Source organism: Simplicispira psychrophila DSM 11588 (assembly GCF_000688255.1).
Classification (GTDB): Bacteria; Pseudomonadota; Gammaproteobacteria; order Burkholderiales; family Burkholderiaceae_C; genus Simplicispira; species Simplicispira psychrophila.
Genome location: NZ_JHYS01000005.1, coordinates 170,444 through 252,355 on the forward strand (window position 1 = coordinate 170,444; position 81,912 = coordinate 252,355).

Sequence of the window (81,912 nt, forward strand, 5' to 3'; positions counted from 1 at the left end):
GCAGCCAAGACACAGGTCAGCGCCGCGCCTCCACCAGCAACCAAGGCGGGCGCACGCAAGACCGCCGTACCAGCCACGGTCCGGACAGCTGTGAAGGCCGCACCGAAAAAACGCGCCACCAAAGCCGAGCGCCAGGCCAACACAGGGCTGACTCCAGAGGCCAGCGGCACCAGCGCAGTCTGAGCCTGCACCAGCACTTTCAGAACGGCTGCCACGCATTAGCGCGTGACAGCCGTTAGTGCTTTCAACCCCCGAAAAAATGCCGCAGTGCAGCATTCTGTACCCCTGGAGGCCTCGGTTACAGTAGCAAGAAAGCCGCCCATCACTTGACGCAAGGGAGTCCGCCCACATGGTGAAAAAAGCGCCACGCCGCACTGCCGAACGCATCCTTGAAGTGGCACTGGAGCTGTTCAATCGATTTGGCGAACCCAATGTATCGACCACGTTGATTTCAGCTGAATTGCGCATCAGTCCGGGCAATCTCTACTACCACTATCCGGCCAAGGACGCGCTGATCAATGCACTGTTTGACCGCTACGAACAGGCACTGCATGAGTTGCTCGGCGCCAGCGACAGCGTGCACAACGTGGAAGACGCATGGTTTTTCATGCACACCCTGTTTGAACTGATATGGCAACACCGCTTTTTGTACCGCGACCTCAACGACCTACTATCGAACAACCGCCACGTGGAGACACGTTTTCAGGCGGTGCTGGAGCACAAGACGCGCGCCATACACACCCTGCTCGACGGCATGACCCATACCGGCGCTCTACAGATGGATGCCCGCGAACGCGAACCCACCACAACCAGCATGGTAGTGCTGTTGACTTATTGGCTCAGCTTTGAATACGTGCGCGCGCCGCGCCGTGCCCTGGAGCCCGGCAGCGCCCAGGCAGCGCAGCTGCGCGGCGCGCACCAAGTACTGAGCCTGCTCATGCCCTACCTGCAAAGCAGTCAGCGCACGCATTTGGTGGGCCTGATCCATACCTATCACGGGCACACCGCCTAATTTCATTTCCAGATCAATCATGTCGAGCCAGATCAAAGGAACACACGTTGGATATGGAATTGGAATAAGTCGTCCCGCCCCACAACCTCCCAGGAGACATCCCATGGCGAAATGGACACCTTTTGCGTACCCCAGCGACTACCACTTCACTGCAGCCAGTCTGAAAAACCACTGGGCGCGCCTGCACATAGGTGATATCGAGCCGCTACCGACAGTGCCTGCAGTGTTGCAAGCGTGGGCACTGTTTCACAACGGTAACTTTCAGGCCGCTGCCGAGGCCGGCCTGAAGGTTGGCACCGCGGGCGCCATCGTGGCCGCCAAGGCCACCGCCATTTACGCCACCTATCTGGAAACCACAGAAAAGACACGCCTGGATCTGTTCCTGCAGGTGGCTGAACGCGCCAAAGCCCTGGCGGTCGCCGAGCCCGACAACCCCAACGCCTGGTATTGGCATGCCTACGCGCTGGGCCGTTACAGCCAGGCCATCAGCGTGGCCAAAGCACTGGCCCAGGGGCTGGGCACCAAGGTCAAGGAATCACTGGAAAAAACCATTGCCCTGGCGCCCCAACATGCCGATGCACGCATTGCGCTGGGTGCCTTTCATGCCGAAGTGATTGACAAGGTGGGTGCACTGATTGGCGGCATGACCTACGGCGCCAAAAAAGACAAGAGCCTGAACCTCTTTCAGGAAGCACTGCAGCTCAACCCAGGCTCAGCTATTGCACGCATTGAGTACGCCAACGCCTTGGTGATGTTGGAAGGCGAGCGAAAAATGAAGGAAGCCACGGCGTTGTATGAGCAGGCGGCAGCCAGTGAGGCCGCCGATGCCATGGAGCGCCTGGATGTGGAAATGGCCCGCACCGAGCTGCAAGACTGAGGGCCATCCCCAGCCGTCCGCGAGGCCTCTCAGGACGCAAAGCGCCGTGCAGCGATCTCGATCAGGCCGTCAAAAATCAGGTTATCCATCAGCTCGAATGAGCGCCCCATGCTAGGCGCCATCTTCCAGCCCGCGCCGCCGGTCATCATGCACATCGGCTCGGCGCCGCAATGCTGCGCCAGATGCTGCACCATGCGCTCGACTGCACCGGCAATGGCATAGGTGCCGCCGCTGGTCAGGGCATCGCTGGTATTGGTCGGGAACAGTCGCACCTCGCCGGTAGGCACATGCAGTCCAGCCGTACCCGATTCGAGGGCGCGCAGCATGATGCCGTGGCCCGGCAGGATCAGCCCGCCCAAAAACGTGCCCTGTACATCAATCGCTTCCACGGTGACCGCCGTGCCGACCATGACCACGATCAGCGGGCGCGCCGGGCCACGTGCCAGCAGGTGCTGGCGCGCGCCGATCATAGCGACCCAGCGGTCGCACCCCAAGCGAGAGGGATGGTCATACCCATTGCGCAAGCCAGCCTCTTGCGCCGACGCCACCACCCAGTTGGCGGATACATCCCACAACTCCATCTGCTCTTCCACGCGCCGCTTGACGGCATCGCCTGCCACCACGCAACCCACCATGCGCGTGGGCACAGGCAAGGACGCCCAGGCCCCTTCAGCCAGGCGATCGATGTGGTCCAGAAACTCTGCCCCCTGCGCAAGCAATGCTGCCCCGGGTTGAGGCGCCTCATACAGCGCCCACTTGAGGCGGGTGTTGCCGACGTCGATGGCCAAAAATGTCATGCGGCGAATTATCCTGAGTTTTGCAAGCGCTTTGCGCTGTTGCCTGACAATGCGCAGCCAGTTTTGACGCTACAGTGGTCTTTTATTTTTCAACCACGCAAGGGAGATGCACATGGGTCTGTTCAGTTTCATCAAGGATGCCGGCGAAAAATTGTTTGGCGGTAAAGAGGCCCATGCTGCCACGGTTGCCGCACCCTCGCCAGACGAGCTCAATGCCAAGGCTGCCAAAGCCATCGAAACCTACATCACCGCGCAAAACCTCGGTGTCAGCGCTCTGCAAGTGGCCTATGACGGCGCACAAGGCAAGGTCACCGTCCAGGGTACGGCGCCCACCCAGTCAGCCAAAGAAAAAATCACGCTGTGCTGCGGCAATGTGGCCAGCGTGACCAGCGTCGAAAACCTGATGAGCGTCACCAACCCCGAGCCTGAAGCGCAATACCACGACGTGGTCAGCGGCGATACGCTCTCGGCGATTGCTAAAAAATACTACGGCGACGCCAACAAATACCCGAAAATTTTTGAAGCCAACAAGCCGATGTTGAGTAACCCCGACAAAATTTACCCCGGCCAGAAGCTACGCATTCCCGCCTAGTAAAGCCAGCGGTTACACGCCCAACCCAAAAACGGACCTGCGGGTCCATTTTTGTATCTGTGCGATCGTGAACGCTGCGCCGGGTCTCAGCCCTGGCGCCAGGGCAGGCCGTGCCAGCGCCAGCCACTCACCCGTCCGCGCTGCCCTTGGTCATTGAGCGTGCCCTCGAAGCCCTCCAGGATGTTGTAGGCCTCCAACCCCAGCTCGGTGGCACGGCGCGCTGCCGCCACCGAGCGCACGCCGCTGCGGCACAGCAGCAGCACCTTGCTGCCGGGCGGCACGGCGGTGCGCAGTTGGGCATCAAAACTGGCATTCATCACCATGCCTGGCCATTGCTTCCAGGCCACCGCCACCGCACCGGGCACGCTGCCCACCCATTCGCGCTCGGCATCGGTACGCACATCCACCAGCACCGCCGCCCCGCTGCACATCCATTGCCAAGCTACCTGTGGCGTGACATCGCCGGCATAACCTTCGGCGGCAGTCAGCGGTTGAAAAGGGGTCATGGTGGCCTCAGACAGCGCTCAGATGGCGCAGTTTGATAAATGCCATGGCTGCCATCACAGCATCGTTCATGGCGTCGTGTGCGTCGCGCACGGGCAATTGCAAATCGGCCATCAGGGTGGCAAAGCGCAAATCAAGATCGGCATTGCCCTGCTGGTGTGAAGGCGGCAGTTGCTTGAACTTGTAGTCGTAGTACAGGGACGATACCTCCAGCTTGGGCTGGGGCAGGCCCATGCCGATCAGCGGCGCAATCGCGCGGTTGAGCATGGCCACGTCAAATTCCAGGTAATACCCCACCAAAGGCCGGCTACCAATGAAGTGCAGCAACTGGTGCATCGCCTGCGCCAGCGGCAGGCCGTTGGCGACGTCCTGCTCGCGCAGGCGGTGGATGCGCACGCTTTGCCCGGGCACACCTTTGTCAGGGCGCACCAGCAACTCCAGCCGCTCGCTGGTCATGATGCAGTCGCCGACGATGCGCACGGCGCCGACCGAGATGATTTCGTCGCTGCGGCGGTTCAGGCCCGTGGTTTCGCAGTCCAGCGACACCCATTCATTGGGCGGCGGCGGCTCCAGCAAAAAGGCGTAGGCCGGATCGCTCAGGTGGTGCTGTTGCCAGGCGCGCTTGGCCTGTGCCAACCAATGGCGCGGGCCGGAGGAAGGGGGCGTCAAGGCGGACATATCACACCAGATCCAGCCGCAAGCGTAGACGCAGCAGTATTTTGAAGCGTTTGACCACCGAGAGCGCATCTTTGAGCAGGTCGCGCTCCAGGCTGCTCAGGCGTTCGGGAATGACATTGCCGGTGACCGGGCGGCCGGTATCGATTTCAGCCAGCCCGGCGGTCAGGCGCAGACCCATCAAGAAATGCAGGCTTTCAATCAGCTCCTGACCCAGTCCGGCATCCAGCACCCCCTCGGTCACCAGCGCAGTAATGCGCTCGGCGGTACTGGTGGCGCTGACGCGCCGCGCCAGTGCCAGACTGCGCACACCGTGCACGATGGGGAAGATGCCCGCTTTTTTCAAGCTGACATGGCGCATCTCTTCGCCTATGCCCAACAGCCGATTCCACCAGCCGGCAGCCATTTCAAATTGTTCAATGGCAGCGGCAAAGCGCGCCACCACGGCGTCGTTGTCGGTGGCCAGCGCCATCAGGCCATTGCGCACCGTAGCCAACAGCGCCCTGTCGCCGGCGACAGCATGGGCATCGAGAAAAATCGCCAAGTGCATCAACCCCTCGGCATCGGGCAACAGCAGCCACTGGCGCACCCGTTGGCCAAACACTGTCACCGTGCCGCGCCAGGTCGGGTTGTTCAACATGATGCGGCCGGGGCATTCGGGGTAGCCAAAGCTGCTCAACACATCCGAAAAGCGCTGGCAAAGGGCCTGCAGATCGGGCGGCGGCGTGTAGTCGTCGCGCAGCAGCAGGCCATTGTCCTGATCGGTCTTGAGCAGTTGCTCGCCGCGCCCTTCGCTGCCCATCACGAACAGACAGCTGTTGGCCAACAATTCAGGCGGCGCCACCATGGCCCAGGCGCGCTCGAACAGGCGCGCATTGAGCTGCTGCACCAGTGTCGCCATCAGGCCTATGCGTGTGCCACCCCGGTGTAACGCGGCAATCAGTCGGGTGATTTGTACCGCCGCCTGCGCCAGGTCTTCGACATTGCGCGCCTGCTCGATCTGCACCGTGATCAGGTGCGAGTGGTTGGCCAGGAAGCTGAACAGGTCCAGCGCCTCCAGGATGCCCAGCACCTTATCGCCGTCCATCACCACCAGGCGGTGCACGCGCTCGCGCAGCAGCAGCGCCATGGCATCACCCAATTGGTCGGCGGCGCGCACAGTGACCACCGGGCTGCTGGTCAATTCGCCGACGGACAATTGATCGAGTGGTCGGCCATCCAGAATGGCGCGCTGCAGTGTGGTGTTGGTAAAAATGCCCAGTTGGCCATCCGGCATCCCGGTGACCAGCACGCTGGTGGTGTGCTGCTCCTGGAACAGCCGCACCACCGAGACGATGTCGATACTGGCATCGACCACATGCGCCGGGCGCAGATAGGCTTCATCCACCCGCGCCAGCGTCAGTGACTGGCGCTCGTGCTTATCCGTGCGCTGCGCCAGCGCACTGAGTTTGTTGCCCAGGTCAGAAAACAGCAACGAACCAAAGGTGGCGTTGCGTGCAATCAGCTCATTGACCGCTTCGCGCGCCAGCTGGTAGGCCACCACTTCTTCCACCGCCACAAAACGGCTGCTGACGCGCCCGGCCACCAAACCCCGGCCATCAAAAGTGTCGTCCGGGCCATAGGTGGCCAGCACCTCGTCGCCTTCGGTTTGCGTGACGTAGCCTTTGATGAGCACGAACAGGTGCGTCGGCACCGTGCCCACGTCCAGCACCACGGTGCCCTCACGGAAGTAGGCCACATCGACGCTGTCGCGCACCAGGCGCTGCTCGTCCGGGTTCAGGCAGTCAAAGGGCGAAGCAGCAAAGTTGAAGGCACTGGGCATGGCGAACTCACGGGGTGCAGCGGCATCAAGCCGCGTTCACAGGGCTTGCCCGGGTTAAAAACCGGGCAAGGTGACTAGCGCCCCATTCAACCCGGCAGTCCTTGCACCACGCTTGCAGCAGTGGCTCCTTCGGTAGCAAACCACGCATCACCTTGCAGATAAGCGCGCAGCATCGGCAGGCTGTCCAGGCCCCAAAACAACCGGTCATCGACGGCAAATGCCGGCACGCCAAACACGCCGCGCGCCGCCGCTGCATCGGTGTTGGCGCGCAGCAGTGCTTTGACCGCATCGCTGTCGCTGCCCGGCTGCCGCTGCGCTGCCAGTTCCAGCTCCAAGGCCTCCAGCCGAGGCACGTCCAGCGCACCCTGCCCGCCGACCCACACGTGGCGCAGCAGCGTCTCAGCGACAAAGCGGTTGATGCGGCCATCACTGCTGCAAGCCAGCGCTTGGCGCAGCAGCACCAGCGGGTTAAACGGGTGCTGCGTCGGCATTTGCAGCGGCACGCCGAGCTGGTGGCCCAGCCACAGGACATGGCGATAGGTCCAGTCGCGCTTGGGCGCAATGCCCGCCGGCCCGGGGTTGCCGTGCTGCTGCAGCAGCGCGCCCAGCAATACCGGGCGGTATTCGACGCTGTAGCTCAGTCCATCCAACTCCTCGGGCAGGCGCTGAAACGCCAGCCAGGCATAGGGCGAGACAAAATCGAGATAGAACGTGATGTGCTTCATGGCTGCACAGCTTCTTGAGCGGCTGGTGCAGGCGGAAATACCATCCCCGCGCGCTCGGCCAGTTGCGCCCAAATGGACAAACGCTGCGCCGCATCGGCACCCGCCCAAGCCCGAATCTCGGGGATGGAACGAAAGCAGCCCTCGCAGTAGCTGCGGTCTTGGTTCATCTTGCAGACCGAAATGCACGGCGAGGGGATGTCTTCGTCCGAGTTTTGGTCAAAATAGCCCGCAGCGCACAGCAGGCTTGCGCGAGCAGCTATAGGTTTAATAGTATCCATAGCCCTATTCTCGCCTCGACTCAGCCAGCGCGCTTATTCAGAATCGCCATGGCCGCACGCGAGTGGGGTTTACGTCCCAGAAAATCGCTGATGTAGGCGCCGGCGTCGATCAACTTGTCCAGATCAATGCCGGTCTCTATGCCCATGCCGTGCAGCATGTAAACCATGTCTTCCGTCGCCACATTACCGGTGGCGCCTTTGGCGTAAGGACAGCCGCCCAAACCAGCGACGGAAGATTGGAAATTCCACACCCCCAGCTCCAGCGCCGCCAAGGTGTTGGACAGCGCTTGGCCGTAGGTGTCGTGAAAGTGGCCAGAGATGGCGTCGATGGGGTAGTGCTGCAAAGTGGCTTCCATCGCCGCCTGAATTTTGCGCGGCGTGCCGACACCAATGGTGTCGGCCACGTCCACGCGCTGCACCCCAATTTGCTTCAGCAAACCAGCCAAATAGGCCACGCGCTCGGGCGCAATCTCACCCTCATACGGGCAACCGACGGTGCAGCTCATGGCGGCGCGCACCGCAATACCGGCGGCCAGCGCGGCTTCGACCACGGGGGCAAAGCGCTCGATGCTCTCGGCAATGCTGCAATTGATATTCTTTTGGCTGAAGGCTTCACTGGCCGCGCCAAACACGACGATTTCGTCCGGTGTGTCTTGCAGCGCGGCTTGAAAGCCTTGCAAATTGGGCGTCAGCACTGAATAGCGCACGCCAGCACGCCTCGCCATGCCTTGCATCACTGCATGGTTGTCGGCCATTTGCGGCACCCATTTGGGCGAGACGTAGCTGGTGACTTCAATCTCTTGCAGACCGGCGTCTTGCAGGCGCTGCACCAAGCCGATTTTGACGTCGGCTGGCACCGGCGTTTTTTCGTTTTGCAGCCCGTCACGCGGGCCAACGTCGATGATGCGGACGCGGGCAGGGAGGTTCAATGCCATGTTCTTAGCTCCATTCACACTCAGGCAGCGGCAGTGGCCAGCGTCAACGTCAGGAGCTCAGCGCCTTCGGTCACCTGGTCGCCGGGGGCGTACAGCAACTCGGCCACCACGCCATCGGCGGGTGCGGCAATGGTGTGCTCCATCTTCATGGCTTCCATCACCGCCAGCGGCTGCCCCTTGGTGACGGTATCGCCGGCCTTGACAGCAAACGACACCACCTTGCCCGGCATCGGCGCGGTCAGGCGACCGCCTTCGGCCGGTGCTTCGCCGGAGTGCGCCAACAGGTCGATTTCGATGATGTCGGTCGCGCCGTGGGCGGCAAAGATGTATTGCGCCTCGCCTTGGGAATACACGCTGACCCCTTGGCGCTGGCCGGCAAATTGCAGGTCGATGCACTGGGCGCCTTGCGACTGGAATGCCAGCACGCCAGCCACTTGCGCCTCGCCCTCACCCACCGACAAATGCAGCGCGCCGTCATGTTGGTAGGTCAGCAGCGCTTGCGCCGGCACGCCGTGGAAGTCAAAGGCAAAGCGGCGCTGCACCACACCGTGCGAGCGCCAGCCATCGCGGCGGCTGAACGGATCGTTGCCAGCGGCTGCGGCTTCGGTCAGCAGCGTTTGCGCCACGGCCGAGGCTACCGCCAGCGGCAGACCGACTGGCTCTTGGTCAAACAAACGGTCAGCTTCGCGTGGAATCAAACCCGTGTCCAAGTCGGCCTTGGCAAACGAGGGCGTCGCAGCCACGCGGCGCAAAAACTGCACGTTGGTCGGCAAACCGACAATGTGCGTCTGCGCCAGCGTGGCATCCAAACGTGCCAGCGCCTGCTCGCGTGTATCGCCGTGGACGATGACTTTGGCCACCATCGAATCGTAAAACGGGCTGATGGCATCGCCTTGGCGCACGCCGGAATCGACGCGCACCACGCCGCGCTCAAAGGTCACGCACTCGGGCAGGCCATAGACGTGCAGCGTGCCAGTGGCGGGCAGGAAGTTGTTGTCCGGGTTCTCGGCGCAAATGCGCGCTTCGATGGCGTGGCCGATGATGCGCAGCTCGTCTTGGCGGCGCGGCAGTGGCTGGCCGCTGGCCACGCGCAGTTGCCATTCGACCAAGTCTTCGCCGGTGATGGCTTCGGTGACCGGGTGCTCGACTTGCAGGCGGGTGTTCATCTCCATGAAGAAGAAGGTCATCTCGCCGCCATCGCGCTGCTCAACGATGAATTCGACCGTGCCGGCGCCAACGTAGTTGACGGCGCGGGCAGCGGCCACAGCGGCCTCGCCCATTTGCTGGCGCATTTCGGGGGTCATGCCGGGGGCGGGGGCTTCTTCCAGCACCTTTTGGTGGCGGCGCTGCACTGAGCAATCGCGCTCAAACAAATAAACGTAGTTGCCCAGTGTGTCGCCAAACACCTGGATTTCAATGTGGCGCGGGCGCTGCACGTACTTTTCAATCAGCACCGCATCGTCGCCAAAGCTGTTGATGGCTTCGCGCTGGCACGAGGCCAAGGCGGCGGCAAAGTCTTCGGATTTTTCGACGATACGCATTCCCTTGCCGCCACCGCCAGCGCTGGCTTTGATCAGCGCCGGGTAGCCAATGCGGTCGGCTTCGCGTTGCAGCAGCGCCGGGTCTTGGTCCGCGCCGTGGTAGCCGGGCACCAAGCGCACACCGGCTTTTTCCATCAATTGCTTGGATTCAGACTTCAAGCCCATCGCCAAGATGGCTGAGGCGGGGGGGCCGATAAACACCAAACCCGCGTCCGCGCAGGCTTGGGCAAATGCGTCGTTCTCACTCAAAAAACCGTAGCCGGGGTGGATGGCCTGCGCGCCGGTGGCTTTAGCGGCTTCGATGATGGCCTGCCAGCGCAGGTAGCTCTCCTTGGGTGCGCTGCCACCGATATGCACGGCCTCGTCGCAGACGGCGACGTGCTTGGCATGGGCGTCCGCATCGGAATACACGGCCACGGTCTTGATGCCCATGCGGCGGGCAGTAGCAGCCACACGGCAGGCAATTTCACCGCGGTTGGCAATCAGGATTTTGTTAAACATTTAAACCACCTTGGCAGAGCCAGAGAAAAGAGAAGAAGTGCGCCGCAACACTGCGCGCAAGAATTTAAATAACATCACCAGCAGCAGCGCTGACAGCAGCAACATCACCAGCAGCGCCACGCCAAACCACAGCGGGTGCTGCGTTGCCAGCCAGACCACGGCGACCACCAAACCATCCTCGAACAGCGACACCAGCCCGTTGGAAAACGGCTCGGGCGAGGTGTTCACCGCCGCGCGCGTTGCCATCTTGGTGGCCAGCGAAGTAGCAGCCAGCGAGCCGCCCAGCAGCCCCGCCACCACGCCCATGGTGGCGTTGTCGGCACCAAACACGCCCGCCGCCAGCAGCGCACCGCCGGGGATGCGGATAAAGGCGTGCACGGTGTCCCACGCGCTGTCGAGCAGCGGCACTTTGTCGGCAAAAAACTCCACCGACAGCATGAAACCGCTGACCAACAACACCGCCGGGTGCTGCAACACCTGTAAACCCAGCGGCAGCGCCAGCCAGTCCAGCGCGCCCATGCCGCCGACCAAAAACACCACCGCATATAACCGAAAGCCACTCGCCCAACCCAGCGCTGCTGCCAGCGCCAGCAAGGCCGGCATATCTAGCTTTTGCGTCACCTGCGCTGCGCCCTCGGCCACGCCCTGCGCTACGCCGGCATCCACGTGCAGACCGGCGCGGTGCAGCCATTGAACGAATTGCAGCCAAAGGGTGTCCACGGGTCGGCTCCACGGTGGGGTTAACGGCGAGGTTTAGCGCTAGGCCAGATCAGCCCAGCAACCACGCCGGCTTGCGCTTGTTCAAAAAGGACTGCACGCCCTCCTTGCCCTCGGCGCTGGCGCGGATGTCGGCAATGCCTTCGACGGTGGCGGCAATCAGCCCGGCGTTGATTTCGCGCTCCGCCACATCCAGCACCAGCTTTTTGCAGGCGCGCACGGCGTTCGGGCTGGCGCTGATCAGCGCTTTCAGCAGCTCATCGACCTTGGCATCCAACGCGTCCGCTGCCACCAGCGCATGGACGAAGCCGATGCGCAGTGCCTCGGGCGCATCAAAGCGCTCCGCCGTCAAAAAGTAGCGGTGCGCGGCGCGGGCACCCATGGCGCGGATGACGTACGGGCTGATGGTGGCCGGAATCAGCCCCAGCTTGACTTCGCTCAGGCAAAAACCAGCCGTGTCCACACTGACCGCCATGTCGCAGGCAGCCACCAAGCCCATGCCACCGGCATACACATCGCCCTGCACACGGGCAATGGTCGGCTTGGGGCACGCGTAAATCACGCGCAGCATCTCGGCCAGCTTGCCGGCGTCGCTGATGTTTTCGTCGCGCGTGTAGTCCGCCATGCGCCGCATCCAGTTCAGATTGGCACCGGCGCAAAACGCGGGCCCTTCGGCGGCCAACACCACGGCGCGCACTTCGGGGCGCGCGCCGACTTCCAAAAAGGCGGCGGTGATTTCGGCAATCACCACGTCACTGAAGGCGTTGCGCACCTCCGGCTGGGTCAGGGTGATGCGGGCGACTGAGCCGCCGTAGCTGTCGTAGTTAATAGAAAGGGCTGTGCTCATAGTGCTCATCACCTTTGGTTTACATGCGGAACAGGCCGAATTGGGTGTCTTCAATCGGTGCGTTGCGCGCCGCCGACAAGCCCAGCGCCAGCACGCGGCGCGTGTCAGCCGGGTCGATGACGCCGTCATCCCACAGGCGCGCGCTGGCGTAGTAGGGGTGGCCTTGGTCTTCGTACTGGCGGCGAATCGGCGCTTTGAAGGCTTCTTCTTCCTCCATGCTCCACTGGCCGCCCTTGGCTTCGATACCGTCGCGCTTCACGGTGGCCAGCACGCCAGCGGCTTGGTCGCCGCCCATCACCGAGATGCGCGCGTTCGGCCACATCCACAAGAAGCGCGGCGAGAAGCCCCGGCCGCACATACCGTAGTTGCCCGCGCCAAAACTGCCGCCAATGATGATGGTGAACTTGGGCACCTTGGCCGTCGCCACCGCCGTGACCATCTTCGCGCCGTTGCGCGCAATGCCTTCGTTCTCGTACTTGCGCCCGACCATAAAGCCGGTGATGTTCTGCAAGAACACCAGCGGAATCTTGCGCTGGCAGCACAGCTCGATAAAGTGCGTCGCCTTCAAGGCCGACTCGCTGAACAAGATGCCGTTGTTGGCAATGATGCCGACAGCCATGCCTTCGATGCGGGCAAAGCCAGTCACCAGCGTGGTGCCGTAGCGCGACTTGAACTCGTCAAACTCGCTGCCATCAACGATGCGGGCGATGATTTCGCGCACGTCAAACGGCTTGCGCGTATCGACCGGAATCACGCCATACAGCTCTTCTGCTGCAAAAAGCGGAGCTACTGGCGCACTGTCGGCGGGGGCTGGCGCCTTGTTGTTGTTCAAATTGCGAATCGCGGTGCGCGCCAATTGCAGCGCGTGCATGTCGTTCTGCGCCAAATGGTCGGCCACGCCAGACAAGCGCGTGTGCACATCGCCACCGCCCAAGTCTTCCGCCGTCACCACTTCGCCGGTAGCGGCTTTGACCAGCGGCGGGCCACCCAAGAAGATGGTGCCTTGGTTCTTGACGATGATGGATTCATCGCTCATCGCCGGCACATACGCGCCGCCGGCGGTGCAACTGCCCATGACCACGGCAATTTGCGCAATGCCCATGGAGCTCATCTGCGCTTGGTTGTAGAAGATGCGGCCAAAGTGGTCGCGGTCGGGAAAGACTTCGTCTTGATTCGGCAAGTTAGCGCCGCCCGAATCGACCAAGTAAATGCACGGCAGGTGGTTTTGCTGCGCCACTTCTTGCGCCCGCAAATGCTTTTTGACGGTGAGCGGGTAGTAGGTGCCGCCCTTCACCGTGGCGTCGTTGCAGACAATCATGCAATCAATGCCACTGACGCGGCCAATGCCGGCAATCAGGCCGGCGCCGGGCGCGGCGTTGTCGTACATGTTCAGCGCGGCCAGCGGGGACAGCTCCAAAAACGGCGTGCCGGGGTCAAGCAACATTTGCACCCGGTCGCGCGGCAGCAGCTTGCCGCGTGCGAGGTGCTTGGCGCGGGCCGCTTCGCCGCCGCCTTCAAAGATCTTGGCGATTTGCGCCTTCAGGTCATCGACCACAGTGCGCATGGCCTGGACGTTGGCTAAAAAATCAGCCGAGCGGGCATTCAATTGGGTAGGCAAAACGGGCATGGAGGTCTTTCCTGAAGCACGAAAAATAGGGGGGTAGACACTCGTGCGCAGCAGCACGGTTCTTCTCTGAAGAATACGCGCCCCGGCGGTGATAAGGTAGCCACTGTGGTTGCAAATGGCGCCACCTTCTGCGCTCTCGCACCCCTCTTTTGCCCAAGGCCAGTCATGCCCTCACGCACCGTCCTCAGCGCTCCCCTTCCCGCCCTCACGCCCCAAGCTCCTGCCGCTACGCCGATGGCGTTTGTGTTGGCCATCGTGCAGGCCTGCGAAAGCGCTGGTGTGGCCCCGCAGCCGCTGCTGCAACAGGCACAAATTGCGCCAGACACGGTGGCAAACCCCGAGGCCCGCGTCACCGCGTGGCAATTCGAGCGCCTCTCGGGGCTGGCGATGCAGGCACTGGACGACGAAGCGCTGGGCTGGTTCAGCCGGCGCCTGCCGTGGGGCAGCTACGGCATGTTGGCGCGCGCGTCCATCAGCGCGCCGCATTTGCAGTTGGCGATTGCCCGCTGGTGCCGCCACCACGGCCTGCTGACGCAAGACATCACGCTGGCGCTGGCGGTGCGCGGCGAGATGGCCGAAATCACCGTCACCGAGCACCGCGACTTGGGGCCGCTGCGCGAGTTTTGTTTGGTCTCGGTGCTGCGCAACATCCACGGGCTGGCGTGCTGGTGGATTGATTCGCGCATCCCGCTGCAAGGCGCGCAGTTTCCGTTTGCCGCGCCGGCGCACCACGGGGCGTACAGCGTGCTGTTTTCTGGCAGTACCCGTTTTGGCACCAGCCCGGCGACGCTGCGTTTTGATGCGCGTTATCTGGCGCTGCCGCTGCAACGCGACGAAGCCGCGCTGTGCCAAATGCTAGAGCGCGCTCTACCGCTCACCGTGCTGCAATACCGGCGCGACCGCCTGCTGGTGCAGCGCGTGCGCCAAGCGCTGGCCAGCGCCCCCGGCGCTGCCCACAGCGCCGACGCCCTGGCCGAGCGCCTGCACCTGTCACCGCGCACATTGCACCGCCAGCTGAAAGAAGAAGGTGCCTCGCTGCAAGCACTGAAAGACGAAGTGCGCCGCGAACGCGCCATCGCCCTGCTGCACCGCACCGACCGCGCCATCAAACAAGTGGCGCACGAGGCCGGTTTTAGCAACGACAAAAGCTTTATCCGCGCCTTTCGCGGCTGGACAGGGCAGTCGCCAGCGGAATTCAGGCGCAATGCGCGGGTGGGGCAAGTCAGTAGCTAATCAAAAATAATAGCTGCTAGCGCACGTATTTAAAGGGCTAGAGGCCAATTTTGCTTGAAATCAATGCTCTACAGCACTCAAAAACCGCCGCGCGTCCTTCAGCAGCAACAACCATTGCTGCTCTCGCAACGGCGAAGCGATAAAACCAAAGCGGGCATAAAAACGCGCCGCTTCCTCGTCCAGTGGATGAGTCAGCATCGCGCGGATGCCGGCCTGTTCGGCAATCAACACGGTGCGCCGAATGGCGTCTTGCAACAGACCAAAGCCAATGCCGCGCCCTTGGTCGGACTGCGACACGGCCAACCGCGCCAAAATTACCACCGGCAGCGGATATTGACCCATGCCTTTGCGGATGCGGTCGGGTGCATCAAAGGTGTCGATTTGGCCTACGGTCAGGCTGAAATAGCCCACCACGCGCTCGCCCGCAGTCGCCACAAAAGTCTTGGCCGAGCCACTGCTTTGCGCCTGCCGTGCGTGGCGCAGCAGCCAATCGGTCAACGCTGGTTTACCGCAGTCAAAGCCTTCCAGCCGATGCTGTGGCCCCAGCGGCTGCGGAGCGCCCCAACTCACGCTGCATCCCAAGGGGCTTTGCGCGAGAACAAATCGCGCAGCCCTTCATTGGGCTGCTCAGGCTGGTCTAGCAAATCCATCAAGGCTTGGTACTGGTCGCCCGACACCATGAACAGGCGCTGATCCAGCAGGGTTTGTTCCGCGGCCTGACACGCACTGTCGAGAATGAAATCGGTCAGCGACTTGCGCGCCACCTCGGCAGCGCGGCGCAGCACCGCCTCTTGCTCGACAGTGGCGCGCAGGCCAAAACGCGCGGAACGGGAGGTGGAGAATGGAGCGGCGACGGTCATGGGGCACCTCAATATATTGGATTAACAGGCCTGATGTTAGTACAAGTGGCGTACAAACTCACCCGAAAATCCCTTACTTCAACGACCCAAACACCTTCTGCAACAGTGCACTGCCTGCGGCGGCGGGATTTTGGCGCAGTTTGCGTTCTTCTTCGCCAATCACCGTGAACAGGCCGTCCAGCGTTTTGCTGGTGACGTAGTCCTCGATACGCACATCTTCCTTCTTCACCAAGCCAAAACCAGCGGCTTTTCCGGCGAAGGCGTTGTACTGCTGCGCCAAGCCGACTTGGCTGGTGGCTTGCGTCACCACCGGCAAGAATTTCTCGCCCAACGGCACGCGGGTTTTGCTGGAGAAAAAATCCGTCACCGAAGTGTCGCCGCCGGTCAGGATGTTTTTGGCGTCGGTGATGCTCATGCTTTGCACAGCGCCAATCAGCAGGTCTTTGCCCATCGGCACCGCCATTTCAGCAGCACGGTTGAGGGAGGTCTCCAGCTCTTCAATACGCTTGCCTTGGCCAAAACGCTTCATCAGCTTGGCGGCATCTGCGAGATAGCCCGGCAGCGGAATCCGCACACTCGGATTGTTCAAAAATCCGCCCGACTGACCCAGCATGCCAACGGCAGCAATGGCACCTTGCTCTAGCGCCGCTTTCACGCCGCTGCTGGCGTCGGCATTGCTCAAGCCGGACAACGACAGGGCGCGTGCCTGGGTGGCCGCCAACAGCAAAGCGCCAAATGTACCGATGCCTGCCAGGGTGAAGTCGCGTCGTTGCATGAAAATCCTTGGGTAGAGAGAAATGAGCGCGCCAGTGTGCATCAGCCGGCCAGCAACGCCGGCAACTCGGCCATGTCGGAAAACACCTGTACCACGCCGGCGGCCCGCAGCGCCTCAGCGCTGCTGTGGCCGGGGCCGCCAGGGGCGTAGCCGAAGACGATGGCGCCAGCGTCCAAGCCCGCGCGCACGCCGGTCACGCTGTCTTCGACCACCGCGCAGCGCTGCGGCGTGATACCCAACGCAGCGGCCGCGGCCAGATACACGTCGGGCGCGGGCTTGGTGCGCGCCAACTCTTGGCCGCTGAAAATGCGCCCGTCAAAAAAGGGCAGCAACCCGACTTTGGCCAGTTGCAGCGTGACCTTGGCGCGGTCAGCACCCGAGGCGCAGGCAATGCGCCCATCCAGTTGCACATGCAGGGTACTGACGGCCGTGTGTGCGCCATCGATGATTTGCAAATGCTGCTGCAAAGCCTGGTTGCGGCGTGCATAAAACACGGCCATCCAGTCTTCCGTCAACGGCCGGCCGGTATGGAATTCGATGGCCGCGCGCTCGTCGCGCACTGCCTTGCCCAAAAACCGTGCCAGGCAGTCCTGCATCGACATGACCCAGCCGGCCTCGCCCAACATGGCGTGCAAGACGCCTTGGGTGAGCAGTTCACTATCGACCAGCACGCCGTCGCAGTCAAATAAAACAGCATCAAATTTCATAGCTTATAGCGCTTATCAGGCAATGGTTTGAAGCCATTTTGGCTATAAATTAACCGTGATCAACACCCATCCCCATCGACGTAATACCAGCGCCCGTCTTCGCAGACAAAGTGGCTGTTCTCGTGCAAGCGCACCGCCCGGCCGGCGACGCGGTAGCGGGCAACGAATTCAACTTCGGCATGGGTGGCATCGAGTACACGGCGGCGGCGCACTTCCAAACCGAGCCACTGCGCGCCGGGCTCAAAGTCCAGCGCGGCCGGACGCTGCGGCGCGTGCCAAGTGGCGAGCAGGTAATTGCGCCGCTGCAGCACAAAGGCGCTGTAGCGCGAGCGCATCAGCTGCTCGGCGTCGGGCGCCGGAGTGCTGTCAAAGTGCTCCAGATAGCGGCCGCAGCAGTCGGCCAGCGCCAGCGGCTGGCGCCGGAGGGACAGCCGTCCACAAGGACAAGGAAGAGAACGGTCACAAGGAAGAACAGACATGGCGCCACGATTGTCGATGATGGCGGTACCAGCGGCGTGTCAGGCGCCGCCTCCCAGCGCCGCGCCGACACCGATGCGCGCGTGCAGCGCCACAGTGTCGCCAATCATGATGAGCGCCGGCGGACTGACCTGGTGCTCTACGCTCAAGGCGGGCAAGGTTTGCAGCGTGCCAAAGATGCTGCGCTGCTGCGGCCAGGTAGCGCGCTCGATCAGCGCGGCCGGGGTGTCGGGCGACAGGCCGTGCTCGATCAGCTTGCTGCAAATCACCCCCAGCGTGCCGATGCCCATGTAGATCACCACCGTCTGGCGCGGCCGCGCCAGCGCTTCCCAGTCCAACTCGACGGTGCGCGCTTCGCCCTCGCCCTGCAGGTGGCCAGTGGCCAGCACCAGCATGCCGGCATGGTCGCGGTGCGTCAAAGGAATGCCGACGGCGGCTGCGGCACCTTGGGCGGCGCTGATGCCGGGGATGGTGTCACAGGCAATGCCGGCGGCAGCCAGGGCCTCGGCCTCTTCGCCGCCCCGGCCAAAAATGTACGGGTCACCCCCCTTGAGGCGCACCAGCGACTTGCCCTGCTGGGCCAGCCGGACCATCAGTTCAATGATGCCCTCCTGGGGCAAGGTATGGTTGCTGCTTTTCTTGCCGACATAGATCCGCTCGGCATCCACCGGCACATGCGCCAGCACCTCCGGGGAAACCAAGTTGTCATACAGCACCACGCGTGCGCTGGCCAGGACGCGCGCGGCCTTGAGGGTGAGGAGTTCGGCATCGCCTGGGCCGGCGCCCACCAGCGTGACGCGGCCCCACGGTGCAGGCGCGGCAACGGGGCCCGGTGTGCTGCAAGACGGGGCGCCAGGTGCGGCGGAAACATCGGTGGTCATGAAAACTCCTGGATCATCGAAACGGTGGGTGAGGTCAGATTGTCAAAACAGCGGGGGGCATCGTCCTTGATACGGATCAAGGACAGGCAGGTGCCCTGCGGCAAAGATGCAGAGTATGAGAATGTTTTCAGCTTCTCCCTACCGCCCTCTGTTGAAATTTTCTTTTCTACGCTGCCGCTACTCCTCTTTTTTCTGCACCATGGCACTTCCGCTCCCTCCCTCCTCCTTGCGCAGCGTCTGGCTGAGCGCGGCGCTGGCGCTGCTGGCTGGCAGCGCCTTGGCACAAACCTCCAGCCCGACAACCACCCCGCCCACGCCCGAGCGCCAACAAGCATTGGTGCGCATGGTGCGCCAAGACTGCGGCTCCTGCCACGGCCTGTACCTGACCGGTGGCCTCGGCCCAGCGTTGACACCCGAGGCGCTGGCCGATAAACCGCTGGATTCGATGGTCGCCACCATCTACGGCGGCCGCCCCGGCACGCCGATGGCGCCGTGGAAAGCCATGCTCAGCGAGGCCGAAGCCCGCTGGATCACTGAACAGCTGTTTGCGGGGTTTCCCTCCTCCGCGCCCCCTCCGAAAGCACCCCAATGAAACGTCGCCAAAGCCTTGCCCTGATGGGCGCCTGTTTGGGCGCTTCCACCCTGACGCTGGCGGGCTGCGCCAGCGCTCCCGCCGCACCAGCCAGCGCGGCGCCAGCCGGGCTGCTGCGCGGCACCGGCGATTTAGGCGTGGTGGTGGCCCGTGCCACCGGCACGCTGGCCATCGTCAGCACCAGCGAGCGCGCGCTGCTGGCGCAGGTGACCGGCTTGGGCGATTTGTCGCACGCCTCGGTGGTGTTCTCGCGCGACGCGCGTTACGCCTATGTGTTTGGCCGCGATGGCGCGCTGACCAAGGTCGATATCCTGACCCAGCAAATCGTCGCCCGCGTGGTGCAGGCCGGCAACTCGATTGGCGGTGCCATCAGCAACGATGGCACGCTGGTGGTGGCGCAAAACTACACGCCTGGCGGCATCAAGGTGTTTGACGCAGCCACGCTGACGCTGCTGGCCGACGTGCCGGCAGAATACGCCCCCGGCCAGCGCTCGCGCGTGGTCGGTCTGGCGGATTTGCCGGGGCGGCGCTTTGTGTACAGCCTGTTTGACGCTGGTGAGATCTGGATCAGCGACTTCTCCAATCCGGCGCAACCCATCACGACCAAAATCAAGAACATTGGCCGCCAACCCTACGACGCACTGGTCACGCCCAATGGCCGGCACTACATTGCTGGCCTGTTTGGCGAAGACGGTTTGGCAATGGTCGATTTGTGGGACGAAAACCCCAAAGTGCGCCGCATTTTGGGCGGCTATGGACGCGGCCAAGAGCCGCTGCCGGTCTACAAAATGCCGCATCTGCGTGGCTGGGCCGTCGCTGGGCGCCGGGCTTATTTGCCCGCCATTGGCCGCCACGAGGTGCTGGTGGTGGACACCGACACTTGGCAAGAAGTCGGCCGCATCCCGGTCGCTGGCCAGCCGGTGTTTGTCATGGCGCGGCCCGACGGGCGCCAGGTGTGGGTGAATTTTTCCGTACCCGACTACCACCGCGTGCAGGTTATCGACACCACCACCCAGGCCATCGTGCGCACGCTGGAGCCCGGCAAAGCGGTGCTGCACATGGAGTTCACGCCGCGCGGCGAAGCGGTGTGGATCAGTGCGCGCGACGACAACCGGGTCAGCGTCATCGACACGCAGAGTTTTGCCACCACGGCGACGATGACGGTGGACTCGCCCAGCGGCATCTTCTTCACCTCACGCGCTGCGCGCATGGGGTTTTGACCATGCCAGCCGCTGTCCTACCTACCCCTCACAGCCTGCCGGCGCTAGAGCTGGCGCTGCTCAACCCGTGGCAACGCGGTTTTCCGCTGGTGCGCGCGCCATTCCAGCAGATTGCCCACCAAGCGGGCATGGAGTTAGACGCAGTGCTGGCCGGCTACGCCCAATTGCAGGCCAGCGGCGCCCTCAGCCGCATTGGCGGCGTGTTTGCCGGCCATGCCGGCGGCGCCGCACTGCTGGCTGCCATGGCGGTGCCGCCCGAGCGCCTGCACGCCGTCGCCGCGCAGGTCTCGGCCCACCCTGGCGTGAACCACAACTACGAGCGCGAGCACCACTACAACCTGTGGTTTGTCATGACCGGGCAGGACGACGCCGCCGTGCGCGCGGCGATGCAGTCGCTGGAAGAGGCCACCGGCCTGCCCGCGCTGCAACTGCGCATGGAGCGCGCCTACCGCATCGACCTCGGGTTTGACCTGCGCCAGCGCACTGCGCCCGTGCCGATGGCAGCGGCACCGGTGCGCAGCGCGGTGCCGATTGCTGCCGCTGACCGGCCACTGGCCGCGCTGCTGGAGGCCGGCGTGCCACTGGAGCCGCAGCCGTTCGACCGTTGGGCCGAGAGGCTGGGCCGCACGCCAGACGACATACTGCACACCTTGCAACAGTGGCTGGACAACGGCACGCTGCGCCGTTTGGGCGCCATCGTGCGCCACCATGAGCTGGGCTTTGACGCCAACGCCATGACGGTGTTTGACGTGCCCGACAGCGCTGTCGATGCCTGCGGCGAGCTGCTGGCGCGCGAACCCGGCGTGACGCTGGCCTATAAGCGCACGCCTGCTGCCGGCTGGCCGTACAACCTGTACTGCATGGTGCACGGGCGCGACCGCGCGGCGGTGCTGGCGGTGATCGAGCGGGTGACGGCCCTCAGTGGACTGGCGCATTACCCGCGCCAGACGCTGTTCTCGCGCCAACGCTTCAAGCAAACCGGGCCACGGCGTTTTCGGGCGCTGCCAGCCACGTCCACCCCTACTGCTAACGCCACGGAGGAGGCCCATGCTCTCAGCCTTTGATGCCCGCCTGCTAGAGCGCCTGCACGGCGATCTGCCGCTCACTGATACGCCGTTTGCCGATGTCGCTGCCGAACTGGGCAGCAGCGAAGCGGTGGTGCTGGAGCGCCTGCAAACGCTGCTGGCCGATGGCACGCTGACGCGCTTTGGCCCGCTGTTCCAGATTGAGCGCGCCGGTGGCCTGTTTGTGCTGGCCGCGATGGATGTGCCGGAAGATCGCTATGCCGCGGTCACTGCCCAGGTCAACGCCTTGCCCGAAGTGGCACATAACTACCGCCGTGAGCACGCGCTGAACATGTGGTTTGTGCTGGGCACCGAAACCCCCGCCGCCGCCGCCGCCGCCATTGAGCGCATCGAAGCCGACACTGGTTTGCCGGTGCTGGCCTTCCCCAAAGAACGTGAGTTTTTTGTCGAACTCAAACTGCCGCTGACCGGAGGTGCCCATGGCGCTGGATGACTTTGACCGCGCCTTGATCGCTGCCACCCAGCGCGGCCTGCCGCTGGTGCCACGCCCTTACGACGCGGTCGGCGCGCAATTGGGCGTTTCGGGCGCGCAGGTGCGCGAGCGTCTGGCGCAGTTGCTGGACACCGGGCTGGTGCGCCGCATCGGTGCCGTGCCCAACCACTACCGCCTCGGCTTTGTCGCCAACGGCATGAGCGTCTGGAACGTGGACGACGACCAAGTGGATGCGCTGGGCGAGCGTATCGGCCAAATCCCCGGTGTCAGCCACTGCTACCGCCGCCCGCGCCGCTTGCCGGCGTGGCCGTACAACCTGTTTGCCATGCTGCACGGGCGCACGCGCGCCGAAGTCGAGCAACAGGCGGTGCAACTAGCGCAGCTGCTGGGCAGCGCCTGCCACGGCCACGACATTTTGTATTCGACCGCCATCCTGAAGAAAACCGGCTTGCGGCTGAACACCCCCACCGTCCCAACGACACCCCACACCTCAGAAAGCTGAACCATGTTCCGCATCAGTCAATACATGCGCGAGCTCGCGCAAGCCGAAAAAACCGGCCACTACCCGCAAGCCGTGCACGCCCGCCGTGGCAGCGGCGGCGCGCCCGGCCCGGTGGTCATCTGGAACCTGATCCGCCGCTGCAACCTGACCTGCAAGCACTGCTACGCACTGTCGGCCGACCACGACTACGAAGGCGAACTCTCCACCGACGAAGTGTTTGGCGTGATGGACGATCTCAAGGGCTACCGCGTACCGGTGCTGATCCTCTCGGGCGGCGAACCGTTGATGCGGCCCGACATCTTCGAGATTGCCGAGCGCGCCAAGGCGATGAAGTTCTACACCGGCCTGTCCACCAACGGCACGCTGATCGACGAAGCTATGGCGGATCGCGTGGCGGCGACCGGTTTTGACTACGTCGGCATCAGCCTGGACGGACTGCAGCCGACGCACGACAAATTTCGCCGGCTGGACGGCGCCTTTGAGCGCAGCTTAGCCGCCGTGCGCCACCTGCACGCACGCAGTGTGAAGGTGGGACTGCGCTTCACCATGACCGCGATGAACGCACACGACCTGCCGGCGCTGCTCGATTTGATGCGCGCCGAGGAATGCGACAAGTTCTATTTTTCGCACCTGAACTACGCCGGGCGCGGCAACATCCACCGCGGGAAAGACGCGCAGTTCCAGTCCACGCGCGATGCGCTGGATTTGCTGTTTGAACGCGCCTGGCAGTCGGCGCTGGAAGGCCGTACCGAGGACTACGTCACCGGCAACAACGACGCCGATGCGGCCTACCTGCTGCAATGGGTGCAGGCGCGGATGCCGCAATGGCTGGCACCGCTGCGCGAGCGGCTGGTCGCTTGGGGCGGCAATTCGAGTGGCGTCAATGTCGCCAACATCGACAACCTCGGCACCGTGCACCCCGACACCATGTGGTGGCACCACGACCTGGGCAATGTGCGCCAGCGGCCGTTCTCGGCGATTTGGTCCGACACCTCCGAGCCACTGATGGCCGGCCTGAAGGCCAAACCGCGCCCGGTTGGCGGGCGCTGCGCACCATGCCAGTACTTTGACCTGTGCGGCGGCAACACCCGTGTGCGCGCGCAGCAACTCACCGGCGATGCTTGGGCGGAAGACCCCGGCTGCTATCTGCGCGACGACGAAATTGGCCTGGCCGCCGGCAGCGATGCCGAGCGCGTGGCGCTGACGCCGTTCAGCACCCGCCGGCGCACCATCGACATCCACCACGAGACTGAAAATGCGTAAACCCTTCCCCTTACGCCGCCTGCTGGCGGACGCTGGCAAACTGGCCCTGGGCGCCGGCCTGCTCTGGATGGGCGTAGATCTGGCCCAGGCGCAAACGCCGGCCACCCCACCCGCCGTGGTGGCCGCAGCGCCCGAAAGCAGCGCCACCCTCGACGCCGCCGCCCTCTACGGCCAGCACTGCGCCAGCTGCCACGGCGCCACGCGCACCGGCGGCATGGGCCCAGCGCTGTTGCCCGAGAGCCTGGAGCGCCTGCGCCGCCCCGAAGCCTTGCGCGTGGTGAAAGAAGGCCGCACTGCCACCCAGATGGCCGGTTTTGCACACACCCTGTCCAGCGCTGAAATCACCGCGCTGACCAATTGGATCTACCAGCCCGTCACGCCCGCCCCCGGCTGGAGCGATGCCGAGGTGCGCGCCTCGCGCGTGGAAACGGCCGGCGCCAAAGACCTGCCGGCACGCCCAACCTGGAAGGCCGACCCGATGAACATCTTCCTGGTGGTCGAAGGCGGCGACCACCATGTCTCGGTGCTGGACGGCGACCGCTTTGAAGTCATCCACCGCTTTGCCAGCCGCTACGCCCTGCACGGCGGCCCCAAGTTCACACCCGAGGGGCGCTATGTGTTCTTTGGCTCGCGTGACGGCTGGATCACCAAGTACGACCTGTGGAACCTGACCATCGTCGCCGAGGTGCGCGCTGGTTTGAACATGCGCAACGTCGCCGTCAGCGGCGATGGCCGGTGGGTGATGGCGGCCAACTACCTGCCGCGCACCGCCATGCTGTTTGATGCCGACCTGAACCTGGTCAAGCGCTTTGACGCCACCACGCAGGACGGCAAAGAGTCCTCGCGCGTTTCGGCGGTGTATGACGCGGCGCCGCGCCAGAGCTTTGTTGTGGCGCTGAAAGACATCCCGCAGGTTTGGGAGATTTCGTACAACCCACGGGTCGAGCCGATCTACGACGGCTTGGTGCACGACTACCGCTTGGGGGAAGGCATTCCTACCCCCGGTTTTCACGGCGTGCGCCGCACCAAACTAGAAGAGCCGCTGGACGACTTTTTCTTTGATCAGGAATACACCCATGTGCTGGGCTCCACGCGGCCCAAAACCGGCGCTGGAGCCGGCACGCCGACCGCACAGGTGGTCAACCTGGATGTACGGCGCAAGATTGCCGAACTGCCCATTGCCGGCATGCCGCACTTGGGCTCGGGCATCACCTTTGCCTGGAACGGCACCACGGTGCTGGCCAGCCCGAACCTGAAGGACGGTGCCATCGATGTGATCGACATGAAGACCTGGAAAATCGTCAAAACCATTCCGACTCCCGGCCCGGGATTTTTCATGCGCAGCCATGAAAACACGCCCTACGCCTGGGCCGATTCAATGATGAGCCCGACCTCGAAGGACACGCTGACGCTGATCGACAAGAAGACGCTGGAGCCGGTGGCCACGCTGCGCGAACCTGGCCGCACCCTGGCACACACGGAGTTCACCAAGGACGGCCGCTACGCCCTGGTCAGTGTCTGGGAAATGGACGGCGCGGTCATTGTGTTTGACACCCAAACGCTCAAGGAGGTCAAGCGCCTGCCCATGAGCAAGCCGGTCGGCAAATACAACGTCTGGAACAAGATCACGCGCTCGGAAGGCACATCACACTGAGCAGCCTTGTTTTACGCATGAAATAGGCCTCAAACCCTTATAGGGCCTGCGCTTTCAGCTATTGATTTCATATTTTTAAGACCTCGCCTGCTGCTGCTCAGCGCTCAGATGGAAGGTGGACACCACCTGTTTGAGCGCCTGTGCCTGCTGCTGCAACGAGGCCGCAGCGGTGGCAGCTTCTTCGACCAGCGCGGCGTTTTGTTGCGTGCTCTGATCCATTTGCAGCACGGCCTGGTTGACCTGCTCGATACCGTCGGTCTGCTCGCGCCCGGCCTGGCTGATTTCTTCAATCATGGTCGAGACCCGCAGCACGCTGTCCACCACCGCCTGCATCGTCTCCCCGGCTTCCTGCGCCAGTTGCGCACCGGCCTTGACCTCGTTGGCCGAGTTGCCAATCAGCATCTTGATCTCTTTGGCGGCGGCCGAGGAGCGCTGCGCCAGATTGCGCACTTCCGTCGCCACCACGGCAAAACCTCGCCCTTGCTCGCCCGCGCGTGCGGCTTCGACGGCCGCGTTGAGCGCCAGAATATTGGTCTGAAAGGCGATGCCCTCGATCACCCCGGTGATGTCCGAAACCTTGCGCGAGGAAGCATTGATCGAGTCCATGGTGTGGACCACCTTGGCCACCACCGCCCCACCCTGGCGCGCCACGTCCGAGGCGGAGTGCGCCAGCACGCTGGCTTGGCGCGCGTGGTCGGCGTTTTGCTTGATGTTCGAGGTCATCTGCTCCATCGATGCGGCCGTTTCTTCCAGCGCGCTGGCTTGCTGCTCGGTGCGCGCCGACAAGTCGTGGTTGCCCGCGGCAATCTGTTGTGACGCCGTGGCAATGTGTTCGGTGCCGTCGCGCACCTGCTCGACGATGTGGTGCAGGCTGTCACGCATGGCGCGGATGTCCAGCATCAGGCTGGACTGGTCGCCCGGATGGGTGCTGACCTGCACCGCCAGGTCGCCCTGCGCAATGCGGCGCGCAATGCGGCGCGCATAAGCGGGCTCGCCGCCCAACTGCTGCAACAAGTTGCGCGAAATCAGTGTGCCCACCGCCAGCAGCACCGCGCCCAGCACCAGCGCCAGCAGGCCAAAGCCGCGCGCGCGTTGCCAGATGACGACGTCCACGGTATCGACATACACGCCCGAGCCAATCACCCAGCCCCAAGGCGCAAAGCCTTTGACATAGGAAGTTTTTTCTACTGGCGTCTCGCTGCCCGGCTTGGGCCACAGGTACGGAACAATGCCGGCGCCACTGGCTTCGACGGTGCGCACAAAGTCGACAAACAGCGGCTTACCGTTGGGGTCCTTGCTGGCGCTGAGGTCTTTACCGATGAGGTCGGGGCGGATCGGGTGCATCACCATGCGCACCTGCATATCGTTGACCCAGACATATTCGTTGCCGCTGTAGCGTACGGCTTCGAGCGCAGCGAGGGCGCTTTTTTGAGCCTGCTCGTCGGTCATCACGCCTTTTTGGCCCAAGGCATGAAAGTGCGCGACAACCTCATGCGCCGCCTCCACCACTTGGCGCACGCCGGCCTGGCGCTCCTCCAGAATCAGTTGGCGCTCGGAGACCAGAAACCATCCGGTCAGCACCACAATGCCGAGCAGCGCACTCAGAACCAGAAGCGCCAATTTTCTTGCAGTCGTCATAAAAACTTCCTTGGGTCGGTACGCACCCCCGTGAAGCTGCAATACAGTGCGGCAGGCAGCGGACGAAGGGCAGCAAAGGCAGAGATTCTAGGTGTTGCCAGGTGTTTCACCGCTCCAATGGACTGTCTGCCGACAAGGCCACTAGCTCACGCGCGCAGCGGCGATAGGGCACTGGGCACCGGCTCCACGCCGGGGACGATGGCTGCATCGCTGGCAATCCGGCCATCGACCAATTCGACCAACCGGTCGCAGCGCGCAGCCAGGCGCGGGTCGTGCGTGACGACGATGAAGCTGGTGCCGCGTTCGGCGTGGATGCGGCGCAGCAGCGCAAACACTTCGGCCGACGAAGCGGTGTCCAGGTTGCCGGTGGGCTCGTCGGCCAGCACCAGCGGTGGCTCCATCACCAGCGCGCGCGCAATCGCCACGCGCTGCTGCATACCGCCCGACAACTCGCCCGGGCGCTTGTCCATGGCTTGGGCCAGGCCCACCGCATCCAGCAGGCTGCGCGCGCGCTCGCGCTGCGCGGCACTCACATGGCCCTCGCCCATCAGCGCCGGCAACGTGACGTTTTCCAGCGCAGAAAACGCCGGTAGCAAGTGGTGGAACTGGAACACGAAGCCCAGCGTGTGGCGCCGGCGCAGCGTCAGCGCGGCGTCATTGAGCCCCTGCACCGCCTCGCCCTGCAGCCGGTAGCTGCCCGAGGTCAACGGCTCCAGCAGGCCCAGGATGTTGAGCAGCGTGCTCTTGCCCGAGCCGGACGGCCCCATCAGCGCGACAAACTCACCGGCGTGGATGCGCAAATCCAGGCCATGCAACACCTCGGCTTCACTGGGCTTGCCGACGTTGTAGCTTTTTTGGACGGCGTCGAGGGCAATCAGCTCGCCGCCTGCGGCGCGGGTGACGGTGGCGGGGAGGGCGTTCACGGGCGGTCTCACAGACGGATGGCCTGCGCCGGATCGAGCTTTGCGGCGCGCCGGGCCGGCGCAATGGCAGCCACCACACCGCACACCGTGGCTACCAGGGCCACTTGCACGGCTGTCGCCAGCGGCAGGGTGATATTGAACAGCGGCAGCCCATCCGAGCCGCGCACGAAGTTGGTGAAGGCCCAGATCAGCGCCACCGCCAGCAGCAGGCCCAACGCCGAGCCGACCGCGCCAACCACCGCGCCCTGCACCAAAAACAGCCGCAGCACCTGGCCACGCGTCGCGCCCATGGCGCGCAGGATGCCGATCTCGCGCTGCTTTTGCACCACCGACACCACCAGCACGCTGGCAATGCCCAACACCACCACCGCCAGCACTACGCCGCGGATAATGCCGGTGCTGACCGACTGCGCGTTGAGGGCCGACACCAGCTGTGCGTTGCTCTCCTGCCAACTCTCGACCTTGTACGGGTACTGCGCGCGCAGCGCGTCGGCCAGGCTTTGCGCGGCCCACACATCGTCCAACGTCAGATCGAGTGCGGTGGCGCCGCCGGGCAGCGCCAGCAGGTTTTGCGCCGCACGCAGCGGCACGATGACGGTGCGCCGGTTCAGGTCGCGCACACCCAGATCGACCAACGCCGTGACGCGCAGCGACTCGCTCGACGTGCTGGTCTGGACCGTCAGCCGGTCGCCGACGCGCACGCCCAGGTCTTGCGCCAGTTCGCGCCCGACGATGGCCTCGCCCGGCTCTAGCCGCGCCGTGCCGCTGACCACCTTGGAGCGCAGGCCGATCATCCGGTCGTAGCGCTCCAGCTCCACGCCCATCAGCGCAATCGACAACACCGCCTCACCACGCAGCGCCAAGCCCGCGCCCGACACCATCGGCGACACGCCGGCCATATTCGGCAATTTCTCCAGCAGCGGCAGCAGCGCCTGCCAGTTGGCCACCGAGCGCGGGCGCTGGGCGCGTGGCTGGGTTTCGGTCAGCACGCGGGCGCCAGGCAAAAGTGCCGCGGCGGGCGTGACCACGTCGTCGGGCGCGCGCACGCTGATGTGCGCCTGCGCGCCCAATGTTTTGGTCAGGGTGCTGTTCTGCAGGCCGCTGATCAGCGCCGAGATGTAGGCAATCACCGCCACACCGGCGGCCACGCCGACAACGATCAGCACGGTCTGCATCCGTCCCTCGCGCAAAAAACGCAGCGCCACGCGCAACTCAAAACCGGGCCAGAGCATCGCGGCACCTCCGGCCTAGCGGCCCATGGCATTGGACATGGCGCTGCCAGCGTCTTCGGCGCGGGCGCCGTTGCCAGCGTTGGCGCCAGCAGCCGGCGTCCAGGCCACCGGCCGGGCACGCACACGCTGGCCGGGGCGCAACGCACCCTCTTTGCCAGCACTGCGTTGCAGCACCTGATCGCCTTCAGCCAGACCATCCAGCACCTCGACTGCGCCGAGCGTGTGCAGGCCCAGGCGCACGCTGCGCAGTTCGGCGCGGCTGCCCTGCACCACCAGCACATCGCGCACGTCCTGCGCTGTAGGTACGCTGCCCGCCGCCAAGGCCCGCAGCGCGGACTGCGGCAGCACCAGCGCGGCATCGCGCCGGCCGGTCTGCACCTCGACCGACAGCGTCATGTCTTCGCGCAGAAAAGCCGGGGGCGCACCGGTCAACGCGAACTTGACTTCAATGGCGCCGCGCTGCGCATCGACGGCGGGCGCCAGGCTCAGCACCCGCGCGGCAAAGCGCCGGTCAGGAAAGGCGTCGGCCACCACCGCAGCGTTCTGGTCGGGGCGCAACTGGTCCAGAAAGCGTTCGTCCACCTGCGCCACCAGTTGCGTCGGGCCGGCCAGCGCCAGGCTGAGCAGCGCCTTGCCCGGCTGCACGATCTGCCCTGGCTCCACTGCGCGCACCAGCACCCGCGCATCCAGCGGTGCGCGCAGGTGGGCCTGCGCCAACCGCGCGCGCGCAGCACCGACAGCAGCACGCGCCACCTCCAGCTGCGCCTGCGCCTGCGCCACATCGGTACCGGCCTCCTGGCTGGCCTGCACCTGGGCGCGCGCGCTGAGCGCCTGCGCGTCGGCCACGGCGGCGGCGCGGCGGGCGTCGTCCAGCTGCGCCGCGCTGTAAAAGCCCTGCGCCACCAGTTGCTGTGCGCGCAGCAGTGCCGCGCTGGCGGCGCGCTGCGTGGCCTCGGTCTGCGCCAGCGTTGCCTGCACCGCCGTGCGTCCGCTGCCGCGCCGGCCGGCCAGCGCGGCAGCAGCCTGCTGCGCGGCGGCTTCAGCCTGTGCCAACGCGGCGCGCAATTCCGCATCCTCCAGTTGCACCAGCACGTCGCCGGCCTGCACCACGTCGCCCTCGCGCACCCGCACCTGATCCACGCGGCCGGTAACGGTGCTGCCAATGTCCACGCGCGACAGCGTCGCCACGCGCGCCGAAAACTGCAGCGTACGCACCAGCGGCGCGCGCCGCATTTCGATCACCTCGACCTGCGGGCCACGCCACCAGGCCACCCCAGCGACCAGCAGGCCGGCCAGCAGCAGCACTGCGCCCAGCAGCCACAGGGCGTAGCGGCGCGTGGTTGTCACGGCAGCGCCCCGATGTCCAGCGCGCCACCCGCCACCTGCGGCGGCGTCACGCCCAAATGCCGATACGCGGCCAGCGTGGCGATGCGCCCACGCGGCGTGCGCTGCACATAGCCTTGCTGGATCAGGTATGGCTCGATCACGTCCTCAATCGTCCCAGACTCCTCGCCAATGCTGGCGGCGATGTTGTCCAGCCCGACCGGACCGCCGTCAAAGCGGTGAATCAGCGCCTCTAAAAACTTGCGGTCCATCACGTCAAAGCCCTGCGGATCCACGTCCAGCATCGCCAGCGCACGGTTGGCAATGTCCAGCGTGATCTGGCCGTTGCCCTTGACGTCGGCGTAGTCGCGCACCCGGCGCAAGAGCCGGTTGGCAATGCGCGGCGTGCCACGCGAGCGCCGCGCCAACTCAAAACCGCCCTCCTCATCCATCGGCGTGCCGAGCAGCCCGGCGCTGCGCTTGACGATGCGCGCCAGCTCCTCGGGCGTATAAAACTCCAGCCGCGCCACGATGCCAAAACGGTCGCGCAGCGGGTTGGTCAACATGCCGGCGCGCGTCGTCGCGCCGACCAGTGTGAACGGCTGCAAATCGAGCTTGATGGAGCGCGCCGCTGGCCCCTCGCCAATCATGATGTCGATCTGGTAGTCCTCCAGCGCCGGGTAGAGAATTTCTTCGACCACCGGACTCAAGCGGTGGATTTCGTCGATGAACAGCACATCGTTGGCCTCCAGATTGGTCAGCAGCGCCGCCAGATCTTTTGGCTTCTCCAACACCGGCCCGCTGGTCTGGCGCAGATTCACGCCCAGCTCGGCGGCAATGATGTGGCTCAGCGTGGTTTTGCCCAGCCCCGGCGGGCCAAACAGCAGCACGTGGTCCAGTGCCTCGCCACGCTTTTTGGCCGCGCCGATAAAAATCTCCAACTGCTCACGCGCCTTGGCCTGGCCAACGTATTCATCGAGCAGCTTGGGCCGCAGCGCGCGCTCGATGGCCTCTTCATGCGGCGAGGCCGTAGCGGCAGATATCACGCGCTTGGACGGCGCGGGGGCAAAGTCGTCGGTCTGGATGCTCATGAAAACTCCGGTTTACTTGCCCAACCCCTTGAGCGCCAACTTGATGCCATCGCTCACGCCGACGTCCGCCGGCAGGGCTTTCAGCGCCGTGGCCGCGTCCTTGTCGCTGTAACCCAGCGCCAGCAACGCTTGCAAAATATCGGCCTGCGCGGCAGAACTGGTCTGGTGCGGCACGCTGCCGATGTCCGCGCCCAGCTTGCCCTTCAATTCCAGCAACAAGCGCTCGGCGGTTTTTTTGCCGATGCCGGGCACTTTGACCAAACGACCGACCTCTTGCAAGGTGATGGCTTGCGCCAAATCCTCGACGCCCAAACCGCTCAAAATGCCCAGCGCCATGCGCGGCCCGACGCCAGCAATTTTGATCAACTGGCGAAACGCCGCCCGCTCGGCCACTGTGGCAAAGCCGTAGAGCAACTGCGCATCCTCGCGCACGATGAACTGCGTCAGCAGACTGACACGTTCACCGAGCGCGGGCAGGTTATAAAAAGTGCTCATCGGCACTTGCACTTCATAGCCGACGCCAGCGCAGTCCACCAGCACTTCGGGGGGGTTCTTCTCCAGCAGGGTGCCGGTCAATTTGCCTATCATTGCGATCCTTTGCCGCCGGTTGGCAGCCACAGCCCGGAATTATCAACTTTGATCCTGCGCCACACTTTTCTCCCCCACAACAACACCCGCTTGGCGCACCTGTGCGGCCCCGCCGACGCGCATTTGCGCACTATCGAGTCGGCACTGCAGATCCACATTGCGCATCGCCATGAGCAATTCAAAATCGACGGCGCCAAAGCGCGCGCAACCCAGGCGCTGGAATTGCTGCAAGCGCTGTACGAGATGGCCGAGCGCCCGATCAGCGAAGAGCACATTCAACTGATGCTGGCCGGCGACAGCGCCATGCTGCAAGCCCCGACCAGCGCGCCGGTGCTGAACACCCGCCGCGCCGACCTGCGCGCACGCACGCCAATGCAGGCGATGTACCTGGAAAACATCGCCACCCACGACATCACCTTTGGCATCGGCCCGGCCGGCACCGGCAAGACCTATCTGGCGGTGGCCTGCGCCGTCGATGCGCTGGAGCGCAGCGAAGTGCAGCGCATCGTGCTGACGCGCCCGGCGGTTGAAGCCGGCGAGCGCCTCGGCTTTCTGCCCGGCGACTTGGCGCAAAAAGTCGATCCCTATTTGCGTCCGCTGTACGACGCGCTGTACGACCTGATGGGCCACGACAAGGTGCAAAAAGCCTTTGAGCGCAACCAGTTGGAAATCGCCCCGCTGGCCTTCATGCGCGGGCGCACGCTGAGCAACGCTTTCATCATCCTGGACGAGGCGCAAAACACCACGCCCGAGCAGATGAAGATGTTTTTGACGCGCATCGGCTTTGGTGCGCGCGCGGTGGTGACCGGCGACGTCAGCCAAATCGACCTGCCCAAAGGCGCGCTGAGCGGCCTGATCGACGCCGAGCGCGTCTTGAAGCGGGTGAAGGGCATCGCAGTGACGCGCTTCAGCAGCGCCGACGTGGTGCGCCACCCGCTGGTCGCCCGCATCGTCGATGCCTACGATGCCCGCAGCGTCGATTAATGCTATTAATTAAATAGCTATAACCGCACACATCTAAAGGGCCAGAGGCCTAAAACACTTAAAAACCCATCTCCCAATGCCCCTGTCCGCCCTCACGCTCTCGCTGCAATTTGCCCGCTTTGACGGCGCTGCCGAACACCGCGCCGCCCTGCCGCGCCATAAAGTTACCCGTTGGATTCGCCACGCGCTGGCGCTGGACGCAGAAATCACTGTGCGCATCGTCGGCGCCGAAGAAGGCCAACAGCTCAACCGCGACTACCGGCAAAAAGACTACGCCACCAACGTGCTGACCTTCGACTACACGCAAGAGCCAGTCGTCACCGCCGACTTGGTGCTGTGCGCCCCGGTGGTGGCGCGCGAAGCGGCGGAGCAAAACAAGTCCCTCGAAGAGCACTACGCCCACCTGCTGGTGCACGGCGCGCTGCACGCCCAAGGCTGGGACCACGAAACCAGCGACGCCGACGCGCAAGAGATGGAAGCCTATGAAACCGACATTCTCACCGGCCTAGGTTTTACTGACCCGTATGCGGCCTGAGCGCGACTATGTTTGACATCGCCCTGCTCCTGACCGCCGCCTTCGTCGCTGGCGCGCTGAACGCCGTCGCTGGCGGTGGCAGTTTTTTGACGCTGCCGGCGCTGGTGTTCGTCGGCATCCCGCCGGTGATTGCCAACGCCACTGGCACTGTGGCGCTGCTGCCCGGCTACGCGGCGGGCGCCTGGGGTTTTCGCGAAGACACCGCCCCGCCGCCGGGGCTGTCGATGCAGCTGCTGGTAGTGCTGTCGCTGATCGGCGGCGCGGCGGGCGCGGCCTTGCTGCTGGTGACGTCGAACGAAATGTTCGCCATCGTCGTGCCGTGGCTGCTGCTGGCCGCCACCCTGCTGTTCGCCTTCGGCCCGCAACTGCGCCAGAGGCTGGCGGGAGGCAAGCCCTCCACCACCAAAGCCACCCTCGGCGTGCTGGCCGTGGCGGTGTACGGCGGCTATTTCAATGGCGGCCTGGGCATCCTGCTGCTGGCGCTGTTTGGCCTGCTAGGGCAAACCCAGCTCAACGCCATGAACGGCCTGAAGAATCTGGTCAGCACCTTGCTGACCGCGATTGCCGTGGCGGTTTATGCGGCGGGTGGCGTCGTCAACTGGCGCTACGCCCTGCTGATGATGGTGGCCGCCACGGCCGGCGGCTACATCGGCGCCCGCGTGGCACGGCGCATTCCGGCCGTCTGGCTGCGCTGGGGCATTGTGGCGACGGGGTTGGTGATGACAGGGATATTTTTCTATCGCCAGTGAGGTGGGTGGCCAACAGCATAGGCCCTGCTCAGCAAGGCTTTGACAGGTGCTGAGCGACACAGGGGATATGCCATTTTTTGCTGCGACGGTAGTCAATGGTTGACTCTGCTTTTCACCGCCGGTGCACGAATCGACCGCTATGTCTGCTCACCCTTTGCGCCACGTGCCTTTCACTGCCGATGATTACTTAGCTTGGGAGGCCGGGCAACTGGAGCGGCACGAGTTCATGGACGGCAAGGTCTTTGCCCTGGCTGGCGCGGAGGATTCAGAATAAAAACTACCTCTAGCCCTTTATATATAAGCGCTAGCAGCTATTGTTTTTATCAAACGACCACCGGCACCATGCGCAGCGGAATCGTCACTGGGCCGTCATTCACCAGATGCACCTGCATGTCAGCGGCAAATTCGCCGGTGGCCACTTCAGCGTGCGCAGCGCGGGCGCGGGAGACGAAATAGTCATACAGGCGCCGACCCTCGGCGGGTGCAGCGGCCTGGGTGAAGCTGGGGCGGTTACCGCCGCTGGTGTCGGCCGCCAGCGTGAACTGGCTGACCAGCAACAGCCCGCCGCCCGTGTCCTGCACGCTGCGGTTCATCTTGCCGGCGTCGTCATTAAAGATGCGCAGCTTGAGCAGTTTGGCCAGCAGCTTGTCAGCCTCGACCTCGGTGTCGCCGCGCTCGGCGCAGACCAGCACCAACAGGCCGGCGCCAATGGCGCCGATGGTTTGCCCATCCACCTCGACACGCGCTTCGCGCACGCGCTGCAGCAGGCTGATCATTCTTCGTCGGTCACCAGCCGTGCCTTGACGCTCTTACCCTTGACCCGGCCGGCATTCAAGCGCTGCACTACCTGCGGCGCAATCTCACGCGCGACGGCGACGTAGGTCGAGAACTCGTTGACGTTGATCTTGCCAACCTGCTCGCGCACATAGCCCATATCGCCCGTGAGCGCGCCCAGCACGTCGCCGGCGCGGATTTTTTCTTTGCGCCCGCCAATGATTTGGATGGTCGCCATCGGCGGCACCAAGGGGCCTTGACCGCTGGGAGTCAGCTCGCTGACCAAGCTCCACTGCGATTCGCGGCCTTGCAGCACTTCAATTTTGCCGACGCTGCCCATCTCGTCCATGCTGACCAAGTTGAGCGCCAGCCCTTGCGCGTCGCCCCGGCCGGTGCGGCCGATGCGGTGGATGTGGATTTCGGCGTCGGGCGTGACATCGACGTTGATCACGGCGGCCAAGTCGGCAATGTCCAGCCCACGCGCCGCCACGTCGGTCGCCACCAGCACCGAGCAGCTGCGGTTGGCAAACTGCACCAGCACTTGGTCGCGCTCGCGCTGCTCCAGTTCACCGTACAGCGCCAGCGCGCTGACGCCTTGGGCCTGCAGCACGCCGACCAAATCGCGGCACTGCTGTTTGGTGTTGCAAAAGGCAATCGACGATTCGGGGCGAAAGTGCTCCAGCAGCAGGCCGACGGTGTGCAGGCGCTGGCTGTTTTTGATCTCGTACCAACGCTGCTCAATCTTGCCGGCGCTGTGTTGCGCTTGGACGGTGATTTGCTGCGGGTTCTTCATGAACTGCTGGCTGAGCTTGGCGATACCTTCGGGGTAGGTGGCCGAAAACAACAGCGTTTGGCGGTTTTTGGACGGGCACTGGCGCGCCACGGTGGCGATGTCGTCAAAAAAACCCATGTCCAGCATCCGGTCGGCCTCGTCGAGCACCAAGGTGTTGAGCTGGTCGAGCACCAGATACGAGCGCTCCAAGTGGTCCATCACGCGGCCGGGCGTGCCAACGACAATGTGCGCGCCGTGCGACAGGCTTTGCGCCTGCCCGCGCAGCGGCACGCCGCCGCACAGGGTGACGACTTTGACGTTGTCGCTAGAGCGCGCCAAGCGGCGAATCTCAGCGCTGACTTGGTCGGCCAGCTCGCGCGTTGGACACAGCACCAGCGCTTGCACGCCAAAGCAGCGCGGGTTCAGGCGGGCCAGCAGCGCCAGACCAAAGGCGGCGGTCTTGCCGCTGCCGGTGCTGGCTTGGGCAATCAGGTCGTTGCCCAGCAAAGCGGGCGGCAAGCTGGCGGCTTGGATGGGGGTCATGTGCAGGTAGCCCAGTTGCTGCAAATTAGCCAAAGTGGCCGGGCTGAGCGCGAGGGCGCTGAAGTCTTGGGCGCTGTGCGCGGAGGTGGAAGTCATGCGCCGATTATCGGGCGTTGGGGCCGGCAAGGCCGGGCCTTCACCCTCCATGCCCACAGAGGCTGGCGGGAAGCGAATTAAAAAAGTGAGCTAGTAGCGCTTGTATCTATTGATTTTCAAGATTAAAACAACCTGAAAGCCAATGAATACCAGCGCTAGAAGCTATGAATTTTGAATTGGTGATTCGTTAAGGTAACAGCCCCAGCGCCGCCAATTCATCCTCAGTGAACAGCCGCGAGCGCGTATGAAAGGCCTTGCCCAACGGCCCTTCGAGCGAGAAGGTGCCGCCGCCGTGGCCGTCCAACACGTCGATGATCAGCTGGGTGTGTTTCCACGTTTCATATTGGCTCGCACCGATATAAAAGCGGCAGCCGCCGATGTCGCCCAAGTAGACATCACCGGCACCTATCGTCAGTTCGCCGGGCAGGTAGGCATTGGCGGCGCTGTTGTCGCAGCAGCCGCCCGACTGGTGAAAGAAGATCTCGCCGTGCTGGTGTTGCAGCACGGCAATCAGCGCCAGTGCGGCGGGTGTGGCAGTGACTTTATCGACCATGGGGAGCCTCCTCACCGACGGGTGCTTGGTGGTTTCAGAAGAAGCCGAGCTTGTCTTCGCTGTAGCTGACCAGCAGGTTTTTGGTTTGCTGGTAGTGGCCCAGCGCCATCTTGTGGTTTTCGCGGCCCAGGCCGGATTCCTTGTAGCCACCAAAAGCGGCGTGCGCCGGGTAGGCGTGGTAGCAATTGGTCCACACGCGCCCGGCCTTGATGGCGCGGCCCATGCGGTAGGCCACGTTGCCGTTGCGGCTCCACACGCCGGCGCCCAAGCCGTACAGCGTGTCGTTGGCAATTTCTAGCGCCTCGGCCTCGTCCTTGAAAGTAGTCACGGCCAGCACCGGGCCAAAAATTTCTTCCTGGAAGATGCGCATTTTGTTGTGGCCCTTGAACAGCGTCGGCTGCACGTAGTAGCCGCCAGCCAGGTCGCCCTCTTGGTGCGCCTGCGCGCCACCGGCCAACACCTGCGCACCTTCTTGTTGGCCCAGCTCCAGGTACGAGAGGATTTTGGTCAGCTGCTCTTTCGATGCCTGCGCGCCGATCATGGTGTCAGTGTCCAGCGGGTCGCCTTGCTTGATGGCGGCGACGCGCTGCAAGACGCGCTCCATGAAACGGTCGTAAATCGACTCTTGGATCAGCGCACGTGAGGGGCAGGTGCAGACCTCGCCCTGGTTGAAAGCAAACAACACCAGCCCTTCGATGGCCTTGTCCAAAAAGGAGTCGTCCTTGTCCATGATGTCGGCAAAGAACACGTTGGGCGACTTGCCGCCCAGTTCCAGCGTGGCGGGAATCAGGTTGTTGGCGGCGGCTTGCGCCACCACACGACCCGTGCTGGTGCTACCGGTGAAGGCGATTTTGGCAATGCGCCGGCTGCTGGCCAGCGGCATACCGGCCTCGCGGCCAAAACCGTTGACGATGTTGAGCACGCCCGGTGGCAACAGGTCGCTGATCAGTTCGGCCAGCAGCAAGATGCTGATGGGGGTCGATTCCGCTGGTTTGAGCACCACGCAGTTGCCGGCGGCCAGCGCGGGCGAGAGCTTCCATGCGGCCATCAGGATGGGGAAGTTCCATGGAATGATCTGGCCGACCACGCCCAAGGGCTCGTAGTAGTGATAAGCCATGGTGTGCTGGTCAATCTCGCTGATGCCGCCTTCTTGGGCACGCACTACGCCAGCGAAGTAGCGGAAATGATCGACCGCCAGCGGAATATCAGCGTTGAGCGTTTCGCGGATCGGTTTGCCGTTGTCCACGGTTTCGGCATAGGCCAAATACTCCAAGTTGGCCTCGATGCGATCGGCGATTTTCAGCAACACGTTGGAGCGCTCGGTGGGCGAGGTTTTGCCCCAAGCATCGGCCGCTGCGTGGGCGGCGTCGAGGGCCAATTCAATGTCGGGCGCGGTGGAGCGCGCCGCCTGCGTGTAGACCTGTCCGCTGATCGGCGTGATGACGTCGAAATACTGACCACCCACGGGCGCCACCCACTGGCCGCCGATGAAGTTGTCGTATTGCTTCTTGAAGTTGACGGTGGCGCCTGGGGTACCTGGGGCTGCGTAAATCATGTGCTTGTCTCCTGAAAATAGTTATGGACACCTGGCCCCGCACAGGGCCGGTACCGTAGTGCTATCAAGAGTCGTGCCAAGTTACCGCGCGCCGGTGTGCCAGTGGCCTGGCAAACCAGAAAACAGTTTTTAAGCCATTGATTCAGAAAGAATATTTTTCTTTGGCGCTATTCTCTCCAGCGCCAGTCTCGGCGCTAGCGGTGCTTGTCCGGGCTGCAGCCCAGCGCGCGGACGTTGCAGTCTGGAACAGTTGCCTCCATCTGGAACACCCGTAAAAGCATATGGAAAATACGTTTTTTCTCGTGTCGCCCCCTACACTGCGCCAGACAGGCAGACCCACTGCCGCAGGAGACAAATCCATGCCCCGCACGCACCCCCCTGTGTCCGCACCCGCGCTGCGCCATGCCCGCTGGCAGTTGCTGGACGGACGCACGCCGCCTGCCGGGGCGGTACGTGAGCATCTGGTGCATTCCTGGCAGCGCAGCATGGATGCGGGTCTGCAACCGTCTGGCGAACACCGCCATGCACGCCACTTCGCGGGCATCGAGTTGGCCCAGGCGCGGGCCGGCAACCGCGCGCTGATCGACCACTCGCAGCCGGTAATGGAGTACCTGTTTGAGCAGGTGCGCCACAGCCACAGCATCGTGGTGCTGGCGGATCGCCATGGCGTACTCATGCACACCCTGGGCGACACCGGTTTTGTCAGCAAAGCCGAGCGCGTGGCACTGACCACCGGCGCCAGCTGGCACGAACAGGACCGGGGCACCAACGCCATTGGCACCGCCTTGGCCGAAGCGCGCGAGGTGGAAATCCACGGCGCCGAGCATTACCTGGAGCGCAACGACATCCTGACCTGTGCGGCGGCGCCCATCGTCTCGGCGCAGGGCGATCTGCTGGGCGTCATCGATATCTCGGGCGATCGGCGCAGCCACCACGCGCATACCCTGGGGCTGGTGCATACCGCAGCACGCATGATTGAAAACCGCCTGTTCACCTGCGCTTGGTCAGCCCCGCTGCAGTTGCACCTGCACCCGCGCCCCCACGGCATTGGCACCGTGGCCGAAGGCTTGGTGGCACTGTCGCAAGACGGCTGGATCGTCGGCGCCAACCGCCAGGGCCTGGCGCTGCTCGGACTGACGCACGCCGACCTGCACGTGACCCCGCTGGCGCAGGTACTGGACATATCCATGGACGCCTTGCTGGCGCACAGCGGCCAGCGCACGCCGATGCCGCTGGTGGTGTACTGCCGCAACGGCCGCACACTGCACGCCTTGGCCCAAGCGGGACCACCGTGGACGCAGACCGGGCAGGCATACGCCGCGCCAGCCATTCCGTCCCCCGCACCCACACTCGCATCCGATGCCTTAGCACAATTAGACACCGGTGACGCCACTTGGCGCGCTGCCAGCGACAAGGCCCGCCGCGTTGCCGACAAAGGCATTGCGCTGCTGATCCAAGGCGAATCGGGTGTGGGCAAAGAGTTGTTTGCCCGCGCGGTGCACGACAGCTCGCAGCGGCGCAACCGCCCGTTCATCGCCATCAACTGCGCGGCGATTCCTGAACATTTGATAGAAGCCGAGTTGTTTGGCTACACCGCTGGCGCTTTTTCGGGCGCCAGCAAGCAAGGCAGCCCGGGACGGCTGCGCGAAGCCGAGGGTGGCACGCTGTTTCTGGACGAGATCGGCGATATGCCGCTGGCGCTGCAAACCCGCCTGCTGCGCGTACTGCAAGAGCGCCAAGTGACACCGCTGGGCAGCGGGCAGGCGGTGCCGGTGGACTTTGCCCTGATCTGCGCCACGCACCAGCCGCTGCGCGAGGCGACCGAGGCCGGGCGTTTTCGCAGCGACCTGTATTACCGGCTGAACGGCCTGACCGTGCAGCTACCACCCCTGCGCGCGCGCAGCGACTTTGCAGCCCTGACCACGCAACTGCTGCGCACCCTGGGCGCCGCACCGGCCCTGGCGCCCACCGAAGCCCTGCTGGCGCGCCTGGCGGCCTACCATTGGCCGGGCAATCTGCGCCAGTACGCCAATGCGCTGCGCACAGCGTTGGCCCTGCACAACCCGGACGAGCCGCACCTGGACTGGCAGCACCTGCCCGACGACTTGCAGGCCGATTTGCAAAATCCGGCCGTGTGCGGCACTGCCGCCCAGACGGCGCCGCAACGCCCTGCCGCTGCAACCCGGCCCATTCCCCTGGTCGGCCAGACATTGGCTAACCTGTCACGTGCCGCCATGGCGCAGGCGGTGCAGGACACGCAAGGCAATTGGTCGGCCGCTGCGCGACAACTGGGCATCAGCCGACAGACGCTGTACCGCAAAATGGCCGCGCTATAAGCACCCACTTGCGACCTGCCGCTACCAGCAAAAGCTGGCGTTAGCTTCGTGCAAGAATCAAGGCGTAACGTAAGGTAAACAAATCCACACACTGCAAGTGTGGATACACGGTTTGCAACAAATGACACGGGTGCCTGATATGTCTGATATGGCCATGGCGTTGAACACGGTGCGCTCCAGCCCGGCGGGCCCCCAAGAGGGCTGGCTGCAACTGCTGGCCCATACGCTGCCTGGGGGCGTAGGCTATTTTGCTGCCGACTCTCTGCGCTGTGTGTGGGCCAGTCCCCTTTTGGCGGCCTACAACGGCTACACCGCGCGCTCTGCCCTGGAAAAAACCATGCCACAGGTGCTGGGCGACAACGCCTGGAACCTGCTGGAGGGCCAACTGGCCGGCGACTTGCAGCGCACCGACCTGACCTGTCTGTGCGACCACCCCTCGCCCTGCGGCAATGTGCGCAAAAGTGAAATCCAGTTGCGCGCGCACCGGGATGCGACCAGCACGGTGTTGGGCTGGCTGGTACTGGTGCATGACCGCACAGCGCAGTGGCTGGCCGATCGCGCGGTACAGCACAGCGAAGAACGTCTGCGCAAGTTTGCCGCCGCAACCGATGAGGCCATTCTGTTTCACCGCGCTGGCAACTTCCTCGATGGCAATGCCGCACTGCAAAGGCTTACCGGGCATTCAGCGGCCGAACTGATGGGTCGCAATATCTATGACCTGCTGCCCCAGCGCTTTCAGGGCCCGGCGGGCGAATATGAACGCTACGGCGGTGAATACCTGTTTGAGGCGGCGATCGTGCACCGCAGCGGACACGAGGTACCAGTCGAAATAGTCGGTAAGACTATGCCCGAGCAGGATGCCAGCTACCGCATTGTGGTGCTGCGCAACATCACCCAGCGCAAACAGGCACAGCAGCAGGAAGCCTTCCAGCGACTGCACGACCCCCTGACGCAACTGCCCAACCGCCGCCACCTGATGGATCTGCTGGACAACGCCCTGGCGCAGGCCCAGCAAGAACGCACGCAGGCGGCAGTGCTGTTTGTCGATCTCGACCATTTCAAGACCATCAACGACTCGCTGGGCCACCAGGCGGGCGACCGGCTGCTGTGCGAGATGGCCCGGCGCCTGCGCGCTACGGTGCGCGACGAAGACGTGGTGGCGCGCCTGAACGGCGACAAGTTCGCCATCGTGCTTACGCAGATCCAGAGCCGCGACAACGCCGCCGCTGCGGCCGACAAGCTGATTCTGGCGGTGTGCCAGTCCATCACCCTGGACAACACGCCCCTGACGCTCTCGCCCTCGATCGGTATCGCCATGTACCCCGATGACGGGCTCGATGCGCTGGAGCTACTGCGCAATGCCGACGCCGCCATGTACCACGCCAAAGACAGCGGGCGGGCCAACCGGCAGTTTTATGCCCCCGACATGGCCGGGCGCGCCACCGAGGTGCTGCGCAAAGAGCGCCTGCTGCGCGCCGCGATTGCGCAGGGCTCCTTTGTGCTGCACTACCAGCCGCAGCTGCGCTTGTCCGATGGCGCACTGGCCGGCTTTGAAGCACTGGTGCGCTGGCAACACCCCGAGCGCGGCCTGGTCGGGCCGGACGAATTCATCAGCTTTGCCGAATCGCGCGGCCTGATCACGCCGATTGGTCGCTGGGTGCTGCAAGAGGCCTGCCGCCAGCTGAAAGAGTGGCAGACGCAGGGGCTGGCGTTTGTGCCGGTGGCAGTCAACCTGTCGGCGCTGGAATTTCGCCAGCGCGACGTTGCCGCCGACATTGCCCAGGTGCTGCAGGACAGCGGGCTGGCGCCGCAGTACCTGGACATCGAACTGACCGAATCGGTGCTGATGCACAACGCCTCGCAGGGACTGGCCACACTGCACGCCCTCAAGGCGCTGGGCGTGGGCATTTCGATTGACGACTTTGGCACCGGCTATTCGTCGCTGGCCTACCTGAAGCGCTACCCGATCGACAAGCTCAAGATCGACCGCTCGTTTGTCATGGACACGCCGGGCAGCAGCGAAGATGTGGCCATCGTCACCGCCATCATCCAGATGGGGCGCAGCCTGCAACTCAGCACCGTGGCCGAAGGGGTCGAAACACCTGAGCAAATCGCGCTGATGCAGCGCCTGGGCTGCGATCTGGCGCAGGGGCATGGCTTGTCGCTGCCCATGAATGCCGCCCAAACCGTTGTCTGGCTACACGCGCGCCAGCAGTTGGCGCAGGTGGCATAAGGCGGCACTAGGCGACAGAGGGGCAGCCACCCAAGCGTCATCGAAGGCGTGGACAATGCCGTCCATGCCCCAGATCCCCCACTTCATAGCCCCCAGCCACCACACCGACCCGGCCCAGGCGCTGGCCCAGGTGCAGCGCATCTACCAGCAGCAGATTGAACACCTGCGCGCCGCCATGCAGCGCTTTGTCGCTGGCGACATTCCAGTGCAACCGGTGCACGCGTTCTATCCCTTTGTGCGTGTGCACACCACCACCGTGGCGCGCGCCGACAGCACGCTGGCTTATGGTTTTGTCGAGGGCCCCCCGGGGCGCTACGAAACCACGCTGACCCGCCCCGACCTGTTTGGCGCCTACTATGCCGAGCAGTTTCGGCTGCTGCGCAAAAATCATGGCGTGGAGTTGGAAGTGGGCACCAGTACGCACCCGATCCCGATCCACTTCTCGTTTGCCGAGCACGACCACATTGAGGGCTCGCTCAGCCCCGAGCGGCGCACCCTCATGCGCGACCTATTTGACCTGCCGGACCTGGCCGCCATGGACGATGGCATTGCCAACGGCACTTGGCAGGCGCTCCCGGGCGAGGCGCAGCCGCTGTCGCTGTTCACCGCGCCGCGCGTGGACTATTCGCTGCACCGCCTGCGCCACTACACCGGCACCCTGCCGGAGTGGTTCCAGAACTTTGTGCTGTTCACCAACTACCAGTTCTACATCGACGAATTCGTGCGCCTGGGACATGCCGAGATGGCGAATCCGGACAGCGAATACACCGCTTTCATCGAGCCGGGTAACGTCATCACGCGCAGAAGCGGGCTGGCAGCGCAGGCCAACGACGAGCTGGGCGTGCCGCCGCCGCGCCTGCCGCAAATGCCCGCCTACCACCTAGTGCGCGCCGACAAGAGCGGCACCACCATGGTCAACATCGGTGTCGGCCCGGCCAATGCCAAAACCATCACCGACCACATTGCCGTACTGCGCCCGCACGCCTGGATGATGCTGGGCCACTGCGCCGGCCTGCGCCACACCCAGCAGCTGGGCGACTACGTGCTGGCGCACGCCTATGTGCGCGAAGACCATGTGCTGGACGAAGAACTACCGCTGTGGGTACCGATTCCGGCGCTGGCAGAAATCCAGGTGGCGTTGGAACAGGCGGTGGCCGACGTGACGCAAATGGGGCGCGACCAGCTCAAGCGCATCATGCGCACCGGCACCGTGGCCAGCACCGACAACCGCAATTGGGAGCTGCTGCCGGACAACCTGCCCCAGCGCCGCTTCAGCCAGAGCCGGGCGATTGCGCTGGACATGGAGAGCGCCACCATCGCCGCTAACGGTTTTAGGTTTCGGGTGCCCTACGGCACCTTGCTGTGCGTCAGCGACAAGCCGCTGCACGGCGAGATCAAGCTGCCCGGCATGGCCAACCATTTCTACCGCGAGCGCGTCGATCAGCACCTGCGCATCGGTATGCGCACCATTGAGCTGCTGCGCGAAGGCGGCACGCACCGCCTGCACAGCCGCAAGCTGCGCAGCTTTGCCGAGGTGGCTTTTCAGTAAAAAATGTATCAATATGCCTACGAAAAAGCCATTGTTACCCCCGGTGGCTTTTTTCGTATGGCGAACTACCTAAGACAAACCCTGTGTTGGTCGCACAACGCACTCTCCACAATGGTCCGTGGGCCACAGCGCGCCCACCACATAAAAACCAGGAGACAACGCGTGATGCATTCCCCCTCTATCCCCCCTACCGACGGCACCCCTTGGCGCCTTCTTGCCCTTGCCAGTGCCGCCTTGGCCCTCACCGCCTGCGGTGGAAACGACTCGCATCGTTTTAATTTTGATGACGCCAGCAAAGACCTTGCGACCCAGCAAGTGGCTGAAGGCAAGATCGGCCTGCCCACCAAAGGCGCCACCGTGACGTCGATTGAAACCCCATCTGCGGCCAGCGGAGCCCAGCCCCCTGCCTCCGTGCGCGCCAATATCAGCATTGCACCCGTCGATCCTGCAGCACCCGCTATCAAAATGGGACTGTTGCTGCCCAAAGAGTGGAACGGCAAGGTCGTGATGTTGGGAGGCGGCGGCTACAACGGCGTCCTGCCCAGCCTCTACACCTACCCCGCCGCCCCGGCCAGCCAGGGCGCCTACCCCTTGCTGGCCCAAGGCTACGCGGTGTTTGCCAGCGACTCGGGCCACCAAGCGGGCGCCGCCGGCAGCCGCGATGGCAGTTTTGGCACTAACGACGAGGCAGTGGCCAACTTCTCAGGCAACGCCTTGAAGAAGGTCAGTGACGTGGCCGATGTACTGGTCACCCGCTTTTACGGCAAACAGCCCGAGCGCCGCTACTTCCTGGGGGGATCGACCGGCGGCCGCGAGGCCCTCGCCGTGGCACAAAAATGGCCTGCTGATTGGGACGGCGTCGTCGCTTGGTACCCAGCCTGGAACGCAGCCAGCCTGGACTTGCAGTTTGGCCGCCTGAGCCGCGCTTTTGCACAACCCGGCGCCTACCCCAGCCTGGCCCAGCGCAAGTTGCTGCACCAGTCCGCCATCGCCCAGTGCGATGCATTGGATGGCGCTGCAGACGGTGTGATCAGTAACGTAGCGGCCTGCAACGCGCAGTTTGACCCGGCTACCGCCCAAGTCAACGGCGCCCCCCTGCGCTGCGCCAGCGGCAGCAACGAAGGCGATCAGTGCCTATCGGACGCAATGATCAGCGCACTCAAAACCTACAACACCGCCATCACCTTCAACGCCCCGCTCGGCAGTGGCGAAACCCAGTACCCGGGTTTTAACGTGTGGGGCGCCGATCTGGGCGAAGAAGGCAGCAGCCCGCTGCAACCCACGGTCAACCTGCTGGCGATGAATACCACTGCCCCCGCCAGCCCGGCGCCGCTGACCGCGCCTTACTGGGCGGTGTTCTGGGACCAATGGGTGCGCAACTTTGTGACACGCGATGCCAACTTTGACACGCTCTCGCTGGACCCGCAAAACCCCGGGGTCTGGACCGACCGCATCCACCAACTGAGCCAACTGCAAGACATCAACAGCACCGACCTCTCCGCCTTCAACCAGCGCGGCGGCAAGCTGTTGATGGCGCACGGCACGGCGGACGTACTGGTCAGCACCCGCGCCACCGAGCAGTACTACCAGCGTTTAACGCAAACCATGGGCGCCGCCAACGTCAAGTCCTTTGCCCGCTACTACGAAGTACCGGGTTACGGCCACGCCGCCAGCACCACGTTCAACGCCAACTGGGATTCGCTCAAGGCACTGGACCAGTGGGTAACCACCGGCACCGCACCCACGGCGCAAGTGGTGAGCGATACCGCCGGCGTGCCCGGCCGCACTCGGCCACTGTGTGAGTACCCCACGTGGCCACGCTATAACGGCGCAGGCGATGTGAACCAGGCGGAGAGCTTTAGCTGTGTGACGCAGTAAGGTTTTTTATTCAATGGTTAGCTGCTTGCACTTGGTGGAAGCAGCTTTTCGATACATGCTCCGTCCAGCAAAGCCGTCGCTGCCCAGGTTGCAGGCACAAAAAAACCCGGAACACCACCCATCAGGGCCATGTTCCGGGATCAGGCTGCGACACCACTATAGGCCATCCAGCCCTGCAGCGCGCATCCACTATAAAATAAATAGCTTAAAGCGCTTATCCCAAAAGGGCTGCAGGCGCTTTTAACCTATTTTTAGACCATATCTGCAGTCATCAGGCGCTCGGCCTGCATCGGGTGGGCACCACTGGAGGTGTCCTGGCGGATCAGCCGGGACGCTTCGCGCGCTGCCACACGGCCTTCATCGGTCGGCACGACCCAAACTTCGACCAAGCTATCCGCCGCGTGGATCGCCTGCGCGCCCAGATCGGCGCTGGCTTGTGCATTGCGCACCGGGTCGATCTGCACACCCAACCAGCCCAGGCGCTCGCACACCTGCGCGCGCAGCACGGCATCGTTTTCGCCAATGCCACCGCTGAAGGCCAGCACATCGAGCCCCCCCATACAGGCCACCAAAGCACCCGTTTCACGCACCACCCGGTGCGTGAACTGATCAATAGCGCGCTTTGCAGCCTCCGAGCCGTCGGCGCGCAGGCGGCGCATGTCGGCAGAAATGCCCGACACGCCCAACAGGCCGCTTTGCTTGTAAAGCAGCTTTTCGATCTGCGCGTGTGTCCAGCCCTGCTCCATCAGGTACAGCGGCACCCCGGCGTCGAGCGCACCGCTGCGCGTACCCATCATCAAGCCATCCAGCGCTGAAAAGCCCATGGTGGTGGCGCAGCTTTTGGCATCTTTGGCACCACACAGACTGGCGCCGTTGCCCAAGTGGGCCATCAGCACCCGACCGCGCGCGCGCAGCGAGTGGTGCAGCAATTCATCCATGATGAATTGGTACGACAGGCCATGGAAACCGTAACGGCGCACCCCTTGCGCAGCCAGTGATTGCGGCAAGGCAAAGGCGTAATCCACCTCGGGCAGCGTGCCGTGGAAAGCGGTGTCGAAACACGCCACCTGCGGCAGTTCCGGGAAGGCCAAGCGGAACGAGCGAATGCCTTCCAAGTTGTGCGGCTGGTGCAGCGGGGCGAGCGAGTTCAGGCGCGCCAGGCGCTCCAGTACCTCATCGGTGACCAGTACGCTCTCGCGAAACTCTTGGCCGCCATGCACCACACGGTGTGCCACGGCGATGATGGCGGGCGTGCCCTGCAGCTGCGCCAGCAGGGCGCGCAAGCGCGCCAGTGCCTGCACAAAAGCGCTTTGCGCCGGGTCCAGCGCCAGCAGCTCGGTGTGGCGCTGGCCGGCAAAGGTCCAGCCGATTTCGGGCGCACCGTCCGGCTCCAGACCCTGGATGTTGCCGGTCAGCACGCTGGCCTGCACCTCACCTGCGTGCAGCGGGTGCAGTGAAAATTTCAGCGAGGACGAGCCCGCGTTGACAGCAAGAATAGCCATGGCAGTCCGCCTTTTCAGTCTTTGAGCAGGGCAGCGGCGCGCACCGTGCGCTCGCGGCGGGCGTCGTAGGCCGCCAGCACGGCCAGCAGCGCCGAAGACACACGGGCACGCGGACCGTCGGCGCGGCTGGTCAGAGCGATGGGCACGCGCGCGCCGAGCACTAGGCCAGCGCCCGTCGCGCCGCCAAGGTATTCCAGCTGTTTGGCCAGCATGTTGCCGCTCTCCAGATCGGGTACCGCCAGGATGTCGGCGTGACCGGCCACCACCGAGGTGATGTGCTTGATTTCAGCGGCTTCGGCGGAGATGGCATTGTCAAACGCCAGCGGGCCGTCCAGGATACCGCCCTGGATCTGGCCGCGATCGGCCATCTTGCACAGCGCGGCAGCGTCCAGGGTAGAGGGAATATGGGCACTGACGGTTTCGACCGCCGACAGAATGGCCACCTTGGGAAGGTCCACGCCCATGATGCGGGCGAAGTCGATGGCGTTCTGGATGATATCCACCTTTTCTGCCAGATTGGGGCGGATGTTCAGTGCGGCATCGGTGATCAGCAGGGGCTTGGGGTACAGCGGCACGTCAAAGCGGAACACGTGCGACATGCGCCGGCCGGTGCGCAGCGAGGGCTCAGCCAGCACGGCCTTGAGCATTTCATCGGTGTGCAGGCTGCCCTTCATGATCACTTCGACCTCGCCGCGTGCGGCCATGCCAGCGCCCATCTGGGCGGCAGCGTGGCTGTGCTCGACATCCACAATTTCCACACCTTCGAGGCTGATATTGGCTTCTGCCGCAACGAAACGGATGCGCTTGGCGGGGCCAATCAGCACCGGCACGATCAGGCCGTGGCGGGCCGAATCGATGGCGCCGCTGAGCGAGCCGGTATCGCACGGGTGCACCACGGCGCAGCGTACGGCTTCTTTGCCGGCGGCCAGCGCCAACAATTCCTTGAAACGCATTTCCGGGTCGAACAGCTGGATTTGCGGCGCATTGATCTTGGGCAGGCGCACTTTTTCCGTCGGTGGCATGACGCGGGCAGTGCCGTGCAGCACGACGGCGCCTTTTTGGTTGACCACTTGGCAGTCCAGCTCGGCACGTTTTTTCTCATCGTCCTTGCTGATCACGGTGGCCGTGACGGTGAGCGTGTCGCCAATGCGCACCGGCTTGACGAACTTCAGGTTCTGTTCGAGGTAAATGGTGCCCGGGCCGGGAAACTCGGTCCCCAGCAGCGCCGAGATCAGCGCACCGCCCCACATGCCGTGCGCAATCACGCCGTGGAACAAAGTGTCGTTGGCGTATTCGGCGTTCAGGTGGGCTGGGTTGGTATCACCGGAAACGGCGGCAAAAGCCTGGATGTCGGCTTGCGTCAGGGTGCGCAGCAGGCGTGCGCTTTGGCCGATGGAGAGTTCGTCGTAAGTGACGTTTTCAAGCCATTGGATGTCTTGGGTCAAATTCATGTTCATGGCGGGTGATCCTTGGATGACAGAGGCAAAGGTTAAAAAATCAGCCCATGGCGTGGCAGCCGCCATCGACATAAATGGTCTGGCCGGTCATGCCCGAAGCCGCGTCGGAGCACAGAAAACTGCACAACTGGGCAATCTCTTCGAGGTGCACCAGACGGCCCAGCGGTGCCTTGCGCACGGCGTTGGCCATCAGCGCGTCAAAGTCGGCAATGCCGGACGCGGCGCGCGTCAGGATCGGGCCGGGCGAGACGGCATGAACGCGGATGCGCTTGGAACCCAGCTCCATCGCCATGTAGCGCACCATCGACTCCAAGGCGGCCTTGACCGGGCCCATCACGCCGTAGTTGGGCACGGCTTCGTCCGCGCCGAGGTAGGTCATGCTGAGCATGCTGCCACCGTTGGGCATGTGCGGCGCGCACAGATGGGCCAACTTGGCAAAGGAGTGGCACGACACCGTCATGGCGCGGGCAAAACCGGCGCTGGAGCTGTCAATCACCTGGCCGTGCAGGTCGGCCAGCGGCGCCCAGGCGATCGAGTGCACGACAAAGTCCAGGTGGCCCAGGCGCTCGACAGCACGCGCCACCAGATTTTCCAGTTCACCCTCCTGCTCGACGTCGCAGGGCACCAGCTCCACTCCGATGGGTGCGGTCAGGGGCTCGACAAAACGGCGCGCCTTCTCGTTCAGACACGACACCACGACTTCAGCGCCCATAGCGTGGGCCATTTGGGTGCAGCCCCAGGCGATGCTGTGCTCGTTGGCCAAGCCCAGAATGAGACCCTTTTTACCTGCCAAGCTGAAGGGGGATGGATTGAGCGTCATAGAAAAAACTCCAAAAAAGCCAGGGACGGTCATACCGCGCTTGCTGGCAGAGGCACCAAAGTGCTAAAAAAGAAAAATTCAGAAACCGTCAAACACACGGCGCAGGTCGACGCCGGCAGCGCCAGGCTTGAAGCCTTCCAGCTCCAACTGATCCTGGGCATTGACCAAAATACAGCGCGTGGCTTGCACGCCCACACGCTCCACGTAACGGCGCGAGACACCATAACGCAGCACCAGCAGGGCACGCAGTTCTTCCTGCTGGTTTGACTTGCGCCGCTCCGGACCAGCAGGCGGCAGGGCACTGACACGGCGTTCATGGCCGCCGGGGATGCCCCCATCCATGTTCAGCAGGCGATCAAGCTCGTTGTCGTTTTGCAGATTCACGTCGAGCAGCGTGGCCAAGCGCGCAATGCGGGCACTGAGCTGTTCGACGGAGTTGGACATGCGCTCCAATTGCGCAGTCAGCGCCTCTGCCGTGCCGTCTTTTTCAGTCGGCATACCGCACCATCACATATTCGCCAGGCGCATCGCACAACACGTTTGCCGGGTCGATGGCCGGAGGCGCCACCGGTTTGCCGGAACGCTCCTGCAGCCAGGTGTGCATGGCTTCCCACCACGAACCCTCACGCAACGGCGCATTGGCCACCCAGTCGTCGGGATCCATCCAGCCCTGGTTCTTTTCGGTGCAGGCAATCTGGTAGCTGCGGCGCGGGCGACCCGGCTCGGACACGATGCCGGCGTTGTGCCCACCGGCAGCCAGAATGAAAGTGACTTGGGTGTCGGTTTGCAGGTTGATCTTGTAGACCGAGCGCCACGGCGAAACATGGTCGCGCGCGGTGCCTACCACCAGCATCGGCGCGTCAATATCCATCAGCGCCACGGTCTCGCCAGCCACGCGGTACTGACCGGCGGCCAGGGCGTTGTTCAGGAACAGCGAGGACAGGTACTCAGAGTGCATCCGCGCCGGCAAGCGGGTGACGTCGGCGTTCCAGCTCATCATGTCGAAGTCGGCGTCCTCCTGGCCCAACAGGTAGCGGCGCGTGCTGCGCGACCACACCAGATCGCGCGAGTTGAGAAATTGGAACGAACTGGCCATGGCGCGGCCCGACAAATAACCGGTGCTGTCCATTTTCTGGCGCAGCGTCATCAGCTGGTCGTCATCGATAAACACCCCCATTTCACCCGGCTCGCTGAAGTCGGTCTGCGCGGCCAGCAGCGTGACGCTGGCCAGCTCGGGCATGTCCGGCAGATCCTGGCTACGGCGGTGCGGCACTCGGCCATCGACGCCAAGGCTTTTGTGCCCTAGCGATGCGGCGACGATGGCCAGAAAGGTGCCGCCCAGGCAGTAGCCCAGGGTGTGGATGCGCGGTGCTTTGGTACGCTGCTTGACGGCGGCCATCGCCTCCATCACGCCCATGCGCAGGTAGTCCTGCATCTTCAGGTCACGGTCGGAGGCATCGGGGTTGCGCCACGACACCACAAACACCGTGTGGCCCTGGCCCACTAAGTAGCGCACCATGGAGTTGCTCGGTGACAAGTCCAGGATGTAGTACTTCATGATGCACGAGGGCACGATGAGCACCGGCTCCGGGTAGACCTTGGCGGTGGTCGGCGTGTATTGGATCAGCTCGATCAGGTGGTTACGGTACACCACCTTGCCCGGCGTCACGGCCACGTCTTTGCCCACTGCGAAGGTCAGAGGCTGCAGCGATTCAGCGCCGGCAGCGGTGTCGTTTTTAGCGGCACGCGCCTCGGCCATGTCTTCCTTAAGGAGCTGGAAGCCCGCGCGCAGGCTTTCACCACCGGTTTCGCAGGCCTTTTTGATCACTTCAGGGTTGGTCGTCGGCCAGTTCGAAGGCGCGAGTGAGTCCATCATCTGGCGCGCGAAAAAATTCACCACCTGACTGTTGTGGCGCGACATGCCATCGACCTGGGTGGCTTCACGCAACCACGTATCGCTGGCCTTGAAGCCCTCTTTCAGAGTGGCAAAAGGCCATTGGTTCCAACCAGCATCACCAAAGCGGTTGTCCATATCGGGCACTGGCTCGCCTTTATCGTCCGTCTCCGGGTTGGACACCGCCAGCAGGGCCTGCTGGGTCAGGGCCATGGCGCGTTGCGCCAACACCATCTGGCGCCCTGGCGAGGCCATCATGTGCATGGCCCAATCGGCGCTGGCCATTGCCAGGGAAATGGGCGACAAACCCATGCTGCTGCGCGACAACTGGGAGTGGCACATTTCATCCAGTGCCTTGGCTGCTTCAGCTTGGCGCTGAGACGCCACACTAGACTTCATCTTCTTTTCCATGGACAACCTCTGGTATGCATTTGCTGCGTTTGGTTACAAGAGAGTGAGTATGCCAAATTTCACACTTGTCGCGGCTTTGTATCAGTAGTTGCTCCAGCACAAAATTTGACCAAAATCAGGCAAAGACCATCCTGTACAGCTGGTTTTTTAGGGGGGCGCGTGCCTGGCTATTCTATTTTTACTCTTCCATAAACTATTAAACAAATAGCTGCCAGCGCAGGCTCAGAAAGCCCTAGAGGCCATTTTTATGCTTATTTTTTCAGCATTTATTTTCTGTCTAAAAATCTATACCACACAATAGAAAGCATGAATAACGCGACCTCCAGCGCACCGTTGCTAAAAGTCCATGCCTTGCGCAAGCAGTACGGCGGTAGCACCGTGGTCGATGGCGTGTCCTTTTGCATTGCACCGGGCGAGTGTCTGGGCGTGATTGGCCCCAACGGCGCCGGCAAAACCACCACCATCCGTCTGTGCCTGGGGCTGGCGCTGCCCGATGGCGGCAGCGTGACCTACCAGCCGCCGGGTGGCACACCCACGCTGCAGATGCCGCACGACGCCCTGGCCATCAAGGCGCAACTGGGGGTGGTGACGCAGTTCGACACGCTCGACCCGGACTTCAGCTGCGCCGAGAATCTGCGCGTCTATGGCAGCTACTTTGGCCTGTCACGTGCCACGCTGGACGAGCGCATCCCGCGCCTGCTGGAATTTGCCGCACTCACCCACAAGGCGCAGGCCAAGCCCGGCGAACTTTCAGGCGGCATGAAGCGTCGCCTGTCGCTGGCGCGCGCACTGGTCAACGCGCCGCAATTGCTGCTGCTGGACGAACCCACCACCGGGCTGGATCCACAGGCGCGCCACCTGATGTGGGAGCGCCTGCAGCGCCTGGTGCAGCAGGGCACCTCGATCCTGCTGACGACGCACTTCATGGACGAGGCCGAGCGCCTGTGCTCGCGCCTGCTGGTGCTCGACCATGGCCGCATCCTGGCCCAGGGCACGCCGCGCACGCTGATTGCCCAGCACCTGGAGCGCGACGTGGTCGAGGTCTATGGCACCGGCGCGCTGGCGCTGCAGCACGACGCCGCGCTGACCGCGCTGGCGGCGCGCGTCGAGGTCAGCGGCGAGACGGTGTTTTTCTACACCCCCGACGCCGCGCCCCTGCTGCAGGCGCTGGCCGCCCACACCGCGCTGCGCGTGCTGCACCGCCCGGCAAATCTGGAAGACCTGTTCCTCAAACTCACCGGACGCCAGATCCGCGAAGATGGCTGAATCCAGACTTCCCATCAGGCGCACTTTCGGCACGGCCTGGCAGCCCCCTTGCTAGACAGCTCCGAGATACGTCAGATGGAAATCTGAGCATCTCAAAAACATAAAGAGAGGGTAGTTTTAATGGTTTTCAGCGAAGACTCACGGGTCAAGGCCGAACAGGACAACCCGACCATCGGCCTGCTGCTGTGCAAGAACAAAAACAAGGTGGTGGCCGAATACGCGCTGCGGGATACCGCCCAGCCCATTGGCGTGGCGCACTACCAGCTCGTCGAATCCTTGCCCGCTGCGTTGCAAACCAACTTGCCCAGCATCGAGCAGATCGAGAGCGAACTGAGGGGCGGGGAATGAGCACGCGCCTGCCAGAAGAACTGACTCTTGGCCTGCCCAAGCACCCATTGCAGGCAAAATAACTCCTGAAAATATAGCTGCCAGCGCTTGATGGATAAGGGCTAGAAGCCAATTTCATTCAAAATTGATCCATCACACCTTGCCCAACTCGCCCGAGCCGAGCAGCATGACCTTGGTGGAATGGGGGAGAGCGGGGTGTCGAGCGTCCTTATGGTGCCTTAGATGGACATAAAAACTTCCGGCCACTGTAATCCGCAGCGGCGCGCGCCAAATGCGCACAATACGACCATGCGCTCCACCACCCTGCCCGACCGCACCGCCGGTCCCTCGATCTGGCGTCCGCCCGGCCTTTCGGGCCGCTGGTGGCCGGTGTTTTTGCGCCACCTGCGCGTCTGGCGCAAGCTGGCCGTGCCCAGCTTGGTGGGCAACATTGCCGAGCCGCTGATGTGGCTGGTGGCCTTTGGCTACGGCATGGGCGCGCTGGTCGGCGAACTGACGGTGAACGGGCAAAAGGTGCCCTACATCCTGTTCCTGGCCAGCGGCTCAATCTGCATGAGCGCCATGAACGCCGCCAGTTTTGAGGCACTGTATTCCGCCTATTCGCGCATGGAAGTGCAAAAAACCTGGGACGGCATTCTGAACACGCCCGTCGGGCTGGACAACATTGTGCTGGCCGAGATGCTGTGGGCCGCGTTCAAGGCGCTGTTCAGCGCCACCGCCATTCTGGGCGTGATGCTGGCACTGGGCATCAGCCACAGCCCCAAACTGTGGGTGGCCTGGCCGGTGCTGCTGGGCGTGGGTGTGATGTTTTCGAGCATCGCGCTGATCTTCAACGCGCTGGCCAAAAGCTACGACTTCTTCACCTACTACTTCACGCTGGTGCTCACGCCGATGATGTTTTTGTCGGGCGTGTTCTTTCCGCGCGAACAGCTGCCGCCGCTGGTGCGGGCGGTGTCGGACTGGCTGCCGCTGACCAACGCCATCGAGTTGGTGCGCCCGATGTTCATGGACCAGTGGCCGGCCCAGCCGCTACGCCACGCGCTGGTGCTGGCAGTCACCACGCTGCTGGCGTTCTGGCTGGCACTGGCGCTGACGCGGCGGCGCTTTGCCCGGTGAGCCCCGGCTGCTTTGCAAGCATCTTTTTTAATAGCTGCAAGCGCTTATCGCATCAGCGTTGGCAGCACTTTTAACCCCAAACTGTTGGCTCCTCAGCGCGCCGCCAGATCCGGCGCTTCCACCAGCGTACTCAGTGGCAGATCGTGCAATTCCTGCAGCAACAGCACCAGTTGCGCCGCCGCCGCCTGTACCACGGCGCGGCCTTTGTCGGCGCTGGCGGCAGCAGCGTTGCCGACCGCGCCAGCCGGGTGGTAGTCCTGCATCTGCCAGCCGAATTTGGCGCTTTTGCCGTTGCCCAGGAGGGCGTAACGCGCGGCGCGGTCTTGCGAGGTGGAATGGAAGTCGCGCGCATGTTCCATCTGCACCGTGCCCGGCGCCAGGTGCAGCATCATCGAGGTCTCGATGTCGCCGGCGTGGATGCCAAAGCGGTGCTCGTCGGCGCTGAACTGGCCGGCCACCTCCTCCGGCAGCGGCAGGCTGAACCAACTGGCGCTGTAGACCAGCAATTGCTGCTGCGTGCGCAGTTCGCGCGCCACGATGTCCATCACGCTGACTTGGCCGCCGTGGCCATTGAACAGCAGCAGCTTGTGGATGCCGGCGCGCGCCACGCACTCGCCCAGCTGCGTCCACAGCGCCAGCAGCGTGGCTGGCGCCAGCGTCAGCGTGCCGGGGTAGCGGCTGTGTTCGGGGCTCAGGCCGACGTTTTGCGGTGGCAGCACCAGCACCGGCAGCCCGGCCGGCAGCTGCGCCAGCGCGGCGTCGAGCACGCCGTGCAGCAGCGCCGCATCGACCGACAGCGGCAGGTGCGGCCCGTGCTGCTCGGTGGCGGCGACGGGCAGCACCGCCACGGTGGCGGCGGCCAGGCCGTTGTGCTGGGCCGCAGCAAAGTCGCGCGCCGACACTTCGGCCCACCAGCGCGAGGGCCAGGCGGGGGGTGAAACAGGGGAAGGATTCATGCCACGCATGGTAGGGGATAGCACCGGCGCCGCGCAGCCAGCCGTTACCATCCGCCGCACCCCTGGAACCAAAGCGCTGCCCTGCGCTCCCACTGAGCCTATGTCGCACCGCTTCTTCCAACGCCTTCTTCTCTCTTTCTTTTTCATAGCTGCCAGCGCTTTATCCACCGGCGTTAACGCCCAATTCAGCTTCAAAAATGACAGCGCCCAGAGCAGCACTGTGGTCAGTACGCCGCGTGTGCGTGCCGAACTGGTGGCGCACGCGCCGCAGGGCGTGGCGCCGGGCCAGCCGCTGTGGCTGGGGCTGCAGCTCACGCACCAGCCGGGCTGGCACACCTACTGGAAAAACCCCGGCGATTCCGGCCTGCCGACCGAGTTGACCTGGACGCTGCCCGAGGGCGCAGACGTCGGTGACATCGCCTGGCCGGTGCCGCAAAAACTGCGCGTCGAGCAGATGGCCAACTACGGCTACGACGGCACGGTGCTGCTGCCAGTGCCGCTGCAACTGCTCCCTGACTTCAAGGCGCCCCTGCTGGCGGGCGCGGGCGAGGCCCTCACCGTGCGCCTGCACGCCACCTGGCTGGCTTGCAAGCTCGAATGCATTCCCGAAGAAGGCGACTTCACCCTGCAATTGCCACTGCGTGGCTCTACCGCCTTGCACGCCAGCGCCTTCGATGCCGCACTGGCAGCACAACCGCAGCCGCTCAGCGGTGACAGCAGCGTGCGCGTCGATGGCGAGCAATTGCAGATCCGCATCCCTGGCCTGCCGGTGGCCGTGCACGGACAAACGCTACAACTGTTTTCTGAAGCGCCCGCCGTCATCGTGCACGCGGCCGAATCCGGCAGTGGCTGGACGCAGGCTTGGCAAGGTGACGTCTGGACGGCCACCCTGCCGCTGTCGCCCGAGCGCGGTGCAAGTCTGGCCCACCTGCCTTTGGTGCTGGCCCTGACCACACCGCCACAAACCACGACCGCCGGTGCTGACGGCGCGCGCGCCTGGCGCACCGTGGCCACAGTCGAGGGTGCCTGGAGCGCCGCCGCCCCCGGCGCCGTGGTGTCACCCGCGCTGGCCGCCGCGTTGGAAGCCAACCGCGCCTTGAGTGCAGCCCCTGCCTCCGCGCCGGCCAATATCACCCGCCTGCGCACCTTGCTCATGGCGCTGCTGGGCGGCTTGCTCGGCGGCCTGATCCTGAACCTGATGCCGTGCGTCTTCCCGGTGCTGGCGATCAAGGTGATGGGCTTTGCCAAACACGGCAGCGACCGGCGGGCGCACCGCCAGGCCGGGCTGGCCTATACCGCCGGCGTGGTGCTGTCGTTTCTGGCGCTGGGCGGCTTGCTGCTGGCCCTGCGCGCTGCCGGTGAGCAACTGGGCTGGGGCTTTCAGTTGCAATCGCCCACCGTGGTGGCGGCGCTGGCAGCGCTGTTCACGCTGATTGGCCTGAACTTGGCCGGCGTGTTCGAGTTTGGCCAATTCGCCCCCGGCCGCTTGGCCGCGCTGCAACTGCGCCACCCCGCCGCCGACGCCTTTTTGACCGGCGTGCTGGCCGTGGCGATTGCCTCGCCGTGCACCGCACCGTTCATGGGCGCATCGCTGGGCTTTGCAATTGACATGCCGGCGACGCAGGCGTTGCTGGTATTTGCCGCTTTAGGCGTCGGCATGGCCTTGCCGTATCTGGCCGCCAGTTGGATTCCGGCGGTGGTCGGCTGGCTGCCGCGTCCCGGCGCGTGGATGGACACCTTCAAGCGCGGCATGGCGTTTCCGATGTTTGCCACCGTGGCGTGGCTGGTGTGGGTGCTGGGCCAGCAAAGCGGCATCGACGGTGCTGGTGCGCTGCTGGTGCTGCTGGTCGCCGGCAGTGCGGTGGTCTGGGCGCTGACGCTGCGCGGACGTACCCGCTGGGTACTCGCTTCTATTTTGATATCTGCTAGCGCTTGGCTGCTGGCGGTTGTCGGTAAAAATGTCACGCAAATGCCCGAAACACAAGCGCTAGCAGCTATTGATTCGATAGCGACCGCCACGTCCAATACGTGGCAGCCGTGGAGTGCCGAGCGCGTCGCCGCGCTGAACGCCAGCGGCCAGCCGGTGTTTGTGGATTTCACCGCCGCGTGGTGCGTCACCTGCCAATACAACAAGCGCACCACCTTGGCCAACCGTGCCGTGCTGGACGACTTTGCCGCGCGCAAGGTCGCGCTGCTGCGCGCCGACTGGACGCGCCGCGACCCGCACATCACAGAGGCGTTATCGCAACTGGGGCGCAGCGGCGTGCCGGTGTACGTGCTGTACGCGCCGGGCAAGCCGCCGGTGGTGATGACCGAAATCTTGACCACGGACGAGGTGCACGGCGCGCTATCCTCGCTGTGAATTTGCCATCTTTAGTTTCACCGGAGCCTGCCCATGTCCCAGCCTACTTTTGACGACACCTTTGTGTCCATCCTGCAAGACTGCCGCACGATTGCCGTGGTCGGCCTCTCGCCCAAGCCCGAGCGCGATAGCCACCATGTCGCCCACTACTTGCAACAGCAGGGCTACCGCATCGTGCCGGTGAACCCGATGGCCACCGAAATTTTGGGTGAGCGCTGCTGGCCCACGCTGACCGAGGCCGCGCAGCACACGCGCATCGACTTGGTCGATGTATTTCGCAACAGCGCCGACGTGCCGCCGATTGCCGACGAAGCCATCGCCATTGGCGCCAAGGCGCTGTGGCTGCAACTGGGCGTGCGCGACGACGCTGCCTGCGAGCGCGCCCGCGCCGCTGGCCTGCAGGTGGTGCAAGACCATTGCGTGCTGGTCGAGCACCAGCGCTTGGTGCGAATAGGCAAATTGCAGCGTTCCCAGTCTTAATCGACTTGTAGCGGCATACACAGCCGATAGCCCCGGCCGCGCAGCGGGCGGATCGGATTGGCCGGTGCGCCATGGGCCAGCAGCTTGCCGCGCAGGCGCGAGACCAACACTTCTAGTTGTGCCTTGCCTTGCTCGTCGATGGGTTTGTTGAGTTTTTCTAGCGCCTGCCAAATCTCCAGCGTGCGTTGTGGTGCCAGCACCAAGGCGTGCAGCAGCACTGCCTCAGAAGTGCGCAGCGCTAGGTCGCCTAGGGGTGTTTTGAGTAGCTCGGCAGCGGTGTCGAGCGCAAAAGCGCTGGGCTGTAGTGTGCCGCTGTGGTGCAGCCGCTGTGCCAGCGCTTGCACAGTGGCGCACAGCTCCTCGGGCTGGGTGGGTTTGGTGAGGTAAATGTCGGCACCGTGTTCGTAACCCGCCAATTTGTGAGCTAGCGTATGGCGCGCAGTGACCATGATGATGCCGATGCGTGGCTGAATCTGGCGCAAGCGCCGCGCCAAACTCAGACCATCTTCGCCCGGTAGGTTGAGGTCGAGAATGGCAATGTCGGCGACAAAATAGGCCGGCAACTCGTCAATGGCTTCGGCGCTGGAGATGCCAATGACTTCGTATCCTTGCGCCGCCAAAACATCGACTGTGACATCAAGCAAAGCCAAGTGGTCTTCCACCACCAGTAGTTGTATCGGCATGGGCGCACTCCATCGGTAGCCAGAGGTCAAAAACAATCAAACCGGCGTCTTGCCGGCAGACGATGCTAGCGCCCAGCTGCTCGGCCAGCGCCTTGACGATGTACAACCCCAGCCCCGAGCCACTTTGCTGGTGCGCGCCAGGAGAGCGGTAATACTTTTCAAACACCTGCGCCGGGTCGGGCAAGCCGGCCACGCCCACGGCGTTTTGGATTTGGATGCGCACACCAGCGCGCGCGTCTTGGGTGCTCAACTCCACATCCATTTGCACCGTACTGTCCGGCGGCGAATATCTCAGCGCGTTATCTATCAAATTACCCAGCACCGTGCGCAGCAGCAGGGGTTCGCTTTGCACGGCGGCGGCGCTGGCGGTGGGTGCCAGATACAGCGAAACGCGCTGCGCTGCTGGCTGCTGCGCCAGCACTTCGCTGAGCAACTCGTCGATGCGACAAGGCTGTAGCTGAAAAATCTCAGCCTGGTCGTCAATTTGGCTGACCAAGGCACAGCGCTCGACAATAGCGTCAATGTCGTTGACCGCCTGTGTGGCGTAGGTCTGCATCCGTGCTGTGGGGTCTTTGGCACCCAAGCGCATACGGATCACCGACAGCGGTGTTTTCAGCTCATGCGTCAGCATCGACAAAAAATGCCGCTGGTGATCGCGCTCGGTACGTTCTTGCTGGGCGGTGGCTTGGGCGCGCTCGGTCTCTAGCGCAGCTTGGTGTAGTTGGTTTTGCATGGTTTGCACGCGCCGCGTCAGCATCAGCTGTAGTGCCAGCAGCGTGGCCAGCGGCCCCAGCTGAAAGCCATAAATCAACCACAACTGCCCCGGCAGCCAGCCCAGCAGCGTAGGCACCACTGACAGCGTGCCCGCCAAGCTAAACAGGTGCGCTGCTAGCAAAAACTTGCCGGTGCTGTTTTCTTGGCGCCACAGTTGCACGCTGCGCACCGTACCGGTCATCAAGGTCAGCGAGATAAACGGCAGCACCACGCTGGCCGCTTCTGGGTAGAGATTCAAAAACGGTGCCGGCAAGCACACCAGCGCCAGCCAGAATTGCGCACGGTACACCCAGCGCATCCACAGCGGCGCGTGGTCAATGTCGAGCGCCAGCATGTAAAAGCGCACGCCAAACAACGCTACCAATAGTGTGCCTAGTGATACCCAGTGGCTGGCCCAGAAGGGCGAATGCGGCAGCAAAAACTCTGCCGCCAGACCGTTGACACCGCTCAAATTCACCAGTGTGGCACCCATGTAGGCGATGAAACGGCGATGCAGGGCCTCGTTGCGCCACAGCCCCTGCCACAGGTTGGCCAGCAGTCCGGCAAAAAACAGGCCAAACAGCACCCCCAGCAGCGCGTATTCGCACGCCGTGTGCTCGGCAAAGTCCTTGGGGTGCCACGCCTTGACGGCCAGCACCGAACTGCTGGTGGTGTGCAGCCGCACATACACCGTGCGCGGGCGTGCATCGGCAAAATCGACCGCCAACACAAACGCCCGGTGCGGAAATTCTTTGGCCGCGTGCGGCAGTAAATCGCCGGCGCGACGAACTTCAAAAGCGCTGCCCGCTTGCGGCTGCGACAGGTAAATTTGCAAATCGTCCAGATACGGCGGGTGGATTTCTAACAGCACCTCACGCTCGCCTTTGGCGTTGGGCGGCGGTGCGTGCAGCGTAAAGCGCAACCAGTGCACAGTGCGCGTAAAGCCGGCAGAAAAACCGTAGGGCATCGGTTTGAATTGCGCCGCCCGCGCCGGCTGACTGACGCTGGCTATGGTCTGCGCCCCATGCGGGTCAGCCAGCACGGCGAGGTCGTTGATGCTCCAAGCATCGGCGGCGTTGCTGGGGGCCGTGAACAGCACCAGCGCCAGTGCCCACCACCAAAGGAGTCTTGTGAGTGGGGCGTGAGCGGTTCGGGGCATAAGCGTGGGTTTTTGGGGTTGGCAAGCTTTGGCAAGCTTTCTCAGAAGGGCCTGACTAGAGTGTTGCTGAATGTGCTTTGTTTTTCATCTGAAGAAAAGCGAGGCCATCGCCACGCCACTGACAGGCGTGCTGCAAAAAAGCATTTCCCCCCAAAAAAAGGAGCATCCACATGGCCAGCCACCCACAACTTGTGTCCGCGTTTTACTTGGCCTATTACGGCCGCCCGGCCGATGCTGGTGGCATGGCCTATTGGGCACAGCAGCTGCAGCTTGCCGGTGGCAATCTGAGTTACATCGCCGATGTATTTGCCAATTCAGCCGAATCGACAGCCAATTTTGGCGGACTGAGCACGCCCCAGCACATCGCCCTGCTGTACCAGCACTTGCTGAATCGCCCGCCTGAACCCGCGGGTGCGGCGTACTGGCTCGGCGAGGTTGACGCTGGGCGCATCACTATGGCCCAAATGGCCATCAGCATTCACCAAGGTGCATTGGGCTCAGATGCCAACACCGTGGCCGTGCGCCAGCAGTTGGCCGATCAATTTACCGCTGCACTGCCTGCCAACGGCGCGGGCTACAGCGGGAAAGCGGCGACTGAGGCGGCTCGCCTCATCATCCAAGCCGCCAACGCCGACACCAGTGCGGCGGACGTTGCCGCCCTAGCCTTGGCCGGCGTGGCGCTGGCGGCCAGCGCGATGGCCCATCCGACCATCATCACTGCGCTGCGCGGCAGCAGCGGCCAGCTGACGGATCTGTTGGGCACGCCAGCGGGCGGGGCCAACCCGCTGGCTTTGGTGCAATTGCTCAACACCATTGTCGGGACGGCGGCGGGCAACGGCGCAGCGCTGACCACGCTGCTGGGAATGGGTACGCTGACCGAAGCGCTCACTACCCTGCGTCCCGGCGTGACGCTGACCGAACTGGACAGCGCCATTGCCTCGGGCGGCTTTGGTGATGGTGCCGTCGTGATTAATCCTGGTGGCGATTCTGGTGGTGGTGGCGGTGGCGGTGGCGGTGGCGATTCTGGTGGTGGCGGCGGCCCCGCGCCCGACACCACGCCCCCAGCCGCACCCAGCGCGCTGGACTTGGCCGCAGCCGACGACACCGGCGCATCAAGCACCGACCACATCACCCAAAACACCACCGCCTTGACCATCACCGGCACGGCAGAGGCCGGTGCTACCGTCAAGCTGTACGACACCGACGGCACCACCGTGCTGGGCACGGGCACCGCTACGGGCGGCAGTTTCAGCATTGACGTGACCTTGACCGAGGGCGTGCACAGCCTCACCGCCAAGGCCACCGATGCCGCCAATAACACCAGCACCGCCTCCACGGCGCTGGCGGTGACGGTGGACACCACCGCGCCGACTGGCAGCGTCACGGCGGCCACCGTCATGGTCGGCGACAGCGTCACCACCGCGCAAAGCAGCGAAGCGGGCAGCACGCTGTATTTGGTCAAGTCGGATGCCAGCGTGACCGACCGCGCCTCGCTCGAAGCGCTGGTGACCGCTGGCACCGCCACCAAAGCTACGGCCAGCGCTGCCGACACCGCCACCGCGCTGGCCACCACCGGCTTGGACACGGGGAATTACCAAGTCATTGCCGTGGACGTCGCCGGCAACGTCAGCACCGCTTCTACGGGCGTGATTACGCTGGCTCCTTCTTTCATCGTCACCGTTTCTGACGCGGGGCGGGTCAGCTTCAGCGGTACGGCGCAAGATTTCATCACTTTCACCATGCTGAACGATGTTGCTACTTTTGCGTGTGGTGGCGTAGAGGCGGCGCAAACGGTGGATTTTTCTAGCGCCGCCACCGCTAAAACCATCGTGGTGGCGGCTGGGCAGGCACTGCAGGCCAAAGGTGCTGACATCAGTGGCAAGGCGGTCAGTGGGGAAGGCACCGTATGGGTGCTGCTGGGAGCGGCGACCGACCTCTCAAAATTTGCCCCAGAGCTGCAAGTCGCCGCTTTTGTCGCCAGCAGCATGGACATCTCCAGCAACATCTCTTTGGGTGGCGTGAAGGCCTATTCGGTGTTTTCTGATGCATCGCAAGCCGCACCCACGCTGACCTTGACGGCGGCGCAGGCCTCGGGCGTGGTCATCGGTGGCGACGGCAATGTGGCCATCACCGGCTCGGACGGCGTGCAGACGCTGGATATTCAAACCTACAACAGCAACGCCACCACCAGCATCACGGCGGGCAAGGGCGGAGACCTCATCAAATTGGATGAAGGCAGCAGCCACGACACCCTGTATGTCAAAACGAATGGCAGCGTCTCTGACTCCTACGCCTTGCAAGCGGACGACAGCAACATGGATGTCATCACCGGCTTCGATACGGCGCATGACAAGCTGGCCTTGCCCAGCGGTGCGGCCGTGGTGAATGACAACAGCATCTGGAGCGACACGGGCAGTAACGGTCTCCTGACCGTTGAAGGCACCTCCAACGGCATCGTCAGCTTTGGCGGTAGCGCAGCAATCGGTGCCAGCGCTTGGGAGAGGGTCAGCGCCGTGCTCACGGCCGCTGGCAGCCAAACATTCACCACCGCCGTCGTCCACGGCACCGACACCTACGTCATCCAGACCGACGGCACCGCCGGCGCGCAGACCAGCGACATCGTGGTCAAGTTGCAAGGCACACAGGCGAGCGATCTTGCGTTTGTTGACGCGCCCGCTATCGCCGACACCACCGCCCCGACCATCACCAGCGTGGCCGTGCCGGCCAATGCCGCCTACAAGCTGGGCGAGACGCTGACCTTCACGCTCAACACCGACGAGGCGGTCACCGTCAGCGGCACGCCCCAACTGGCGCTGACCATTGGTAGCACCACCGTGCAGGCCGACTACGTCTCCGGCAGCGGCAGCAAGGCCTTGGTGTTTAGCTATACCGTGGAGGCCGGTCAAGCCTATACCGACGGCATCACGGTGGGCGCGCTGGCCTTGAATGGCGGCACGCTCCAAGATGCGGCGGGCAACACCTTGGTGCTGACGCTTCCTAACATGGACGCGACTACCGGTGTTCTGGTCGATGGCGTGGTGCCTACGCTCACTTCCAGCCTGCCGGCAGACAACGCCGGCGAGGTGGCCGTGGGCGCTAATCTGGTGCTGACCTTCAGCGAAAACGTCAAAGTCGGCAGCGGCAACATCGTCATCAAGCAGGTGTCTGACAACAGCGTGGTGGCAACGATGGCCGTGGGGGATGCACAAGTCAGCATTGCCAACAACGTGATCACCATCAACCCCACGGCCGATTTGGCAGCAGGCACCGCTTATTACGTCGAAATTGCCGCCACCGCCTTCACCGACTTGGCCGGCAACGCCTATGCGGGCATCGGCGGTAATACAGCGCTGAACTTCACCACGGCGGCGGCTGGTTTGGTGGTGAACAAAGATACCCAAAACATCTTCTTGGCTTTTCTAGGTTACCCAGGAACCAACGCCAGTGTCGATGCCACCGGCATGAGCGCTGCGCAGTTGGCCGAGGTAGCGACGAATATCGGCAAAGTCAAAGCCGATGGCATCACCGGCACGTTTACCGTGAGCAGCGACGTGGTTGCAGGAGTCATCACCAGCCTGCTGGGCAAAACAGCCGGTACCGCCACGGTGACGGTGGCGAGCACGGGCATGGATGCAGCGGCACTCACCGCCGTGGGCGGCGCTATGGCGAAGGTGGATGTGCTCAATTTGGGCCTTAACCAAGTTGTCACGGCAGACGCGGCGCAGGTCACTGGCAACACGCTAGCGGTTAACGCGGGATTCGGCCAGCTCTTTCTTAATGGCACCAGCGATGCTGACTCCATCAACTTGACCAACGTCACGACGGCCAGCGCTGCCGCCGTCGTCACCGGTCTGGGCGGTGCTGACACCATCCAGCTGGGTGCCGGCACCTTTGTGCTGAATTACACCGGTACGGACGATGGCGGCACCACCGGCGACGTGGTGACCGGCTTCGATTCAGCGGAGCATGCCATCTACATCACGGGCAGCTTGAAGGATGCGCTGGGGGGCATCACCGGCGAAGTTGTTGCCTCCACTGGCGGCGTCAATTTTGCACAAGCAAGTATCGCTATTGGCACGGTCTTAGCAGCCGCAAACCGCGATGTGTGGGGGGGAGAGGTTGCGGTATCGGCTGCCAACCTGACGAATAAAGACATGGTCGCTAAGCTGCTGCGTGGAGGATTCCCTAACTTCCAAGGAGGAGGGGCACCTGTTGCCAACAGCAAGATATTTGCCGTACAAGCCAGTGACTTTGACCAGACAGGAAAATTTGGCGTCTATGTCTGGACGGATACGACCGTTGATATGGTTCAGGTTAATCCTGAGGAACTCAAAATCCTCGGCATTTTCACCGGCACCTTTGGCGCAGGCGAAATCGTGATTGCCTGATTGGTGAGGTCAGCAAATCTGTAGCGCGCCACGGGTGCCGTAAACCCCCCGCTTTTCCAGCAAAAGCGGGGTTTTTTATGCCAAAACGGTCTCTAGCCCAATGAATACGTGCGCTAGCAGCTATGGTTTAAATAGCGAATGCGCGCTGCGTGCAGGGGACTCAATCTCGCCGCGCCCGCCCCAGCAGCGCCGCCAGCACCACCGCCACCCCCAGCAACCACAGCGGCCACAAACCAAAGCGCGCCACCCACCAGCCATACGGCGTGGGTGCGCCGCTGCGCCCTTGCACGCTGCCGGTGAGCACGCCGCGCCGGCCATGTTCGTAGTGCGCAGTGACCTGGCCTTGGTGGTCGATGATGGCGCTGGCGCCGGTGTTGGTGGCGCGCACCATCGGGCGCTCAAATTCGAGCGTGCGCATCCGGCTAATTTGCAGGTGCTGGTCAATCGCCAGCGAGTTGCCAAACCAAGCAATGTTGCTCAAGTTGACAAACACCGTCGGCGCGTTAGCGGGGTCGGCAAAGCGGGCGCCGAGTTCTTCGCCAAACAGGTCTTCATAGCAAATGTTGGGCGCCAAGCGCTCGCCGCGCCAAACAAACGGCGGCTGCACCAGTGCGCCGCGGCTGAAATCGCCCAGCGGGATGTTCATCAGCTCGGTAAACCAGCGAAAAAATGGCGGGATGAACTCACCAAACGGCACCAGATGGTGCTTGTCGTAGCGGTACGCTGCACGCTCTCCGGGCTTCCAGCCGAGCACCGAGTTGGTGTAGCCCAGCCCCAAGTCGCCTAGCGGAATGCCCACCAAAGCGGCCTGCGCGCCGCGGGTGTATTGGTCTTCAATCACCTGCAGATAGCCGGGCGGCAGTTGCTGGGGCAACAGAGCGATAGCGGTTTCGGGCGCCACCACCAGTTGCGCCGTGGCGTTGCGCAGTTGGTCGCTGTACCACTGCAGGGCCATGGGTACGCCGCTACCAGGCTGAAATTTTTCATCTTGCGGAATGCTGCCTTGCAGCAGCGCCAGCGTCAGGGGCGCAGTGGCGGGCAGACTGGGTGCAGCGATAGCGCGCTCGCGCTGCCAGGACAGCGCCGTCAGCGTGACCAGGACGGCCGCCGCCAGCGCCCAAGCGCGCAGGTTGCGCAGGTCGCTGGGGCGCCATTGGGCCAGCAGCATCGCCAGCGCGGCAGCCGCGGCGGCAATGCCATACACGCCGATGCTGCGCGCCAGCACCGCCAGGGGGCCTTCGACATGGGCATAACCGCCCGCACCCCACGGGAAACCGGTCCACCACACGCCTCGGGCCAATTCGGCCAGCAACCACAGCGCAGCAAAAACCAGAGCAGCCAGCGCACGCTGGCTGGGCGCTAGCGCACTAAAAATCCCTAAAGCGGCGGCGTAATACAGCGCTAAAAATCCAGCCAGACCGAGCACCGCTGCCACCGCCAGGGGCGAGGCCAAGCCGCCATAGGTGTGCATGGAAATGAACAGCCACCAGAACGTCCCGGCCAGCCAGGTCGTTGCAAACACCCAACCCAACCCGGCGGCACGGCGCCACGGCGTACCGGGGCGCACCAGCCAGGCCAGCGTCAGCAGCGAGGCCAGTTGCAACCACCACTGCGGCGCGCCGCTGCCGGGCAGCGCCAGTGACGCCGCCTGCGCCAGTCCGGCCAGCAGGGCCAGCGGCCAATGCCAGGGCGCCGCCGCGCGCGGCCGTGCCGCAGTCCAGAAAGGGTGCAGGGAGGGGGTGGAATACAGAGTGCGGGATTCCCGCCAGGGCGCTGGAGCCGACGCCATCAAGTTGCGCCGGCCTCGGGTGGCGCTGCCGACACCTTGAACCAGCGCACCGCGCCGCCCTTGGTGTGCAGCACAACAAAATTCAGTCCGCACAACGGCAGGTGCTCGCCACGCTTGGGCACATGGCCCATTTCATGCGCGATGAGGCCACCGATGGTGTCGAAGGTTTCATCCGCATCGCTGCCGGCGATGGGCACGCCAAAGGCCTCCGCCACGCGCTCGACCGGGGTGTCGCCGCTGACGCGATAGGTGTGGTCGGCCAGGGCAAAGATGTCGCCCTCTTCCTCGCCAATGTCAAATTCGTCTTCGATCTCGCCGACGATTTCTTCCAGCACGTCCTCGATCGTCGCCAGGCCGGCGACGCGGCCAAACTCGTCGATGACGATGGCCAGATGGTTGCGGTTGCTGCGAAAGTCGCGCAGCAGATCGTTCAGTCCCTTGGACTCGGGCACAAACACCGCTGGGCGCAGCAGCGCGCGGATATTCAGCTCGGGCGCACGCTGCAGCTTGAGAAAGTCTTTGGCCAGCAGGATGCCGATGATGTTTTCGCGTTCCCCCTGGTACACCGGAAAGCGCGAGTGCGCGGTGTTGATGATCAGGTGCAGCAATTGCTCAAACGGCGCATCGATGTTGATGGTGTCCATGCGCGTGGCGGCCACCATGACATCGCCCACGGTCAGGCTGGCCATGCGGATCACGCGCTCGAGCATGATGCGCGACTCGGCGCTGATGACCTGGTTGTCTTCAGCGCTGGCCAGAATGGCAATGAGCTCTTCGTGCGAGTCCGGACCGGGGTGGATGAACTCGGCAATTTTTTGCAGAAAACTGCGCTTGTCTTCTTTTTCAAAAAAACGCGCGGGATGGGGATCGGACACAGCCTTGGAGTGCAGGACGTGCGGTAGTGAAACAAGGCCCCTAGGATACTGGATTGTGGTGTCCACACTCCCAGAGGCCCGCCCGCAGAACCGGCTTTTAGCTGCGCGCCGAACGTGCGCCGGTGCGCAGGGCCTGCATCCGGGCCAGAAAGTCCCAGAACTGCTTGGCCTGGTGCTTGATGCGGTAGTCGATTTCAGCGAATTGGTGCTCAATGATGGCCGCCATGCGCGTATCCAGATTGGCCGGAGGCAGCTGCAGAAAGGCCTCGGATTCGGCGCCATCGCGCTGGACGACAGCACCGGCTTTGCGCGCAATTTTCAGCATGGCGGTGTTTTCTGACAGCGCGTGGATGAACATCATGTCCACGCCTTCATTGCGCGCATGGATCACGGCGCGCTCGAACAGGCGCCCACCGTAACCGCGCCCGCGTGCTTGTTTCAGCACCGAGACACCAAATTCGGCGCACTGGTGGTGCTCAGGGTCGGTGGCAAACGCCACATGCGCCATGGCAATCAACTCCAAGCGACGGTTGTAAATGCCAAAAATTTCGTCGCGCTCGAAGTCCAGCTGGGCGACGTAGCGGCTGATTTGTTCGTCGCTGGCTTTGTAGCCAAAACGCAGGTAGCGGTCGGAATCGTCCAGCGCCAGCAAGTGCGCGGCAATGCGCTCGCGGTACGCCGGACCGAGCGAGCGGATAGGTACCACCACCGGGGCTCTGACAGAGACAGGAGGAGGAGGGGGGGGAGCATCACCGTCAACGCGGTCACTCACCGGGTGTAGCAGATCAATGCCAGCGTCCCAGGATGCTTTGAGCCAGTCTTTGGTTGCAGTCATGTAAACCAATGTAGGTCTTTTTTTTCAACTCTCCAAGCATTATTTGTTGCGCTGCAACAAATTCCTCAGCATTGGTGATTTTTTCTATTAAATCAAATACTTATACTGATTGCCGAGTGTTGTAGTACCACCAAACAGGGTTAAATCACCGCCCCTGCTAGCGCAATTCCTCTTGGGGTTGGCCGGGTGAAGGGTCAAAATTTCGGCTCACTCCCCAGGAGACACCATGAATGCAGTTTTCTCGTCCACCACCAGCCCAGACGCCTGCGCCTGGGACAATCCCATGGGCACCGATGGTTTTGAATTCATCGAATACGCCGCCCCCGACCCGGTTGCCATGGGCCGGGCTTTTGTCGCCATGGGCTTCACGCCGGTGGCGCGGCACCGGCACAAGAACGTCACGCTGTACCGCCAAGGCAGCATCAACTTCATCATCAACGCCGAGCCCGACAGCTTTGCCCAGCGCTTTGCCCGCCTGCACGGCCCCAGCGTGTGCGCGATTGCGTTTCGGGTGCACGACGCCAAGGCGGCCTACGAGCGCGCCATCACGCTCGGTGCCTGGGGCTACGCCGGCAAGGCCGGGCCGGGCGAACTGAACATTCCGGCCATCAAGGGCATTGGCGACAGCCTGATCTACTTGGTGGACCGCTGGCGCGGCAAGGGCGGCGCGCAGCCGGGCGATATCGGCAACATCGGCTTTTACGACGTGGACTTTGAGGCCCTGCCCGGTCTGAGCGCCGCAGCAGCGCTGGCGCCGCCGGGCCACGGCCTGACCTACATCGACCACCTGACGCACAACGTGCACCGCGGCCGCATGGGCGAGTGGGCCAGCTTTTACGAGCGCCTGTTCAATTTCCGCGAGGTCAAATACTTCGACATCGAGGGCCAGGTCACGGGCGTCAAAAGCAAGGCCATGACCAGCCCCTGCGGCAAGATCCGCATTCCGATCAACGAGGAAGGCAAAGAAAAAGCCGGCCAGATCCAGGAATATTTGGACCTGTACGGCGGCGAGGGCATCCAGCACATCGCCATGGGCTCGGACGACCTGTATGCCACGGTGGACGCACTGCGCGCCAGCGGTGTGCGCCTGCTCGACACCATCGACACCTACTACGAACTGGTGAACCAGCGCATTCCGGGCCACGGCGAGCCGCTGGCCGAACTGCAGCAGCGCAAAATTTTGATCGACGGCGTGGCTGGCAAGCTGCTGCTGCAAATCTTCAGTGAAAACCAGCTCGGGCCGATCTTCTTCGAGTTCATCCAGCGCAAGGGCGACGACGGCTTTGGCAATGGCAACTTCAAGGCGCTGTTTGAAAGTATCGAACTCGACCAGATGCGCCGCGGCGTGCTGCAAGCGCCGGCAACCGCGAAGGCGGCCGGCGAAGCGGTTTGATTAGCACTATTAATTAAATAGCATGTAGCGCTTATTACATCAGCGCTACAGCCATTTTTTACTGCTATTCAGTCGCGCTGCAGTATCTCTAGGCAGGTGCTGATCAGCGGCGCATGGCTGGCCATCTGCACATGCGCCACGCCGGGCAGAAAGCGCGCTTCGGCGCCGGGCAGCAGCCCGGTGCTGGCCGGAAACACCAGGTTGTCGCAGTTCGAATACCAGCAGGTGAACAGCGCCGCCCGCTTTGGCGGCTCGCTGCGCTGTAGTTCGCGCAGCCAGTCACTGGCGCGGCGCATCTGCTGGCCGTTAGCCGCCTGGCTGTAGCGCGCCAGCTCGGTGCCGCCATGCGGTGTGCCCAGGGTGATGACGCGGTGTACGCGCGCCTCGGCGTGGCTGGCTTGGTACGCGCGCAACCAGGCGCGCGCCGCCATGCCGCCCATGCTGTGGCAAATCAGCACCGGCGCCTGGCCGGTGGCCTGGGTGACACGCTGCACGGCGTCCTCGATCAGCGACACGTAGTCGTCTATCGGCCCCAGCACCGGCTCCAGGTTGACCGCGACAAAGGCATGGCCGCGCGCGCGCAGCGGCTCCAGCCACGGCAGCCATACGCCGCGGTTGCACAACAGGCCATGCACCAGCACCACCCCGCGCACGCTGCTGCGCTGGCCCGGCGTGGCACTGGTCGGCAGCCAGTCGGGCACGGCACGGCTGCGAAACGGCTGGCGCCAGCCAAACACACACAGCATGGCTCCCCATTCGGCTGCGCCAGCGCGCCACAACTGCAGGGCGCTGGCGCGCGGCACCGGGTCGCTGCGGTTGGCGCGCTGCATCAGAAAAAACTGCAGCCCCAGCATCAGCGGCAGCATCAGCCAGGTCAGCCCCGCACCCGCCAACGCCACCACCGGCGACAGCGGCCAAGCCCACAGCAGCCACCCGGCCGTGCCCAGGAGCGTGCTCAAAATCCAGAATTTTTGTATGCGGGCAATCATGGGGTGCTGCTATGGTGAAAAACCCATTGTGCAATCCCCCTGCTCCCGACCCTGAAGAGATTCTCCCGCCATGGACGCTGCCGACACCATCCGCCAATGCCTTGCCGACGTCACCCGCCTACGCGCGCACTGCGCTGGCAACCCGGCGCTGAACCAGGCCGTGGCCGAGATCAAGGCGCTGCAAGCGCGCCGCTTTGCCGGCACCTATGCCGACCTGATGCGCAACCCGGACGTGGCGCCGGCGACGCGCTTCTTTCTCAACGAGCTGTACAGCCCACACGACTTTAGCCAGCGCGACGACCAGTTTGGCCGCATTGCCGGCACCCTGCAGACGGTGTTTCCCCCGGCCGTCGTGGACACCGCTGTGGCGCTGGCGCAACTGCACGCGCTCACCGAGCGGCTCGACCATGCCGCGGGCTGCGCCTGGCTGGCCGAGGCCGGCACGTTGCACCCGGCAGCACGCTACCTGCGCGCTTGGCGCAGCGTCGGCGAGCGCAGCGGGCGCACGCAACAGCTGACCAGCGTGCTGGCCATCGGCCAAGACTTGGCACGGCTGACGCGCACCCCTGGCCTGCGCACCCTGCTGCGCCTGATGCGTCGGCCAGCGCGCTTGGCTGGCCTGGCCACGCTGCAGTCTTTTCTGGAGACGGGGTTTGACACCTTTGGTGCCCTGGCACGCCAGGACGGCGCCGTCGAAGGCTTTTTGCGCACCGTGCAAGAGCGCGAGACACAGCTCATCGCACTGTGGTTCGACGGCGCGCCTGTCGCCTGTGAGACTGAAATCGCCCGCACCCTGGGAGAAGCCCGGTAACCCTCTTGGCCGGGGCGCTTGAACAATCTGGGCCAAACCCAAAACCCACTTTGACTCTTCCTCAGGCCCCCATGGACAAAATCTGGTTGAACCACTACCCCGCAGGCATTCCGCACAGCGTCGCGCCGGAGCAATACCGCTCCGTCGCCCACCTGCTCGAAGAGGCCATGCAAAAGCACGCGGCCAACCCGTTTTCGGTGTGCATGGAGCGCTGGATGAGCTATGGCGAACTGGAGCGCGAATCGGCCGCTTTAGGCGCCTGGCTGCAGGCGCAGGGACTGGAGCCGGGCGCGCGCGTGGCCATCATGCTGCCCAATATTCCGCAGTTCGCCGTCACCATGGCCGCCGTGCTGCGCGCCGGCTACACCTGCGTCAACGTCAACCCGCTGTACACACCGCGCGAACTGGCGCACCAGCTGAAAGACTCGGGCGCCACGGTCATCGTCATTCTTGAAAACTTTGCCCACACCCTGACCGGCATTCTGGACAGCAGCCCCATAAAGCATGTGGTGATGGCATCGATGGGCGACTTGCTCGGCTTTGCCTACGGCCACTGGATCAATTTTGCCGTGCGCCACATCGCCAAAATGGTGCCGGAATACGACTTGCCGATGACCGGTGGGCGCCAACTGACACCGTTCAGAAAAGCGTTGACCTTGGGCGCGCAGCGCAAGCTCACACCCAGCAGCGCCACCCTCGACTCGATCGCCTTTTTGCAATACACCGGCGGCACCACCGGCCTGTCCAAAGGCGCGGTGCTGACGCACCGCAACATCATTGCCGCCACGTTGCAGGCACAGGCTTGGTTCGCACCAGCGCTGGCCAGGGTGGGCGATGTCGCCAAAGTCAACAGCATTGCCGCGTTGCCGCTGTACCACATTTTTGCGCTGACGCTGTGCTTGCTGACCATCCGCCAAGGCTCGCACTTGACGCTGATTCCCAACCCGCGCGACATCCCCAAGTTTGTCGAGGTGCTGAAAAAACGCCCATTCCACATGCTGCCCGCCGTCAACACGCTGTTCAACGCGCTGCTGCAAAACGAGCAGTTTCGGGCGCTGGACTTTTCGCCGCTGTGCTTGTCGCAGGCCGGCGGCATGGCCGCCTCCGAGGGCACGGCGCGCGAGTGGCACCAACTCACCGGCAACGCCATGATTGAAGGCTGGGGCATGAGCGAAACCTGCGCCATCGGCACCAACAACCCGGTCGGCAACAGCAGCTTCAACGGCAGCATCGGCCTGCCGCTGCCGGGCATCGACATTGCCATCAAGGACGACGAAGGCCAAGACGTGGCGCAAGGTCTGTCGGGCGAAATTTGCGTGCGCGGCCCCAACGTCACGCCCGGCTATTACCGCCAGCCGGTAGAAAACGCCAGCGCCTTCACCGCCGACGGCTACCTGCGCACCGGCGACATCGGCGTGATGGACGCGCAGGGCTACACCCGCATCATCGACCGCAAAAAAGACATGATTCTGGTCAGCGGCTTCAACGTTTTTCCGAACGATATCGAGAACACCATTTCGCTGTGCCCCGGCGTGCTGGAATGCGCCGCCATTGGTGTGGCCGACGAGAAGCAGGGCGAAGCCATCAAGGTGTTCATCGTGCGCAGTAACCCCGCGCTGACCGAGCAGGACATCCGGCGTTACTGCCACGACAACATGACCGGCTATAAATGCCCCAAGCACATCGAGTTCCGCGATGACCTGCCCAAAACCAACGTTGGCAAGGTGCTGCGGCGCCAACTGCGCACCACCGCAGAAGCCGCAACCTGAACTTTTACTACTTTATTCATAGCACATGACGCACGCCCCGCAAGCCTTACCGCCCGAAATCACTGTATTGGAGCGCGGCTGGCTGTCGGCCAACAACATCGTCTTTCGGGGCGCGCATTCGGGCACGGCGGTGGTCGATACCGGCTACTGCACCCACGCCGAGCAAAGCGTGGCGCTGATTGGCGCGGCGCTGCACGGGCGCCCGCTGGAGCGCATCCTCAACACCCATTTGCACAGCGACCACTGCGGTGGCAACGCCGCCTTGCAAGCGGCTTGGCCGGGCGTGCATACCGCTGTGCCACCCGGCCACCTCGCCCAAGTGCGTGACTGGGACGCCGACGCGCTGGGCTACCGCCCCACCGGCCAGCAATGCCCGCCGTTTCGCGCCGACGCTGCGCTCCTGCCCGGCACCGAAGTGCTGCTGGGCGACCGCCCGTGGCAAGTGCACGCTGCGCCGGGGCACGACCCGCACTCCATCGTGCTGTTCGAGCCGCAAGATGCGCTGTTGATCTCCGCCGATGCACTGTGGGAAAACGGCTTTGGCGTGGTGTTCCCCGAACTGGAAGGCGAGGACGCTTTTGCCGAAGTGAGCGCCACGCTGGACTTGATTGAGCGCCTGGCCCCGCGCACCGTCCTCCCCGGCCACGGCGCGATTTTTTACGATGCGCCGCGCGCTTTGGACGCCGCCCGCCGCCGCCTGGACGGCTTTGCCCGCGACCCGGCCAAACACGCGCTGCACGCGGCCAAGGTGCTGCTGAAATACAAACTGCTGGAGTGGCAGCAAATCACGCTGGAAGAATTACAAGCTTGGGCCGTGGCCACGCCGTACTTTGCACTGCTGCACACGCGCTACTTTGCGAACGTGAATTTTCTGCCCTGGCTGCACAGCTTGGTCGATAGCTTGGTGCGCTCTGGCGCCGCTGCGCGCGCAGGTGATGTGCTGCACAACGTCTGATTTGATGCGGATTTAGCTCAATATTTGAGTGCTTTAGGCATCTAGCCCTTTAAATACCTGCGGTTTTAGCTATAAATTTAATAGCAATCAAGGACTGCAACGTCACTGCCGTGCGCCCGGCCATGAAACATCAGAAAACCCCAAAATCCACTGTCGGGCGGTAGACTGGAACTGTCTTTAAGTCCCAGCGCACCAGCAGCGACCCGCCGCTACGAGAGGTTTTGCATGAAGCACGGCAACAAGAGCAAAAAATCGCTCTCAGCCCCCAGCGCTACAGCCCCGGCCCCTTCAGCACCTTTGGCCCCCAACTCGATCGCTTCGGTGGCGCCTTCCCCTGCCCCCTTCCCGATTGTCGGCATCGGTGCCTCCGCCGGTGGCTTGGCGGCGTTTGAGGCTTTCTTTTCCGGCATGCCCGCCGAGCGCGATCCGGACATGGCCTTTGTGCTGGTGCAGCACCTTGCGCCCGACCACAAAAGCATCCTGGCCGACCTGATTCGCCGCTATACCCGTATGCAGGTGTTTGAGGTCGAAGACGGCGTGGTGGTGCAACCCAATTGCGCCTACATCATTCCGCCCAACTACGACATGGCCTTGTTGCAAGGCGCGCTGCACCTGCTGGAGCCGGTCGCGGCGCGCGGGCACCGACTGCCGATTGACTATTTGTTCCAGTCGCTCGCCAAAGACCAGCGCGAGCTGGCGATTGGCATCGTGCTCTCGGGCACCGGCAGCGATGGCACGCTGGGGGTGCGCGCCATCAAAGACGCCGGTGGCATGGTGATGGCACAAAGCACCGAGTCCAGCGAGTTTGACGGTATGCCCCACAGCGCCATTGCTACCGGGCTGGTGGACTACCAGCTGGCGCCACAAGAGATGCCCGCGCAAATCATGGCCTATGCGGCGCATGTCTTTGGCCGGCTGCCGGCCTCGGGCGAGCCCACCGCGCCCAACGTGCAAAGCGCCCTGAAGAAGATCTTTGTGCTGCTGCGTGCCCATACCGGGCACGATTTTTCGCAGTACAAACCCAGCACGACTTACCGGCGCATCGAGCGGCGCATGGCGGTGCACCACGTAGAAAGCATCGACGCATACGTCAAATATTTGCAGCAAACGCTGCCTGAAATCGATGCCTTGTTTGGCGACCTGTTGATTGGCGTGACCAACTTCTTTCGCGACCCCCAAGCCTTTGCCGTTCTGGAAAACGACATCCTCCCCCAGCTGTTTGCGGCCAAGTCTGAAAGCCACATCCTGCGCGTCTGGTCGGCCGGCTGCTCGACCGGCGAAGAAGCCTATTCACTCGCCATCCTGCTGGCCGAATGCATGGACACCCTCAAGCAAAGCTACGCCGTGCAAGTGTTTGCCACCGACATCGACAGCCGCGCCATTGCCAGCGCACGCTTGGGTTTGTTTCCGGCCAGCATTGCGGCCGACATGAGCGCCGAGCGGCTGGCCCGGTTTTTTACCCTGGAGCCCGGCGGCCAGTGCTACCGCATCCAAAAGCGTATTCGCGACCTGCTGGTGTTCTCTGAGCAAGACCTGATCAAAGACCCGCCGTTTTCCAAGCTCGACCTGATCTGCTGCCGCAACCTGTTGATCTATCTGGATACCAACCTGCAAAAAAAGCTGATCCCGCTGTTTCACTACGCGCTCAACCCGGGCGGCATGCTATTTTTGGGCAGTTCCGAGGACGTGGGCGAGTTTGACAATTTGTTTGCGGTGCTAGACCGCAAGGCCAAGCTGTACCAGCGCAAGGAAGATCTGCAGGGCTTGCAGCGCAACTCCCTGGTTCGCCTCATGCCCGCGCTGGCCACGGGCGATGCAGCGCTGCCCCAGCGCGACCTGCGCAAAGTGGCCTTTGCCACCCAACTAACACTGCGCCAACTGGTGGAGCAGTCGCTGCTGCGCCTGGTGGCGCCCGCCAGCGTGTTGGTGAATGCTGGCGGCGACATCGTTTACCTGCACGGGCGCACCGGGATGTACCTGGAGCCCGCTGCCGGTGAAGCCGGCGTGCAAAACATCCTCAAAATGGCCCGCAAAGGCCTAGGCACTGCCCTGTCCACCAGCCTGCACCAGGCGGTGGCGACACAAGCGCCCAGCACGGCGCCCCTTGTCCGGGTCAAAACCAATGGGCACTACACGCTGGTCAACGTCAGCGTGCATCCGCTGCCGACCCCGTCCGCCGATAGCGCCGACGGGCATCTCGCCCGCCTGTACCTGGTGCTGCTGCAAGACGCCCCCGAGCCGGCCCAGGAGCCTGTGGCAGCAGTCGCTGACGCTGACGCCAGCGTGCACACCGATTCCGACCTGAACGCCCGCATCCATGCGCTCACGCAAGAACTGCGCAGCAAAGACGAATACCTGAAAAGCACGCGTGAAGAGTTGGAGAGCTCCAACGAAGAGCTCAAGTCCAGCAACGAGGAGATGCAATCTGTCAATGAGGAGTTGCAAAGCACCAATGAAGAACTGGAAACGTCGAAAGAAGAGTTGCAGTCGATCAACGAAGAACTGAGCACGGTCAACAGCGAGTTGCAAACCAAGGTGACCGACCTCTCGCGCGCCAACAACGACATGAACAATCTGCTGGCCGACACCGGCATTGGCACCGTGTTTGTGGACTTTCAGTTGCGCATCCTGCGTTTTACGCCGGCGGCCAGCACCATCATCAATCTGATCGCCTCCGACGTCGGCCGCCCCGTGGCGCACATCGTCGCCAACCTGGTCGGCTACACCAGCCTGGTGGACGACATCCGCTCGGTGCTCGACACGCTGAGGCCGGTGCAGCACGAAGTCAAAACCCCCGAGGGGCAGTGCTACACCCTGCGTATCCAGCCCTACCGCACCCTGGACAACGTGATCGAGGGCGCAGTGATCACTTTTGTGGACATTACCGAGCTGGTGCACACACGCGAGGCCCTGCGCAAGGTCAACGACGAAGTGCGCCTGCTGGGGCGCGACGCGCGCGACGCCATCACCGTACAAGACCTCAGCGGGCGCACGCTGGCCTGGAACCCGGGTGCCGTGCGCCTGTATGGCTGGAGCGAAGATCAGGCGCTGCAAATGAATGTGTGTGAGCGCATCCCGGAGGACTTGAGGGCCGGAACCATGGAGGTGCTGGAGAGCCTGAGCCACAACGAAGTTTTGCAGCCCTACCTGACCCAGCGGCTCACGGCCAGCGGTGAGGTCATGGAGGTGTCCATCGTCTCCACCGCCTTGCTCGATGACAGCGGCAAGATGTACGCCGTGGTCACCACCGAGCGGGCCAAGCCCAAGGCTGCGGCTGGAGCGCAGCCATGAGCATTTCCATCCCGCCAGAGGACAAAGCCCTCAGGACGAGCGTGCATACACTGCGCTCGCAGGCCGAAAGACGGATAAACCGCAAGGCTGATTTGACCCTGGAGGCGGTGCGCGCCCTGACACCGCAACAGACCCAGTTGTTGCTCCATGAATTGCATGTGCACCAGATTGAGCTGGAGACGCAAAACGAAGAATTGCGCCAGTCCAAAGATGCCCTGGACGCCTCGCGGGCGCGCTATATCGAGCTGTCTATATCGAGCTGTACGACCTGGCCCCGGTGGGCTACTGCAATGTGAACGAGGCTGGGCTGATCGTTGAAGCCAACCTGACACTGGCGACGCTGCTGGGCGTGGCGCGCAGCGTGCTGATGCGGCAAGCGCCCTTCTCGCGCTGGGTGCTGCCAGAGGACCAGGACATCTGGTACCTGCTGCACCGAGAGCTGCTGTCCGGCGGTGCGCCGCAAACCGGCGAACTGCGCATGCGTCTGCACCAGAACGCTGCCCCGCTCAGTGGCCCAGCCGCATTCCTGTGGGTACAACTGGCCGTGACGGTGGCACCCAGCGCAGCGGGCGAGCCCATACTGCACCTGGCCATCAGCGACATCTCCGCGCGCAAACAGTCTGAGGCCAAACTCCAGCTCGCGGCCAGTGTCTTTGACCATGCCCGCGAAGGCATCTTCATCACCGACCCGCGCGGCACCATTCTGGACGTCAACGCCTCCTTCACCCGCATTACCGGCTACAGCCGCGAAGAGGCCATCGGCCAGAACCCGCGCCTGCTCCAGTCCGACCTGCAGCAGTCAGCGCTGCATGCCGCCCTGTGGCGTGCCTTGACCACACAGGGCCACTGGAGCGGGGAAATCTGGAACCAGCGCAAAAACGGCGAGTTGTACGCCCACCTGCAAACCGTCAGCGCCGTGCGCGATGCCCACGGCACAACCCAGCAATATGTAGCGCTGTTCTCGGACAACACCACCCTCAAGGCACACCAAAGCCACCTGGAACACATGGCGCACTTTGATGCACTGACCCATCTGCCCAACCGCCTGTTGCTGGCCGACCGGCTGCAACAGGCGATGGCCCATGCGCAGCGGCGCGGCGACCAACTGGCCGTGGTGTACCTCGATCTGGATGGCTTCAAGGCCGTGAATGACCGCTATGGACATGGCGTGGGCGACCAGTTGCTGATTGCCATAGCCAACGCCATGAAAGGCGCGCTGCGCGAAGGCGACACGCTGGCACGCATCGGTGGCGACGAGTTTGTCGCGGTGCTGGTGGAGCTGGAGGGCGCCGAGAGTTGCGTTCCCCTGCTGGCACGCCTTCTGCAAGCCGCCGCTGCGCCGGTAGTACTGGGCGCTCTCACGCTCCAATGCACGGCCAGCATGGGCGTGAGCTTTTATCCCCAGGAGCTGGAGATGGAAGCCGATCAGCTGTTGCGCCAAGCCGACCAGGCCATGTACCAGGCCAAGCTGGCGGGGAAGAACCGCTACCACGTCTTCGATACAGCACACGACAGCCACCTGCGCGGCCACCACGCCAGCCTGAAGCGGATTCGCCTAGCGCTGGCGCAACGCGAATTTGTGCTGCACTACCAGCCCAAGGTGAATATGCGCAGCGGCCGCATCATCGGGGCCGAGGCACTGATCCGCTGGCAACACCCGAGCCAAGGGCTGCTGGCACCGAACATCTTCCTGCCGTCGATAGAAAACCACCCGCTGGCGCTAAAGGTGGGCGAATGGGTGATTGACACGGCGCTGGCCCAGATAGAGACCTGGCAAGCCGCCGGGCTGGACTTGCCGGTGAGCGTCAATATCAGCGCCTACCAGTTGCAGCACCCCAAATTTTTTGAGCACCTCCAAGCCATCCTTGCCAAGCACCCGCAAGTCAACCCGGCCAAGCTGAGGCTAGAGGTGCTGGAGACCAGCGCGCTGGCCGACATGGCGCAGATATCGCAGCTGATCGAGGCGTGCCGACAAATCGGCGTGCAATTTGCGCTGGACGACTTTGGCACCGGCTACTCGTCACTTATCTACTTGAAAAATCTGCGCGTAGCCCAACTCAAAATCGACCAAAGCTTTGTGCGCAACATGCTGGAAGACCCCAACGACATGGCCATTTTGAAAGGCGTCATCGGGATGGCCGCCGCCTTCAAACGCGAGGTGATTGCCGAGGGCGTGGAGACGGAGGCGCATGGCATTGCGCTGCTGCAACTGGGCTGCGAACTGGCGCAGGGCAACGGCATTGCACCGTCCATGCCCGGCAGCCAATTGCCCTCCTGGGCCGCCTCTTGGCGCCCCCATGCCGCTTGGTGCACGCAGGCCAAGGCCGGTTGATTCAGCGCCCATGCATGAGGCGCGCGCTGGCCTCTGGCGGCCTGGCGAAATTTCACACCCAGATGCAATCGCTGGTGCAGACAGGCACCGGAATACAAAACTGGTATCGCCCGCTCTGTCCACAACGCAACTCCCAATGGCATTGAACGTTGCAAGGGTTCCAGACGCCGCCCCGCCCGCCCCCCGTAGTCGTCGTCGTGCTGGCGGGGGATCGTGCTGCTGCGGGCGCTGATGCGTGCAACCCATGCGGCGCGTGCGAACAGGAACATTTTTCTTGGAGCGTGATGACCGCTTCAGAGCGGGCAAGCGCCGCAGTCCCGGCTTTGACGCGAACCAGGTATTGGTCGCACTCTTTGGCCACTTCAAGGATGGATGATTCCGCCACTGTCACGCAGTGGCCGGGCCCCATCGACAGGCTGATGTAGCCGGCTTCGGCGGGGACGGGCAGACCCATCAGCCAAAACGACTCGCCCTCACTGATCTTCTCCGTTTGACATCCTCACCGCCCTAAAGGACGGTGATTCCTGCTGCCAGACGGCGATGTCCCGCCGCGAGAATGTTCTTGGCTGCATTCGTGTCCCGGTCGTGTGCCGTGCCACATTCGCTGCAAGTCCATTCTCTTATTCCAAGTCCTGCTCTACCTTTCGGACTGCTGGCGGGAATAACTGCGCAGCACGAACAAGTTTGGGTTGTATAGCTTTCGCCCACTACCTCAAAGACAACACCGGCCTGATGGCTCTTGTATTCCAACATTGTCTTTAGCATGGCCCAGCCCGCGTCCAGCGTGCTCTTGG

72 protein-coding genes and 1 pseudogene (1 of these 73 running past the window's edge) are annotated in these 81,912 nt (G+C 63.5%); 33 read left to right on the top strand and 40 right to left on the bottom strand.

Annotated features, from left to right (window positions below):
• The 3 genes from Q390_RS0107330 to Q390_RS0107340 all read left to right on the top strand — a co-directional run.
• On the top strand, nucleotides 1-183 hold the final stretch of the coding sequence (locus Q390_RS0107330; protein WP_027995469.1) for a phasin family protein. It extends 438 nt beyond the left edge of the window; only the last 183 of its 621 coding nucleotides appear in the window; its start codon lies off the left edge, out of view; the stop codon is at nucleotides 181-183.
• 166 nt (nucleotides 184-349) lie between these two features.
• Nucleotides 350-1,012 (top strand): TetR/AcrR family transcriptional regulator, encoded by a 663-nt coding sequence (locus tag Q390_RS0107335; RefSeq protein WP_027995470.1) that lies wholly within the window; start codon nucleotides 350-352, stop codon nucleotides 1,010-1,012.
• A gap of 103 nt (nucleotides 1,013-1,115) precedes the next feature.
• Nucleotides 1,116-1,889, top strand: coding sequence for a tetratricopeptide repeat protein (locus tag Q390_RS0107340; RefSeq protein ID WP_027995471.1), 774 nt, complete (start codon nucleotides 1,116-1,118; stop codon nucleotides 1,887-1,889).
• A 29-nt stretch (nucleotides 1,890-1,918) separates the two neighbouring features.
• Here the strand turns inward: Q390_RS0107340 and Q390_RS0107345 are convergent, their stop codons facing one another.
• Nucleotides 1,919-2,686 carry a type III pantothenate kinase gene (locus tag Q390_RS0107345; protein ID WP_027995472.1) on the bottom strand — a complete coding sequence of 256 codons (768 nt, stop codon included), beginning with the start codon at nucleotides 2,684-2,686 and terminating at the stop codon, nucleotides 1,919-1,921.
• Between the two features lie 112 nt (nucleotides 2,687-2,798).
• On the opposite strand from Q390_RS0107345, the gene lysM reads away from it, so the two are divergent.
• The gene (gene lysM / locus Q390_RS0107350) at nucleotides 2,799-3,278 is read left to right on the top strand and encodes a peptidoglycan-binding protein LysM (RefSeq protein ID WP_027995473.1); all 480 of its coding nucleotides are present in this window, start codon (nucleotides 2,799-2,801) and stop codon (nucleotides 3,276-3,278) included.
• 86 nt (nucleotides 3,279-3,364) lie between these two features.
• Here lysM and Q390_RS0107355 read toward each other — a convergent pair whose 3' ends face one another.
• The 10 genes from Q390_RS0107355 to Q390_RS0107400 form a co-directional block, all read right to left on the bottom strand.
• Complete coding sequence (locus Q390_RS0107355; RefSeq protein ID WP_084153815.1) at nucleotides 3,365-3,784, bottom strand: rhodanese-like domain-containing protein; 420 nt, start codon at nucleotides 3,782-3,784, stop codon at nucleotides 3,365-3,367.
• Between the two features lie 7 nt (nucleotides 3,785-3,791).
• Entirely contained in the window at nucleotides 3,792-4,460 is a 669-nt protein-coding gene (locus tag Q390_RS0107360) for a 3'-5' exonuclease (protein ID WP_027995475.1), read from the bottom strand.
• Between the two features lies 1 nt (nucleotide 4,461).
• Nucleotides 4,462-6,279: a putative nucleotidyltransferase substrate binding domain-containing protein gene (locus Q390_RS0107365; RefSeq protein ID WP_027995476.1), complete on the bottom strand. Its 1,818-nt coding sequence runs from the start codon at nucleotides 6,277-6,279 to the stop codon at nucleotides 4,462-4,464.
• Between the two features lie 86 nt (nucleotides 6,280-6,365).
• A complete protein-coding gene (locus Q390_RS0107370) occupies nucleotides 6,366-7,004 on the bottom strand; it encodes a 2-hydroxychromene-2-carboxylate isomerase (protein WP_027995477.1) in 639 nt (212 codons plus the stop codon).
• Nucleotides 7,001-7,282 carry a DUF1289 domain-containing protein gene (locus Q390_RS0107375; protein ID WP_027995478.1) on the bottom strand — a complete coding sequence of 94 codons (282 nt, stop codon included), beginning with the start codon at nucleotides 7,280-7,282 and terminating at the stop codon, nucleotides 7,001-7,003. Before Q390_RS0107375 ends, Q390_RS0107370 begins: the two co-directional genes overlap by 4 nt.
• A gap of 20 nt (nucleotides 7,283-7,302) precedes the next feature.
• Nucleotides 7,303-8,217, bottom strand: a complete 915-nt coding sequence (locus Q390_RS0107380; protein WP_027995479.1) for a hydroxymethylglutaryl-CoA lyase — start codon at nucleotides 8,215-8,217, stop codon at nucleotides 7,303-7,305.
• Between the two features lie 20 nt (nucleotides 8,218-8,237).
• Entirely contained in the window at nucleotides 8,238-10,259 is a 2,022-nt protein-coding gene (locus Q390_RS0107385; RefSeq protein ID WP_027995480.1) for an acetyl/propionyl/methylcrotonyl-CoA carboxylase subunit alpha, read from the bottom strand.
• Nucleotides 10,260-10,979 carry a DUF4126 domain-containing protein gene (locus tag Q390_RS0107390; protein WP_027995481.1) on the bottom strand — a complete coding sequence of 240 codons (720 nt, stop codon included), beginning with the start codon at nucleotides 10,977-10,979 and terminating at the stop codon, nucleotides 10,260-10,262. It abuts the gene before it with no gap.
• 49 nt (nucleotides 10,980-11,028) lie between these two features.
• Nucleotides 11,029-11,823, bottom strand: a complete 795-nt coding sequence (locus Q390_RS0107395) for an enoyl-CoA hydratase/isomerase family protein (protein ID WP_027995482.1) — start codon at nucleotides 11,821-11,823, stop codon at nucleotides 11,029-11,031.
• 19 nt (nucleotides 11,824-11,842) lie between these two features.
• On the bottom strand, nucleotides 11,843-13,450 hold the full coding sequence (locus Q390_RS0107400; protein WP_027995483.1) for a carboxyl transferase domain-containing protein: 1,608 nt from the start codon (nucleotides 13,448-13,450) through the stop codon (nucleotides 11,843-11,845).
• 165 nt (nucleotides 13,451-13,615) lie between these two features.
• Between Q390_RS0107400 and Q390_RS0107405 the strand changes: the two genes are divergently transcribed.
• Nucleotides 13,616-14,683: an AraC family transcriptional regulator gene (locus Q390_RS0107405; protein WP_037472422.1), complete on the top strand. Its 1,068-nt coding sequence runs from the start codon at nucleotides 13,616-13,618 to the stop codon at nucleotides 14,681-14,683.
• A 60-nt stretch (nucleotides 14,684-14,743) separates the two neighbouring features.
• Here Q390_RS0107405 and Q390_RS0107410 read toward each other — a convergent pair whose 3' ends face one another.
• The 6 genes from Q390_RS0107410 to cobA form a co-directional block, all read right to left on the bottom strand.
• Nucleotides 14,744-15,253, bottom strand: a complete 510-nt coding sequence (locus tag Q390_RS0107410) for a GNAT family N-acetyltransferase (RefSeq protein WP_027995485.1) — start codon at nucleotides 15,251-15,253, stop codon at nucleotides 14,744-14,746.
• Nucleotides 15,250-15,543: a type II toxin-antitoxin system TacA family antitoxin gene (locus Q390_RS0107415; RefSeq protein ID WP_027995486.1), complete on the bottom strand. Its 294-nt coding sequence runs from the start codon at nucleotides 15,541-15,543 to the stop codon at nucleotides 15,250-15,252. The genes Q390_RS0107410 and Q390_RS0107415 overlap by 4 nt, the downstream gene beginning before the upstream one ends.
• 73 nt (nucleotides 15,544-15,616) lie before the next feature.
• Complete coding sequence (locus Q390_RS0107420; protein ID WP_027995487.1) at nucleotides 15,617-16,318, bottom strand: DUF4197 domain-containing protein; 702 nt, start codon at nucleotides 16,316-16,318, stop codon at nucleotides 15,617-15,619.
• Nucleotides 16,319-16,359: 41 nt separating this feature from the next.
• Nucleotides 16,360-17,025, bottom strand: coding sequence for an HAD family hydrolase (locus Q390_RS0107425; protein WP_027995488.1), 666 nt, complete (start codon nucleotides 17,023-17,025; stop codon nucleotides 16,360-16,362).
• A 59-nt stretch (nucleotides 17,026-17,084) separates the two neighbouring features.
• On the bottom strand, nucleotides 17,085-17,504 hold the full coding sequence (locus Q390_RS0107430) for a YchJ family protein (protein ID WP_027995489.1): 420 nt from the start codon (nucleotides 17,502-17,504) through the stop codon (nucleotides 17,085-17,087).
• A gap of 39 nt (nucleotides 17,505-17,543) precedes the next feature.
• Complete coding sequence (cobA, locus tag Q390_RS0107435) at nucleotides 17,544-18,383, bottom strand: uroporphyrinogen-III C-methyltransferase (RefSeq protein ID WP_027995490.1); 840 nt, start codon at nucleotides 18,381-18,383, stop codon at nucleotides 17,544-17,546.
• Between the two features lie 199 nt (nucleotides 18,384-18,582).
• On the opposite strand from cobA, the gene Q390_RS0107440 reads away from it, so the two are divergent.
• From Q390_RS0107440 to Q390_RS0107470, 7 genes are read left to right on the top strand one after another with little or no spacing between them, the layout of a single operon-like run.
• Nucleotides 18,583-18,975, top strand: coding sequence for a c-type cytochrome (locus Q390_RS0107440; protein WP_037472486.1), 393 nt, complete (start codon nucleotides 18,583-18,585; stop codon nucleotides 18,973-18,975).
• Nucleotides 18,972-20,195 (top strand): cytochrome D1 domain-containing protein, encoded by a 1,224-nt coding sequence (locus tag Q390_RS0107445; protein ID WP_027995492.1) that lies wholly within the window; start codon nucleotides 18,972-18,974, stop codon nucleotides 20,193-20,195. Before Q390_RS0107440 ends, Q390_RS0107445 begins: the two co-directional genes overlap by 4 nt.
• A gap of 2 nt (nucleotides 20,196-20,197) precedes the next feature.
• On the top strand, nucleotides 20,198-21,259 hold the full coding sequence (gene ahbB / locus Q390_RS17900) for a siroheme decarboxylase subunit beta (RefSeq protein ID WP_051603107.1): 1,062 nt from the start codon (nucleotides 20,198-20,200) through the stop codon (nucleotides 21,257-21,259).
• Nucleotides 21,243-21,713, top strand: coding sequence for an Lrp/AsnC family transcriptional regulator (locus Q390_RS0107455; RefSeq protein ID WP_027995493.1), 471 nt, complete (start codon nucleotides 21,243-21,245; stop codon nucleotides 21,711-21,713). Before ahbB (Q390_RS17900) ends, Q390_RS0107455 begins: the two co-directional genes overlap by 17 nt.
• The gene (gene ahbB / locus Q390_RS0107460) at nucleotides 21,700-22,215 is read left to right on the top strand and encodes a siroheme decarboxylase subunit beta (protein WP_027995494.1); all 516 of its coding nucleotides are present in this window, start codon (nucleotides 21,700-21,702) and stop codon (nucleotides 22,213-22,215) included. Before Q390_RS0107455 ends, ahbB (Q390_RS0107460) begins: the two co-directional genes overlap by 14 nt.
• 3 nt (nucleotides 22,216-22,218) lie before the next feature.
• Nucleotides 22,219-23,478 carry a heme d1 biosynthesis radical SAM protein NirJ gene (gene nirJ, locus Q390_RS0107465; protein ID WP_027995495.1) on the top strand — a complete coding sequence of 420 codons (1,260 nt, stop codon included), beginning with the start codon at nucleotides 22,219-22,221 and terminating at the stop codon, nucleotides 23,476-23,478.
• A complete protein-coding gene (locus Q390_RS0107470; RefSeq protein ID WP_037472425.1) occupies nucleotides 23,471-25,132 on the top strand; it encodes a nitrite reductase in 1,662 nt (553 codons plus the stop codon). The genes nirJ and Q390_RS0107470 overlap by 8 nt, the downstream gene beginning before the upstream one ends.
• 75 nt (nucleotides 25,133-25,207) lie before the next feature.
• Here Q390_RS0107470 and Q390_RS17905 read toward each other — a convergent pair whose 3' ends face one another.
• The 6 genes from Q390_RS17905 to ruvA form a co-directional block, all read right to left on the bottom strand.
• Nucleotides 25,208-26,770: a methyl-accepting chemotaxis protein gene (locus tag Q390_RS17905; protein ID WP_037472427.1), complete on the bottom strand. Its 1,563-nt coding sequence runs from the start codon at nucleotides 26,768-26,770 to the stop codon at nucleotides 25,208-25,210.
• 146 nt (nucleotides 26,771-26,916) lie between these two features.
• Nucleotides 26,917-27,693 carry an ABC transporter ATP-binding protein gene (locus tag Q390_RS0107480; protein ID WP_051603108.1) on the bottom strand — a complete coding sequence of 259 codons (777 nt, stop codon included), beginning with the start codon at nucleotides 27,691-27,693 and terminating at the stop codon, nucleotides 26,917-26,919.
• Between the two features lie 8 nt (nucleotides 27,694-27,701).
• A complete protein-coding gene (locus Q390_RS0107485; RefSeq protein ID WP_027995498.1) occupies nucleotides 27,702-28,925 on the bottom strand; it encodes an ABC transporter permease in 1,224 nt (407 codons plus the stop codon).
• Between the two features lie 15 nt (nucleotides 28,926-28,940).
• On the bottom strand, nucleotides 28,941-30,272 hold the full coding sequence (locus Q390_RS0107490) for an efflux RND transporter periplasmic adaptor subunit (protein WP_027995499.1): 1,332 nt from the start codon (nucleotides 30,270-30,272) through the stop codon (nucleotides 28,941-28,943).
• Complete coding sequence (gene ruvB / locus Q390_RS0107495; protein ID WP_027995500.1) at nucleotides 30,269-31,339, bottom strand: Holliday junction branch migration DNA helicase RuvB; 1,071 nt, start codon at nucleotides 31,337-31,339, stop codon at nucleotides 30,269-30,271. The genes Q390_RS0107490 and ruvB overlap by 4 nt, the downstream gene beginning before the upstream one ends.
• Before the next feature lie 12 nt (nucleotides 31,340-31,351).
• A complete protein-coding gene (ruvA, locus tag Q390_RS0107500; protein WP_027995501.1) occupies nucleotides 31,352-31,927 on the bottom strand; it encodes a Holliday junction branch migration protein RuvA in 576 nt (191 codons plus the stop codon).
• Nucleotides 31,928-31,975: 48 nt separating this feature from the next.
• Here ruvA and Q390_RS0107505 point away from each other — a divergent pair, with 48 nt between their 5' ends.
• The 4 genes from Q390_RS0107505 to Q390_RS20500 all read left to right on the top strand — a co-directional run bounded on the left by Q390_RS0107505 (nucleotide 31,976) and on the right by Q390_RS20500 (nucleotide 34,469).
• Nucleotides 31,976-32,911 (top strand): PhoH family protein, encoded by a 936-nt coding sequence (locus Q390_RS0107505; RefSeq protein ID WP_027995502.1) that lies wholly within the window; start codon nucleotides 31,976-31,978, stop codon nucleotides 32,909-32,911.
• Between the two features lie 76 nt (nucleotides 32,912-32,987).
• A complete protein-coding gene (ybeY, locus tag Q390_RS0107510) occupies nucleotides 32,988-33,446 on the top strand; it encodes an rRNA maturation RNase YbeY (RefSeq protein ID WP_027995503.1) in 459 nt (152 codons plus the stop codon).
• Nucleotides 33,447-33,454: 8 nt separating this feature from the next.
• The gene (locus tag Q390_RS0107515; RefSeq protein ID WP_027995504.1) at nucleotides 33,455-34,195 is read left to right on the top strand and encodes a sulfite exporter TauE/SafE family protein; all 741 of its coding nucleotides are present in this window, start codon (nucleotides 33,455-33,457) and stop codon (nucleotides 34,193-34,195) included.
• 139 nt (nucleotides 34,196-34,334) lie between these two features.
• Entirely contained in the window at nucleotides 34,335-34,469 is a 135-nt protein-coding gene (locus Q390_RS20500; RefSeq protein ID WP_281174776.1) for a hypothetical protein, read from the top strand.
• 49 nt (nucleotides 34,470-34,518) lie between these two features.
• On the opposite strand, the gene dtd is transcribed toward Q390_RS20500, so the two are convergent.
• The 4 genes from dtd to adh all read right to left on the bottom strand — a co-directional run bounded on the left by dtd (nucleotide 34,519) and on the right by adh (nucleotide 38,488).
• A complete protein-coding gene (gene dtd, locus Q390_RS0107525) occupies nucleotides 34,519-34,971 on the bottom strand; it encodes a D-aminoacyl-tRNA deacylase (RefSeq protein ID WP_027995505.1) in 453 nt (150 codons plus the stop codon).
• Nucleotides 34,968-36,380 (bottom strand): ATP-dependent RNA helicase DbpA, encoded by a 1,413-nt coding sequence (dbpA, locus tag Q390_RS0107530; RefSeq protein WP_027995506.1) that lies wholly within the window; start codon nucleotides 36,378-36,380, stop codon nucleotides 34,968-34,970. Before dbpA ends, dtd begins: the two co-directional genes overlap by 4 nt.
• A gap of 187 nt (nucleotides 36,381-36,567) precedes the next feature.
• Nucleotides 36,568-36,933 carry a DUF779 domain-containing protein gene (locus Q390_RS0107535; protein ID WP_027995507.1) on the bottom strand — a complete coding sequence of 122 codons (366 nt, stop codon included), beginning with the start codon at nucleotides 36,931-36,933 and terminating at the stop codon, nucleotides 36,568-36,570.
• A 34-nt stretch (nucleotides 36,934-36,967) separates the two neighbouring features.
• Entirely contained in the window at nucleotides 36,968-38,488 is a 1,521-nt protein-coding gene (gene adh, locus Q390_RS0107540) for an aldehyde dehydrogenase (protein WP_027995508.1), read from the bottom strand.
• A gap of 359 nt (nucleotides 38,489-38,847) precedes the next feature.
• Between adh and Q390_RS0107545 the strand changes: the two genes are divergently transcribed.
• The 4 genes from Q390_RS0107545 (at nucleotide 38,848) to Q390_RS0107560 (ending at nucleotide 46,484) form a co-directional block, all read left to right on the top strand.
• The gene (locus Q390_RS0107545; protein ID WP_037472430.1) at nucleotides 38,848-40,824 is read left to right on the top strand and encodes a sigma-54-dependent Fis family transcriptional regulator; all 1,977 of its coding nucleotides are present in this window, start codon (nucleotides 38,848-38,850) and stop codon (nucleotides 40,822-40,824) included.
• A 139-nt stretch (nucleotides 40,825-40,963) separates the two neighbouring features.
• Entirely contained in the window at nucleotides 40,964-43,057 is a 2,094-nt protein-coding gene (locus tag Q390_RS17910) for a putative bifunctional diguanylate cyclase/phosphodiesterase (protein ID WP_342666090.1), read from the top strand.
• Between the two features lie 64 nt (nucleotides 43,058-43,121).
• Nucleotides 43,122-44,606: an AMP nucleosidase gene (locus tag Q390_RS0107555; protein ID WP_027995510.1), complete on the top strand. Its 1,485-nt coding sequence runs from the start codon at nucleotides 43,122-43,124 to the stop codon at nucleotides 44,604-44,606.
• A 165-nt stretch (nucleotides 44,607-44,771) separates the two neighbouring features.
• Complete coding sequence (locus Q390_RS0107560) at nucleotides 44,772-46,484, top strand: tannase/feruloyl esterase family alpha/beta hydrolase (RefSeq protein WP_051603109.1); 1,713 nt, start codon at nucleotides 44,772-44,774, stop codon at nucleotides 46,482-46,484.
• Nucleotides 46,485-46,735: 251 nt separating this feature from the next.
• Here Q390_RS0107560 and Q390_RS17915 read toward each other — a convergent pair whose 3' ends face one another.
• The 5 genes from Q390_RS17915 to Q390_RS0107585 form a co-directional block, all read right to left on the bottom strand.
• A complete protein-coding gene (locus Q390_RS17915; protein ID WP_051603110.1) occupies nucleotides 46,736-47,986 on the bottom strand; it encodes an acetate/propionate family kinase in 1,251 nt (416 codons plus the stop codon).
• 14 nt (nucleotides 47,987-48,000) lie between these two features.
• Complete coding sequence (locus Q390_RS0107570; protein ID WP_027995512.1) at nucleotides 48,001-49,437, bottom strand: bifunctional enoyl-CoA hydratase/phosphate acetyltransferase; 1,437 nt, start codon at nucleotides 49,435-49,437, stop codon at nucleotides 48,001-48,003.
• A 46-nt stretch (nucleotides 49,438-49,483) separates the two neighbouring features.
• On the bottom strand, nucleotides 49,484-50,263 hold the full coding sequence (fabI, locus tag Q390_RS0107575; RefSeq protein ID WP_027995513.1) for an enoyl-ACP reductase FabI: 780 nt from the start codon (nucleotides 50,261-50,263) through the stop codon (nucleotides 49,484-49,486).
• Nucleotides 50,264-50,341: 78 nt separating this feature from the next.
• Nucleotides 50,342-50,761 (bottom strand): hypothetical protein, encoded by a 420-nt coding sequence (locus Q390_RS0107580; protein WP_027995514.1) that lies wholly within the window; start codon nucleotides 50,759-50,761, stop codon nucleotides 50,342-50,344.
• Nucleotides 50,751-52,568: a PHA/PHB synthase family protein gene (locus Q390_RS0107585; RefSeq protein ID WP_051603111.1), complete on the bottom strand. Its 1,818-nt coding sequence runs from the start codon at nucleotides 52,566-52,568 to the stop codon at nucleotides 50,751-50,753. The genes Q390_RS0107580 and Q390_RS0107585 overlap by 11 nt, the downstream gene beginning before the upstream one ends.
• A 306-nt stretch (nucleotides 52,569-52,874) precedes the next feature.
• Between Q390_RS0107585 and Q390_RS0107590 the strand changes: the two genes are divergently transcribed.
• From Q390_RS0107590 to Q390_RS0107600, 3 genes and pseudogenes are all read left to right on the top strand, one after another.
• The gene (locus Q390_RS0107590) at nucleotides 52,875-53,834 is read left to right on the top strand and encodes an ATP-binding cassette domain-containing protein (protein WP_051603112.1); all 960 of its coding nucleotides are present in this window, start codon (nucleotides 52,875-52,877) and stop codon (nucleotides 53,832-53,834) included.
• 135 nt (nucleotides 53,835-53,969) lie between these two features.
• Nucleotides 53,970-54,182, top strand: a pseudogene (locus Q390_RS0107595) (PDDEXK nuclease domain-containing protein); the annotation flags it as partial.
• A 288-nt stretch (nucleotides 54,183-54,470) separates the two neighbouring features.
• Nucleotides 54,471-55,298 (top strand): ABC transporter permease, encoded by an 828-nt coding sequence (locus tag Q390_RS0107600; RefSeq protein WP_051603113.1) that lies wholly within the window; start codon nucleotides 54,471-54,473, stop codon nucleotides 55,296-55,298.
• A gap of 92 nt (nucleotides 55,299-55,390) precedes the next feature.
• On the opposite strand, the gene Q390_RS0107605 is transcribed toward Q390_RS0107600, so the two are convergent.
• Nucleotides 55,391-56,263, bottom strand: a complete 873-nt coding sequence (locus Q390_RS0107605; RefSeq protein ID WP_425423940.1) for a creatininase family protein — start codon at nucleotides 56,261-56,263, stop codon at nucleotides 55,391-55,393.
• 91 nt (nucleotides 56,264-56,354) lie between these two features.
• Between Q390_RS0107605 and Q390_RS0107610 the strand changes: the two genes are divergently transcribed.
• Entirely contained in the window at nucleotides 56,355-58,616 is a 2,262-nt protein-coding gene (locus Q390_RS0107610) for a thioredoxin family protein (protein WP_027995520.1), read from the top strand.
• Between the two features lie 33 nt (nucleotides 58,617-58,649).
• Entirely contained in the window at nucleotides 58,650-59,096 is a 447-nt protein-coding gene (locus Q390_RS0107615; protein ID WP_051603114.1) for a CoA-binding protein, read from the top strand.
• Here Q390_RS0107615 and Q390_RS0107620 read toward each other — a convergent pair.
• Both Q390_RS0107620 and Q390_RS0107625 read right to left on the bottom strand, forming a co-directional pair.
• Nucleotides 59,093-59,779, bottom strand: coding sequence for a response regulator transcription factor (locus Q390_RS0107620; RefSeq protein WP_037472433.1), 687 nt, complete (start codon nucleotides 59,777-59,779; stop codon nucleotides 59,093-59,095). The two genes, Q390_RS0107615 and Q390_RS0107620, sit on opposite strands and share 4 nt — an antisense overlap.
• The gene (locus tag Q390_RS0107625; RefSeq protein WP_084153816.1) at nucleotides 59,733-61,691 is read right to left on the bottom strand and encodes a sensor histidine kinase; all 1,959 of its coding nucleotides are present in this window, start codon (nucleotides 61,689-61,691) and stop codon (nucleotides 59,733-59,735) included. The genes Q390_RS0107620 and Q390_RS0107625 overlap by 47 nt, the downstream gene beginning before the upstream one ends.
• 170 nt (nucleotides 61,692-61,861) lie before the next feature.
• Here Q390_RS0107625 and Q390_RS19090 point away from each other — a divergent pair, with 170 nt between their 5' ends.
• Entirely contained in the window at nucleotides 61,862-66,079 is a 4,218-nt protein-coding gene (locus Q390_RS19090) for an Ig-like domain-containing protein (protein ID WP_051603115.1), read from the top strand.
• A 160-nt stretch (nucleotides 66,080-66,239) separates the two neighbouring features.
• Here the strand turns inward: Q390_RS19090 and lnt are convergent, their stop codons facing one another.
• From lnt to Q390_RS0107645, 3 genes are all read right to left on the bottom strand, one after another.
• Nucleotides 66,240-67,961, bottom strand: a complete 1,722-nt coding sequence (gene lnt / locus Q390_RS0107635) for an apolipoprotein N-acyltransferase (protein ID WP_245606878.1) — start codon at nucleotides 67,959-67,961, stop codon at nucleotides 66,240-66,242.
• Nucleotides 67,868-68,743, bottom strand: a complete 876-nt coding sequence (locus Q390_RS0107640; RefSeq protein ID WP_027995525.1) for a CorC family transporter — start codon at nucleotides 68,741-68,743, stop codon at nucleotides 67,868-67,870. The genes lnt and Q390_RS0107640 overlap by 94 nt, the downstream gene beginning before the upstream one ends.
• Nucleotides 68,744-68,840: 97 nt before the next feature.
• A complete protein-coding gene (locus Q390_RS0107645) occupies nucleotides 68,841-69,578 on the bottom strand; it encodes a GNAT family N-acetyltransferase (protein WP_027995526.1) in 738 nt (245 codons plus the stop codon).
• A 226-nt stretch (nucleotides 69,579-69,804) separates the two neighbouring features.
• Between Q390_RS0107645 and hppD the strand changes: the two genes are divergently transcribed.
• Nucleotides 69,805-70,971, top strand: coding sequence for a 4-hydroxyphenylpyruvate dioxygenase (gene hppD / locus Q390_RS17925; protein WP_051603116.1), 1,167 nt, complete (start codon nucleotides 69,805-69,807; stop codon nucleotides 70,969-70,971).
• 68 nt (nucleotides 70,972-71,039) lie between these two features.
• Here hppD and Q390_RS0107655 read toward each other — a convergent pair whose 3' ends face one another.
• Nucleotides 71,040-71,960: an esterase/lipase family protein gene (locus tag Q390_RS0107655; protein ID WP_027995527.1), complete on the bottom strand. Its 921-nt coding sequence runs from the start codon at nucleotides 71,958-71,960 to the stop codon at nucleotides 71,040-71,042.
• Nucleotides 71,961-72,030: 70 nt separating this feature from the next.
• Here Q390_RS0107655 and Q390_RS0107660 point away from each other — a divergent pair, with 70 nt between their 5' ends.
• From Q390_RS0107660 to Q390_RS17940, 6 genes are all read left to right on the top strand, one after another.
• Nucleotides 72,031-72,771, top strand: coding sequence for an FFLEELY motif protein (locus Q390_RS0107660; RefSeq protein ID WP_027995528.1), 741 nt, complete (start codon nucleotides 72,031-72,033; stop codon nucleotides 72,769-72,771).
• 71 nt (nucleotides 72,772-72,842) lie between these two features.
• Nucleotides 72,843-74,540 (top strand): AMP-binding protein, encoded by a 1,698-nt coding sequence (locus Q390_RS0107665; protein ID WP_027995529.1) that lies wholly within the window; start codon nucleotides 72,843-72,845, stop codon nucleotides 74,538-74,540.
• A 25-nt stretch (nucleotides 74,541-74,565) separates the two neighbouring features.
• Complete coding sequence (locus tag Q390_RS0107670; RefSeq protein WP_027995530.1) at nucleotides 74,566-75,495, top strand: MBL fold metallo-hydrolase; 930 nt, start codon at nucleotides 74,566-74,568, stop codon at nucleotides 75,493-75,495.
• A 225-nt stretch (nucleotides 75,496-75,720) separates the two neighbouring features.
• Nucleotides 75,721-78,786: a chemotaxis protein CheB gene (locus Q390_RS17930; RefSeq protein ID WP_084153818.1), complete on the top strand. Its 3,066-nt coding sequence runs from the start codon at nucleotides 75,721-75,723 to the stop codon at nucleotides 78,784-78,786.
• On the top strand, nucleotides 78,783-79,082 hold the full coding sequence (locus Q390_RS19095; protein ID WP_027995531.1) for a hypothetical protein: 300 nt from the start codon (nucleotides 78,783-78,785) through the stop codon (nucleotides 79,080-79,082). Before Q390_RS17930 ends, Q390_RS19095 begins: the two co-directional genes overlap by 4 nt.
• A complete protein-coding gene (locus Q390_RS17940) occupies nucleotides 79,064-81,118 on the top strand; it encodes a putative bifunctional diguanylate cyclase/phosphodiesterase (protein WP_245606879.1) in 2,055 nt (684 codons plus the stop codon). Before Q390_RS19095 ends, Q390_RS17940 begins: the two co-directional genes overlap by 19 nt.
• A gap of 507 nt (nucleotides 81,119-81,625) precedes the next feature.
• On the opposite strand, the gene Q390_RS19430 is transcribed toward Q390_RS17940, so the two are convergent.
• Nucleotides 81,626-81,912: RNA-guided endonuclease InsQ/TnpB family protein (locus Q390_RS19430; protein WP_084153819.1), on the bottom strand; the 287-nt coding region annotated here is incomplete at its 5' end.

Coding starts and splice junctions, on each gene's coding strand:
- Q390_RS0107335 (WP_027995470.1), top strand. CDS start 350: ATGGTGAAAAAAGCGCCACGCCGCACTGCCGAACGCATCCTTGAAGTG.
- Q390_RS0107340 (WP_027995471.1), top strand. CDS start 1,116: ATGGCGAAATGGACACCTTTTGCGTACCCCAGCGACTACCACTTCACT.
- Q390_RS0107345 (WP_027995472.1), bottom strand. CDS start 2,686: ATGACATTTTTGGCCATCGACGTCGGCAACACCCGCCTCAAGTGGGCG.
- lysM (WP_027995473.1), top strand. CDS start 2,799: ATGGGTCTGTTCAGTTTCATCAAGGATGCCGGCGAAAAATTGTTTGGC.
- Q390_RS0107355 (WP_084153815.1), bottom strand. CDS start 3,784: ATGACCCCTTTTCAACCGCTGACTGCCGCCGAAGGTTATGCCGGCGAT.
- Q390_RS0107360 (WP_027995475.1), bottom strand. CDS start 4,460: ATGTCCGCCTTGACGCCCCCTTCCTCCGGCCCGCGCCATTGGTTGGCA.
- Q390_RS0107365 (WP_027995476.1), bottom strand. CDS start 6,279: ATGCCCAGTGCCTTCAACTTTGCTGCTTCGCCCTTTGACTGCCTGAAC.
- Q390_RS0107370 (WP_027995477.1), bottom strand. CDS start 7,004: ATGAAGCACATCACGTTCTATCTCGATTTTGTCTCGCCCTATGCCTGG.
- Q390_RS0107375 (WP_027995478.1), bottom strand. CDS start 7,282: ATGGATACTATTAAACCTATAGCTGCTCGCGCAAGCCTGCTGTGCGCT.
- Q390_RS0107380 (WP_027995479.1), bottom strand. CDS start 8,217: ATGGCATTGAACCTCCCTGCCCGCGTCCGCATCATCGACGTTGGCCCG.
- Q390_RS0107385 (WP_027995480.1), bottom strand. CDS start 10,259: ATGTTTAACAAAATCCTGATTGCCAACCGCGGTGAAATTGCCTGCCGT.
- Q390_RS0107395 (WP_027995482.1), bottom strand. CDS start 11,823: ATGAGCACAGCCCTTTCTATTAACTACGACAGCTACGGCGGCTCAGTC.
- Q390_RS0107400 (WP_027995483.1), bottom strand. CDS start 13,450: ATGCCCGTTTTGCCTACCCAATTGAATGCCCGCTCGGCTGATTTTTTA.
- Q390_RS0107405 (WP_037472422.1), top strand. CDS start 13,616: ATGCCCTCACGCACCGTCCTCAGCGCTCCCCTTCCCGCCCTCACGCCC.
- Q390_RS0107415 (WP_027995486.1), bottom strand. CDS start 15,543: ATGACCGTCGCCGCTCCATTCTCCACCTCCCGTTCCGCGCGTTTTGGC.
- Q390_RS0107420 (WP_027995487.1), bottom strand. CDS start 16,318: ATGCAACGACGCGACTTCACCCTGGCAGGCATCGGTACATTTGGCGCT.
- Q390_RS0107425 (WP_027995488.1), bottom strand. CDS start 17,025: ATGAAATTTGATGCTGTTTTATTTGACTGCGACGGCGTGCTGGTCGAT.
- Q390_RS0107430 (WP_027995489.1), bottom strand. CDS start 17,504: ATGTCTGTTCTTCCTTGTGACCGTTCTCTTCCTTGTCCTTGTGGACGG.
- cobA (WP_027995490.1), bottom strand. CDS start 18,383: ATGACCACCGATGTTTCCGCCGCACCTGGCGCCCCGTCTTGCAGCACA.
- Q390_RS0107440 (WP_037472486.1), top strand. CDS start 18,583: ATGGCACTTCCGCTCCCTCCCTCCTCCTTGCGCAGCGTCTGGCTGAGC.
- Q390_RS0107445 (WP_027995492.1), top strand. CDS start 18,972: ATGAAACGTCGCCAAAGCCTTGCCCTGATGGGCGCCTGTTTGGGCGCT.
- ahbB (WP_051603107.1), top strand. CDS start 20,198: ATGCCAGCCGCTGTCCTACCTACCCCTCACAGCCTGCCGGCGCTAGAG.
- Q390_RS0107455 (WP_027995493.1), top strand. CDS start 21,243: ATGCTCTCAGCCTTTGATGCCCGCCTGCTAGAGCGCCTGCACGGCGAT.
- ahbB (WP_027995494.1), top strand. CDS start 21,700: ATGGCGCTGGATGACTTTGACCGCGCCTTGATCGCTGCCACCCAGCGC.
- nirJ (WP_027995495.1), top strand. CDS start 22,219: ATGTTCCGCATCAGTCAATACATGCGCGAGCTCGCGCAAGCCGAAAAA.
- Q390_RS0107470 (WP_037472425.1), top strand. CDS start 23,471: ATGCGTAAACCCTTCCCCTTACGCCGCCTGCTGGCGGACGCTGGCAAA.
- Q390_RS17905 (WP_037472427.1), bottom strand. CDS start 26,770: ATGACGACTGCAAGAAAATTGGCGCTTCTGGTTCTGAGTGCGCTGCTC.
- Q390_RS0107485 (WP_027995498.1), bottom strand. CDS start 28,925: ATGCTCTGGCCCGGTTTTGAGTTGCGCGTGGCGCTGCGTTTTTTGCGC.
- ruvB (WP_027995500.1), bottom strand. CDS start 31,339: ATGAGCATCCAGACCGACGACTTTGCCCCCGCGCCGTCCAAGCGCGTG.
- ruvA (WP_027995501.1), bottom strand. CDS start 31,927: ATGATAGGCAAATTGACCGGCACCCTGCTGGAGAAGAACCCCCCCGAA.
- ybeY (WP_027995503.1), top strand. CDS start 32,988: ATGCCCCTGTCCGCCCTCACGCTCTCGCTGCAATTTGCCCGCTTTGAC.
- Q390_RS0107515 (WP_027995504.1), top strand. CDS start 33,455: ATGTTTGACATCGCCCTGCTCCTGACCGCCGCCTTCGTCGCTGGCGCG.
- Q390_RS20500 (WP_281174776.1), top strand. CDS start 34,335: ATGTCTGCTCACCCTTTGCGCCACGTGCCTTTCACTGCCGATGATTAC.
- dtd (WP_027995505.1), bottom strand. CDS start 34,971: ATGATCAGCCTGCTGCAGCGCGTGCGCGAAGCGCGTGTCGAGGTGGAT.
- dbpA (WP_027995506.1), bottom strand. CDS start 36,380: ATGACTTCCACCTCCGCGCACAGCGCCCAAGACTTCAGCGCCCTCGCG.
- Q390_RS0107535 (WP_027995507.1), bottom strand. CDS start 36,933: ATGGTCGATAAAGTCACTGCCACACCCGCCGCACTGGCGCTGATTGCC.
- adh (WP_027995508.1), bottom strand. CDS start 38,488: ATGATTTACGCAGCCCCAGGTACCCCAGGCGCCACCGTCAACTTCAAG.
- Q390_RS0107545 (WP_037472430.1), top strand. CDS start 38,848: ATGCCCCGCACGCACCCCCCTGTGTCCGCACCCGCGCTGCGCCATGCC.
- Q390_RS17910 (WP_342666090.1), top strand. CDS start 40,964: ATGTCTGATATGGCCATGGCGTTGAACACGGTGCGCTCCAGCCCGGCG.
- Q390_RS0107555 (WP_027995510.1), top strand. CDS start 43,122: ATGCCCCAGATCCCCCACTTCATAGCCCCCAGCCACCACACCGACCCG.
- Q390_RS0107560 (WP_051603109.1), top strand. CDS start 44,772: ATGCATTCCCCCTCTATCCCCCCTACCGACGGCACCCCTTGGCGCCTT.
- Q390_RS17915 (WP_051603110.1), bottom strand. CDS start 47,986: ATGGCTATTCTTGCTGTCAACGCGGGCTCGTCCTCGCTGAAATTTTCA.
- Q390_RS0107570 (WP_027995512.1), bottom strand. CDS start 49,437: ATGAATTTGACCCAAGACATCCAATGGCTTGAAAACGTCACTTACGAC.
- fabI (WP_027995513.1), bottom strand. CDS start 50,263: ATGACGCTCAATCCATCCCCCTTCAGCTTGGCAGGTAAAAAGGGTCTC.
- Q390_RS0107580 (WP_027995514.1), bottom strand. CDS start 50,761: ATGCCGACTGAAAAAGACGGCACGGCAGAGGCGCTGACTGCGCAATTG.
- Q390_RS0107585 (WP_051603111.1), bottom strand. CDS start 52,568: ATGGAAAAGAAGATGAAGTCTAGTGTGGCGTCTCAGCGCCAAGCTGAA.
- Q390_RS0107590 (WP_051603112.1), top strand. CDS start 52,875: ATGAATAACGCGACCTCCAGCGCACCGTTGCTAAAAGTCCATGCCTTG.
- Q390_RS0107600 (WP_051603113.1), top strand. CDS start 54,471: ATGCGCTCCACCACCCTGCCCGACCGCACCGCCGGTCCCTCGATCTGG.
- Q390_RS0107605 (WP_425423940.1), bottom strand. CDS start 56,263: ATGCGTGGCATGAATCCTTCCCCTGTTTCACCCCCCGCCTGGCCCTCG.
- Q390_RS0107610 (WP_027995520.1), top strand. CDS start 56,355: ATGTCGCACCGCTTCTTCCAACGCCTTCTTCTCTCTTTCTTTTTCATA.
- Q390_RS0107615 (WP_051603114.1), top strand. CDS start 58,650: ATGTCCCAGCCTACTTTTGACGACACCTTTGTGTCCATCCTGCAAGAC.
- Q390_RS0107620 (WP_037472433.1), bottom strand. CDS start 59,779: ATGCCGATACAACTACTGGTGGTGGAAGACCACTTGGCTTTGCTTGAT.
- Q390_RS0107625 (WP_084153816.1), bottom strand. CDS start 61,691: ATGCCCCGAACCGCTCACGCCCCACTCACAAGACTCCTTTGGTGGTGG.
- Q390_RS19090 (WP_051603115.1), top strand. CDS start 61,862: ATGGCCAGCCACCCACAACTTGTGTCCGCGTTTTACTTGGCCTATTAC.
- Q390_RS0107645 (WP_027995526.1), bottom strand. CDS start 69,578: ATGACTGCAACCAAAGACTGGCTCAAAGCATCCTGGGACGCTGGCATT.
- hppD (WP_051603116.1), top strand. CDS start 69,805: ATGAATGCAGTTTTCTCGTCCACCACCAGCCCAGACGCCTGCGCCTGG.
- Q390_RS0107655 (WP_027995527.1), bottom strand. CDS start 71,960: ATGATTGCCCGCATACAAAAATTCTGGATTTTGAGCACGCTCCTGGGC.
- Q390_RS0107660 (WP_027995528.1), top strand. CDS start 72,031: ATGGACGCTGCCGACACCATCCGCCAATGCCTTGCCGACGTCACCCGC.
- Q390_RS0107665 (WP_027995529.1), top strand. CDS start 72,843: ATGGACAAAATCTGGTTGAACCACTACCCCGCAGGCATTCCGCACAGC.
- Q390_RS0107670 (WP_027995530.1), top strand. CDS start 74,566: ATGACGCACGCCCCGCAAGCCTTACCGCCCGAAATCACTGTATTGGAG.
- Q390_RS17930 (WP_084153818.1), top strand. CDS start 75,721: ATGAAGCACGGCAACAAGAGCAAAAAATCGCTCTCAGCCCCCAGCGCT.
- Q390_RS19095 (WP_027995531.1), top strand. CDS start 78,783: ATGAGCATTTCCATCCCGCCAGAGGACAAAGCCCTCAGGACGAGCGTG.